Origin of the sequence: Nostoc sp. C117 (assembly GCF_043099735.1) — a bacterium.
Classification (GTDB): domain Bacteria; phylum Cyanobacteriota; class Cyanobacteriia; order Cyanobacteriales; family Nostocaceae; genus Nostoc.
Genome location: NZ_CP170991.1, coordinates 5597643 through 5712985 on the forward strand (window position 1 = coordinate 5597643; position 115343 = coordinate 5712985).

General features: G+C 40.0%; 87 protein-coding genes and 1 pseudogene (2 of these 88 cut by a window edge). 46 read left to right on the top strand and 42 right to left on the bottom strand.

The genetic code is table 11. The features are described from left to right. From ACFG4S_RS24220 to topA, 5 genes are all read right to left on the bottom strand, one after another. Positions 1-2531: the 5' portion of an HD family phosphohydrolase gene (locus ACFG4S_RS24220; protein WP_392531494.1), read on the bottom strand. 295 nt of this gene lie to the left of the window's left edge; 2531 of the gene's 2826 nt are visible here — the first part of the coding sequence; its start codon is at positions 2529-2531; its stop codon lies beyond the left edge, outside the window. 461 nt (positions 2532-2992) lie between these two features. Continuing rightward, positions 2993-3949 carry an ADP-ribosylglycohydrolase family protein gene (locus ACFG4S_RS24225; RefSeq protein WP_392531495.1) on the bottom strand — a complete coding sequence of 319 codons (957 nt, stop codon included), beginning with the start codon at positions 3947-3949 and terminating at the stop codon, positions 2993-2995. A gap of 267 nt (positions 3950-4216) precedes the next feature. Further along, positions 4217-4663 (bottom strand): type II 3-dehydroquinate dehydratase, encoded by a 447-nt coding sequence (aroQ, locus tag ACFG4S_RS24230; protein ID WP_392536067.1) that lies wholly within the window; start codon positions 4661-4663, stop codon positions 4217-4219. A 22-nt stretch (positions 4664-4685) separates the two neighbouring features. Next, complete coding sequence (locus ACFG4S_RS24235; RefSeq protein WP_179064338.1) at positions 4686-4826, bottom strand: hypothetical protein; 141 nt, start codon at positions 4824-4826, stop codon at positions 4686-4688. A gap of 279 nt (positions 4827-5105) precedes the next feature. Continuing rightward, the gene (gene topA, locus ACFG4S_RS24240) at positions 5106-7757 is read right to left on the bottom strand and encodes a type I DNA topoisomerase (RefSeq protein ID WP_392531496.1); all 2652 of its coding nucleotides are present in this window, start codon (positions 7755-7757) and stop codon (positions 5106-5108) included. Positions 7758-8317: 560 nt separating this feature from the next. On the opposite strand from topA, the gene ACFG4S_RS24245 reads away from it, so the two are divergent. From ACFG4S_RS24245 to ACFG4S_RS24265, 5 genes are all read left to right on the top strand, one after another. After that, positions 8318-8611, top strand: coding sequence for a hypothetical protein (locus tag ACFG4S_RS24245; protein WP_392531497.1), 294 nt, complete (start codon positions 8318-8320; stop codon positions 8609-8611). Next, positions 8598-9686 carry a DUF6745 domain-containing protein gene (locus ACFG4S_RS24250; protein WP_392531498.1) on the top strand — a complete coding sequence of 363 codons (1089 nt, stop codon included), beginning with the start codon at positions 8598-8600 and terminating at the stop codon, positions 9684-9686. Before ACFG4S_RS24245 ends, ACFG4S_RS24250 begins: the two co-directional genes overlap by 14 nt. A gap of 63 nt (positions 9687-9749) precedes the next feature. Beyond that, on the top strand, positions 9750-10826 hold the full coding sequence (locus ACFG4S_RS24255) for a DUF6745 domain-containing protein (RefSeq protein WP_392531499.1): 1077 nt from the start codon (positions 9750-9752) through the stop codon (positions 10824-10826). A 230-nt stretch (positions 10827-11056) separates the two neighbouring features. Next, the gene (locus tag ACFG4S_RS24260) at positions 11057-11368 is read left to right on the top strand and encodes an RNA recognition motif domain-containing protein (protein WP_392531500.1); all 312 of its coding nucleotides are present in this window, start codon (positions 11057-11059) and stop codon (positions 11366-11368) included. 377 nt (positions 11369-11745) lie between these two features. Continuing rightward, the gene (locus ACFG4S_RS24265; RefSeq protein WP_392531501.1) at positions 11746-13350 is read left to right on the top strand and encodes an NAD(P)H-quinone oxidoreductase subunit N; all 1605 of its coding nucleotides are present in this window, start codon (positions 11746-11748) and stop codon (positions 13348-13350) included. A gap of 358 nt (positions 13351-13708) precedes the next feature. On the opposite strand, the gene ACFG4S_RS24270 is transcribed toward ACFG4S_RS24265, so the two are convergent. From ACFG4S_RS24270 to ACFG4S_RS24290, 5 genes are all read right to left on the bottom strand, one after another. Continuing rightward, on the bottom strand, positions 13709-15070 hold the full coding sequence (locus ACFG4S_RS24270; RefSeq protein ID WP_392531502.1) for an ATP-binding protein: 1362 nt from the start codon (positions 15068-15070) through the stop codon (positions 13709-13711). A gap of 82 nt (positions 15071-15152) precedes the next feature. Then, positions 15153-15683 (bottom strand): methanogen output domain 1-containing protein, encoded by a 531-nt coding sequence (locus ACFG4S_RS24275; RefSeq protein ID WP_392531503.1) that lies wholly within the window; start codon positions 15681-15683, stop codon positions 15153-15155. Positions 15684-16143: 460 nt separating this feature from the next. Next, entirely contained in the window at positions 16144-17187 is a 1044-nt protein-coding gene (locus ACFG4S_RS24280; protein WP_392531504.1) for a sensor histidine kinase, read from the bottom strand. Positions 17188-17193: 6 nt separating this feature from the next. Then, complete coding sequence (locus tag ACFG4S_RS24285; protein WP_392531505.1) at positions 17194-18351, bottom strand: FIST signal transduction protein; 1158 nt, start codon at positions 18349-18351, stop codon at positions 17194-17196. Between the two features lie 72 nt (positions 18352-18423). Next, a complete protein-coding gene (locus tag ACFG4S_RS24290; protein WP_392531506.1) occupies positions 18424-19737 on the bottom strand; it encodes a response regulator in 1314 nt (437 codons plus the stop codon). 628 nt (positions 19738-20365) lie between these two features. Between ACFG4S_RS24290 and ACFG4S_RS24295 the strand changes: the two genes are divergently transcribed. Together ACFG4S_RS24295 and ACFG4S_RS24300 are read left to right on the top strand one after the other, a co-directional pair. Next, positions 20366-21319, top strand: a complete 954-nt coding sequence (locus ACFG4S_RS24295; protein WP_392531507.1) for a terpene synthase — start codon at positions 20366-20368, stop codon at positions 21317-21319. Positions 21320-21457: 138 nt separating this feature from the next. Beyond that, positions 21458-22849: a cytochrome P450 gene (locus ACFG4S_RS24300; protein ID WP_392536068.1), complete on the top strand. Its 1392-nt coding sequence runs from the start codon at positions 21458-21460 to the stop codon at positions 22847-22849. A gap of 27 nt (positions 22850-22876) precedes the next feature. Here the strand turns inward: ACFG4S_RS24300 and ACFG4S_RS24305 are convergent, their stop codons facing one another. Next, complete coding sequence (locus tag ACFG4S_RS24305) at positions 22877-28639, bottom strand: AAA family ATPase (protein ID WP_392531508.1); 5763 nt, start codon at positions 28637-28639, stop codon at positions 22877-22879. Positions 28640-29395: 756 nt separating this feature from the next. Continuing rightward, positions 29396-30088, bottom strand: a complete 693-nt coding sequence (locus ACFG4S_RS24310; RefSeq protein WP_392531509.1) for a response regulator — start codon at positions 30086-30088, stop codon at positions 29396-29398. A gap of 312 nt (positions 30089-30400) precedes the next feature. Here ACFG4S_RS24310 and lipA point away from each other — a divergent pair, with 312 nt between their 5' ends. Next, complete coding sequence (gene lipA / locus ACFG4S_RS24315; protein WP_392531510.1) at positions 30401-31303, top strand: lipoyl synthase; 903 nt, start codon at positions 30401-30403, stop codon at positions 31301-31303. Between the two features lie 185 nt (positions 31304-31488). Then, positions 31489-31626, top strand: coding sequence for a photosystem I protein PsaX (locus tag ACFG4S_RS24320; protein WP_392531511.1), 138 nt, complete (start codon positions 31489-31491; stop codon positions 31624-31626). Positions 31627-31647: 21 nt separating this feature from the next. Here the strand turns inward: ACFG4S_RS24320 and ACFG4S_RS24325 are convergent, their stop codons facing one another. Beyond that, positions 31648-32589, bottom strand: a complete 942-nt coding sequence (locus tag ACFG4S_RS24325; RefSeq protein ID WP_392531512.1) for a branched-chain amino acid ABC transporter permease — start codon at positions 32587-32589, stop codon at positions 31648-31650. A gap of 185 nt (positions 32590-32774) precedes the next feature. Between ACFG4S_RS24325 and hrmK the strand changes: the two genes are divergently transcribed. Then, positions 32775-34619, top strand: a complete 1845-nt coding sequence (hrmK, locus tag ACFG4S_RS24330) for a hybrid histidine kinase/response regulator HrmK (RefSeq protein WP_392531513.1) — start codon at positions 32775-32777, stop codon at positions 34617-34619. Between the two features lie 286 nt (positions 34620-34905). Continuing rightward, positions 34906-35721, top strand: coding sequence for an ATP-dependent sacrificial sulfur transferase LarE (gene larE / locus ACFG4S_RS24335; protein WP_392531514.1), 816 nt, complete (start codon positions 34906-34908; stop codon positions 35719-35721). 233 nt (positions 35722-35954) lie between these two features. Here larE and ACFG4S_RS24340 read toward each other — a convergent pair whose 3' ends face one another. Beyond that, positions 35955-37022, bottom strand: coding sequence for an SGNH/GDSL hydrolase family protein (locus ACFG4S_RS24340; RefSeq protein ID WP_392531515.1), 1068 nt, complete (start codon positions 37020-37022; stop codon positions 35955-35957). A gap of 823 nt (positions 37023-37845) precedes the next feature. Here ACFG4S_RS24340 and ACFG4S_RS24345 point away from each other — a divergent pair. Beyond that, positions 37846-38058 (top strand): hypothetical protein, encoded by a 213-nt coding sequence (locus ACFG4S_RS24345; protein ID WP_100899890.1) that lies wholly within the window; start codon positions 37846-37848, stop codon positions 38056-38058. 46 nt (positions 38059-38104) lie between these two features. On the opposite strand, the gene ACFG4S_RS24350 is transcribed toward ACFG4S_RS24345, so the two are convergent. From ACFG4S_RS24350 to psaA, 6 genes are all read right to left on the bottom strand, one after another. Continuing rightward, positions 38105-39034, bottom strand: a complete 930-nt coding sequence (locus ACFG4S_RS24350) for a DNA-methyltransferase (protein WP_392531516.1) — start codon at positions 39032-39034, stop codon at positions 38105-38107. A 159-nt stretch (positions 39035-39193) separates the two neighbouring features. Continuing rightward, positions 39194-39562 carry a DUF5615 family PIN-like protein gene (locus ACFG4S_RS24355; RefSeq protein ID WP_392531517.1) on the bottom strand — a complete coding sequence of 123 codons (369 nt, stop codon included), beginning with the start codon at positions 39560-39562 and terminating at the stop codon, positions 39194-39196. Continuing rightward, a complete protein-coding gene (locus ACFG4S_RS24360) occupies positions 39559-39789 on the bottom strand; it encodes a DUF433 domain-containing protein (RefSeq protein ID WP_392531518.1) in 231 nt (76 codons plus the stop codon). Before ACFG4S_RS24360 ends, ACFG4S_RS24355 begins: the two co-directional genes overlap by 4 nt. Positions 39790-40275: 486 nt before the next feature. After that, positions 40276-40482 carry a hypothetical protein gene (locus ACFG4S_RS24365; protein WP_392531519.1) on the bottom strand — a complete coding sequence of 69 codons (207 nt, stop codon included), beginning with the start codon at positions 40480-40482 and terminating at the stop codon, positions 40276-40278. Positions 40483-40633: 151 nt separating this feature from the next. Continuing rightward, positions 40634-42859, bottom strand: a complete 2226-nt coding sequence (gene psaB / locus ACFG4S_RS24370; protein ID WP_392531520.1) for a photosystem I core protein PsaB — start codon at positions 42857-42859, stop codon at positions 40634-40636. A 134-nt stretch (positions 42860-42993) separates the two neighbouring features. Next, positions 42994-45252, bottom strand: a complete 2259-nt coding sequence (gene psaA, locus ACFG4S_RS24375; protein WP_392531521.1) for a photosystem I core protein PsaA — start codon at positions 45250-45252, stop codon at positions 42994-42996. 537 nt (positions 45253-45789) lie between these two features. Between psaA and ACFG4S_RS24380 the strand changes: the two genes are divergently transcribed. Then, on the top strand, positions 45790-47268 hold the full coding sequence (locus ACFG4S_RS24380; RefSeq protein ID WP_392536069.1) for a hypothetical protein: 1479 nt from the start codon (positions 45790-45792) through the stop codon (positions 47266-47268). Positions 47269-47341: 73 nt separating this feature from the next. On the opposite strand, the gene glsA is transcribed toward ACFG4S_RS24380, so the two are convergent. Then, positions 47342-48277 (bottom strand): glutaminase A, encoded by a 936-nt coding sequence (gene glsA / locus ACFG4S_RS24385; protein ID WP_392531522.1) that lies wholly within the window; start codon positions 48275-48277, stop codon positions 47342-47344. A 73-nt stretch (positions 48278-48350) separates the two neighbouring features. Here glsA and ACFG4S_RS24390 point away from each other — a divergent pair, with 73 nt between their 5' ends. The 6 genes from ACFG4S_RS24390 to ACFG4S_RS24415 all read left to right on the top strand — a co-directional run bounded on the left by ACFG4S_RS24390 (position 48351) and on the right by ACFG4S_RS24415 (position 53413). Continuing rightward, positions 48351-49865 carry a thioredoxin-like domain-containing protein gene (locus ACFG4S_RS24390; RefSeq protein WP_392531523.1) on the top strand — a complete coding sequence of 505 codons (1515 nt, stop codon included), beginning with the start codon at positions 48351-48353 and terminating at the stop codon, positions 49863-49865. A 105-nt stretch (positions 49866-49970) separates the two neighbouring features. Continuing rightward, positions 49971-50321, top strand: a complete 351-nt coding sequence (locus ACFG4S_RS24395) for a DUF952 domain-containing protein (protein WP_392531524.1) — start codon at positions 49971-49973, stop codon at positions 50319-50321. A gap of 20 nt (positions 50322-50341) precedes the next feature. Beyond that, positions 50342-50530 (top strand): DUF4089 domain-containing protein, encoded by a 189-nt coding sequence (locus ACFG4S_RS24400; protein ID WP_392531525.1) that lies wholly within the window; start codon positions 50342-50344, stop codon positions 50528-50530. A gap of 96 nt (positions 50531-50626) precedes the next feature. After that, the gene (locus tag ACFG4S_RS24405) at positions 50627-51253 is read left to right on the top strand and encodes a DUF4328 domain-containing protein (protein ID WP_392531526.1); all 627 of its coding nucleotides are present in this window, start codon (positions 50627-50629) and stop codon (positions 51251-51253) included. A 9-nt stretch (positions 51254-51262) separates the two neighbouring features. Beyond that, a complete protein-coding gene (locus ACFG4S_RS24410) occupies positions 51263-52657 on the top strand; it encodes an AtzE family amidohydrolase (protein ID WP_392531527.1) in 1395 nt (464 codons plus the stop codon). A gap of 72 nt (positions 52658-52729) precedes the next feature. Next, entirely contained in the window at positions 52730-53413 is a 684-nt protein-coding gene (locus ACFG4S_RS24415; protein WP_392531528.1) for a Uma2 family endonuclease, read from the top strand. Between the two features lie 136 nt (positions 53414-53549). Here ACFG4S_RS24415 and ACFG4S_RS24420 read toward each other — a convergent pair whose 3' ends face one another. Continuing rightward, entirely contained in the window at positions 53550-54056 is a 507-nt protein-coding gene (locus ACFG4S_RS24420) for a GNAT family N-acetyltransferase (protein WP_392531529.1), read from the bottom strand. A gap of 38 nt (positions 54057-54094) precedes the next feature. Between ACFG4S_RS24420 and ACFG4S_RS24425 the strand changes: the two genes are divergently transcribed. From ACFG4S_RS24425 to urtD, 8 genes are all read left to right on the top strand, one after another. After that, positions 54095-54985, top strand: coding sequence for an isopenicillin N synthase family dioxygenase (locus ACFG4S_RS24425; protein ID WP_392531530.1), 891 nt, complete (start codon positions 54095-54097; stop codon positions 54983-54985). Between the two features lie 92 nt (positions 54986-55077). Then, the gene (locus ACFG4S_RS24430; RefSeq protein WP_392531531.1) at positions 55078-56217 is read left to right on the top strand and encodes an NAD(P)/FAD-dependent oxidoreductase; all 1140 of its coding nucleotides are present in this window, start codon (positions 55078-55080) and stop codon (positions 56215-56217) included. A gap of 24 nt (positions 56218-56241) precedes the next feature. Beyond that, positions 56242-56664 carry an ester cyclase gene (locus tag ACFG4S_RS24435; RefSeq protein WP_392531532.1) on the top strand — a complete coding sequence of 141 codons (423 nt, stop codon included), beginning with the start codon at positions 56242-56244 and terminating at the stop codon, positions 56662-56664. A 466-nt stretch (positions 56665-57130) separates the two neighbouring features. Then, positions 57131-58459, top strand: coding sequence for an IS701 family transposase (locus ACFG4S_RS24440; protein ID WP_392530294.1), 1329 nt, complete (start codon positions 57131-57133; stop codon positions 58457-58459). 348 nt (positions 58460-58807) lie between these two features. Next, entirely contained in the window at positions 58808-60124 is a 1317-nt protein-coding gene (gene urtA, locus ACFG4S_RS24445; RefSeq protein ID WP_392531533.1) for an urea ABC transporter substrate-binding protein, read from the top strand. 384 nt (positions 60125-60508) lie between these two features. Beyond that, entirely contained in the window at positions 60509-61669 is a 1161-nt protein-coding gene (locus ACFG4S_RS24450) for a branched-chain amino acid ABC transporter permease (RefSeq protein WP_392531534.1), read from the top strand. Between the two features lie 30 nt (positions 61670-61699). After that, the gene (urtC, locus tag ACFG4S_RS24455; RefSeq protein WP_392531535.1) at positions 61700-62815 is read left to right on the top strand and encodes an urea ABC transporter permease subunit UrtC; all 1116 of its coding nucleotides are present in this window, start codon (positions 61700-61702) and stop codon (positions 62813-62815) included. Further along, complete coding sequence (gene urtD, locus ACFG4S_RS24460; RefSeq protein ID WP_392531536.1) at positions 62790-63536, top strand: urea ABC transporter ATP-binding protein UrtD; 747 nt, start codon at positions 62790-62792, stop codon at positions 63534-63536. Before urtC ends, urtD begins: the two co-directional genes overlap by 26 nt. A 330-nt stretch (positions 63537-63866) precedes the next feature. Here the strand turns inward: urtD and ACFG4S_RS24465 are convergent, their stop codons facing one another. Next, the gene (locus ACFG4S_RS24465) at positions 63867-64016 is read right to left on the bottom strand and encodes a hypothetical protein (RefSeq protein ID WP_392531537.1); all 150 of its coding nucleotides are present in this window, start codon (positions 64014-64016) and stop codon (positions 63867-63869) included. 152 nt (positions 64017-64168) lie between these two features. Here ACFG4S_RS24465 and ACFG4S_RS24470 point away from each other — a divergent pair, with 152 nt between their 5' ends. Both ACFG4S_RS24470 and urtE read left to right on the top strand, forming a co-directional pair. Further along, complete coding sequence (locus ACFG4S_RS24470) at positions 64169-64783, top strand: Uma2 family endonuclease (RefSeq protein ID WP_392531538.1); 615 nt, start codon at positions 64169-64171, stop codon at positions 64781-64783. Positions 64784-64924: 141 nt separating this feature from the next. Next, positions 64925-65623: an urea ABC transporter ATP-binding subunit UrtE gene (gene urtE / locus ACFG4S_RS24475; RefSeq protein WP_392531539.1), complete on the top strand. Its 699-nt coding sequence runs from the start codon at positions 64925-64927 to the stop codon at positions 65621-65623. On the opposite strand, the gene ACFG4S_RS24480 is transcribed toward urtE, so the two are convergent. The 4 genes and pseudogenes from ACFG4S_RS24480 to ACFG4S_RS24495 all read right to left on the bottom strand — a co-directional run bounded on the left by ACFG4S_RS24480 (position 65586) and on the right by ACFG4S_RS24495 (position 69661). Further along, positions 65586-66314 (bottom strand): hypothetical protein, encoded by a 729-nt coding sequence (locus ACFG4S_RS24480; RefSeq protein WP_392531540.1) that lies wholly within the window; start codon positions 66312-66314, stop codon positions 65586-65588. The two genes, urtE and ACFG4S_RS24480, sit on opposite strands and share 38 nt — an antisense overlap. 130 nt (positions 66315-66444) lie before the next feature. Further along, a pseudogene (locus ACFG4S_RS24485) lies at positions 66445-67755 on the bottom strand (cytochrome P450). Between the two features lie 95 nt (positions 67756-67850). Further along, the gene (locus ACFG4S_RS24490) at positions 67851-68786 is read right to left on the bottom strand and encodes a hypothetical protein (RefSeq protein WP_392531541.1); all 936 of its coding nucleotides are present in this window, start codon (positions 68784-68786) and stop codon (positions 67851-67853) included. Positions 68787-68788: 2 nt separating this feature from the next. Continuing rightward, positions 68789-69661, bottom strand: coding sequence for a hypothetical protein (locus ACFG4S_RS24495; RefSeq protein ID WP_392531542.1), 873 nt, complete (start codon positions 69659-69661; stop codon positions 68789-68791). Positions 69662-70007: 346 nt separating this feature from the next. On the opposite strand from ACFG4S_RS24495, the gene ACFG4S_RS24500 reads away from it, so the two are divergent. From ACFG4S_RS24500 to ftsH3, 3 genes are all read left to right on the top strand, one after another. Further along, positions 70008-70793 carry a hypothetical protein gene (locus tag ACFG4S_RS24500; RefSeq protein ID WP_392531543.1) on the top strand — a complete coding sequence of 262 codons (786 nt, stop codon included), beginning with the start codon at positions 70008-70010 and terminating at the stop codon, positions 70791-70793. A gap of 211 nt (positions 70794-71004) precedes the next feature. After that, positions 71005-71799, top strand: coding sequence for an aminotransferase class IV (locus ACFG4S_RS24505; RefSeq protein WP_392531544.1), 795 nt, complete (start codon positions 71005-71007; stop codon positions 71797-71799). A gap of 119 nt (positions 71800-71918) precedes the next feature. After that, the gene (gene ftsH3, locus ACFG4S_RS24510; protein ID WP_392531545.1) at positions 71919-73760 is read left to right on the top strand and encodes an ATP-dependent zinc metalloprotease FtsH3; all 1842 of its coding nucleotides are present in this window, start codon (positions 71919-71921) and stop codon (positions 73758-73760) included. Positions 73761-74310: 550 nt separating this feature from the next. Here the strand turns inward: ftsH3 and ACFG4S_RS24515 are convergent. The 5 genes from ACFG4S_RS24515 to ACFG4S_RS24535 all read right to left on the bottom strand — a co-directional run bounded on the left by ACFG4S_RS24515 (position 74311) and on the right by ACFG4S_RS24535 (position 77472). After that, positions 74311-74529 (bottom strand): hypothetical protein, encoded by a 219-nt coding sequence (locus tag ACFG4S_RS24515; RefSeq protein WP_392536070.1) that lies wholly within the window; start codon positions 74527-74529, stop codon positions 74311-74313. A gap of 370 nt (positions 74530-74899) precedes the next feature. Next, positions 74900-75463: a Uma2 family endonuclease gene (locus tag ACFG4S_RS24520; protein ID WP_392531546.1), complete on the bottom strand. Its 564-nt coding sequence runs from the start codon at positions 75461-75463 to the stop codon at positions 74900-74902. Between the two features lie 11 nt (positions 75464-75474). After that, positions 75475-76281: a DUF3598 family protein gene (locus ACFG4S_RS24525; protein WP_392531547.1), complete on the bottom strand. Its 807-nt coding sequence runs from the start codon at positions 76279-76281 to the stop codon at positions 75475-75477. A gap of 36 nt (positions 76282-76317) precedes the next feature. Then, positions 76318-77220 (bottom strand): cell division protein FtsX, encoded by a 903-nt coding sequence (locus tag ACFG4S_RS24530; protein WP_392531548.1) that lies wholly within the window; start codon positions 77218-77220, stop codon positions 76318-76320. Positions 77221-77289: 69 nt separating this feature from the next. Then, a complete protein-coding gene (locus ACFG4S_RS24535; protein ID WP_392531549.1) occupies positions 77290-77472 on the bottom strand; it encodes a hypothetical protein in 183 nt (60 codons plus the stop codon). 121 nt (positions 77473-77593) lie between these two features. Here ACFG4S_RS24535 and ACFG4S_RS24540 point away from each other — a divergent pair, with 121 nt between their 5' ends. The 11 genes from ACFG4S_RS24540 to ACFG4S_RS24590 all read left to right on the top strand — a co-directional run bounded on the left by ACFG4S_RS24540 (position 77594) and on the right by ACFG4S_RS24590 (position 92990). Continuing rightward, the gene (locus ACFG4S_RS24540) at positions 77594-78346 is read left to right on the top strand and encodes a hypothetical protein (protein ID WP_392531550.1); all 753 of its coding nucleotides are present in this window, start codon (positions 77594-77596) and stop codon (positions 78344-78346) included. 437 nt (positions 78347-78783) lie between these two features. Next, a complete protein-coding gene (gene def, locus ACFG4S_RS24545) occupies positions 78784-79347 on the top strand; it encodes a peptide deformylase (RefSeq protein ID WP_392531551.1) in 564 nt (187 codons plus the stop codon). Positions 79348-79357: 10 nt separating this feature from the next. Further along, positions 79358-79561 (top strand): hypothetical protein, encoded by a 204-nt coding sequence (locus ACFG4S_RS24550; RefSeq protein ID WP_392531552.1) that lies wholly within the window; start codon positions 79358-79360, stop codon positions 79559-79561. Between the two features lie 219 nt (positions 79562-79780). Beyond that, the gene (locus ACFG4S_RS24555; protein WP_392531553.1) at positions 79781-80581 is read left to right on the top strand and encodes a PD-(D/E)XK nuclease family protein; all 801 of its coding nucleotides are present in this window, start codon (positions 79781-79783) and stop codon (positions 80579-80581) included. A 245-nt stretch (positions 80582-80826) separates the two neighbouring features. Then, a complete protein-coding gene (locus ACFG4S_RS24560) occupies positions 80827-82383 on the top strand; it encodes a cytochrome P450 (protein WP_392531554.1) in 1557 nt (518 codons plus the stop codon). A 64-nt stretch (positions 82384-82447) separates the two neighbouring features. Beyond that, positions 82448-84880: a DHH family phosphoesterase gene (locus tag ACFG4S_RS24565; protein WP_392531555.1), complete on the top strand. Its 2433-nt coding sequence runs from the start codon at positions 82448-82450 to the stop codon at positions 84878-84880. A 275-nt stretch (positions 84881-85155) separates the two neighbouring features. Then, positions 85156-86136 (top strand): ABC transporter substrate-binding protein, encoded by a 981-nt coding sequence (locus ACFG4S_RS24570; protein WP_392531556.1) that lies wholly within the window; start codon positions 85156-85158, stop codon positions 86134-86136. Positions 86137-86145: 9 nt separating this feature from the next. Further along, positions 86146-88815, top strand: a complete 2670-nt coding sequence (locus ACFG4S_RS24575; protein WP_392531557.1) for an ATP-binding protein — start codon at positions 86146-86148, stop codon at positions 88813-88815. Positions 88816-88878: 63 nt separating this feature from the next. After that, positions 88879-90258 (top strand): diguanylate cyclase domain-containing protein, encoded by a 1380-nt coding sequence (locus ACFG4S_RS24580; RefSeq protein ID WP_392531558.1) that lies wholly within the window; start codon positions 88879-88881, stop codon positions 90256-90258. 682 nt (positions 90259-90940) lie between these two features. Then, on the top strand, positions 90941-92026 hold the full coding sequence (locus ACFG4S_RS24585) for a PotD/PotF family extracellular solute-binding protein (protein WP_392531559.1): 1086 nt from the start codon (positions 90941-90943) through the stop codon (positions 92024-92026). Positions 92027-92096: 70 nt separating this feature from the next. Continuing rightward, positions 92097-92990, top strand: coding sequence for an ABC transporter permease (locus tag ACFG4S_RS24590; protein ID WP_392536071.1), 894 nt, complete (start codon positions 92097-92099; stop codon positions 92988-92990). A 100-nt stretch (positions 92991-93090) separates the two neighbouring features. On the opposite strand, the gene ACFG4S_RS24595 is transcribed toward ACFG4S_RS24590, so the two are convergent. From ACFG4S_RS24595 to ACFG4S_RS24625, 7 genes are all read right to left on the bottom strand, one after another. Further along, positions 93091-96684: a response regulator gene (locus ACFG4S_RS24595; protein ID WP_392531560.1), complete on the bottom strand. Its 3594-nt coding sequence runs from the start codon at positions 96682-96684 to the stop codon at positions 93091-93093. A gap of 140 nt (positions 96685-96824) precedes the next feature. Next, positions 96825-100133 carry a GAF domain-containing protein gene (locus ACFG4S_RS24600; RefSeq protein ID WP_392531561.1) on the bottom strand — a complete coding sequence of 1103 codons (3309 nt, stop codon included), beginning with the start codon at positions 100131-100133 and terminating at the stop codon, positions 96825-96827. 85 nt (positions 100134-100218) lie between these two features. After that, the gene (locus ACFG4S_RS24605; protein WP_392531562.1) at positions 100219-100716 is read right to left on the bottom strand and encodes a chemotaxis protein CheW; all 498 of its coding nucleotides are present in this window, start codon (positions 100714-100716) and stop codon (positions 100219-100221) included. A 78-nt stretch (positions 100717-100794) separates the two neighbouring features. Then, entirely contained in the window at positions 100795-101160 is a 366-nt protein-coding gene (locus ACFG4S_RS24610) for a response regulator transcription factor (protein ID WP_392531563.1), read from the bottom strand. Positions 101161-101733: 573 nt separating this feature from the next. After that, the gene (locus tag ACFG4S_RS24615; RefSeq protein ID WP_392531564.1) at positions 101734-102954 is read right to left on the bottom strand and encodes a response regulator; all 1221 of its coding nucleotides are present in this window, start codon (positions 102952-102954) and stop codon (positions 101734-101736) included. Between the two features lie 536 nt (positions 102955-103490). Then, the gene (murQ, locus tag ACFG4S_RS24620) at positions 103491-104417 is read right to left on the bottom strand and encodes an N-acetylmuramic acid 6-phosphate etherase (RefSeq protein ID WP_392531565.1); all 927 of its coding nucleotides are present in this window, start codon (positions 104415-104417) and stop codon (positions 103491-103493) included. 135 nt (positions 104418-104552) lie between these two features. Continuing rightward, a complete protein-coding gene (locus tag ACFG4S_RS24625; RefSeq protein ID WP_392531566.1) occupies positions 104553-104981 on the bottom strand; it encodes a DUF3110 domain-containing protein in 429 nt (142 codons plus the stop codon). Positions 104982-105271: 290 nt separating this feature from the next. On the opposite strand from ACFG4S_RS24625, the gene ACFG4S_RS24630 reads away from it, so the two are divergent. Next, positions 105272-111304: a translocation/assembly module TamB domain-containing protein gene (locus ACFG4S_RS24630; RefSeq protein ID WP_392531567.1), complete on the top strand. Its 6033-nt coding sequence runs from the start codon at positions 105272-105274 to the stop codon at positions 111302-111304. Here ACFG4S_RS24630 and ACFG4S_RS24635 read toward each other — a convergent pair. After that, positions 111301-111414, bottom strand: coding sequence for a DUF2887 domain-containing protein (locus tag ACFG4S_RS24635; RefSeq protein ID WP_392531568.1), 114 nt, complete (start codon positions 111412-111414; stop codon positions 111301-111303). The two genes, ACFG4S_RS24630 and ACFG4S_RS24635, sit on opposite strands and share 4 nt — an antisense overlap. Before the next feature lie 224 nt (positions 111415-111638). Next, positions 111639-112568 carry a carbohydrate ABC transporter permease gene (locus ACFG4S_RS24640; protein ID WP_392531569.1) on the bottom strand — a complete coding sequence of 310 codons (930 nt, stop codon included), beginning with the start codon at positions 112566-112568 and terminating at the stop codon, positions 111639-111641. A gap of 202 nt (positions 112569-112770) precedes the next feature. On the opposite strand from ACFG4S_RS24640, the gene ACFG4S_RS24645 reads away from it, so the two are divergent. Continuing rightward, positions 112771-113433, top strand: a complete 663-nt coding sequence (locus tag ACFG4S_RS24645) for a GIY-YIG nuclease family protein (protein WP_392531570.1) — start codon at positions 112771-112773, stop codon at positions 113431-113433. Positions 113434-113699: 266 nt separating this feature from the next. After that, on the top strand, positions 113700-114368 hold the full coding sequence (locus ACFG4S_RS24650) for a DUF1003 domain-containing protein (protein WP_392531571.1): 669 nt from the start codon (positions 113700-113702) through the stop codon (positions 114366-114368). A 118-nt stretch (positions 114369-114486) separates the two neighbouring features. On the opposite strand, the gene ACFG4S_RS24655 is transcribed toward ACFG4S_RS24650, so the two are convergent. Beyond that, a protein-coding gene (locus ACFG4S_RS24655; protein ID WP_392531572.1) for a PAS domain S-box protein crosses the window boundary here: on the bottom strand, positions 114487-115343 show its end. It continues 4735 nt past the right edge of the window; only the last 857 of its 5592 coding nucleotides appear in the window; its start codon lies beyond the right edge, outside the window; the stop codon is at positions 114487-114489.

A 115343-nucleotide genomic window follows, 5' to 3' on the forward strand; every position in this document is an offset into this window, starting at 1 on the left:
AGCGCTGCTTCGCAAGCATCAGCTAACATCACAATTCCTGTTTCCCTCGACTGGGGAATCGGTCCATCGTAGCGGAAATCTGCTTCGTCTAGCGTTAAACTTGGATCTTCTTGAACCATTTGCTGGGCTTGGTGATGGAAATAGGCAATCAGCATAGTTCCCTGATGCTCTGGAATAAAAGCTTGAATCGCTGTGGGTAAGAGGTGTTTACGCGCCATCACCAACCCTTCAGTTACATGCTTTTTAATAATTTCTGCACTTTTCCAAGGGTCTTTAATTTCTGTATCGTGTTTATTTGGTCCCCCCATTTGATTTTCAATAAAGCCTAGTGGGTCGTGCATTTTTCCAATATCGTGGTATAATGTCCCAGCCCTAACTAATTCAACATTGCATCCTAGTTGTTTGGCAGCAGCTTCGGCAAGGGTAGCCACAAAGAGCGTATGTTGAAAGGTTCCAGGAGTTTCTGTAGCAAGTTTTTTTAATAAGGGGCGGTTAGGATTTGCCAACTCTGCTAAGCGGATGGGAGTGACTAAATCAAAAACTTTTTCCAGATAAGGACTCAAACCTAAGGCTATAACACTCCAAACAAAGCCAGATGCAGCAAATAACCCTGCTTCTTGGAGGACAATATACCAAGTTGAACCAAATACTTGACCAATTAATACTTTAACAATCAGGTAAATAGCACCTTGAGTTAAGGCGATCGCCACACCTAATAATGCTAATTCCTCACGCGATCGCAATCTTTGGGCAATGCAACTACCTAATACTCCTCCCCCTACACCAGCTAAAAGTGCAGCCTTACTTATCTCCAAGCTGATTCCTAATATTGGCAACAGCAGTCCCACAACCGTCAACCCCAAAGTAGGACCGTAGAAGCTTCCCAATAATAAACCAAGGGCACTCCAGGTAGTATAGGGCAATCCGATGATGATTACTCCTGGTACACTGAGACTCAGCAGTAAGACCAATAGGCGATCGCGTTGTCGCAATTCACAATTAATATGCCGTTCTACCCAGGCAAAAATACCAATGGCGACGCTAATAATGCTTCCTAACTTCACTAATTCCAGCCACTTAACTTCCCGGCGAATCAAGTGATAATGCTGCAACACCTCAAAATCCCATGCACTAATCTGCTCTCCTTTTTTGACAATCACCTGACCATGCTGTACGTTCACCATCACAGATGGGACTCCAGCAGCGGCTTTTTGAGCCTTTTGTCTGGTTTGTTCTTCATCTTTTTGCAGATTTGGCTGGAGTACAGCTAACAACACTTTGGTTGCTAAAGGTTCGGCATCTTCTGGTACAAAGGTATGGATTTGTAAATTTACCGCCTCCTCTAAGATGTTTGCTGGTAGTCCTTGGGGAATGCCTTGAGCAAGAATCCGTTCAGCACTCTGATGGACTCCCGTTTGTGTTTTTTCCCACTCCAAATCTGACAAGTCTAAAAGCAGAGATTCCTCATATACTGTTTCTGTCCGAACGCTCTCCAACTGTAAAAGTTTGGCGGTAGCTTGGGTATATCTTTGACGTGCTTGTTCAATTTGGGCAATGAGTGAAGATAAGCTTTTTTCCGGACTGGTGAGTTGGTAAGCTTCTAGTTCTGCTATTGCTTGAGTAAAATCAGTGTTTTGAGAAAAATCAGCTGACTCTGCTTTTTCCCAACTCTGGGAATTAGATTTAGATTTGGGGAGCCAACCCCGTGCAGGGGTTCCCTCTTTTGATCGGACTGGGCTTGGTGTCGTGCTTGGCTGGCGTCCTTGATTAGGTGCAGTTGTAGATGATGGACGGGATGAAGTGGTGGTTCGTCCTGGTGTTTTTTTCTGCTGGTTTGGATTATTTTCTACAGCCCCTAGCACTGCTTTCCATTCTGATTCAGAGCAAGAACGAAGGTAACGCTGGGTATATCTGGAAAAAACGACACTATCAAAAAAAGGAAAAGCTCCAGCTATGCTGCGAATTTCGTTACCATCATCCAGGAGTTGTTGCAAATTTTCGTTGATTTGTTGATTCATTTCGGCATCAAGCATCAACACTGGAATGAAACCTTTACTGACAGCTTTACGCTCAGCTTCTGTTTTTTTCTGGTCTTCAATTTTATCTGAATAGGGCGCTTTAATTGTTTGCGGTGCGGGATTCCCTATTTTTATTTGAGTCTGGTTGTATAATTTATGCCCGATAACGCCTGTGAGGGACAATATAGCGATCGCTAAAATCACGAACCAACGCTGTTGATGTAACCAGTTGAAACCATTCGTTTCCACTGATTTTGTCATGAACTTTAGCGCTCTTTCTTGTTTTCGGCGGTGTCTACTGCTAGCGACACCTACGCTTTTATCGTTGGTTTTTGATAAAAACGAGATTACATCCCTCACAATAGCTCTTAGAAGTTCGCTTCTATGGCTTTCGTTTTTGGGACTTTTCATTTTCCCAAATAAACTTCCCTTACGGCGTAGTAATCTGTACCATCGCCGCCAGTAAGATAATTGCTGGGTCAAGAATTGCAAAAATTGCTTGGTCGTTTTCATTATCTCTGCCTGCAATTGCTGACTTTGATAAGCTAATGTTGATTTTTCCAGGATGATTTCTTTGTAGTCAGAGACTTCAACCCTGAATCTATGGAACTTGAATGTTCATTAGCTTAGCTCAAAACAAAACAATCATCAGGGAAGTCCAATCTGGGGCTACTATTGCAAGTACGGTGACGGGAGCTACCTACAAAATTAGGTCGAAAACAAAATTCAGCTTGGGAATTGGAGTCCGATTTGTGGATGAATAAATGGGTTTAGATACCCACCTTATAGATTTCGGATACTTCTAGGTGGGGGATTCCAATCATCCACTAATAGCGCAACGTAAAGCTTTGTCTACGAGAGGCTGCGCCAACGCTTAGAGCAAGTCCACGTAGTCCTTCGGAGCGTCTCTTCGAGAACGTCTTGATTATGACCAGATGCGGAGACGCTCCTAAATTTTGATTCTGAAAATAGCATTAACGCGATCGAATAACACGAGGAGCTGCGTAAACCGAAAGCGGAGCTACCGTAGACATAGCACATCCCTCGTCAGTTAACTCCTTTGGATTTAAGCGGATATCATAATACAATCCTGACCACACAGCCACAAGTGCATCAGCTAATTTTAACATTTGAGAAAAGCTAGTCAGTTCTGATGCTGGAGAATCTTTCTGCAAAAGCAAGACTCGCCAATTTAGAGGAATTCCTGCTGTACTGTTATGTGCGCCTGATAAAGCCCCAGTAATTGCACCTGTAGACTCTGCTATTAGTCGGGTAGAATCTTGCACTTTAGAATCACCATTGTGAGTAGCTCGCAAAACTGCAAGACGAAAGTCTTCCAATGTACCGAGAAAGCAGTAAAATGCCATAGCAATGGTGTTACTTAGCTTTTCTCTGCCAGCAAACTCAGCTTGCGCCCTTTCTAATCCAGCCCCTTGTTCCAATAAATTTTGAACTCTTAATAATTTTTTTGGTATTGATGTCGGCGTTTCTTGGAGAAAGGATATTGTTTGGGGTATGAGGGTTAGGGCATCGAGTTTCTCAGTGAGGGCTAAAGCGATCGCATATCCTACTGCTAGTGTTCCATCCTGCACTACTGGGTCATACTCCCAGAGTTTTAGTACATTTAGCAAGTTTTCTCGTAGCTTAATTGGATTATCGTGACAAAAAAGTGCTACTGGCACTGTGGCAAGAATTATGTTTGTTGATATGACATCAGTTTCTGCTAAATGAAGAGATTCTTGTTGCTGACGCGCTATCCAATCATCTAAATCTAATCTACCCAGGCTAATTAAACTCTGGATACCCAAAACCGCCATTCTGCCAAAATCCAGGTAATTCTGAGACTGTATTCTACTACCAGAGGCTAAACTTCCCCCTAGGGATGCTCCAAGTAAAGTGCCTCGAAACCGACTTATAAGAGAGTAACGCATAAAATTTTAGATTTTAGATTGAAGAATTTAATCCAAAATCCAAAATCTCAACTCTAAAGTCAATTCATTTTTGGTGATAAGGGACTTCCAACAAATAAATTACCCAATCTTGTGGGGTGGGAAACATGACCGTCGGTGTACAAGGGCGGATAAGACTCCTATTCCACAAGAAGTAGTTGAGTATTTTTGATTTGGAAGCTCCTTATTGTAAATTAGAGGGTTTAAATCCCAGACTAAAACTTTTTGGAATTTTGAATTTTGAATTTTTTAAATACTTCTTAAATGATGCACCAGTGCTTGTAGACCCAACAAATAACTTTGAGAGCCAAAACCACTGATTTGCCCGATGGCTACTGGGGCGATGTACGAATGATGGCGAAAATCTTCCCGACGGTAAATGTTACTCAAATGCACTTCTACTGTAGGCAGATTAACGGCAGCGATCGCATCTCGCAACGCCACACTAGTGTGGGTATATGCCCCGGCATTAATCAATATTCCTTGATATTGACCTAATGCTTCATGAATAGTATCTACTAAAATCCCCTCATGATTGGACTGCAATGGAAAAACTTTCGCCTGTAGTTTTAATCCCTCTTCTTCTAACAGACGGTTTATTTCTGCTAATGTCAACAAACCATAAATTCCTGGTTCTCGCTGTCCTAGCAAATTTAAGTTTGGCCCATGCAGTGCCAGAATGCTTAAGGGTTCCAACGTCGGGTTTAGCACTTTCGGGCTAGTAACGACGACGCGAGCGATCGTTCACAGGAATCGGAATCAGTTCCGGTTCCGGCTCAGCCTCTGGCCCTAAAAGGCTCTCAATTAGCCTACGTGCTAATTCTTTAAGCTTTTCTAGCACCTTTTCTATATAGTCCATGAACTGACCGCTCCTGAGATACTACCTCAATTTTTGATTAACAAGTACGCAGCGAATTGCGTATTTTTGCACCTCTGGCTTTTAACCGAGCTAATACACAATCCCGTATTTGGGACATTAGCCACTTCTAAAATTTGGGGTTGTGTTTTCCCTTACCTTTTAGAGTATCACACTTGCAACCTATAGAACTGCATCCTATCAAGGATGGGTATCAAGGGTCAAGAGTCAAGAGTAAGGGTTAAATGTTTAAACTTTTGACTTTTGACTCTGAACTTGCAACTAGCTTTCTGCGGCCTTCTTTTTCGTAGCTGTCGTTGATGATTTGCTAGTTGACTTAGATCTCGAACTCGTTGATTTAGTTGTTTTACGAGTCGATTTACTTGTGGATGCTTTAGCTGCCAACAATTCCAAGGCCGCAGCTAGAGTTACATCTTCTACAGATTGACCTTCCGGGATACTAGCATTAGTTTTGCCATGCTTAATGTAAGGTCCATAGGGACCATCGTAGATGTTGACTGGTTCACCGTCCTCTGGATGTGTGCCCAATTCACGTAAGGCTGCCTTGGACTTGCTGTTGGTGGAACTGCGTCCCTTTTTTGGTTCGGACAATAATTCCAATGCACGTTCTAGGCTAATTGTCAACACATTGTCAGCAGCTTTTAGAGAGCGATAATCTTTTCCCTCCTTACCCTGGTCATGAACGACATAAGGGCCAAAGCGTCCCAAACTTGCTTGGATTTTGCCACTAGTTACTGGATGAACTCCCAATGTCCGGGGTAGTGCCAACAGACCAACAGCCATTTCCAGGGTAACAGTTTCTGGGGTGACACCTTTGAGTAGTGAGGCTTGTTTTGGTTTGGGGTTTTCCTCAGTTTTGTCACCTAATTGGACATAAGGCCCGTAAGCACCGATTTTCACATAAATTGGTTCGCCAGTTTCGGGATGCCGACCCACCTGGTCAGGCCCGGTGGTTTTTTGCCGCAGCAATACTTCTACCTGTTTGGGGTCGAGGTCAGCTGGTGTCAAGTCTTTGGGAATTGACGCGGTGACAACACCGTTACCATTTTCGACTTCAATGTAAGGACCGTATTTCCCTATGCGGACTTTGGCATCTAGATTCTCTAGTTCTACGGTTCTGGCTTTCGTGGCATCAATTTGGCTTTCCTGTTCCTTGACCAGAGTTTCTAGGCCTTTCTCTCCCAGATAGAACTTTTGCAGGTAAGGTAGCCATTTAGCTTCACCTGTGGCTATGTCATCGAGAGTTTGCTCCATTTTCGAGGTAAAACTCGGATCAACGATGTCGGGGAAATGTTTTTCCAGTAAGTCGGTGACTGCAAAAGCAGTAAAGGTGGGTATAAGGGCGTTACTCACCAAATGGGCGTAACCTTTGTCGATGATAGTGCCAATAATGCTGGCATAGGTACTGGGACGACCGATACCTTCGCTTTCTAAGGTTTTCACCAAAGTAGCTTCGGTGTACCTGGCTGGCGGTTGGGTTTCATGACCCACTGCTTCGAGTTCGGTACAATTGGGGCGATCGCCTACTTTCAGACTAGGCAAAATTACTTCTTGGTCTTCCAGTGCTGCTTCTGGGTCATCTGAACCTTCAACGTAAGCACGTAAATATCCTGGAAATTCAATCCGCTTACCAGAGGAACGGAATCCGGCGTCTTCAACTTGCAATTGCACCGTAATTTGGGTTTGCCGAGAGTCAGCCATTTGGCAAGCGACGGTACGTTTCCAAATTAAATCGTAGAGAGCAAGTTCCCGACCGCCTAAACCAGTTTCTTGGGGAGTGCGGAAGGTGCTACCTGCTGGGCGAATTGCTTCGTGTGCTTCTTGTGCGCCTTTGGATTTGGTGGTGTATTGCCGGGGTTGGGGGCTGAGATATTGTTGACCGTAGAGTTTTTCTACACAACTGCGAGCAGCGGCGATCGCTTGATCTGACAAATGCACCGAATCTGTCCGCATATAGGTAATATACCCCTGCTCGTACAAATTCTGGGCAACCCGCATAGTGTCACGGGCGGAGAGGCGCAATTTCCGGTTAGATTCTTGTTGCAACGTCGAAGTGGTGAACGGTGGCGCGGGTTTGCGCGTCACTGGACGTTCCTCCATCTCGGTAACACTCCAGGTTTTCCCAGTTAGGCGTTCCTTGAGGGCTACCGCTTGGTCTTCGTTTAGCAACAAAACATTGCGACCTGCGGTAATTTGTCCGGTTGTGGCGTCAAAATCGCTACCGTTAGCTATTTTGGTTCCTCCCAGTGTCACCAGCTGGGCAGCAAAGGGGGTTTTTTCCTTTTCTAAACTAGCCTTCAAATCCCAGTACGTACCTTCATGGAAAGCGCGGCGTTGGCGTTCTCTAGTGACTAAAACTCGCACAGCTACAGATTGCACTCGCCCAGCAGATAATCCCCAGGCGATTTTTTTCCATAGCAAAGGAGACAGAGTATAACCCACCAACCGATCTAAAATCCGCCGCGTTTCTTGGGCACGAACCAACTGCTCATCGATATTGCGGCAGTTTTTCAGCGCTTTTTTGATGGCTTCTTGGGTGATTTCGTGAAACACCATCCGCTTAGTCGGGACTTTTGGCTTGAGCAATTGGTATAAATGCCAACTAATGCTTTCACCTTCCCGGTCTTCGTCCGTTGCCAGAATCAGTTCATCTACATCTTTGAGGGCATCTTTGAGTTGGGTGACAATTTTCTTTTTGTCTTTCGGGACAACATATACCGGTTCAAAGTCGGCGTCCACATTTACCCCCAGCTGCGCCCATGTTTCCCCTTTGATAGCGGCGGGAATTTCACTAGCCGACTGGGGGAGGTCACGCACATGACCCATAGACGCCTCCACCCGATAGCCTGATGGCAGGTAGTTGCGAATGGTACGAGCTTTGGTTGGAGATTCGACGATGACGAGAGTTGACATGGAAATTTCAAAAAAAAGAATAGCTGCTAAGCTAAACAGTCAAATTGAGGTAATTTTTGCAAATTGTCAAGATAAAACGTCACGCTTAGGGCGGTGATTTAATCCTCACACAAACTGTCTGCTTAGGAGAAAAACCGCTGAACTTATTACCCAGTATGTCCCAGAGGATAGAGGAGGGAAATGCTGGGTGTGAATTTCCAGCTATTTCAATCTTTAACTTATCTAACGCATAATTGGCGACTACAGTTTTTAAAATTTGGGGAGTGGGGAGTGGGGAGCAGGGGAGCAGGGGAGCAGGGGAGGACAAGGAGACAAGGAGACAAGGGGACAAGGGGACAAGGGGACAAGGGGACAAGGGGACAAGGGGACAAGGGGACAAACAAAACTCCTAACTCCTAACTCCTAACTCCTAACTCCTAACTCCTAACTCCTAACTCAGCACTCCTAACTCAGCACTCCTAACGCCCAATGCCCATTCCCTAAAAGCTTGTGCCAAAATTAAATCAAACTTGAGAGCAAAAGCGAAGTAGGGTTTGTACCCATCTGAGGGAAGCAGAACTATGCAACCAATTCGTCAAGGTGATGTTATCTTACTACCTGTGCAGCAGGTGGAAGGACAAAAAATACCTCACTTAACTTTGGCAGAAGGCGAAGTTACAGGTCATAAACATGAGATTACTGAGGCTAAGGCGGAATTATACGAAAAAGATAGCACACTCTATTTGCGTGTGTTTTCTGAGTCGGCATTGCTAGCTCATGAGGAGCATAAAGTTATTTCTATTCCCCAAGGTGACTGGATGGTGAAAATTCAGCGAGAATACGAGCCTGAAGGTTGGCGTTATGTCGCTGATTGAAAAGTTAACGCCTGAGCAAGAGGCTTTGATTCCAGTTTATCGAGAGAAGTGGCGAGCGATCGCCCTTTCAACTGAGCGAATTGATCGTGAAAAAGCGGCGGAAGTTGTTAAAGCTGCCTATGTTGCAATTGACTTTGGTTATGAAGAGCCGGAAATCTTTTTTCAGGATAGTCCTTATGCAGCTTGCAACTGGATGCTAAAACGATTGTCACCAGAATTTCTAGACAGTTACCTTAATGAACCAAATAGTTTAGGGGGCTTATTTTCGGCTCATTTCTCTCACGAACTTTCGAGTATACTCAATCAGCAGTTGGGAAGCCAACAATTAGACAACTGTTTTTATCGTGTGGCAGATGATCCTTTAAATCATGAAATATTCAACGACTTAAATGAGAGATTTAGCACTCAATTAAACGATCAACCAGAGGATCATTCGTGGTGGATTGAAATGCAACTTAATGAGTGTTTTAAACCTGAAAGTCACGTTAATTGGATGACTGGGTTTGATTTCTGTATCTCTATTTTGAACATTGTTTATCCTCAACAAGAATGGAAAGTATTTCAATCTTTAATTAAAGAATGTGGTTGGTTGTTTGCGTATGATGACATCTGTATTATCTGCGATCGCCCCCTTCATCTGCGTTTCGACAATCAAAATCGTCTCCACGCGGAAGGCGAACCTGCCATTGAATTTACCGATGGATATAGCCTTTACTCCTATCATGGGGTAACATTGCCTGAAAAATACGGTAAAATCCACCCGCAGCAATGGCAAGGTAACTGGCTTTTATCAGAGGAAAATGCCGAACTACGCCGAGTGTTAATTCAAGGTATTGGTTACGCTCGAATTTGCCAAGAATTACAAGCTGTTGAATTAGATACTTGGCAAGAATACACGTTATTAAAAATTGATGCTGATGTTGATGAAGAATCAATTTATTTATTAAAAATGACTTGTCCTAGCACAAGCTTTATTCACGCCTTACGAGTTCCACCGAATATCAACTCAGCGCGTGAAGCGATTCGCTGGGTTAATTGGGGTGTAGATCCAGAAGAATTTGGTGTGCAAACATAATTACTTAAAGGACTTCCCCATTTAGAAATTGTTCAAATAGGTAAAAATTCTTGATTAGTAAAAATGATTCACACGCTAACGCCTGAGCAAGAGGCTTTGATTCCAGTTTATCGGGATAAGTGGAGAGCGATCGCGCTTTCAACTGAGCGAATTGATAGAGAGAAGGCGGCGGGAGTTGTTGAGAGTTTGTACTCACTTTTGGAAAAGAAAGTTCCAGAAATTATTTTTGCTAATAGCCCTAATGCGGCTATTAGCAAAATGCTCTTAATTAATTCATCTCAAAATCGGCTAGAAAGTAATTTAGTAGATTCTTTAGAGGATTATGTAAAAATTCAACTACGAAACTTTAAAAGACAAGTATCTTTACAGAGAATTGCCTCTTTTTATGACAAACACTTATTAGCTTATAACGAGAAGCTAGAAACAGATTTTTTTGGAGAAGAGGCATTTAATTTATTAAATATAATTCTTGGCTTAAATCAATCTGAAATAGTTTGGCAGCTTTGGTCTAAAAAAGTGAACGCTAAAAATGTTTCTTCATTATATTGGTTATATACTGCTGCGACTTTTGATTTTTTCATTTCAGAGCTAAATTGTAAATGTAGCCATAAAATTTATAAGTTAGTAGAGGAAATAGTGGTTGTAGGAGGGATGATATTCCCTTTTGAAAGATTCTGTTTGATCTGCGATCGCCCCACAAAATTATCTTTTGACAATCAAAACCGCCTCCACGCTGAAGGCGAACCCGCTATTGAATTTATTGATGGATATAGCCTCTACTCCTACCACGGTGTAACCTTGCCAGAAAAATACGGTAAAATCCACCCGCAGCAATGGCAATCTCAATGGCTTTTATTAGAGGAAAACGCCGAACTACGGCGAGTATTAATTGAAGGTATCGGTTACGCTAGAATCTGCCAAGAACTACAAGCTATTGAATTAGACAACTGGCAAGAATATACACTATTAAAAATTGATAACAATGTGGATATCGAGCCGATTTATTTATTAAAAATGACTTGCCCTAGTACAGGATTTATTCACGCCTTGCGAGTTCCACCAAATATCAACTCAGCGCGTGAAGCAATTCGCTGGGTAAATTGGGGTGTAGATTCAGAAGAATTTGGTGTCCAAACCTGATTTTGGAATTGAACAATAAACTAAAAAATAAATATGGTAACTATAGACAGAGCCGATGGATTTTACCATACATGAGGACAAAGATACGAATTTGGCCTTGGCCAGATAAAAAGTTATGGTAGGATAATTTTGGAGAAGTAAAGTTCGGCAATCTGAATCTTGTTGTTAGCAATAATTACAAGCAGCTCCACCGATAAACATCTCTGCATCAATGGATTTTGGAGAGTTTCATGTCAATCTACGTAGGGAACCTATCCTACACCGTCACGCAAGACGAACTGAGCAAGGTATTTTCGGAGTACGGCACAGTTAAACGCGTTCAATTGCCCACAGACAGGGAAACAGGACGCGCACGAGGCTTTGGTTTTGTGGAAATGGAATCAGCAGCGGCAGAAGATGCTGCTATTGAGGCTTTGGATGGTGCTGAATGGATGGGTCGTGTAATGAAAGTGAATAAAGCTAGACCACGAGAGGAGAAAAATAATCGCTCTGGTGGTGGTAATTGGGAAAAAAATAACAGTGGATACTCACGACCTTATTAAGTTTATGAGGTAATTCACCAAAGCAAAAGTATTAAAGGCGATCGCCAAGCACAAAGTATCCCAAAACTAGCAGTTTAGTATACAACTGAATCTGCAAAATAGTATATAAGCAGCTCAGAGAATAACTGAGCTGCTTATTTCTACTACATGTGAATGTTGATTGCAAACGAGCCAAGGCTACATTTCAACATAATTTAATCTGATGGTAGGTATAGTAGTCTGGCGTAGCAACAAGCTGCTACTCTTTGTTAGAGCCGCTTGCACCCAAAAGCAAGTTTTAGCTGAAGACAAAAACTTTAATGCAACTTTGGTAAAGAACAATAGATAGAATGAACAGAGTTAGCCTTAATGTCTAATCGCCAAAACCTATACATCTCATGGATTTTGCTAATCTTGCATCCCAGTTAAATGCTGGAACAATTTTGCCAGAGGGGATTGTTATTCTCACCCTCTTGGGGGTTTTGATTGTTGATTTGATTTTGGGGCGTACATCCTCGCGCTGGATTGGATATCTGGCGATCGCGGGTTTACTGACTTCCATTGTCGCCCTATACTTCCAATGGGATGCTTCCAATCCCATCTCCTTTACTGGTGCTTTCATTGGTGACGACCTCAGTATAGTCTTTCGCGGTGTTATTGCCTTATCTGCCGCTCTTACTATATTGATGTCAATTCGCTACATTGAACAAAGCGGCACCGCTTTAGCCGAATTCATTGCTATTTTGCTGACTGCTACCCTGGGAGGGATGTTTTTATCTGGGGCTAGTGAGTTGGTGATGATTTTCATCTCCCTAGAAACCCTGAGTATCTCATCTTACTTGTTGACAGGTTATACCAAGCGTGACCCCCGCTCCAACGAAGCGGCGCTGAAATACCTGTTAATTGGAGCTTCCAGTACAGCAATATTTTTGTACGGTGTATCACTGCTGTATGGACTATCGGGTGGACAAACTGAACTAAGTGCGATCGCCAATGGCATTGCCACAGCAAAAGCTGGTCAATCTTTAGGTTTAGTCATTGCTCTGGTTTTTGCGATCGCAGGTATTGGCTTCAAAATCTCCGCCGCACCCTTCCACCAGTGGACACCAGACGTTTACGAAGGCGCTCCCACCCCGGTAATCGCCTTTTTATCTGTTGGTTCCAAAGCAGCCGGATTTGCCCTAGCTATCCGCTTGCTGACAACAGCCTTCCCTCTTGTTGCTGACGAGTGGAAGTTTGTCTTCACTGCTCTAGCCGTTCTCAGTATGATTTTGGGTAACGTAGTCGCCCTAGCCCAAACCAGCATGAAACGGATGCTAGCTTATTCATCCATTGCCCAAGCTGGCTTTGTGATGATCGGCTTAATTGCTAGCACACAGGCAGGGTACGCCAGTATGCTGTTTTACCTATTGGTTTACTTGTTCATGAACCTGTGCGGCTTTACCTGCATTATTCTGTTCTCCTTACGCACAGGAACAGACCAGATTGCCGAATACTCTGGTTTATATCAAAAAGATCCACTTCTAACACTTGGGTTAAGCATCTCCCTGCTTTCCCTGGGTGGTATTCCCCCATTGGCTGGGTTTTTCGGCAAGATTTACTTGTTTTGGGCTGGTTGGCAAGCAGGTCTTTATGGATTAGTCTTGCTAGGTTTAGTTACTAGCGTCGTCTCCATCTACTACTACATTCGTGTAGTCAAGATGATGGTAGTTAAGGAACCCCATGAAATGTCTGACGCAGTGAAAAATTATCCGCCAATCAATTGGAATTTGCCTGGATTTAGACCTTTGCAGGTCGGGTTAGTGGTCACATTAATTGCCACTACCATCGCAGGGATTTTGTCAAATCCACTATTTACATTGGCTAACAATTCCATTTCCCATACCTCCATTTTGCAAGCAACACTCAATGCTGGTCTAAAAGCAGAAAATCTACCAGTTTTGCCAAAGTTAGATTCAGTGAGTCAATCTCAACCCTCAGTTGATTCCACTGCTAAGATTTAATCATCTGAGTCTCAATCAAACTTTGTGCTACTAAATACGCGCCTGTTTGCTTGTTAGCAAACAGGCGTTTGTTAATATCTTTAAGGGACTTCCAAATAAAAAATATCCCCCTATTCACAGTCAACACTTCGGCTCATTTCGGCTCATTTCGACTACGCTCAAATCGAGCGACTTGCACTGAGCGGCGTCGAAGTGAGTCGAGATTCAATGACCACAGTCACCAACTTCAAGCGGTTGTTTTTATTTCTTGGATTTCCCTAATATCTTTTACAAGAGATTCCAAATTACTGAATTATACAATTTAATACGAATTCAAAATTAAAAATAAAGAAAGCCTAATTTAATTACAAATTAAGAATTATTTAACAGGTATCTTAATCATAAATTCTGCACCTTTTCCTACAGTAGAAAAACAGCTCAGTTTTCCGCCATGTTTTTCAACTATAATCTGATAGCTTACATATAAACCTAGCCCAGTGCCTTTGCCTACGGGTTTAGTGGTGAAAAATGGGTCAAATAGCTTTGAGCGAACTTGTTCATTTATTCCTAAACCATTATCAGCAATAGTAACCATTATCCAGTTTTGATTGATTACCTCAGTCCTAATTTCAATTTGGGGATTATCGATTGTTGTTGAATTGACTGCTGACCACCGACCGGCGATCGCTGACCGCTCCAGTGCATCGATCGCATTCGCAAGGATATTCATAAACACTTGGTTGAGTTGACCGGGGTAGCAAGTTACATTCGGTAGTTGCCCATATTTTCTAATGACGTGGATTTCTGGGTACTCTTGTGTGGCTTGCAGACGATGCTCCAAAATCATTAAGGTACTATCAATTCCTTCGTGGATATTAACTTGCTTAAGTTCGGCTTCATCAAGTCTCGAAAAGTTTCGCAGTGATTGAACAATTTCCCGAATTCGTTCTGTTCCCACTCTCATGGAATCAAATAATTTAATTATGTCTTCAATTAGAAAATCTAAGTCTATTTCTTCTATTTGCTTTTCAAGTTCTAAAGGAAGATTAGGGCAAGCCTGTTGATAAATTTGTAGCAATTTCAGTAAATCTTGAGTGTATTTATGGGCGTGGTGAAGGTTACCATAAATAAAACTGACGGGATTATTAACTTCATGGGCAATACCAGCAATCATCTGACCTAAACTAGACATTTTCTCAGCTTGAATAAGCTGAGTTTGAGTAATTTGTAGTTCGTTTAATGTCTCTTGTAAAGCAATTGTACGTTCTTCAACCCGAATTTCTAGTTCTTCATTTGCTTTCTGGAGTTCTAATTCTGCCTGTTTACGTTTCTGAACTTCTTTTGCTAACTCCTCGATTTTATCGTTGAGTAGCAGGAAATTATTGCTGGCTACAGTTCTATTTTCCAAGCGCAGAACAATTAAAGCTGAAGATTCAGCAGACCAGGGTTGAATAACTGCTCCTTGACTGCGGCATATTAATGTTTGCCCATCATTTCTACGTAAAGTTAGGGAGCCTAAAATCATTGCTCTGCTACTAGAACAAGCTTGGAGGTACTTTATAATATCGTTGGCACATTCAGTTACCAGATCAAAGAGCATTTTGCCTCGCAGCTCCTGACGGCGTAATCCCAGCATATCTGCTACTGGTTGATTGCTGGCTAACAGTTCACCCTTACTACTCACCAAAAGCAAAGGTTCTGGTAAAACTTTGGCAAGTTCCAGAAATTGTTCAGGACTCATGACACTTCCAATTTCAGATTTGACCATACTTTAGCAATCTGCACTATAGCTAGTATTTGGGAATTTTTTACTGCTGAAGAGTTTACAGAGATTCTACTCCCCTGTAATATTCTCGACCTTCTGCATCTTCTGCCTCTTCAGTAAGTTTTAAGTAAACAATAACTCTGCATCCAGAAGCACCTTGTGCTATGGTATCTTGCAACTCAACTTTCGCATACCCTAGATTGTTAGCGGCGATCGTTCCAAAGACGTTTGAAGTCATCATGCACATAGCAGGCCGATTAAGAACTTTTTCGCCGAATGGACAAACGCGGTTGCCAAAAACAATTTTTTCATCATCCTGCTCAATAATATAGAAATCGCCTTGAATTCGTTTTTTTAAATCAACTAAGACATCAGCTACTTGCTTTCGAGAAAGATTTGAAACTTCGAGGGCAGATTTGTAATCTAGGTTTATCTGCCTACCCATCCTTTCACCAACTACGCTAATAAATCCAGAGGCTTCTTCTAAGCCAACTACATCTTGCAAGGTACCAGACAATTCTCTGATTAATGTACGCAAAAATATATCTCGTTCTAAAGAAAGATTAAGAGTACTTATTGAATTGCTCATAAATTTTAAGGGCACAATTTTAGAACTACAGTTCTAGGGTTCCCAAAAATATCTCTAAAGTAACTGCCTATGTACCGAATGAAATTAAAATCCAGGTACTTTTTCCCACAAACCTCAGTGTAGCTGGCGTGTTATCTGCGTGCAATGATAAACAAAGACTTCGAGTCACACAGTGAGTCAGAAATGAAACTTGACACACATCCTCTAAAATATGATATACCTAACTTCTCAGAGGTTGTTTGAAAAGTAGTTGGCTGTGATTTTAGGCACTTATTGCTCCCCCCTAGCCCCCCTTAAAAAGGTGGTAAAATGAATCAAAGTCCCCCAATTTATCGGGGTATTTAGGGGGATCTAAAAGTATTTGATACATTACTAGGGACTTTTAAAACATCCTCTTAAATAAGTTAGGTATCTATGGGGTTCAAATTTTTTATTTGATCTTTAATTTATTTTTGATGTTTTAATAAATTGGAATAGTGATGATAAATTCTGAACCTTGTCCTAATATAGAATTTACTTCTAAAGTTCCCCTATGTTTTTGCACAATTATTTGATAAGCAATTGACAACCCTAATCCGGTACCTTTTCCCACTGCTTTGGTTGTAAATAAATGATCAAATATTTTTTGTTTTACTTCAGCCGATATCCCTATCCCATTATCTTTAATCCGAATTAAGACGTGATTATTATCTTCAGTTAAGGCAGTATGAATTAGAATGTGATTAGGATTTGCTTTAATTGCATCAAAACTCAAGCCAAAATTAGACTCTTCTAAAGCATCAATGGCATTTGCCAATATATTCATAAATACCTGATTCAATTGTCCTGGGAAGCATTCTAATATGGGTAATTCACCATAATCCTGAATTACTTGAATAGCAGGACGAATCTTATTTGCTTTCAACCGATGCTTGAGAATAACAAGAGTACTGTTAATACCTTCATGAAGGTTAAACAAAACTTTGTGTTCTGTATCTGCTCTGGAGAAAGTTCGCAAGCTATTACTGATATTGCAAATGCGATCTGTCCCTTCTTTCATTGAACAAATAAGTTTAGGTAAATCCTCGCGCACATACTCCAAATCAATCAATTCAATTTTTTCTTCAATTTCCTGAGATGCTTTAGGATAACTTTGCTGATAAAGACTGAGAAGATCTAATAAATTTTGAATATACTCTTGAGCCGGAGTTATATTTCCTGCTATAAACCCAACTGGGTTGTTAATTTCGTGAGCTACATCAGCTACTAGACTTCCTAAGGTGGACATTTTATTCTGCATTATTTGAAGATTAAAAAGCATCGTTTCTAGTTCATGGCTTCTTTCCTCTAATTTACTTTGATATTCTTTCAATTCATCAATTACTTTCTTAAGCAAAGATTCTTTTTTTTGATTTGTCTCTTCTAATTTTATCCGGTCTGCCTCAGAGCGCTCCAATTGTTTTTGGATTATTCTATGAGATTTTTTGAGTTCCTTAAGTTCTTTTTCACAATCTAAACTTTTCATCAACTTTTACCGAATTCCCAAAATTAAAGTCACAAAAGTTTCGTTGTGAAATTTAGTTTGACTAATTAGATCTATAGGAGAAATTTCTCCATTAGAATAAAATCCACAAGCGGGTAAAGATTTTTTAAAACAAAGTTTTGTATTCTCATATTCTTCATGTGCCCTCGTACCAAGTATTTGGCGACGAGCTACACATGAAAAAAACAAAACAGCACTTGCTTCAGTACCTGGATAATTATTTAAGGCATTCATAAATGATGATTTAGAAGCTGCGAGAATATCATCATAACCTGCTTCGGAAATTTGAATAAGTGCTTGATTAGGAATATCAGCAAAAAAGGTTATACTACCAGATTCTGAGTTGTAAGCAATGGGCGCTCTGATATAAAAATTGTCTGTATCTCCATCAAATACTGCTAGGGGATATTCCATTGAAGGAGGAAGCGAATCTAGATAATGATGATAAAAATCTAAAGCTGGTTTACTATCTATTTCATAGAGGATGTTCTTATCTACCTTGGTAACTTTGCTTTTTTGACCGATAGGATGCCAACCACTTGCAACACCATAAGAAAACAATACTTTGCCGGAAAAAAGTAGAATTGGTACAGAATCGCTTAAAACTTCTGTTTGAAAAAATTGGTATGTATTTTGATATCTTGATTGATCGGCTGCTAAACCACCAAATATCGGTACATCTTGCCCAAGAGCTAATTTTAAGCCATTTAATATCAATACACCACTTGTTGTAAGGCTCTCTGGATGAGTTAAGCATAGCCTTGGGGTTCCTGTAGTTTTTGCTTTAGCTTTAGCTTGCTCTACAGCTTGTTTGGTTGCAGTAATTGGATCGGCTGAAATTTTGCGTCCAACTCCTGCATGAATTTCAACTTCGTCTGAGCAAAATAACATCAAAGCAATTGAGTCTTGCTGAAACTCTAGCACTGAAGAGATTTCTCCATCTGTTGTTCCACCAATCAACTCAATTCCCTCAAAAGCTTGATGAATTTTCTGCAAAATGAGCGAATGCTCAAAGTCAATTGCAGCAAAAATAATTCCAGCTTGTGGGATATCTCCCGCAAGAGAATTAAGGCATTGTTGAATAATTTCCTCAACTGCTGATAGGGAATCTGGATCGTTACTATGAGCTACTACTGCTTTGAACATAAATTTATCTATATAGACAATTATCTAGTTACAGGGTTATACTTTCCCAATCTTAGGAAGATTTTATATTTTTTAAATGGGAAGGTTAATGATAAATTCTGAACCTTTTTCTGGTGCTGAATTTACCTCCAGAGTTCCTCCATGTTTATCCACAACAATTTGACGAGCAATAGATAATCCTAATCCCGTGCCTTGACCAATAGGCTTGGTAGTGAATAAATGGTCAAAGATTTTTTCCTGGACATCTGCCGACATTCCCACCCCATTATCTTTAATCCGAATCGATACATAATTTTTATTGAGGTTAGTCTCAATAAAAATTTTATTAGGATTTTCTACAATTTCAAGGTAGCTACGCCCTAAATTAGATTCTTCTAAAGCATCAATAGCATTAGCTAATAAATTCATAAATACCTGATTTAGTTGTCCGCTGAAGCATTCTATTTCTGGCAAATTATTATAGTTTTTGATAATCTCAATATTTGGACGAAATTCTGATGCTTTTAAGCGGTGTTTTAGGATCATGATTGTACTATCAATGCCATCATGAATGTTGCAAAAAATTTTGCGATCGCTATCTGTTCTGGAAAAGTTTCGCAGACTGGTACTAATGTCACGAATGCGTTGAACGCCTTCTTTCATAGAAGCAATTAAGTTAGGTACATCGGAAAGTATATACTGCAAATCTATCGCTGTAATTTCTTCTTCAATTTCGGGAACTGGATTAGGATAATGCTGCTGATAAAGATTAATGAGATTAATCATGCTTTGGAAATATACTGAAGCGTGTCCAAGATTACCATGAATAAAACCAACTGGGTTGTTAATTTCATGAGCAACTCCTGCAACCAATTGACCGAGGGCAGACATTTTTTCTGTCTGTACAAGTTGGAGTTGAGATTCTTGTAGCTCTTTTAGCGCCCTAGACAACGCTCCTGTTCTCTCTGCAACTCGTTTTTCTAAAGTTTTAGTCAGATTTCTTAATTGAAGATGGGTTTTAATTCTAGCTAATAGTTCTTCTTCATTAAAGGGTTTTGTGATGTAGTCAACTGCACCGATATTTAGACCTTTTAATTTACTATCTGTATCTGAGTTAGCTGTCATAAAAATTACTGGAATATCGGAAGTTTCTACATTTTCTTTCAATTTTTTGCAGGTTTCAAACCCATCTATTTTCGGCATCATTACATCTAATAAAATCAAATCAGGCAGTCTAGATTCAACCAGTTTAAGTGCCCTTTCTCCATTAACTTCTGTAGCTACTTCAAAACCTGCATTAGTTAAGATTTGAAAGACGATTTCTAGATTAGTGTTAGTATCATCTACCACTAAAATGAAACTATTTTCTGGTACATTGGATATTTTGAGATTTGGTTTGTGATTCATGTATTTAAATTAATTTGACTCCTTGTTATTTATTCATTGTTTGCTCTGCGATCGCAGCTAAGTCATTTCTATTTTGTTGGCGGACTAATTGACAAATTTACTGTCTGACAATCCTATAGTTCCCAAAAACTCTGATGACAGCAACATTCTCAAACTAAATTGCTCACAGTTTTTTAGGGGCGATCGCTACAGGAGCAACATTAACCACCAAATCTTTGCTTTACCAGAGTTTAATACACTTTTTTATTAAGGCGATCGCCCTGAAAATAGTCATTATTACCCTTGTCTTTTTAAATAAATAGGGTACAACAATATTTTTCATCCTTTAAATTAACTTTTTTAGTTCGTCAACTGTATTTATCATTAGCAGATACAAATGTAATTATTTTTATAAAAAAAATATAATTACAGATAATTACGGTTATTTTTTTTTAAAAAACATTGAACAATAACCAAGTAAGTTTGGAAATATTCATATACCTTTACGCATCAATAACGTTGCATAAGTATGATTTGCATACTCTACAAAAGTTAGTGTTAAGGTCAATTTTTCAAAATATGTTTCATCGGCTCTAAAAAAGCCTATTGTTTTTATTGCTTTTTAATCGATATAAATGAATCGAGTTTTATGCAACAATTACTTCCTTCTGGTTTATATTGTCCATTTACATCCCAAATTAATAAGCATGTTGATATTTTAGAAGAACATGCTCTTGAATGGGTGCTTCGCTTCAAGCTACAACCAAATAAAGATGCTTGTGGGCGTTTCTCAAAGTCAAAATTTTTCTTGTTAGCTGCAAGTGCATATCCAACCTGTAATTTGGAAGAACTTAAGATTGGAAATGACTGGCTTAGTTGGGTATTTATTTGGGACGATCAATGCGATATGTCTGAATTCAAAAAACAACCGGAAGCACTCAAAGTTTTTCAGCAAAGATTTATAGAAATATTAAAAGGTTCAGAACCAACAAATGAGGATATGCCCATCAATCATGCCTTAGCTGATTTGCGACAAAGAACACGCCAAAGAGCGACTGAAAAATGGTTCAATCACTTTCTCCATTGCTTTGAACAATACTGCCACGGATGTGTGGAGGAAGCAGCTATTCGTGCCCAAGAAATTGTACCTAATATTGACACTTATATGAGGTGTAGAAGATTCAGTGTAGGCGGATATCTTTTTCTGACAGTAAGTGAATTTTGTAATCAGTTTATGCTCTCTGATATTTTACGAAATCATGAAATTGTGAAAAAATTAGAACTGCTAACAATTGATATACTTGCCTGGTGTAATGATGTTTTTTCAGCATCTAGAGAAATGGAAAGTGGTGATGTTCATAATTTAGTATTAGTACTACATTATCTAGAAAAAATACCTTTGAATAAAGCAATTAATCTTGCTGCAAATATGCATAATAAAAAGGTCAAAACTTTGATAGATTTAGAAGCATCTATTCCCTCTTTTGGAGAAGAACTAGATGTGGAACTGGAAAAATATATATCAATAATACACTCCTGGATTAGTGGCAATCTCAATTGGTATTCTCTTACTGGGCGCTATGAGACTACAGAGAAACTATAGGTAGTTAATTATTAACAAAACAAAATCAAAACGCCAGTCGCACAAGGTTCAGAATTATTTTTGAAGTTAATTTACAAGTTTTAGATAAGTAAATTTTCATACTCAATTTTTGAGCATAATTTCCAGATGGAAAACCCAATTCAACTACCAAATATTCTCAAAGCTCCCCCTTTTATCCAAAAGCTTCAATGGGTTGCTGACCCTGTTAGATTTATGGAAAAAGGGGCTCAGCAATATCCTGATATGTTCACTGCTAGAATAATTGGTTTTGGGGATACTGTGGTATTCGTGAACCATCCCCAGGCAATTCAGGAAATTTTAACCAACGATAGAAAAAAGTTTGTAGCTATTGGTGATACGAATAGAATTGTCGAACCCTTAGTAGGAGAATATTCAATTTTTTTGCTAGAGGGTAATCGTCACAAACAACAGCGACAACTCGTAATGCCTGCTTTTCATGGAGAACGAATGCGAGCCTATGGTCAACTGATGTGTAGCCTGTGTACAAAAGTTTTTAGCAAGTTATCATTAAATCAGCCGTTCTTGGCTCGTAAATTAACACAGGACATATCTCTAGAAGTTATTTTAAAAATTGTTTTGGGCTTGAATGAGGGAGAAAAACTTCAAAAACTTAAGCATTTATTAGCCCAGATGTTGAATCTTTTTCAATCACCTTTTACTTCTAGTTTATTCTTTTTCTCATTTTTGCAAAAGGATTTAGGAGCTTGGAGTCCTTGGGGAAAATTCCTGCGCGATCGCCAGCAAATTGATGAGTTGCTCTATGCTGAAATTGCCGAACGCAGACAAAAACCCGATCCAGAACGCATTGATATCTTATCTATGCTGATGTCGGCAACGGATGAAACTGGTCAAATGATGACAAATAAAGAGTTGCGCGATCAGTTAATAGCCCTAATGCTTGCCGGATATGAAACTACAGCAATTGCTACGGCTTGGGGATTATATTGGATTCACCAAAAGCCGCTAGTCCGTGAAAAGCTAGTTGCAGAATTGGATAATCTTGGTGATTTCCCAGACCCAATGAGTATTTATCGACTCCCATATCTCACAGCTATATGTAACGAAATTTTGCGAATTCACCCCCCGATAATGTTCTGTTTTCCTAGAGTAGTGCAAGAACCCTTAGAACTACTAGGACATCCTTTGCAGAGGGGGACAGTACTGCTTCCCAGTGTTTATCTCACTCATCAGCGAGAGGATTTATATCCCGATCCCAAGGAATTTAAACCAGAACGCTTTATTGAGAGCCAATTTTCACCCTATGAATATTTGCCCTTTGGTGGCGGTGTCCGTCGTTGTATTGGCGAGGCTTTGGCTATATTTCAAATGAAGTTAGTATTAGCAACTGTCTTGTCACATTATGAACTGGGACTAGTTGATCGGCAGATTGAACGCCCTCAACGTCGAGGTTTTACCCTTGCCCCTTCTAGTGGAATCAAGATGGTATTTAGAGGGCGGTATCTGCGTCAAGAATCTCTAGAGAATACGACAAGTACATCAGTATTTTAGAACACTAAAGTTTTTAATTTTTAATTGTTAACCCTGTTGCATCGGTATCTCAATCAGAAATTCAGTCCCTTCTCCTAGTGTGGAATTACAAGTTAAACTACCCTTGTGTTTCTCCACGATAATCTGATAGCTAATTGATAACCCTAAGCCCGTACCACTTCCTACCAACTTGGTGGTAAAAAATGGATCAAAAATTTTATGCCGCACATTTTCTGTCATACCAGAACCATTATCAGCAATCCGAATCATCACCATATTAGAATCTGTTATTTGAGTAAATATGCGAATTTCTCCTTGCTCATTTTTTATTTTCTCTAGAATTTCTGATGTTTGTAAACCTCGACTGCTATTTATCTCTTTATCATTTACAAATGACTCTTCTAGAGCATCGATAGCATTATTTAATACATTCATAAATACCTGATTAAGTTGACCTGCGTAACAAGTAACTTCTGGTATATTTCCGTATTCTTTGATGATTTTAATTTCCCGAAAATTTCTATCTCTCACCTGTTTTGTGTCTATGGATGTTCTTTTGAGTCGATGCTGCAAAATCATTAAAGTGTTGTCTATTCCTTCATGAATATCTACAGGCTTCATATCAGATTCATCCAGACGCGAAAAGTTGCGTAATCCCAAAACAATATTGCGGATACGTGAGCTGCCAACTTTCATTGAATCTAAAGTTTTTGGCAAATCTTTTACTATAAAATCTATGTCTATCTCCTCCAATTTTTTCTCAATCAGAGGTGAAGAATCAGGATATTCTTGCTGATAAACAGCTATTAAATCCAGCACATCTTGTACATATTCACTAGCATGAGCAATATTCCCATGAATAAAGTTTATCGGATTATTAATTTCATGGGCAATTCCTGCTACCATTTGCCCCAAAGAAGACATTTTTTCACTTTGAATTAATTGACTTTGAGTACGTTTCAATTCCTGTATAGCTTGTTGTAATCGTTCATTTTTATCATTTAGTTCCTGTGTTCTTTCTTTGACTTTTTGCTCTAGATTATGGTTGTATTTCTCCAAGTCTTCCTTAGCTTCTGCCAAATTTTTGTAGAGGATGGCATTCTCTAGAGATATTGCAGCTTGGGTGGTCAAGAGTTTCAAAATTTCTACGCGATCGCGTGTAAATGCTCCTGTAGTTAAATTATTTTCTAGATAAAGAATACCAATAAATTTGCCTTGATTAATGATAGGTATAGAGAATAAACTTTTGGGTTCCTCACAAATAATATAGCTATCAACTGCTAAAAAGGCAACAGACATTGCATCATCCGTAACAAAAATCTCTTTAGTACGTTTAACATAGTTAATCAAAGCAATAGGAACATCGTAGCTTAATTCTAGAGAAATTGATGGAAACTCTGTGTAGGTGTATTCAAAATTTGAACTTGAACAAACTGCCATGACAGTTAATGGTAAGGTATCATTATCACCTAAAATTAAAGCACATTTAGAAGCTCCTGCATTCTCTATCAAAACTTCCATTAAAGTAGAAAGCAGTCGCTCAAGCTCAATTTCTCCAGAAAGTGCTTGAGATGCTTTAATAAATGCAGCTAAATCAAGAGAATCAGAAATACTTGTTTTTGAGCCAATCAGAGTTTGTTGATTACTGAAAGTAGATAGAGATACATTATTGACAGAAGTGGTTTGCTGGCTGGAATAGATATTCAGTTTTAGTTTTTCTTGCAGGAATATAGGAGCGAGTAATTGGGGATAGCGTTTTGCCAAATCGTCAATTTTGGCTACTGCTCCCCAGGTAACATAACTATAGTAAGCATCTGTTAGGTAGGTTTGGGCAATATTATGTTTGCCCCATTCTAGATAGAATTTGGCAGTAAGTTCTTGAGCGAGGGCTTCTTCATGAATGTATTCATTTTCTTTCGCCAGAGAAATAGCACGATCGTACAATTCTATTGCTTCGATATATTGACAACCAATTCGATATCGTTCAGCCTCTACAAGATAATATTTATGTAAATAATTCATTGGGGCACGATCTGCCCAATCCTTCATTTTTTCCTGATTTGTTTGCACTTTATCCAGAATAGACTTTTGCTCAAGATGAGATACATCAGGGTATACAGCTAGTCGTGCTAGTGAATCATAAAAGTAAAAAAGAGGAGTAACTAACTGTGCTGTTCCACCATATAAATACTTTTCTGCTAAGTTACTATTTTCAATTGCTTGATAAAACTCTTCAAATAGGAAACACAGATGTAGCTTTCTAACATATAAATAGAAAATGCCTGTTCCATCATTAGCTTCTAAATGAAGCACCAGCATTTTATTTTCATTGTAAACTTCACCAATTAAACTACAGGGATGCGGTACAGAACCCAGTAAATTCAAGGCACTTTGTCGATAAATATTACTCCAGTTAAATACTGTTTCTTGCTGCATTTGTTTGATTGCATTGCTGTAAGTTGCCATCTCCCTTTCTAGTCCTGTTAGTTCTCTACCAATGAAATATGCAGAATAGCAATAAGCGTTAAGACAATAAGCAGCAAATTCTAAATCTCCTGTTTCTAGTCCAATATAGTAACCCTCCAATAAAGGTTTTAATGTTTCCTTAGTATGTTGCTTCCAATGCCAAATACCTGTGTAAAATATCAGTAGAATCTTAGCTTTAACTTCTTTGGCATTAAGCTTATCCACCAAACTTACAGCCAGTTTGCCAAATTGATAACCAGACTCAATATCTCCTACTACTCCACAGAGTATTAACCCGTAATTAACATAGGCATAGGCAGATAAAGGAGTATTACCATGTTTCAGGGATAAATTAATTAGTTTCAGAGTAATCAGCAAAAACAGTTCGGGGGCGACTGCATAAGCAACAGATGCTCCAGTTGATAGAATACGCATAGTTGCCATATGCGAGGCTTCTCTCATCTCTGGCAGATTAATTAAGTCCTCAATATGCCCCTCATTCAGATTTGATGTTAATTCTGCCATTGCTAACTGAATATCAGACTGATTTGGATGTTCAGGAAACTCCACTCCCAAAAGTTTTAAAAAGATGAGTGTAGTATTTACGGCCTCCAGTGCTTGGTTCTGCGCTCCATAGGCTTGAATTTTGACTTCATAAACTTTTACTTTTTCCAATATTGGTTTACGTAGCAATACTACCTCTGCTAATTGCTCCATCTGTTCAAATTTGCCTGCTAAATATGCTGCCTCTGTTGCAGTTTCATATAAAGCCAGGGTCAGATCGTGTTTTGTCTCCCAGCTATCATCTGCTAGTAGTTGAATGCCAGTAGTTAAATACTTAACCGCAGCTGGATAAGCTGTTGATGCTAAAGCTTTACGTCCTGCAATTAAATTCATCTGGGCTAGTTCATCTCGCTTCGCTTGATGGGAGATGAATTCCACTGCGATATTAAACTGATTGACAAGCTCAAAAATCCTTTGCTCCTGTTCTGGAACTGGAATGTTACTCAACAACAGTAGTCCAATTTTTAAATGAATTGGCTTTTTTTGTTCTTCAGGGATTAAAGAATAAGCTGCTTGTTGTACCCGATCGTGTACAAATTTATATTTAGTTAGCTGTAAATTAAAACTTGCACTTTGTGTAGATTCTCTTCCATGAATAATTAATTCTTGATGGTTGTTATCTTTGGGAGAAATATTGCAAATTTCATTTTGTGGTAAAATTAGTCCATCAAGCAATGCTTGCCATAAATCTGATGCTGTGTCTACTACAGATTTTTCATGTACGATCGCCAGATTTTTTAAGTCAAATTGATTACCAATACAGGCACCAAGTTTTAATACTTTTTGAGTATTTATTGGCAACTTCTCTATTTGATGTGCAATAAATTCTACTACGTCATCTGTAAGAGCTAATTCTTTAATTTTTGAAATATCATACTGCCAATAACCAACATCAAAATTTAATACAATTAGCCCTTCATCAGATAAAGATTTAAGAAATTGAATGGAGAAGAAAGGGTTACCCTTAGTTTTGGCAAACACCATCTGAGTGAGAGGAACAGCTACTAATTCTGGACAATGAAGGGTATCAGCAATTAAATGATTTAAATCACCCTGATTTAAAGGTGCTAATGTAATTGTACTAATTCTTGCTCCTGCTTTTTCAATTTCTTGTAGTGTCAAAGAAAGCGGATGTGCTTTTGAAACTTCATTATCTCGATATGAACCAATTAATAATAATCCTCTCGGAGTTTCATCTATTTCTTTTGGATCTTCTGAAAGATAAGACAAGGTGCTTTCACACATTAATAACTGAATTAGTTTTAAAGAAGCCGTATCTGCCCATTGTAAATCATCGATAAAGATAACTAGTGGATGTTCTTTGGTAGTAAAGATTTGGATAAATTTCTGAAACAATAAGTTGAAACGATTTTGAGCGGCACTACCAGAGAGTTCTGTAACTAGAGGCTGCTTACCAGTAATCTGTTCTAGTTCAGGAATTACATCAATGATTACTTGAATTTGTGTACCTAATCCCCAGAGAATTTTGGCTTTCCATTGTTCAACTTGGGCATCATTTTCTGACAGAATTTGACCAATTAAGTCTCGAAAAGCTTGGACTAATCCTGAGAAAGGAATGTCACGTTGAAACTGGTCAAATTTTCCTTTTATGAAGTAACTACGTTGTTTTACAATCGGTTTGTGTACTTCATTGACCACAGCAGTTTTGCCAATACCAGAGAAACCCGCGACTAATATCATTTCTACCCCAGTAAATCTCCCCTTGTCTGCCAACTTGTCGGCTTTTAGCGTTCCTGGAGAGTAGGATCTGGCGTGAGAATTTGGGGGGTTAGCAACTCGCTCAAAAGCAGCAAGTAAGGTTTGAACTTCACTTTGGCGACCATAGAGTTTTTCCGGGATTATGAAACGGTCTGATATGTCGCGATCGCCTAATTTAAAAGGTACAATATTTTTTGTTTCTTGCCACTGCCTTTGACACACTTCTAAGTCATGCTTTAAGCCCGAGACACTTTGATATCGGTCTTCAGCGTTTTTTGCCATCAGTTTGCTGATAATATCAGACAAAATTGGCGGAATATTAGAGTTAACTCGGCTAGCGTTTAGCGGTTGTTTGGCAATATGGGAGTAAACTAACTCCATCGGATCTTTCGTGGTGAAGGGTAACTGTCCGGTGAGAAGTTCAAAGAAGGTAACACCAAGAGAATAAAAATCAGTGCGGTAGTCAATACCTCGGTTCATCCTTCCCGTTTGTTCCGGGGAAATATAAGCTAGGGTGCCTTCTAAAACATTAGGATTAGTGATAAATTGAATTTCTCTTGGTAGGAGAGTGGCAATACTAAAGTCGATGAGTTTTATCTCACCTGTGGTTGGATTAATTAAGATATTGGCAGGTTTAATATCTTTGTGAATAATGCGATTCCGATGCAGTGCTTCAAGGATAGGAACAATTTTAATAGCAATATCAAAAAAATCATTTAGAGAAATTGTCTTTTCTTTCTTCTCCTTCTCTTCCAGTCGCCATTGTTGGAGGGAAATACCGCCAAAATCTTCCATCACTAGGATGTAGCTGTTACGGTAGTTTTCTAAGCCATAGGGTTTGACTATACTAGGAAGGTCGAGGTTTTTAGTAATAATATATTGATTGCGAAACTGGGCAATTTCCGCGAATGTAGGATATTCATTTCGCATCAATTTCAAAACGATTGATTTTTGGTCTTGTTCTCTAATACCCCGATAAACTAAGGTTTTACTGCCTGAGTAAATTTGCTCAGTGATGCGATAGCCAGGAAACGCATATACTGTATCTAATAATACTGACATTGCAGCTTATACTCATAATTTTTGTTTCTCTGGCTTAGTATTCCCCTGTTTAGATGCCAGTTATCAGACAATAGTAAAATTTTTGGTTTAATTTGTATTTTTAAATATAATTTTTTAGTAGATCTTTTATCTAGAATTTTCTGATGATCTAAATGTTAGTTATTAAATAATAAGCTAAGATTAATAACTATATGTCTAGCATTTTTATCCACTTAATAGTTTGAAGTTATGCTTTTTCAGATATTTATTAGCTATCAATTTTTCATGTAAGTTTTGTCCATATTTTGAAGAGGTCAGAGGGCAAAAAGCTTTATTCATAAGGCGATTCAGAGTCAAGTAATTAAAAATTTGGTGGGTTTTAAAACAGTATTTTTTCTTCTTTCTCCATCCTGTCTCTGCCTTTATTGATAAATAATAAAAAACCCTGCCGTTCTCCTTAGATAAAGATGAAACTCCGGCAGGTTTAATAGGTCTATAGATGCTTTTATAGACTAGTAACTGAGGTTAATAATTAATATCCTCTCACTCTGACCAAGTAATCCGTAATTATTAATTCGTAATGACGCGACGCTCGAATACTCGCTAACGCTACGCTATCGATGACTCGATCTAAGCGTACTCCTCCGGAGAAGCAAGCTACGCATAGCGTCTCTTTAAGTTGGGATGCCAAAAGCGTTGCAACTCAAAGAGAAGAATTTACCCTGCGGTAACGTAATTCATAATTGAAGGTACAGAGGATAATCACAATCGCCAATACTATTTGATTTTTTGTTTAATAAAGGTGACAACCTGAGTTAGCTGTTTCTTCAAGCCATCGATTTCTGCTTGCATTTTGCCAATTTTCTCGTTTAATGCCTCAATTTCTGCGCTGGAAGCTCCTGGGGAAGTAGGGGTTGCGTTGCTTGCTGCCGTAGGCATCGCAGTATTTGCGGCAGTTGGAGTTGTTACTGTACTATTTGGCGCAGTAGAGGTTGGTATGGTTGATGTCGTACCACTTGTAAGACCAGAGGTTGTTACAGTCGCATTTTTGGGAGCAGTTGCTGCTCCAACTGCAACTAGTTCTGGGCGTGGCTGTTTGGCTTTTGTCATAGCTAACTTAATTGCGCTAATTAGTTGCTTTTGATCAAAAGGCTTGCCCAGAAATTCAAAATATTCAAAGGGTTCTGGGATTTTTTCAGTCACCTCTTCTTTGCGACCAGACATGATCACCAAAGGAATTTTCCTTAACTCCGGGTGGGCTTGAACTTGCTGGAAAACTTCCCAGCCACTCATTTTAGGCAACAGGAAATCCAGCATAATCAGGCTGAGTTTTTCCTGAAGGATGAAATTTAGTCCTTCCAAACCGTCTTTTGCTTCCAGTACGTCAAAATTGCCCGGAGGCAGCATTTCTCGTACTTTTACCCTGACAACTGTAGTGTCATCGATAACTAAAATTTTGTTGCTTACCACGACTGTTCGCTCTAACAGAAACTTTAAGTGTAAATAGCGGCTTTGCCGATTGACCTTGAGAATTCTCCCACTATATACAAAATATCTATCAATTGGGGGATAGTATATTTCCGTATAAATGACGTTGCTAGAGGTGTTTTGCAAAACTTTTGGTTGTGTTGTTTTAAATTTGTGTCATTGTGATATTTAAAGCTTTAGCCTCGATTTAAGCCATAAGGAATAGGGAACACGAAGGAAGAGTTCTTTTTCCGCGTCGCTGTACATCCGCATCTTGCAAAGATACGCCGTTTCGACACTCCCGGAGATTTTTAGATGATTTCGTCACAAGAAGCCGAACTCAAGTCTGAAATTATGGCAATGCCTAGCTGGCTACGTCGCCCTATTGGTAAAGCCAGCGAAATCTCTACCGTACAACGCATTATTAAGCAGCGGCAAATTCACACGATTTGCGAAGAAGGTCGCTGTCCCAATCGGGGAGAGTGCTACGCCCAAAAAACTGCAACTTTCTTACTCATGGGGCCTACTTGCACTCGGTCTTGTGCTTTTTGTCAAGTAGATAAAGGTCATACACCAATGCCGATTGATTTAGAGGAACCACAAAAGGTAGCGGAGGCGGTGCAGTTGTTAGGATTACGTTATGTGGTGTTGACTTCTGTAGCCCGGGATGATTTGCCCGATCAAGGTGCAGGGCATTTTGTGAAAACGATCGCCACTATCCGCCAATTAAACCCAGAAACTCAAATTGAAGTGCTAACTCCAGATTTTTGGGGTGGTGCTGGTGCTGGGGAAGCCGGTCAACGTCAACGGATAGATATGATTATCCAAGCCAAACCAGCTTGTTTTAACCACAATATTGAGACAGTACGACGGCTAACCGGGCCAGTGCGTCGGGGAGCCAAGTACGATCGCTCGCTTTTGGTGTTAGCTATAGTTAAAGAAATCGATCCGACAATTCCCACCAAATCAGGTTTAATGCTGGGACACGGAGAAACCAGGGATGAAGTTGTCGAAGCAATGGCCGATTTAAGGACTGTAGGGTGCGATCGCTTGACTATCGGCCAGTACATGCGTCCTTCTTTAGAACATCTGCCAGTCCAAAAATATTGGACTCCAGAGGAATTCGCTCAACTAGGTTCCTTAGCATGGGAGATGGGATTCACCCACGTCCGTTCTGCGCCTCTTGTTCGCAGTTCCTACCATGCGGGGGAGTCTTGAGTGCTGAGTGCTGAGTTAGGAGTTTTGTTTATTTCCTTGTCTCCCTTATCTCTCCATTTCCCCCATCCCCAATGCCCAATTCCCCATTCCCAATTCCCAACTTCAAATATTTCTAAAGAATTTGGGGGATTGGTACACATAATTTGGTATTTCTTAAAAAGTCCTGACATTAGGAGAACCGCATTATGACAGCTAAAGCTAAGACTTCCGCAGTTGCTGACAGTGGAGCTAAACCTCCCTACGCCTATCGCACAGGCTGGGCACTGTTTTTGCTAGCTATCAATTTCTTGGTAGCAGCATATTACTTCCACATTATTGAATAGTAAGAAGTGGAATGGTGCTACTTACATCGTGCCTTTGAATATACCTTTGGGACGAATGAGTAGCACCAAAATCATAATTAACAGGGCTACACCTTGTTTGTAATCAAGACCAAGTACTACAGGTTGATTTGCGTGAGTGATGCCAAAATCCAAAGCAAGTTGGTGAACAAAAGATAGAACTTGATTGAGTGTCGGAATGCTGACTTCCTGGGCAATGCCAATGATAAACGCTCCGGCGATCGCACCATAAGGGTTGCCAATCCCACCAAGTATCACTGAAGCAAATAAGGGTAAAATTAAAAACCATCCCATATTCGGCCGCACGGCTGTAATCAAACCGTACATACTGCCACCCAAGGATGTGAGAGTACCAGCAATTAGCCAAGTCCAGAGGATTACTCTATCAACATTGATACCAGAAACTCTGGCTAAGTCGAGATCGTCAGCAACTGCTCGCATCGCTTTGCCAATTTTGGTGTTTTGCAGGAGGTAGTGTACTGCCAAAATTGCCAACACTGCCAAGAAAAAAACCAACAATTGATTTTGCGGCACCTTTAAGCCCGAAATATTTAGAGCCGGGGTAACAGGTAAATCGTAATTTTGGTTCTTACCACCCCAGATAAAAATAATGCCGTTGCGAAGAAATAAGGCAAGTCCAATAGAAATAATAATCAGTGTAGTGGAAGTAGCACGGATAGACCGCATTCTTGACCAAAGTAACTTTTCTGACAAGAGCATTGCTGCTACTGTTCCTGCTGTTGCCAGGAGCATTGAGAGCCAAATATTGACGCCAATCGTGTTTATCTGCCAGGTGAGATAGGCTCCTAAGGTCAGAAAATCACCATGAGCAAAGTTAGATAACCGTAAAATTCCATAGGTTAGTGTGAGTCCAACTGCGGCTAGAGCAATAATGCTCCCGACGGCAATTCCATTGACAATTAATTGAGCGAATTGTATGTCCATAAGTCTGAAGTTGCTGGGAAAAAATTTCAGGTCAGTCCTTCATAACAATAATTTTCTTGGTTTAGGTGCTAAAACCGACACCATAAGTTATGGTTTATAAATAAAAAAGGATTGTCCGCCAATATACATAGAATCTTGTTCGGATTTTTATGCGAAGCTCAACTTGTTCAGCGGTCTAGTTGACAATGCAGCAGTATTCAAGCTTACCAGAACAAAACTCACAGATAGATGCAACGCCAAAACTTTTGACAACAATTCAGCAACTTCGCGCTAAGTTGTGGCTGGAGAGAAGCTCAAACCAGTTGCAAAGTCGGCTTAATGACTGTCTCCTTTCTGCTTGCAACACTCTCTCACAGACTGGAGCCGCAGAAGCAGAAATGTTCCAAACCGTGGTCAATGAGATTAACAGTGCTGTGGACATCAGTAACATGATGTTCATGCAATTTGCAGTGGGTATCGCTCTTCTTGAACCACATCAAACATTTGCTACAGTTTGCTATGTTTCTCGTTCGCCATTTTCAGACTCACAACCTCCACTGTTAGATGTGACACTGACAGGAGGAAAAAAACTACCGTTGAAATTGCAGCAGACCATACAACTCAAAGATTTGCAGCAGCTTGAAAATCAACAAACGCCGACTGCTTGGCGGTTAGTTGATGATTCTGGTAGCGTCATCGGCTGGCTAATTATTGCCACATCACCCTTAAGGTCTGATTCTGAGCCACCGATCAAATCGCAAATTCAACTGCGATCGCAATTATTGGCAAGGTCTGCAAAGCAGTGTACTACAGCTTTGATACAACTAAGGCATACACTATCTTGGCAACAACGGTATCAAGAGTTAAGTAGCTCTAATCAAGAACTGGAGCGCACTAATCAACTCAAAAATCAGTTTCTGGCAAATACCAGTCACGAAATTCGCACACCCCTTAGTTCAATTATTGGGTTTACTCACCTGCTCTTAGCCCAAGGCTACGAGCCAAGTAAAGAACGTCAGCAAGAGTATTTAAATATCATTCAGTCTAGCGGCAAGCATTTGCTAGCTTTAATTAATGATATTTTGGATCTCTCTAAAATTGAGGCTAACCAGCTGGAAGTACAGTGGGAAACAATAGATCTACCAGTGCTGTGTAGCAATGTTTTGGCACTGGTGAAGGAAAAAGCCGCTCATAAGGGTTTGAAATTAGTTCTAGAACTCGATCCTAAGATCACAAGTTTAGTAGCCGACCCCTTACGACTCAAGCAAATGCTGTTGAATTTACTCTTCAATGCTCTAAAATTCACCAGCAAAGGAAGTGTTGGCTTAGAGGTTGCTTGTGAAGGTTTATTTGTACATTTTACAGTTTGGGATACTGGTGCTGGCATTTCCCAAGAAGACCAAGCTCAACTGTTTGATCCCTATTTCCAAATTGCCAATGCTGTAGCTGGTGTGGAAGGCACCGGTTTGGGTTTAGCAGTGACTCGCAAACTTGCTGAAATTCACGGTGGTTTGGTGAAAGTGGAATCTGAGATAGATCGCGGCTCCCGTTTTACGTTGGTGCTTCCCCGGAAGGAAGTAGGGGGAGTAGAAGGAGCAGGGGAAGTAGGGGGAGTAGAGGAAGTAACATCTTCTTTATTTTCTCAATCTCTAAGCTCTAGTTCATCTCTAGACATCTTGTTGGTAGAAAATGACTTACCCAACGGCGATTTGATGCAAATTTATCTATGTAAATTGGGATATCAGGTGACTTGGGTAAAAAATGCTGCAAATATGTGGGAAGCTCTAAAACAGCTAGAGCCAGGGGTAATTTTAATGGATGTTTACCTACCAGATGGAAATGGTCTGAATTTGGTGCAGCAGCTGCGAGAAAATCCCCAATATCAGAGTATTCCAGTGATTGTTCAAACAGCAATGGCAATGAAAGGCGATCGCGAAACCTGTTTAGCTGCCGGAGTAAATGACTATATTTCTAAACCGATTGATTTACCTCTTTTAGCCCGTCTGGTAGGTAAGTATACCAAAGCGCCAAACTTGATTGATGGCGACTAAAAGGCAGGAGGTAGAGGGGAGAAGGCACAAAGAATAGGGACTTCCAAATAAAAAATAATCAATCGCTTTGGCAAGTTGTTCTTGAGCAGAGGAGGCAGAGGAGGAAGAATACAATTATGGTCTTCGGTCTGAAAAATAGATAATTTAATTTTTTGATGTCTCATACTGTCTTCTGTCCTCTGCCTTTCTCGATTAATAACCAATACCCATGTGCCATGCCCAATGCCCAATGCCCAACATACAATAGAATTTGTTGGGTGCTATAGGGTTTTGGCAGGATTGGAAAATGATACTGACAGAAAAATTTGAGCAATTAAGAGCTTTATTTCAAGAGATGGAGCAGACGTTGATTGCCTACTCTGGAGGCGTTGACAGCACTTTGGTTGCCAAAATTGCTTATGATGTCTTAGGCGATCGCGCTTTGGCTGTGACTGCTGTTTCTCCTTCGCTGTTGCCAGAAGAGTTGGAAGATGCCAAAATTCAAGCCGCAACTATTGGGATTCCTCATCAAATCGTTCAAACTCACGAGATGGAAAATCCCAATTACACTTCTAACCCTGTCAACCGCTGTTATTTTTGCAAAAGTGAATTGCACGACACTCTCAAACCTTTGGCTTTACAGTTAGGTTATCCCTATGTAGTAGATGGGGTAAATGCCGATGATTTGCATGATTATCGCCCAGGAATTCAAGCGGCTAAAGAAAGAGGTGCGCGATCGCCTTTAGCAGAAGTGGGTGTCACTAAAGCTGAAGTTCGCCAACTTTCACAACAACTGAGTTTACCTTGGTGGGATAAACCCGCTCAACCTTGTCTGAGTTCTCGTTTTCCTTACGGTGAAGAAATTACTGTAACTAAGTTGCAACGAGTCGGTAGAGCCGAAATTTTGTTAAGAAAGCTAGGTTGGCAGAATTTGCGCGTGCGCTCAGAAGGTGATACAGCACGTATTGAATTAGCACCAGAACAAATTAAAGAGTTTGTATTGACTATAGATTTACAAACATTAGTTTCCGCATTTCAAGATTTTGGATTTATTTACGTAACCTTGGATTTAGAAGGTTATCGCAGCGGTAAGTTGAATCAAGTTTTAAATCACTTCGGTTGAGTGCATTTACTCATAGAGCTTAAATTGTTCAACCAAACCCCTCACATCATAGCTATGCCTTGTGAGTAACCAAAGTCTTGTATAAATAAGTCCAGATTAAATTTAATCACGGGTAAATACCAGATATTTACCCTATTTTTACAGAGTTGCAACTTTAGAGGAGAGAGTTGATTCCCCGTCCCTGCAAATTACTGGGTATATACTGCGATTGAAAATAGGTGATGCGCCATCGCTCAATTTTTGCGCTGAGTAAGCTTGTATTCTATCTGCTGTAATGCCGTTCGCCATACATCATAGCCGTCTTGAGACAGGTGCAAGCCATCTGTAGTCAACTCTGGGCGTAAATTGCCTTCCATGTCTGTAAACCAGCTATAGATATTGAGATAATTAGCGCCTTCTTGTTTGGCAATCTGGGCTAGTTGGGCATTAATATGACGAATCCGGCTATTGGAAATTTTTGGTAGGCGAGTCGGTAAAATTGATTGGACAATGACTTGAGCTTGTGGGTGAGTCTGCCGTAAGCGACGGACAATCCGGCGATAGTTACGCAAAATTGTTTCATCACTGGCGCCTTTTCGCAAGTCGTTAATCCCAGCCATAATGTAAATCACATCTGGCCGGGTTTCCGAAAATGCTCCCAATCTTCTTAAAACCCCCGTGGAAGTATCTCCAGATATACCTTGATTCAGCCATAACTTCCCAGCAGGCAGTTTTTCTTTAGGAAACCACATACTCAAAGAATCACCAACTAAGATACTCAGATGATTTGCCCCTTGACCTTGAGCGATCGCTCTGGCTTCTAAAGCTAGTAAACTTTTCCAGTCGTCATAAGTTAGTTGACGTTTCTTGATCGACTCCCACAATGATTGCAAATTATCATTATCGCTGCGTGTATAAATCTGACCTGTTTTCAGAGCCGCCAATCTTTGGTAGTAAAGTTGATTGCCAGATGTGAGTGAGAGACTAGCTGCTTGGGCACTGGAGTTAAGTGATGACTCTGTCGGGACTGGTAATCCCTGGCTAGTAAGTTCTGGTAATAAGGAATCAACTGTGGCGATGTTTGACTCATCTGGTGCTGACTGGGAACTTTCTAAAGGTTGCAGTGTTTGGCCACTGAGTTCTGGTAAGGAAAGATCAACGCTATTGATAATTTTTGTACTGACTATTGTTTGAGAACCCTGTTTTAAATCCCACAGGAATCTAGAACTTTCTGGCAGAACAATCGACAAATGTGGAAGAGCCGATGCTGGTATTGCCAATCCTGTTAACAAACATGCTGCCAACAGATAAGGGTCCCTCATCGCTTTGTCTCTCCTCTACTCACTGCTTTTACCTATGACAGCCTTAGTTGCCTGTATTCAGGAAAATTTTACTTAGGTTAAGTTATTATTCTTATTTACACTGTATAGTTCTGTAAAGAGTATTCACGAGATTATATTTGACAATTCACGATCTCTTTAAAGTGGGTTTTTCTGGGTAGGATACAAGTTTTATTTGTGAGAATACTTTTACTGAAAGCAATATTTTCACAAGCCGACTACTTACTAGGAATTACTTGTTACAAATATTGCAGAGTATAGCCTCAGTAATTACTGGATGATTGATTGTTGATGGTCTCAAGACACAGATTTTGGTTTTTGATGTTGCTAGTAATGGTAATTAACCATTTTAGTACCTTGTGGCGATCGTATGAGAGTTTGATAGATCGGGTGAGAGCTTGGGGATGTTGATATCATACGATGCTGTGTCCTCAAGGAGCAACGATTAAATTAGTCACACTGAAAGTTCGAGAACTCGCTCATAAAAGCTAAACAGTCAAATTTATTTGGTGTAAATCTGGCATTATCTATAGGGTTGTCAAACACTACACTTGTAATATTAGATGACAAAAATTAGATTTATTTTGATCTAAAAGTTGCTTTTTAGGTTTGATGCCATGATTGAGGCTCTAATCTAAATTCTCTACAAGTAGGATAATACTGTATACTTCTGTTGTAGTTCTGGATATACATAATTTGAAATTTATGTTTATTCTTGGAAGTATGAGTTAAAACACATTTAAATTAACTTTTAACTATAGAAAATAATTTCATTGGAAATGCTAAGATTTAGGCTGAATCATTAGTGTTTTCCTTTTATTCCGTGGCTAGAGCTAGTACAGCGATTGGTGTCAGTCCCATTATTAAAGAGATTGTGCAGAAACAGGCACATTCGACTCGTTTGACCCTGAAAGAAGTTATTCTTATGGGTATGTTGGCAATTGATAAACTAGATGACCAAGGTCGTCAAGAGCTAGCGGATCAGGTTCATCAAATGCAAGTGAATGGAGAAATTTGAGTGATTAGTTATTATTTATAAGTTATAAATTTGAACTGCTCACTCCTCATTTTTCAATCTTCAAGTAATCTGAATCTTCACTAAAACGATAACGACTTCCCATTACATAATCCTCCTTAATTTCAAAAGATATCCATCGGCGTTGGAGATTCTGAGCAACAAAACCAGTTGTATTAGAACCTGCAAATGGATCTAATACTAAATCGCCTTCATCAGTTAGGAATTTGATGAAGAACTCAGCGAACCCTTGAGGAAAACGAGCTGGATGGGGTTTTAATTCTGCGGTTTTGCAGCGTCGTAAATAAGCGCTATTAGATTCAGTATTAGCAATTTCTAACAAATTTGGCGGAATTGCACCTTGGTTATCCTTTTGGAATTTATCAGAAATATCATGTCCACTTGGACGTATTTTTGCTTTATAACCATTTTTGAGTAATTGTTTCATACTTTGGCTATAAGGCTTTAAAACTTTTCTGTTATCTGCTTTAGGATTTGGTGTTTTAGACAACCACCAGACTGTATTTACTGAATCTTTCACACGAACCCGCCTGATTGTCACCCATTCAGCCGGGGTTGGCAGTCGAGCCGGATTATAGTGATAGAATTCTTGAGCTAGAAAAAAACCTACTTGCTTGCATAACCTAACTAAAAGTTCGTATTGGTAGATACTCCGTACAGGATTACCAGGTAGGTAAGCGCCACCTAAATCTAGTATGAATGAGCCATTATCTGCCAGTACTCTTTTAAATTCATAAGCGAAAGGTAGAAACCACTCAATATATTTTTCAGCAGTTTCATTACCGTATTCTTTTTTTCGTGTCAGAGCAAATGGCGGTGAGGTAAGAATTAAATTAATACTATTATCATCAATGAATTTAATCAGTTTCAGGCTATCACCTAAATATGCTGCTCCGTTCTGTTGGGTATAATAGGGATTAAAAATTATTTCTTTTGGTATTATTGATTCTTCTTGCAAGAGTTATAAAATTATCTCGTTTTTTCTAGTTATAACTTGTTTTGGTATTGTCTAAGTATTTAATTTTGAAAGTTATTTTTTAACGCAGAGGGACACAGAGGAAAGCTTAAAGGAACGCAGAGGAGTATATTAACTTTGTATTTTTGTGCATCAATGCTATCACTGTGAACGCCGGATTCGCGTCTGTATTTCGTCTGCCACTACAAGACAACCTTTCAAAGTTTCTAAAGGTTGCTCCTGTACAACACGAGACAAAATTTCTAGCACTGTTTGACGGCTACGGTTACGCGATCGCAATAGTAGAATACCAGGATGAGTGCCCGGTGGAAAGCGACGAACATCAGAGAAGTCTAAATCAAGGGTGATGAAAAACCGTTCCTCAACACAAACTTGCTGCCAAACAGTGTCATCATCCGCACCAGACAATCCTTCATCAGTCACACGGTCAGCATTGTAACCAGCTTGTTGCAAAAACTCGACGTGTGATTGTGCCATGTTCTCGTCGAGTTTCACTTTCATTCTATTCATCGCAGTGGCAACAATTCCTCTTCTCTGGTTAATTGTGCTGCATAAGCAATAGCTGCTCTAATATCTTCTAAAATCAATGGTGGATACTCTTGAACAATTTCCTCAAATGTTAGTCCCTCGGCGAGGTTATCAAGGATGACAGATACCATGATGCGTGTTCCTTTGATGCACGGTTTACCGTGACATACATTCGGGTTTTGAGTAATGCGTTCTTGCCAGTTTGTCATGGTTTTGAGTATCTATAATTAAGTTTAATTTTAGGAGTAGTACTTACAAAGCCTTTATATATGGGTATTAGTCTCACATTATAGAGTTATTGCTCACTACCCTATCCTATTACAGTACCATTTTTCACACGCAAATTAAGACGCGCTTACCCTGCTATATACACAGCTGAAGGCAAACTAAATAAGAAACCTATTACTATTAATTGAGAAGTTTAGTTATAGTTATGAACAGTTACCGACCGAAAAAATAATTCGCGTCAAATTGAATTATTTAGGTTATGGCCTTTTTTCTAGGAATGGTGGTTGATTATCATCTTTAGAAAAGATAAAATTATCTTCATCGTCAACAGTGATAGCTTAGTTACTTTCTAACCATCATTGCCTATTGTATCTATCGATAAAACTAAATCAGGGTGTAGCTTTTTTTACTCAAGTCTGTAAACGGAACCAAGGTTACTATATCACTATCACTTTTTGGAGAGACATTTAGATAGGTTCTCCGTTGTCAAGTGAGTATATATCTGGTTCATTTTCAAGAAAGTTAAAGGCTCCTCTAGTCTGTGCAAGTAGCAGTAGTTCATCAGTTGAAGTTTCTGAATCATCTAAAAATAGTTTTTCTTTCAAAAGCGATCGCTCTTCATCAGAGAGAGATAAAATTACTTGCAACAGTGATTCAACAAGTTTAGTGTTCATTATTATGGCTGTTTACCACTAAGATTAATTTTAGGCATATAAAAAGTTTTAATAAAAATATTTGTAAATTCAATAAATAGTTTAGTGTAAAAAAATCCCCCACCTTGCGGCAGGGGATTTTATTACTTATCTACAAAACTAGGAGCCGAAATTAACCGAACTTACCAGCAGTAGAAGCAATCAAGAATGCAGCGTAAGTCACGATGTAGCCAACAGTGAAGTGAGCTAGACCAACTACACGAGCTTGAACAATGGACAGAGCCACGGGCTTGTCTTTCCAGCGAACCAAGTTAGCTAGAGGAGTGCGTTCGTGTGCCCAAACAAGGGTTTCAATCAACTCTTGCCAGTAACCTCTCCAGGAGATTAAGAACATGAAGCCAGTAGCCCAAACTAGGTGTCCAAATAGGAACATCCAAGCCCAGACAGACAGGTTATTCACACCGTAAGGGTTGTAACCGTTAATCAACTGAGCAGAGTTAGCCCAGAGGTAATCGCGGAACCAGCCCATGAGGTATGTAGAGTTCTCATTGAACTGAGCGACGTTGCCTTGCCAAACACCGAGATGTTTCCAATGCCAGTAGAAAGTCAACCAACCGATGGTGTTGAGCATCCAGAATGTAGCGAGGTAGAAGGAATCCCATGCTGAGATGTCGCAAGTACCGCCACGACCGGGGCCGTCGCAAGGGAAGGCATAGCCGAAGTCCTTTTTATCGGGCATCAGCTTAGAACCACGGGCATCCAAAGCACCTTTGACCAAGATCAAGGTGGTGGTGTGCAGACCTAAGGCGATCGCATGGTGTACCAAGAAGTCGCCAGGGCCAATTGTCAAGAACAGGGAGTTAGTACCAGCATTGATGGCATCTAACCAGCCTGGAAGCCAAACGTTAGCGTAGTTAGGCCATGCTGTGTAAGCAATACTATCGGGGTTAGATAGTAATGTATCTAAACCGTACAATACCTTACCGTTAGCAGCTTGGACGAATTGAGCAAATACTGGCTCAATTAAGATTTGCTTTTCAGGAGTGCCGAAAGCAACTACTACGTCATTGTGTACGTACAAACCAAGGGTGTGGAAGCCCAAGAAAAGGGATACCCAGCTGAGGTGGGAAATAATCGCTTCTTTGTGCTTCAATACGCGGTCAAGAACGTTGCCTTTATTTTGTTCTGGATCGTAATCACGAACCCAGAAGATTGCTCCGTGAGCAAAAGCACCAAGCATCAGGAATCCAGCAATATACTGGTGATGCGTGTATAACGCTGCCTGTGTTGTATAGTCCTTGGCAATAAATGCGTAGGAAGGCATGGAGTACATGTGCTGTGCGACCAAAGAGGTTACAACACCTAGCGCTGCTAAGTGCCAACCTAATTGGAAGTGCAGGGAGTTGTTGTAGGTGTCGTAGATACCTTGGTGAGGTAGGTTAAACGGACCTTCAACAGGAATACCGAAGAAACTCTTGGCATTCAAGGCTTCTTTGAGGCTGTGACCAATCCCAAAGTTTGTCCGGTACATGTGACCAGCAACGATGAATAGAACTGCGATCGCCAAATGGTGATGAGCAATGTCAGTCAGCCACAAAGCTTCTGTCTGGGGATGGAAACCACCCAAGAAAGTTAAAATCGCGGTTCCTGCACCTTGTGATGTGCCGAAAACATGACCAGGAGTGTCAGGGTTTTGAGCATAAACAGCCCAGTTACCTGTAAAGAAAGGTGTCAAACCTGCTGGGTGCGGTGGGGTGTTGAGGAAGTTATCCCAACCTACGTGCTGACCGCGAGCTTCGGGAACAGCAACGTGAATTAGGTGACCAGCCCACGCCAAAGAACTTACACCAAACAAACCTGCTAAGTGGTGGTTTAGGCGATGTTCAGCGCTCTTAAACCATGCCAAGCTAGGACGGTATTTGGGTTGTAAGTGCAGCCAACCTGCGAACAGTAATACAGCTGCGAATAACAGCAGGAATACTGAACCGTTGTACAGTTCGGCGTTATTCCGCATCCCGATGGTATACCACCAGTGGTAGATACCAGAGTAGGTAATGTTTACGGGATTACTAGCACCAGCTTGGGTAAAAGCTTCGATCGCTGGTTTACCAAAGTGGGGGTCCCAAATCGCGTGGGCGATGGGACGGATGTGAAGGGGATCTTTAATCCACTGTTCAAAGTTACCTTGCCAGGCTACGTGGAACAGGAGGCTGGATGCCCACAGGAAGATGATTGCCAAGTGACCGAAGTGAGTTGCGAAAATCTTTTGGTAAAGATTTTCTTCCGTCATGCCATCATGGGTTTCAAAATCGTTGCCTGTAGCGATCGCATACCATATCCGACGAGTCGTCGGGTCCTGTGCGAGATCCTGGCTAAATTTTGGAAATTTTGTTGCCATAGGTTTAATAAATCCTCTGACCTTTAGCCATCAAATACCAGCGTTTAGAGTCCTGAGTTTTGAGTCCTGAGTTCCAAGTTTTGAGTATTTTCTCTGTACTCAGCACTCAGTACTCAGAACTCCACAACTGATTGCTACCCTACTGAAAGGATGTGTGCGTGGAAGAATGCCCAAGTAGTGGCAATTCCTCCTAAGAGGTAGTGAGCTACCCCTACAGCTCGACCCTGAATAATGCTCAGAGCGCGAGGCTGAATTGCTGGTGCTACTTTCAGCTTATTGTGTGCCCAAACAATGGACTCAATTAGTTCTTGCCAGTAGCCGCGACCACTGAACAGGAACATTAAGCTGAATGCCCAGACAAAGTGAGCGCCTAAGAAGAGTAGACCATAGGCAGATAGCGCGCTGCCATAGGAATTGATGACTTGTGTAGCTTGTGCCCACAAGAAGTCACGCAACCAACCGTTGATGGTGATAGCGCTTTGGGCAAAGTTACCACCAGTGATGTGAGTCACATTTCCAGCTGCATCTACCGTTCCCCAAACATCTGATTGCATCTTCCAGCTGAAGTGGAAAATTACAATGGATATGGAGTTGTACATCCAGAAAAGTCCCAGGAATACGTGATCCCAACCAGACACTTGACAGGTACCGCCACGACCAGGACCGTCGCAGGGGAAGCGGAAGCCTAAGTTAGCTTTGTCTGGAATCAGACGAGAGCTACGGGCATACAGCACACCTTTGAGCAGAATTAGGACGGTGACGTGAATGGTGAAAGCGTGAATGTGGTGAATTAGGAAGTCCGCTGTGCCCAAAACAATGGGTGCAGCTGCCACTTTCCCGCCAACAGCCAAAATACCGCCGCCAAAGACATAGCTAACTGGTTCTAGGGCATTGGGTGCAGTTGTACCAGGAGCTAAAGCATGGATACTTTGTATCCATTGAGCAAATACTGGCTGCAATTGAATCCCTGTATCAGAAAACAAGTCTTGAGGACGACCCAATGCGCGCATTGTGTCGTTGTGAATGTAAAGTCCAAAGCTATGGAAGCCGAGGAAAATACACACCCAGTTCAGGTGAGAAATAATCGCGTCACGGTGACGAATTACCCGATCCAAGACGTTGTTTTGGTTCACAACTGGATCGTAATCTCGCACCATGAAGATGGCAGCGTGAGCCGCTCCGCCAACGATCAAGAAGCCACCGATCCACATATGGTGAGTGAATATGCACAACTGTGTAGCGTAATCAGTTGCCAAGTATGGATAAGGGGGCATCGCGTACATGTGATGCGCGATGATGATGGTCAGCGAACCCAAGAAGGCTAAGTTAGTAGCCAACTGAGCGTGCCAAGATGTGGTCAGGTTTTCGTAGAGACCTTTGTGACCTTCACCGGTGAAAGGACCTTTATGGTTTTCCAGGATCTCTTTAATGCTGTGACCAATACCCCAGTTGGTACGGTACTGGTGACCAGCAATGATGAACAGGACTGCGATCGCTAAGTGGTGATGAGAAATGTCAGTTAACCACAAGCCACCTGTTACTGGGTTTAGACCGCCCTTGAAGGTGAGGAAGTCAGCGTACTGACCCCAGTTCAAGGTGAAGAAAGGTGCTAAACCAGCAGCAAAGCTGGGGTACAGTTCCGTTAACAAGTCTTTGTTCAAGATGAACTCGTGGGGCAAGGGGATGTCTTTGAGAGCAACACCTGCATCCAAAAGCTTGTTAGTCGGTGCGGACACGTGGATTAAGTGACCTGCCCATCCCAAGGAACCACAACCTAGCAATACTTGCAAGTGGTGATTCAGCATGGATTCCACATTCTGGAACCATTCCAGTTTCGGAGCGCGTTTGTGGTAGTGGAACCAGCCGGCAAATAAGAACAAGCCTGCTAATACCAAGCCACCGATCGCTGTGCAGTAAAGCTGGAAGGAGTTTGTGATACCCCAGCCGCGCCATACTTGAAATAAACCAGAGGTGATTTGAATGCCGTGGAAACCACCGCCAACATCACCATTTAAAATGTCTTGCCCGACAATGGGCCAAACAACTTGAGCACTAGGCTTAACGTTTAACGGGTCGCTTAGCCAAGCTTCGTAGTTAGAAAACTTCGCGCCGTGGAAAATCATCCCGCTCAGCCAAATTGTCACTACGGCTAAGTGGCCGAAGTGGGCTGAGAAGATCTTGCGGGAGATGTCTTCTAGATCGCTTGTATGTGTATCAAAATCATGGGCGAGTGCGTGCAGGTTCCAAATCCATGTGGTGGTTTTGGGACCTCTGGCTAAGGATCTGTCAAAGTGCCCAGGTTTTGCCCAAGCCTCAAATGAGGTTGGAACTGGGTCGTTATCGACGATTACTCTTGCCTTCTTTTCCTCTCGCTCCGGAGGACTTATTGCCATTCGACCTCCTCTCTTGATAAGGAATGAGGAATCATTAATACCACAAAGTTAACCATTACCGCATACTCCAGAATTTTACTGAAGCCGCGATGAAGACCCGATGTGGAGAGTTGTTTCTCGTTGAATTATAGAGTCTTCACTTGTACATTGTTAGAGATATTTTAACAATAATTCAAACTTGCTCAAATTTTGCTGGAATTACTGCCTTAACTGGCTTTTAACTTCAAACTTTTTGTCCAAAAGTCAATAGATTCTCCATTTAATTTACAAAGTATAACAATTCGTAAAAATTATGGTTTGGCTCTATCTAGCCAATGTTCGAGCTTTGACTACTGTAAGTCGTGAATATTTGTGTCATCTTTCAATTTTTATCAGTAAAAAGCTGTAGTGAGTATGGCTTATTTGAAAATTTCTGGAGATACACAGTGAAATTAATCTGGTGTGAGGCAGATTTCATCTTTTGGGCTATAGTTCCCTATGGACAGTTTGAGCGAAAATAATCTGTCAATCGTCGAAGACTATTACAGGGTGCAACGCATGAACTCGTGGCAGAAAAGGATATTAGAGAAACTCCTCCCTCAGAGATTCCCGATTCTCAGGTGGGTAATAACATTGGTACTGGTATTAGGCTTGAGCAGTTGTGGTGAGAAAGTCACTAGCCAGGAAGTATCTAATGTTTATAGAGAAAACTCTCCCCAGATTTCTCAAATTTCTCAGCAATTTTCGGAAGTTTCCCCACCATCTCTGATTCAAGAACTGCGTCCAATTTTAGAAGTTTATCAACCACAAGTAACAATTATTACTCCAAAGCCTGATGAAGTTTTCCGAGATAATAAAGTAACAGTAAGTTTTCTGGTGAAGGATTTACCAATATTTAAAGACCAAGAATTACAACTTGGTCCTCACCTACACGTAATTCTTGATAACCAACCTTATATACCTGTTTATGACCTGAATCAGCCGTTGGTTTTACCAGATTTGTCCCCAGGTACTCATACCTTACGTGTTTTTGCTTCGCGTCCTTGGCATGAAAGCTTTAAAAATGAAGGTGCTTATGCCCAGACAACATTTCACGTTTTCACTAAAACCGACGACAACAACCCAGATCCTAATTTACCGCTACTTACCTACAGTCGTCCTCAAAGCAGTTACGGAGCAGAACCGATTTTACTGGACTTTTACCTAACTAATGCTCCGTTACACTTGGTTGCGTCAGAAAATGCCAACAACAAATTTAGTGATTGGCGCATCCGCTGCACAATTAATAATGAAAGTTTTATTTTCGATCGCTGGCAAGCAGTTTATCTCAAAGGCTTCCAACCTGGGAAAAACTGGGTAAAGCTGGAATTTCTCGATAATCAGGGAAATCCTCTCAAAAATGCTTTTAACACGACAGTTAGGCTAATTGACTACCAGCCAAAAGGTAAAGATACTCTATCGAAAATTACCAGAGGCGAACTCACAGCATATGAGGTGCGCGGTATTGTAGACCAAAATTATAAATTCACACCTAAACCCACACCTATTCCTGCTGTTGAAAAAACACCCGAAATCCAACCGAAGGTAGAAAAACAGCCAATTCCGGAAACTCAAGTTCCAGAAGAATCTCAAGCACAGCCAACTGAACCAAAACTGGAAGTACCGATGGCTGCACCATCTCCCAGCGTATCTCCGGCACTACCAGAAATTATTCAGTCTCCAGCACCAGAAATCATTACGCCAACACTAGAACCACAACCAGAGGTAATACCAACTCCTGAATCTACCCCATTAGCCAAAAAAGTTGTACCTCAGCCAACAAAATCTAGATTTGGTGGGTTTTTTAACCGTCTAACGAGTAAGACACCTGCTCCACAAGTAACAATTGCGCCATCTCCTAGTTTGCCACCCACACTTCCAGAGATTATTCAGTCTCCAACACCCGAAATTATTACGCCAACACTAGAACCGCAACCAGAGGTAACGCCAACACCTCCTTCTGCTGAATTACCCGAAAAACAAGTGCAACAGCCATAAAACAAGGTTGAGAGGCAGCAGAGAAGTGAAATAAATCACTTTTCTTCTGCGTCATCTGACGCAGGAATATGAGTTAGAAAGTTTCAAAATTTTTGCTTTCAAAAATACTCAACTGCAACTCTTGTGCTACAGCCTCAACAAAGACAAGCCCTGCTATTGGATTTCCTACCCTATCCAACCCAGGACTGTAACAAGCGATCGCTCCTTCACCTGGTACTATTGCTACAAGTCCACCACCAATCCCTGATTTCATTGGCAGACCAATCCTAACTGCAAACTCGGCGGAAGCTTCATACAGTCCACAAGTTGACATTACAGCATTGACAATTCGACGGTTTTGTGGTGAGACAAATCTATTTTCACAAGCTAGCAGTTTTCCTAATAGGGCTAAGTCTTCAACTCGTCCAGATAAACAGCATATTTGCTCGTATGTGTCAAGGGCTGTTTTGAGATTTTCGAGATGACCTGCTTGGGTGAGATAATTAGCGATCTCTTCATTAACTTTTGAGCGGGTTAATCGCACTGAAGCCAGCATGACTTCATCTAAATATAGTTGGCAACCTGCTAATTGATTGAGCCATTGACAAAATAAGAGAGTGCGATCGCTTGCGTCCTTTCCTGGTAACTTATCTGCAAGGGTAATTGCCCCACTATTAATCATAGGGTTGCGGGGATGGCCGCGATCGGCAATAAGTTGTTCTAAAGAATTGAAGGGTAAATCTGATGGTTTAACCCCAACCCATCCAAAAACCGTTTCTGCTCCGAGATGTTCTAGCAGATAAAGTAGGGAGAATGTTTTAATTACGCTCATTAGCGGGAAAATACAATCTGTATCCCCAAAGCTAATGTTTTGTCCAGATTCACAGCAGATGTGAACTGCAAACCAACCAGGATTAGCTTTTGCTAATTGCGGAATGCGATCGGGAATTTTTCCTTGTTTAGCTTGGATTTTAGCTTGTTGTACCCAAGTTGACAACTCTGTAGTAGTTAATTTTTCAAGTCCTTTCACAACAAATATACCAACCTTAAATTACCTATAGTCAATGAGCATAACCCTTACATTTATTAATTTTTAATTACTTATGATTCCTCGTGTTAGAGCGCCAGAATTACCACAAGATTACTCTTGGCTAAACACCGATAAAGCCTTGTCTCTTAAACAATTCAAAGGTAGAGTCATAATTTTAGATTTTTGGACATACTGCTGTATTAATTGTCTGCATATTTTGCCAAATCTGAAATATTTAGAACAAAAATATAAGGATAGTCTTACTGTTGTTGGGGTTCATTCAGCTAAATTTGACAATGAAAAAGAAACAGAAAGCATCCGTCAAGCTATCCTACGCTATGACATAGAACATCCAGTTGTAGTTGATAGAGGTTTTCGGATTTGGGAAGAATATGCTGTGCGTGCTTGGCCGACATTAATTATTATTGATCCAGAAGGTTACGTGATTGCCCAGATTGCTGGTGAAGTCAACCGTGAGACTTTAGACGAGTTGACTCAAAAGTTAATTCAACAACACGAAAACAAAGGCACAATTAATTTCCAAAAAATCAGTTTGACTTTAGAAAAACAGCGCCAACCATTAATCACACCCTTAGCTTTTCCCGGTAAAGTTCTAGCTACTTCAATAGGTTTATTCATCGCGGACTCTGGACATCATCGCTTAGTTGTGAGTAGCTTTGATGGAGAAATTTTGCACTTAATTGGTACAGGAAAATCAGGTTTAACTGATGGTGCTTTTGACGAAGCGCAATTTTTTGCACCGCAAGGAATGACATTTGATGCAGAAAATCAGATTCTTTATGTTGCTGATACAGAAAATCATGTTCTGCGGCAAGTTGACTTACAACATCAAGTAGTAGAAACTATTGCCGGAACTGGTGAACAAAGCCGCAATATTCGTCCACATGGCGGTACTGGTTTAGAAACTCCGCTAAATTCCCCTTGGGATTTAGTGAAAGTAGGAAATACCCTATTTATTGCAATGGCGGGGCCGCATCAAATTTGGCAAATGGATTTAGAAACTGGCATCATTAAAACTTATGCTGGTACTGGTGCAGAAGCATGTATTGATGGTTCCCTTGCTGAATCTGCCTTTGCTCAACCGAGTGGTATTACTAATAATGGGCAAGAATTATATATTGCTGACAGTGAAGTTAGTTCAATTCGCGGTGTGGGAATTATAAAACCGTACCAAGTGCGAACTGTTTGCGGTAGTGGCGGTTTATTTGGCTTTGGCGATGTAGATGGACAAGGTGAAGAGGTGCGTTTACAACACTGTTTAGGAGTGGAATACGCTGAGAATGTTTTGTGGGTTGCAGATACTTATAACCATAAAATTAAATTAGTTAGTCTCAGTGGGAATTGTCAAACAGTTTTGGGAGATGGTATTAGTGGTTTAGAAGATGGCCAAGGTAAAAATACTCGGTTTTTTGAACCTTCAGGGTTGAGTGTTATGGATTCATATCTATATATTAGTGATACCAATAACCATGTTATTCGACGTGTGAATTTGAATACTTTTGAGGTCATAACACTAGAGTTTCTTGGGTTGTGTGCGCCTAATGTTTGTATTCCACCAAATTTATAGGATGATTAACTCACGCAGAGGCGCAGAGACACAGAGTTTTTCTTGGCGTATTTGCGCCTCTGCGTAAGAGATTAAATAATACAAAATAATCTGGATACAAGCAACATGAATACTATTCTCCACATCACTAAATGCCAACAATGGGAACAAGCAAAAGACTTAAACAGCTATCGCGCTGATTCACTCGATTCTGAAGGCTTTATTCATTGTTCTAAGTCAACACAAATTGTCAAGGTTGCAAATAGATTTTTTAATAATCAAAGAGAATTGGTTTTGCTTTTGATTGATTTTGACAAAGTGCAAGCTGAGATTCATTATGAGGAAGCTGAAATAGGTGAGTTATTTCCTCATATCTATGGGGAATTGAATATTGATGCTGTATATAAGGTGATTGATTTTGAAGCTGGGGAAAATGGTTTGTTTGAGTTACCGCAAGAAGTTATAGATTTAGAATAACGAACCGCAGAGGAAGAGAGATGGAAGGACAAGGGTTTGATGTGGGTGAGTATGTTGAACAGATGGCGTTGTTGTTGGATTTGGAGATCAGAGATGAGTATCGGGATGGGGTGGTGGCGAATTTTGAGAGAATTAAAGCGATCGCTAATTTTGTTAATGAATTTCCTCTAGCAGAAGAAATTGAAGTAGCACCAATATTTGAACCATAGTAGCTTAAATATGGCTATTTTGTAGTATTTTTACTGAGCTTTAAGTATAAATATTAATCATAATATATTAGCCGACAATGCCATTGGAAAGATGACATGAATAATTTGAATGATGCTAACTCATTGAAGTCGTCGGGTGTCGGTAAATTGTTGGTGCGTTTGCTTTGGTTGCTTTTAGGATTTGGGCTTGTATCTACATTTTTTTCTTTGTTGCAAGTAATAGCACAGCCAGTTTATCAGGTATTTGGTTCCCTTGATGGGCTGGTCTCAATAGTTTCGTTAATTCTCAGTCTAATTTCACTCGTTGTTTTTTTTATTTGGCTACATCGTCTCCATGCGGATTTAAAGAATCTCTTCGAGGAATATCCAATTACGCCAGGAGGTGCGATCGCCCGATTTATAATTCCCATATACAGCCTTTGGGGAATGGCTAACACTTTGTCCACTTTTGCGGAACGATTTAAAGTCGAAGGTGGCGATCTCACAGCTTTAAGCGAAGAAGTGCGATCGCTCATTGCACCACTCTATGGTTTTATAATAGGCTCAAATGCTTTGAATCGTATTGCTCTTACCCAAGCAGTTAAAAATCCAGATGATAAATTCTTGCCTGTTTGGTTTTTATTAGCTGGTTTTGTAGATTTAGGTCTGACCTTTACTTGGCTGAAACTAACAAAAACTATGGGGACTGCTGTTACTCAAAAAGCTAAACGCACTATTTCCTAATATTTGAGCATGAATCTTGACTCAGCCAATGCCATAACAATATCAGCTGCTGTACGCGCAGGTAAAGTTAGCGCAGTGGATATTACTAAAGCTGCGTTAGCACGAATAGCAGTGCGAGATCCTGAACTCAACTGTTTTACGGCTGTGATTACTGAGGCGGCTTTGGCTGATGCTGCACGTATTGATAGGGAAATTGCCCAAGGTAATAATGTCGGTGCATTGGCTGGTGTACCTTTTGCGGTGAAAAATCTCTTTGATATCTCTGGTTTAACAACCCTAGCAGGATCGAAAATCAATGCAGAAAATCCAGCAGCTACCCAAGATGCAACCGCAGTAACTAAGTTGAAACAAGCGGGTGCAGTGCTGGTTGGCGCTTTAAATATGGATGAGTACGCCTATGGATTTGTAACAGAAAATTCCCATTATGGTGCTACTCATAACCCCCATGATTTACAGCGAGTTGCTGGTGGTTCGTCGGGTGGTTCAGCGGCGGCTGTTGCTGCTGGGTTGGTTCCCCTGACGTTGGGTTCTGATACTAATGGTTCTATTCGGGTTCCAGCCGCGTTGTGTGGCATTTTTGGGTTGAAGCCGACTTATGGAAGATTATCTCGTGCTGGTGTAGCTTTATTTTCTAGCAGTTTTGACCACATTGGATCTTTTGCGCGTTCGGTGCAGGATATTGCTGCGGTTTTTGATGTGCTGCAAGGAAAAGACGATCGCGATCCAATTTGTACAAACCGTCAGCCTGAATTGATTTTACCGCAACTCAATCAAGATATCTCTGCAATCAGAATTGCGATCGCAGCTGATTATTTTACCAAAGGTGCAGAACAGTCAGCTTTAGCAGCAGTGCAAAAAGTTGCTGATGCAATAGAAGTCACTGAGTACGTGAGAATACCAGAAGCACACCGCGCCCGTGCAGCAGCGTTTGTGATTACAGCAAGTGAAGGCGCAAATCTGCATTTAGATAAGTTGCGTAGGCGTCCTGAGGATTTTGATGCAGCTACACGCGATCGCTTTTTGGCTGGGGCCTTAATTCCTAGTAGTTGGTATTTGCAAGCACAACGCTTTAGAAGATGGTATGGCGATCGCTTCCGGGAAGTATTTCAAAATGTTGATGTCATTCTTGCCCCAACTACACCTATCTTTGCGCCGCTAATTGGTCAAGAAACGATGATTTTGGATGGCGAAGAAATTCTTGTCCGTCCTCATTTAGGATTATTTACTCAACCCTTATCTTTTATTGGTTTACCTGTTTTATCAGTGCCAATTCAGCATCCAAATGCCTTACCTTTGGGCGTGCAATTGATAGCAGCGCCATATAATGAAGCTTTAATTTTACAAGTTGCAGCTGTGTTAGAGGCAAAAGGTATAGTTTCAGCACCAGTAATTTTTAATGGCTAATCGATCAGTTTTTAAGTCATTTTTTTGGTTGTAAAATGAATAATATCAGTAATTAACCATGATGAAAAAATTATGATATCTACTGAACAAACTAGTCAACTCTTAACAATTTTACCATTAGAAAATGGCGACAAACTGACCCGTGCTGAATTTGAGCGACGCTACCATGCCATGCCGAATCTGAAAAAAGCAGAATTGATTGAAGGAGTTGTTTACGTGGCATCGCCATTAAGAATCAAGAGTCATGGAGAACCTCATGCTTACATCATGGCTTGGATTGGAACTTATAAAGCATCGACGCCAGGCGTAGGTTTTGCAGATAATACCACTGTTTTATTAGATGCTGATAACGAACCGCAACCAGATGCTTTATTAAGAATAGAACAAGGTGGGCAAACCCGAATTACTCAAGATGATTATTTAGAAGGTGCGCCCGAATTAATTGTAGAAATTGCTGCTTCTAGTGCTTCCTATGATTTACATGAAAAACTCAAAGTTTATCGTCGTAATGGAGTACAGGAATATTTAGTTTGGCGAGTTTATGACCGTCAATTTGATTGGTTTAAGTTAAATGAAGGAGAATACATTAAACTTGATTCTAATGATAATGGTATAATATGCTCTCAAATATTTCCAGGACTGTGGTTAGATAAAGGAGCTTTATTATTAGGAGATTTAGCTAAAGTTTTAGCTGTTTTACAACAGGGATTATCTACGCCAGAACATCAAATTTTTGTTGAAAAATTATCTATTTAGAGACAAATGTGCCAGGTGTAGAACAGGATAACTGGCGCAGGGACACGCAGACGCGGAGATTTTTTTGGACAACTGATTAGGCAGACATGATATTATTTACAGCACGCATCAAAAGCGACATCTATTTTCTTAAAAGCTACATTGCATCAAAAGCAGGTGGATAAACAACCTTTCCCTTATAACTTTCTTGATAACTTTGCAGTGGCTTAACCATGAAGAATTCTTCTGGTACTGGAAAAGGAGACTCAATTCCGTAAACAACAGAAGGTTGAAAGCCAAAGCGAGTGTAAAATTCGGGATGACCTAGTACAATTACTATGGTTTCTTTTTTTGAGTCTGCTATTTCTAACCCTGCTTTCATTAATGCACTACCAATTCCTTGCCTTTGAAACTCTGGACGAACTGCCAAAGGCGCTAAACCGAGTATCTGTAATGTTTGTTCGCCCACTAAGTCAATATAGCTAAACAAAATATGACCGACTACAACACCCTCAATTTCTGCAACTAAGGAAAGTTCTGGAATATAGCCATCACAAGGGCGAATTACCTCCACTAGCTTAGCTTCGTTCTCTTGCCCAAAAGCTAATGTATTCACCTCAGCTATTGCTGGGTAGTCTGTCAAAGTTTCACAACGAATATTCATAATTTTAAAATCAATTCTCTATCCCCAATTAATTCTAAATGGTTTCAATTCCAATAATTGATTTAACTGCTTTCACTAATGGCAACGCTACAACTCGGCAAGCTGTTGTGAAACAAATTTATCAAGCCTGTCATGAAATTGGTTTCATGTACTTGCAAAATTCGGGAATATCAAAAGACTTAATAGAGCAAGTATTCAGCTACAGCAAATCTTTTTTCAATTTACCTTTAGAAGTGAAGCAAAAGCAAGCTTGGAGTGATGAATTTAGTAATACAGGATATGTTGCTATTGAGAGAGAACGCCTTAACCCCAATAAACCAGGTGACTTGAAGGAAGCATTTAATGTAGGGAAACAAGGGGCTGTAAATATAGATGCTTGTATTGTTGGCTTTTATGATAGTTGCACAGAATTGGCTAACACAGTATTGCAAACCTTTGCTTTGGCGTTGGAATTGCCAAAAGATTTTTTTACAACAAGACACAATCAACACAATCATACATTGCGATCGCTCCACTATCCCCCATTGCAAGCACAACCCAAACTCGGACAGGTACGCGCTGGCGAACATTCCGATTATGGTAGTATTACTTTACTTTTCCAAGATGACATCGGCGGGTTGGAAGTACAGACAACATCCGGGGAATGGATTGAGGCGGTTGCAATTCCTGATACTGTAATAGTTAACACTGGCGATTTAATGCAGAGGTGGACAAATCATGTGTTTTGCTCAACCAAGCATCGGGTCATGATTCCCAGTGATGAAAGGGTAAAGCAGTCTCGCTATTCTGTCGCTTTTTTCTGTCATCCTAATGATGATGTAGAGATTGCTTGTTTGGAGAGTTGCCAAAAACAGCATCCTATCTATCCACCTATCCTTGCAGGAGAATATCTTTTACAGCGTTTACAAGCAACTTATACTAATTCGTAATACTTCTCTACGAGAGGCTGCGCCAACGGCTACGCGGTAGTTGAGCATAGTCGAAACTCAATACAAGTTCGTAATTAAGATAGATATTTAAGATGAAAACATACGACTGGATTGTGGTTGGTGGTGGAATTACGGGGGCTGCACTGGCTTATGAATTGGGGAGAACGGGTTTTTCTGTGCTTTTGTTGGAGCAAGACCAAACACCACAGAATGCAACTCGTTATAGTTATGGTGGACTTTCCTATTGGTCGGGGACTACAAACCTAACTCGGCTATTGTGCAAAGAAGCAAGCGATCGCTATCACATCCTATCTCAAGAGTTAGATGCTGATATCGAGTTTCGGGAATTAGATTTATTACTGACTATTTCCGCTTCTAGTGACCCAAAGGCGATCGCTGCATCATATAATAATTGCGTCACTATACCCCGTTTGCTCAGTGTAAAAGCAGCTTGTGAATTAGAACCACTCCTAAATCCAGAGGCTATTTCTGGTGCTTTAACTGTCAAACATGGTCACATTCACCCAGAAAAAACAGCACAAGCTTACATCCAGGCTTTTTTGCGTGGTGGCGGTGACATGCAAATTACCAAAGTTTTACAAATACTCCAAAATGGTGTCAAAACAACTACTGCAACTTATCAAAGTGCAAATGTTGTAATTTGCGCTGGTGGACTCAGCCGCCAGCTATTAAAATCTGCTGGTATTTCCATCAAACTATATTTTACCCATGCAGAAATCATTGAAACCCCATCTATCGAGATCAGATTACGCACCTTAATTATGCCGGCTAAGGGGCAACGTCTGCCATTAGAAGCTGAATCTACTCAACTCGATCAATTGTGGGATGAACCTGGTAATGAGCCATTACCACCAATTTTAGATGCTGGTGCAATTCAGTTTCAAGATGGTAACTTACGCTTGGGTCAAATTAGCCGAGTTCTCACAGATCCTCATGCCAAGGTAAACTCAGAGACAAGTGAAAAATGGTTGCGAAAAAGTATCGGGCAAATTTTACCTACACTAGAGAACTTACCAGGAACTTGGTATCATTGCTTGGTGGCATTTAGTAATAATGAACTCCCTTTAATTGGTGCTACCCCAGGCTTTGAAAATATTCATGTATTTTCTGGGTTTAGTAATCCCTTGGTAAATGTACCGCCTTTAGCAAAGCGCTTTGCTAACTTTGCAGCTGGTAATGAAGATGAAGTTATTACAACAATGCTTGTCTGAAGCCTATTAGAACAGGAACCAGCCATGTCTTCTATTGAGGAAAACAAAATAATTGCTCAACGATGGTTCGACCTCATTAGCGAGCATAAAATTGAAGATATCTGCGAGATAACCGCCCCGAATTGGAAAATGCACGGCGGTCTACCAGGGCTTCCTCTTGGTCCAGAAGGGGTACGCAAGCTTTTTGGTTCATTTGGGCGTATCGAACAGAAATGGACGATTGAAGACATAATTGCTGAAGGTGAAAAAGTTGTTGTGCGTGCGACCAACACCTGTACCCAAGAGAGTTTCTTTGACGTACCTAGTCATGGTAAACAGCAAACGTTCACAGCTATCTTTATTCATTGCATCGTTGACGGGAAGATAATTGAAACCTGGCGAAACGCTGATGACTTGGGAAGACTTCTTCAGCTTGGGGCGAGAATTGAACCAGGAACATCTAAGTAGTAGTCTGTCAATAAATAATTGATGGATAAATTCCTTGTAGAGACAGCGATTTATTGCGACTCTCTAACCGTCAAAATGAATTTGACAGACCACTAGTAAGCTAATACACATTTTTTGAAAGTATATATGATCGTGTTGACTATCAATTATCAGGAATCAACCAAACCACAAGTAGCTATGCAATTTAAATATGTTTTAGCTGATAAAAATATCTATTAAGTTAACAAATTTTAATATTAAAAAGTTAATTTCTTATTACGAAAACAAAACTTTTTGTATAAGAAGTCACTTTTTCCTAGTAAACTATCGCACTAATATCACAATTTAATGATTGATATTGTCAGCTTGCTATGAGTCTGACTTTTCAGGGTATCTGGAAAACCTCACTTCTATCCCTCTTCTGTCACTTTCCGGTTATTCTAAATAAAAGAATAAAAAAAGAAAACCCTGAAAGGTAAGTAGGGCAATGGATGTAGAATTACAAATTTTGAAACATTTGGCAAGAGATGCTCACCCAACAGTTGCGACCATAGATGAATATTGTGCAGAGTATAAAGACCTGTTTAAAGAAGTAAGAAATTATGAATGCTTCAAATATTTACATCTGGGAATAATGTCACAAATTAAAAGAAAATCATTACCAGAGATAGCGAAAGTCGTAAGTATAAACTCCGCACAGTCATTACATCATTTTTTAGCCAATTCAGACTGGTCAGTAGATAAATTAAAACAACTAAGATTAAATAAACTTAAAAAAGCACTAAATGGAAATGCGATTACAGTAGTAATAGATGAAACCGGAGATAGAAAAAAAGGTAAAAAGACTGATTATGTAGCCAGGCAATATCTAGGAAGTGTAGGAAAAGTCGATAATGGAATAGTTTCAGTCAATGCCTATGGAGTTTATTCTAATATAACGTTTCCATTAACTGTAAAAGTATTCAAACCCAAAGGAACGTTAAAAGAGGAGGATAAATATAAAACTAAAATAGAGTTAGCGTCAGACATCATTACAGAATTAATTGAATCAGGTTTTAACATTAAACTGGTACTGGCAGATAGTTTATATGGTGAAAGTAGCCAATTTATTAGAAAAGTAGCTGAATATAAATTAGATTATGTCGTAGCAATAAGAAGTAATCATGGAGTCTGGTTGCCAGCAGGACAAAGCGTTAGGGCTAATAAGTGGTGTAAATTTGAAAGAACATTTAGCAATCAAAAATCAGAAACCCGATACATTAGGGAAATAATTTATGGTAAAAAAAGAGCCATAACTTACTGGGAAATAACTACTGACCCAGAAACCATGCCAGAAAATTCTACAACATTTGTGATGACAAATCTTCAAGGAAAACTCAAAAAAACTTTAGGCGATTTATATGGATTAAGAACCTGGGTAGAATATGGATTTCGACAGTGTAAACAGGAACTCGGCTGGACAGATTATCGGTTCACAAATTTTCAACATATAGAAAGGTGGTGGGAAATTATTTTTTGTGTGTACACAATGATTAGTTTAAATTCTCCAGCCTTCTTAAGCTTAAATAAATCTCGTCAAATTGAAGCTGAGGTTCAAAAAAATAGTGATGTTGATTTTTCTAATCATCAACAATGGAACCATGAATGCGGATGGAAAAATACTCTAAATAATCTGCGTCTCATTGCCCAACCACTCTTACTATTTTGGTTAATTTATCCCTGGATACATATTTTCCCAAATTCTAAATTATTGCTGGGATTCAATCAATTAATTAGTGCAATGAATCAATTTAAAACCTGTTATGCTTCTGGATAATTTCACTTTGTTACTACTTGCTTATCTCGGAGAGTGACAGAAGAGGGCTATAACAGTTCTCAGTTGAGTGAAATACAGACCTAACCCCCAGCCCCTTCCCACAAGGGAAGGGGAGTAAGATTCAAAGCCTCTCTCCTTTTAGGAGAGAGGTTTGGAGAGAGGTCAAAGTGTATTGCATCCAAACGAAAACCGCTATATTTCTCTTTTCTAAAAGGAGAGACTTTGAATTTTCCCCCTTCCCTTGTAGGGAAGGGGGTTAGGGGGTTGGGTTTTTCGTGGACTTTCCACATAACATGAAAAGTTAGGCTATGAGTTGGCTGATTCATCAAGAGGAAAATTCATCAAAATATGATAAGACGATTTAACCGACGCAAGTTTTTAATCTCCGGTTCTTTAAGTCTAGGAACTAGCATTTTTATCAAGGCTTGCGCGAATAATTCGCCAAGCGCTACAGAGAATCCATCTACACCTCCTACTGCTTCCCCAGCTGCTGCTAGTACTAATGCCACTATCAAAGTCGGCATATTGCATTCTCTCAGCGGCACAATGGCTATTAGTGAAAAAAGCGTTGTCGATGCTGAAAAATTAGCCATCAAAGAAATTAACGCTAGTGGTGGTGTTTTAGGTAAACAAATTGAAGCAATTACCGAAGATGGTGCTTCTAACTGGGATACTTTTAGAGAGAAAGCAACTAAACTCATCGATCAAGATAAAGTTGCTGTGGTTTTTGGTTGTTGGGCTTCTGCTAGCCGCAAGAATGTCAAGCCAGTATTCGAGAGCAAAAACCATATGCTCTGGTATCCCGTACAATACGAAGGTCAAGAGTGTTCTAAAAATATTTTTTACACTGGGGCTGCACCAAATCAACAAATCGAACCTTCTGTTGATTGGCTGTTAAAAAATAAGGGCAAAGAATTCTTTTTAGTTGGTTCTGACTACGTTTTTCCCAGGACTGCGAACACAATTATTAAAGCTCAATTAGAAGCTTTAGGCGGGAAAACAGTTGGTGAAGATTATTTACCCCTGGGTAACACAGAAGTTACACCCATTATCACAAAAATAAAGCAAAACTTGCCTAATGGGGGCGTGATTTATAACACTTTAAATGGTGATAGCAATGTTGCTTTCTTCAAACAATTAAAAGGGGCTGGATTAACACCAGAAAAATATCCCTCCATGTCTGTAAGTGTTGCTGAAGAAGAAGTTAAAGCAATTGGTGTTGAGTATCTTAAAGGTCACTATGCAGCCTGGAATTACTTCCAAACAGTAGACACACCTGCTAATAAAAAGTTCGTCGCAGCTTTCAAGAAAGAGTATGGTGAAGATCGGGTAACAAATGACCCAATGGAAGCAGCATATATTGGGGTTTATTTGTGGAAGCAAGCAGTAGAAAAAGCTGGGACTACGGACATCGCAAAAGTTAGTGCTGCGGCATACGGTCAAACTATCGATGCACCTGAAGGTAAAGTAACAATGGGTGCCAATCATCACATATCTAAAATTGTGCGGATTGGTCAAGTCAGACAAGATGGTTTGTTTGATATTGTTTATGCTACTCCTACACCAGTTGAACCAGTTCCTTGGAATCAATTTGTGAAAGAAACTAAGGGATTTAGTTGTGATTGGTCTGACCCAGCTAAAGGTGGTAAATACAAGAAAGTTTAAATAATTCGTAATTCGTAATTCGTAATTAATTACCAATTATGAATTAGTATCAAAAAAAGTAGGGTGTGTTATGGCTTTAGCCTAACGCACCAGCTTAAATAGCGGTGCGTTAGAGGTTGTTTGAAAAGTTTTATGTTGTCTACTAATCGAATGATTACCCCCCTTAATCCCCCTTATAAAGGGGGGAAATAAGAAAATCTGGTTCCCTCCCCTTTATAAGGGTAGGGTTAGGGTGGGGTAAAAGAATATTTGATACATCAATCATGGCTTTTCAAACATCCTCTTCGGCTCGTCATATTTTTTAGGGCAAATCATATCCAAATGTGCGCCTAACATACCCTACAGTAATTCTAATAATAAGAAACTCAATATATAGGGAAAAAAGTGTTAGCAGGATTTTTAGAGGCTGTATTTAATGGGATTAGTATTGGCGCTGTATTGTTAATTGCGGCCTTGGGATTAGCCATTATATTCGGTTTGATGGGTGTCATTAATATGGCACATGGCGAATTGATGATGTTTGGTGCTTATACAACATTTGTAGTGCAAAATGGCTGCAAACAATTAGGTGGCGTGTGGTTTGAAGCTTATATATTCTTGGCTTTAATTATCGCTTTTATTTTTACAGCCATTGTGGGATTAATTTTAGAAAAAGGTGTGATTCGATATCTCTATGGACGCCCTCTAGAAACTCTGTTGGCAACTTGGGGAGTAAGTTTAATCTTTCAGCAGTTTGTTCGCAGTGTCAATTGGGTATTGATAATTGGTATAGGGTTATTTTCTTTGTTGTTTTTTGGCGGTTTATGGATTTTAAATTCTCGCACGAATTTAGAAAAAGTTCGTAACTGGGTTGTGGCGGTATTGTTATTACTATCGCTAGGGATAACAATCACAACGAGCAATTTATTAAGTCAAACTTATCAGCTAGCAGTAACTCAACCTTGGTTCGGCGCTCAAAATGTCGATGTCACTGCACCTACTTGGTTACAAGCAGGGATGTCTTTAGGTGGTGTGCAATTACCCTTTGCGAGGTTATTTATTATTGCTTTAACAGTAATTTGTGTGGCAGGAATTTATATATTTTTACAACGTTCTAGCTGGGGTTTAAGAATTCGGGCAGTGACGCAAAACCGAAGTATGAGTGCTTGTTTGGGTATCCCAACTCAAAAGGTTGATGCGGTTACTTTTGCACTGGGTTCGGGTTTGGCTGGTGTGGCTGGTTGTGCGATTAGTTTACTTGGTTCTGTAGGACCAAATACGGGGCAAAATTATATTATTGATACTTTTATGGTTGTTGTGGTTGGGGGTGTGGGCAATTTAGCCGGTACGATTGTGGCTGCTTTGGCTATTGGTACAGCTAATTTTTTAATTGGTTCTGGGACTTTGGCTTTGTTATTAACTCCTGTGAAGCCTTTGGCTGATTTCTTTACTTTTTTTGCAACTACTAGTATGGCTAAGGTGATGGTGTTTGCGCTGATTATTGTGTTTTTACAGTGGAAGCCTGGAGGAATTTTTCCGCAGAAAGGACGTACTGTTGATGTTTAAATTTCACGCAGAGACGCGGAGGCGCAGAGAATGAGAAAGAGGGGAGGATTGTTAGTTGAAATTGGGGTGGCGATTGCGATCGCACTTTTGCTCATTATCATTATGCCATTGGTGCTTACGGAGTTTCGTTTGAATTTGTTGGGGCGATTTTTGTCGCTGGCGATCGCCGCTTTGGGTATTGATTTGATTTGGGGTTATACTGGTTTACTGAGTTTGGGACATGGTATTTTCTTTGGTTTGGGTGGATATGCGATCGCTATGTACCTAAAACTGCAAGTCCCTACTGGAGAATTGCCTGATTTTATGGGGCTTTATGGGGTTACGGAACTTCCCGCATTTTGGCAACCTTTTTATTCTTTTCCTTTGACAATAGTTTCTGTGGTACTAATTCCCGGGTTATTGGCAGGATTATTAGGATATTTAGTATTTCGGAATCGCCTCAAGGGAGTTTATTTTTCTATCCTGACTCAAGCCGGAACGATTGTCTTTTTCAACTTTTTTAACGGTCAACAAAAGCTATTCAACGGTACAAACGGACTGATAGATTTTACAACTTTGTTTGGGGCAACGGTTAGCGATACCAAAACCCAATTTGTTTTCTACACTTTGACGGTGGTATTTCTCGCCGCTACCTATGGGATTTGTCGCTGGTTGACAAGTGGACGCTTTGGCAGGTTGTTGATAGCGATTCGGGATGATGAAAGTCGAGTCAGATTTTCTGGCTATGACCCTACAGATTTCAAGGTGGTGGTGTTTGCAGTTTCCGGGGCGATCGCAGGTATCGCAGGAGCATTTTACACTATTCAAAGTGGTTCTGTTTCACCCAGAGCGATGGATATTGCCTTTTCGATTGAAATGGTGATTTGGGTGGCTGTAGGGGGACGCGCTACTTTAATTGGGGCGATTGTCGGAACTTTATTAGTCAATTATGCCCGGACTTTTTTAAGCGAACAATTTGCTGAAATCTGGCTATTTTTCCAAGGCGCACTCTTTTTAATTGTTGTCACAGTGCTTCCTGACGGCATTGTCGGATGGTTGCGTAGTCAGAATATTGCTCTTTTCCATCGTCCTCAAGAAATTGCGACATATCCCACCCTAGAAGAAGACCCCGAAGTGCAACATGAACGCGAAAATATTGGAAACTGAAAATGTCACTGTTAGCTTTGATGGTTTTAAAGCACTAAATCAGCTTAATTTTAGTATGGATGTGGGTGAATTACGAGTAGTAATTGGCCCCAATGGTGCCGGAAAGACAACCTTTTTGGATGTGATTACCGGGAAAGTTCAGCCAACTGTGGGGCGAGTTTTATTCAAAGGTAGAAACCTGCGTTCTTTACCAGAACATCGAATTGCACGGTTGGGAATTGGGCGCAAGTTCCAAACACCCCGAATTTACCTGAATTTAACACCGTGTGAAAATATAGAAATTACCATTAACAAGAATAAGAATGTCTTTTCTACTTTATTTAACAGTTCTAATACTGGAGAAAAAAATAATATTAAAGGCTTATTAGAAACCATCGGTTTGACTCCTAAAGCAGATATTAAAGCAGCTTTACTTTCCCACGGCGAAAAGCAACGTTTAGAAATTGGCATGTTAGTAGCACAGTCTCCTGATTTATTACTTGTTGATGAACCGGTTGCTGGTTTAACAGATGAAGAAACCTATAATATTGGTGAATTACTTTTAGCTTTAGCGCAGAGTCATTCAATTCTAGTCATTGAACATGATATGGAATTCGTGCGTCAAATTGCCAAGAAAGTCACAGTACTACATGAAGGTTCGGTGCTGTGTGAAGGCAATTTTGAAGAGGTGCAAAATGACTCTCGCGTGATTGAAGTATATCTGGGAAAACAGGAAGATTAAAGAAGTCGGAAGGCGTAGCGTAGGTTGGGTAGAGGAACGAAACCCAACATTATCAGGGCCTTGTTGGGTAACGCTTACGCTTAACTCAAGGGTATTGAGTTATGTCCCACAAGCAACTGAAGTTCCTTGCTAATAGTAAAAGTAATCTAAAGATTACTAAAATATCACCAAAAATCTTTAGTCTACTTCAGTAGACTTTAGCTATTAGCCTTGAACTGAAGTTCAAGGCGGGTGATGAAGCCAATAGGTAAGATACTAATCAAAGGTCAGAAGTTTTTCAGTTCTCGTCATTTGCTTTCCCTTCTTACCCTATACAGCCTACCACTGATTCTATGCAGTTTTCCCATTCTTATCTGATGCTTGTTCTGCAACATTTTTTAAGCGGGTTGCCCTGATTTTGCGGATGCGATCGCTACTGCGAACACCACCTGCCATTTCATATTCAGCGCTGTCTTTGCCGTACTTGATTGCAACCACCATTAACAGTTTCTCAGAAAGCTGCCTCAAGTTTTTTTCCATTACAAGGCTAGCGAGATTTTTTCAGAAATCAAATATGATTCTTATATCTCTTATCTTGCGGCACAATCCAGGGACAGCGATGGTAAAGTCAAATATATGTGGAAGTGGTAACTATGACTCAAACCCTACCCAAGTTAGTAACCTTTGAACAATTTATCGAGTGGTATCCCTCAAATGGGGCGCGATATGAACTACATAAAGGAGTCATTGTAGAAATGCCACCCCCAACTGGCGAACATGAAAATGTTGTTGGATTTTTGGCAGCACAGATAACCTTCCAGTTCTTGCAAATGGGACTTCCGTTTCGCATTCCCAAAACTGCTTTTGTGAAAACTCAGAGCAATAACTCAACATATTCTCCTGACATTTTGCTATTAAATCATAACAATCTCGTGAATGAACCTCTGTGGAGCAAGCAATCGACTGTTATTCAAGCTGCATCTATCCCACTAGCTGTTGAAGTTATTAGCACCAACTGGCGAGATGACTACTATGACAAATTCAGGGATTATGAGGAAATGGGGATTCCTGAGTATTGGATTGTAGACTATGCTGCGATCGGTGGCAAAAGATTTACTGGTAATCCTAAACAAAAAACCATTACAATTTGCGAGTTAGTTGACGGAGATTATCAAATGACTGTGTTTAGGGGAAATAATTTTATTGCATCGCCTTTATTCCCCCAACTCAACTTGACAGCACAACAAATTTTTGATTCTGCTTTGTAAGTTTCGGTTTGAACGTATAGCGGCAGTCCAAGATACACCAGATTCATAATTAGCTGCTAGGAACAGATAAATTTGGCTTAACCCGTTTCACGAAGGTTAGCGGCATTAGTTCAAATCAAAACTAACAGTAAAAATTATTTTATGCTAAAAATCTCTAACCTCAACGTTTACTACGGCGAAAGCCACATTCTTCGCAATGTAGATTTAACCGTGCCATCTGGTCAAATGGTCTGCCTCATCGGACGCAATGGTGTAGGAAAAACCACCCTACTCAAAACCATCATGGGTTTACTCAAACCCCGCAGCGGCACAATTAACTTAGCTGAACAATTAATCAACTCCAAATCTCCAGACCAAAGAGCAAAATTAGGAATTGGTTATGTCCCCCAAGGACGAGAAATTATTCCCCGCTTGACAGTCAAAGAAAATCTGTTGCTGGGACTAGAAGCCAGACGCAACCCAGTCAAAAAAGCTGAAATTCCCGAAGAAACTTTTAGCTTATTTCCGGTGTTAAAAACCATGCTTTCGCGCATGGGTGGCGATTTGAGTGGGGGACAACAGCAACAACTGGCGATCGCTCGTGCTTTAATAGGACAACCCCAATTACTTGTCTTAGATGAACCCACTGAAGGTATTCAACCCTCCATCATCCTAGAAATTGAAGCCGCAGTTCGTCGCATCGTCGAAACCACAGGTATTTCTGTTTTATTGGTAGAGCAACATTTGCACTTTGTTCGTCAAGCCGATTACTATTACGCCATGCAAAAAGGCGGTATTGTCGCCTCTGGTTCCACAGCCGAACTCAGCCAAGATGTGATTCAAAGGTTTTTAGCGGTTTAATTGTTGAGGTTTTTATATCAATAGTGTCAGAAGCAATTAAATCTGAGGCTTCTTGTAAAAGTTGATGCTGTTCTTGTTGAATTACTTCTAAACGATGAGAAATTTCTGCTAAACGTTGTTGTTTATTAGTTGGGAAATTTTCAGGTAGTAAAGCTGGTATATTCTCAGTTTTTTTATTAGCTGTGATTCGTTGAACAACAAAACTCCCGACTTGAGTTAAAAAAAGAAAACTAACTTGAATCAAACCCTGAACTAATTTTACTGGAACTTGGAGTATCGACCAACTAGCTGTTTCAATTAAGCGGACAATTGCTCTGATGATACTCCACAGTAGAGCCAGCGCAAATACTAAAATTACTAAACTAATAATTGGATGATTAGCTGCCCAACCTAGTATTTGAACTAACCAAAAAACCACAGGGTGTTGTGTCAGCCAATCATTAACAGAAGAATTAATTGCTGTTTGTATTGCTCCCGATGTCGTACTTTTAAATTGCTCAGCTGTTTGCCAACTTTGTTCCAAAGAACCTTTAGCTTGTTCCAGAGTTGTGGTAACTTTATTAACTGCCCTATCGGTGGTAGTAGCTGCTCTGTCCTGCAAAGACTGTCTAGCTTGTTGCACTATATCTTTCGCTGTTTGCAAGCCTTGCAAAACTTCTTCAGGCAAATTTCTATCTATAGGAAGTGCCATAAGCTGTTACGCATAAAACTAGTACATTTACCTGATGACGGTTGACCGTTGACTGATGACGATAATCGTCAACCGTCAACGATTATAAAGAATGTTTAGATAATTTAGACGCATATCAGCTTCAAACATTTCACCGACGCTTAAATCGAACTTGCAACCCATCTTTAGGGCGATTAGGAATTCCCATTGTATCTAAACTTTGATTGGGCAAGATTTCCCAATCATAGCTGCGTAAAAGATGAGCAGCGATAATCTTCATTTCCATTTTGGCAAAAGCTATGCCAATACAGATGCGTGACCCACCGCCAAAACCAACTAAACTAAAAGGATACTGTTTGTGTTCTTGACGCTGAGGACTGAATCGGTCTGGATCGAAACGCTCAGGCTCAGAGTAAATTTCTGGTAGACGATGAGTAAGGGCGATGGAATAGTATAATTGCCAACCAGCAGGAACATTAAACCCTTTAAATTCAAATTATTTCACAACACCACGAAATCCCGCACCAACTGACGGGCGTAGTCTTTCAACTTCCCATAAAACTTGTTCTAAATAGGGCATTTGCCCCAGTTGTTGCAAAGTTAAAGGACTAATATCGGCCAGTTTTAATTGTTCTTCCCTGGCGCGTTGCAGTACCTCTGGATGACGCGCTAATTCTAGACACAACCAAGTCAACATTGTAGTCGTAGTGTCATGTCCGGCAAAAAGTAGTAGTAGGGCTTGAGCAATGAGTTCTTTTTCACTCATGCGGTTACCTTCTTCATCTTCAGCTTGTACTAACAAACTCAAAACATCTTTAGTTGGGTTTTGCTGGCGTTCTCTGACAACCTTAGTTACATGTTCTAAAATTTGATTACGAGCTGCTACAGCTTTCCCAAATTTAGTAAATGGTAACGGCAACGAATTAAGAGCAAATAGCCCACTTGACAGGGTTGTAAACAACTGGCTAAGGCGCATACCTTCGAGGCCAGGACTCGTACCCAATAACAATTGACTAGCAATATCAAACGTCAGTTGTTTAAACTCTGAAAACCAGGTAAACTCCTGCTGATTTTCCCACTTTTGCAGATAAATACATGTGATATCTTCCATTGTGGTGAAATAATTCGCTAATGCTCGACCATGCAAAGCTGGCATCATTAAACGGCGATTTCTGCGGTGTTCCTCTCCATCTTGCAGAAAAAGCGATTCACCGAGCAATATCTTAAAATTAGCAGGCCATCCCTGACGCCAAGAAAAATTTTCCAGATGGCTTGATAAAACGAACTCTAATGCTTCCGTCCCTAGCATCACTACAGTAGGTCTCCCCAGTAGATGAGTTTTGAATATTGACCCGTACTGGCGATAGCGTTTTTTGCTAAAGTCACGGTCTAGAAAGAAGGCAAGTGTCTCGCCTAATATAGGTAAGCCAAAGCTTCCAGGAGGAATTTTATTGCTCTTCATATTTTAATTAAATTTCATTACTTTATGAAAAAAGTCATTTCAACTTGGAGACTTTTTATAAAGTAAATCTTAATTAGCCTTGTTTTGTCACTCGGCTATGAAGATAGTAAACGATGCAAAATCAATTTACTAATTCGTGGTTGGATAAAACTTAAAATGTACTCTACCAGTTTTGGTGCCATAACTGAAGAAAAAGGCAATAAGAAAGCATTAACGTCATTAAACTCATTAGTCCCGCCAACAACAAGACTAGGTATGAGACAAACTATTCCCCACGCCAACCAATTTACAGATTTAGAGTTGATAGTAGTACGTCTTTGAAACTGATTAAGAAGCACATAGCGGCTGATAGAAAATAATATACTTAATCCTAACCAAACAAATATTGATAGGATCTGATTTGGTAGATAGAGATTGTATACTAAAAAACCAGCATTAAATGACGAAGCTATCTCCCAAACTAATAAATTTGGGTTAATCTGCAACCTACTTATTAGTTTTTCAGCCAGCCAAGAATGAACAGAGACAATTATCGAATATTGGGAATTTTCGAGAAAATCCCACCTGATTTTGTGGAATATATCACCATGATAAATGATAGTAGTTTGCAAAACAATATCTTTATCTTCATAAGCATCTGATGCTAATTGAGCTTGCTTATAGTAACAATTGAAGGTAATTCCAGACTCTAGTCTTGTTTGATTTTGTGGGGTTTTATTTAGAAACGCCTTTAAAATATCTAATATCAGAATAATATCAAAATTTAGATAAATTTGTTTTTTATATTTCAGTCTAATATTTTTGTTAAAACAGATAAAGTACCAAAGATATACTATCAGCTTTGGCGGAATATCTAGAGAAGTATCAGTTTTTTTTACTTGTTGAATCTGTTCTACAATTTTATCATTTAGGTAAAAACTACACTGTCCTTGCTCAATTTTAACTTCAAAGCGATCGCCCTGAGGAATTTGTACAAACAGAGTCACTGCTACATTAGTTTGATTATCTGTTTTTATTAAATCGGTGTACATTATCAAGATAACTTTGCGATACCTTTTACCAAATTAATCAAAAAACTAAGTGTTTCATGCCACTGTTTCTCTCCAGAGACTAAACCTTCGTTATGTGTATTAATGATTAAGGTTTTAGCTTCTTCGGGTAAATCAAACAGTTCTTTACTATAACGAGTAATAATATCTCCATCTAATTGCATCACTGTTTGGACATAAATAATGTCAGTTTTAGTACTTGTGACATTACCACCATCAAGTGCTGCTTTAAGTTCAGATATTTTCCGCAAGGTGCGAACAAATTTACTATTATCTAAAAGCTTTTCAATTTCTTTAAAATTTTCAATCCAATTTTCTTGCTCGTTTTTATCTTTGTCATCAAGAACAGGAGTTGGAGCTGGTAATATTGGTTGGCCTAGTTTTACGTTAGCCTCATCAGATTCAACTAGGTTTTTTTGATATTTCTTCGCGTCTTCCAGATTTTGACGATATCTTTTTACCCTATCATCTTCAGGATTATAAAATCCTGAATCTTGTTCGAGATAAAGGTAAAAATATTCTCTTTCAAGTTGGTCAAATAGATTTTTATAACGCTGACGTAATTCTTGAGCTTCAGAACCTTCTTTGGGAATTCCCTTTGCCTCAAAATAATTGGGGTCATGTATAGAATAAATTTCCTGATATGCTTCCCAAGGGCTAAACTTTGATCCATTAATTGTCTCAACAACCATAGTATTGACTTCTAAGGCTGTGATATCAGAAATTAATGTCTGTACAGACGATACTAGATTATTCAACAATCCTCTGGCTAAGTTTTCAATATCTTGAGGTTTATGATTAGTTTTACTTTTAGTGTCAATAGCATTTTGATCTTGAGTTTGGATCTTATTAGACATAATAATTTTCTAGAGATGCAAGGTTTAAATGTGAAACAATACTAAATTTTAGATGATGTCACAAACTTTACTATTTTTTGTTGAATAAATTAAGCAAAATTTAAAGAATTTAATAATTCCATAAAGTCTTTATTAAGAAAAGTAAAGTCAAGATTTATAAAAGCTAATTTCCTCTTGATAGAGAAAATTGTTTATTTACATTACTTACAGAAGTAAAATATAATACTTGTAATTTTTCATAGAGATTGCAGGTATAGAAATTAGATTTTATTACTGAACTTATTTGCGTAGTTAGGGAATAGATGTGTACTTAGTTTTTTCCAAAATCAAATACGAGTCCTATATTATGTTGTTATCGCGTAAAGCCATTGTCACACCTTTGATAGTATGTATGTGTATTTTAGGAGTTGGGTTGATTCAATTACCGCGACTCCAAAAACTGCTAAAGAGCAAACAATCCGCGTCTTTAGAAACTTTAGAAAAAGATATTAAATCAGAAAATATCCGCCTTCATTTTCTCAAAAAAATGCCTACTTTTGGCTATGATAATATTATTGCAGATTTCGTATATCTCAATTTTGTCCAATATTTTGGAGATGATGAAGTTAGAGATAAAACTGGTTACAGTTTAAGTCCCGAATATTTTGAAGTAATTTTAGAACGTGACCCACGATTTTTAGCAGCGTATCAGAGTCTTTCTATTAGTACTTCATTATATGCTGCCATGCCTGAACGCACGATCGCACTTTCAGAGAAAGGCTTAAAATCACTATCTCCCTGGGTTCCCGAAAAGTCTTATTACGTGTGGCGTTATAAAGGAACTGATGAGTTATTATTTTTAGGCAATCCTCATGCTGCTGAGCAGTCTTTTGCAACAGCAGCAAAATGGGCGAGAAACTTTTCAGATGAAGAAAGTCAGTTTATCGCTACTAGTTCTCAAAAAACTGCTGATTTTCTCAAGCGTAACCCTAACAGCAAATATGCTCAGATTGCTACCTGGGCAATTATTTTAAATAATCAAGTTGACAAGAAAACTGAGAAACGGGCAATTAGGGAAATAGAGGCTTTGGGCGGCAAAATAATTATAACTCCTGAAGGAATTCGTAAAATTGCATTCCCTCCAAAGGATTAAATTATTGGAGATTGGGGACTTGTACTGAGTTTCGACTACGCTCAAATCGAGCGACTTGCACTGAGCGGCGTCGAAGTGAGTCGAGATTCAACTACCGCAAAGCCGAAGTAGCCGAGGTAGCGAAGCCGTTGGCGCAGCCTCTCGTAGAGAAGGGAGCCGAAGTATTGGGGATTGGGGATGGTGAGAGAAAAAGGAGAATAACAAATGACAAATGACAAATAATATTTTTTGGTATGACGGTAAATTAATTTACTCGCAAACCCTAGAATTGAATATTAACGATCCAGGGTTGCTTTATGGGGCGACGATTTTTACAACGTTGCGGGTTTATGAAAATTCGCTAGATCATAATTTAACTCATTGGCAAGCGCATTGCGATCGCCTACTATTCTCACTACAGTCTTTTAGTTGGCGTCAACCCGATTGGATACGTGTACGTCAAGGCGCCCAATTTCTCATAGAACACTTCCCAGTTCTCAGAATTACCCTTTTTCCCGATGGACGAGAGTGGATAACTGGCAGATTTTTACCACCTGATTTAACAGAAAAACAAAAAAATGGTATAATATGCGCCCTTGCAAGTTCAGAATTTTCTCGTTCTCTGCCTTCTCATAAAACTGGAAACTATTTGAGTGCTTGGTTAGCAAAAACTAGCTCAGATGCCCAAGAAGCAATATTAGTGGATGCCCAAGGAAATTGGTTAGAAACCAGCACAGGTAACCTCTTTGGGTGGTGGAATGATAGTTGGTGGACGCCACCAATCAAGGCAGGAATTTTGCCAGGAATATTGCGATCGCAACTTATAAACTGGTTACAAAAGCACCAACAACCAATACAACAAGAACCTTGGAGTATAGAGCTAGTAGAGAGATTTTCCGCGATCGCCTACACTAATAGCGTGGTTGAAATTATCCCCATTCATACCGTTCATCAGCCGACAGGATCGCTACAATATAATCCTCACCATCCTAGTTTTCAGCAAATAAGGGAGCTTTTTTTAGCATGACAGCCACGTTAATTTGTTATATCTTAAGATAAGTTAACATAATTCTTAATAATGACCTCTCGGCTCACAGACAGCACTCGCTACGCGATGGCGCGAAAAATACAGGAGGATAGACCTTAGTGAATAAAAGATGGAGAAACGCAGGGCTGTACGCGCTGCTATTTATTGTCGTCATTGCGCTGGGCACAGCATTCTTTGACAAACAACCCCAAAGCAGAGAGACATGGCGATACAGTCGGTTTATTCAAGAAGTTGAACAAGGCAAAGTAGAAAAAGTCAGTCTGAGTGCAGACCGTTCTACAGCCCTGGTTACACCCAAATATGACCCGAATAAACGGATTGTTACCTTAGTCAACGATCCAGACTTAATCAATACTCTGACTTCAAAAGGCGTTGATATTTCTGTTTTGCCCCAAACCGATGAAGGATTTTGGTTTAAGGCGCTGAGCAGTTTATTTTTCCCTGTATTGCTTTTGGTTGGTTTATTCTTCTTGCTACGTCGCGCTCAAAGTGGCCCGGGTAGCCAAGCAATGAACTTTGGCAAATCCAAAGCGAGAGTCCAGATGGAACCCCAAACTCAGGTGACATTTGGTGATGTCGCTGGGATTGACCAAGCCAAGTTGGAATTAAATGAAGTCGTAGACTTTCTGAAAAATGCCGATCGCTTTACTGCTGTTGGTGCAAAAATTCCTAAGGGTGTGCTGTTAGTTGGTCCTCCTGGTACAGGTAAAACCCTCCTCGCTCGTGCTGTAGCTGGTGAAGCTGGTGTTCCTTTCTTCTCAATCTCCGGTTCAGAATTTGTGGAAATGTTCGTAGGTGTGGGTGCATCCCGCGTCCGCGACTTATTTGAACAAGCCAAATCCAATGCTCCTTGCATCGTCTTCATCGATGAAATTGACGCCGTAGGTCGTCAGCGGGGTGCAGGTTTAGGCGGTGGTAACGATGAACGGGAACAAACCCTCAACCAGCTGCTCACAGAAATGGACGGCTTTGAAGGCAATACCGGCATCATCATTATTGCTGCTACCAACCGTCCCGATGTCCTAGATGCAGCACTACTGCGTCCTGGTCGTTTTGACCGTCAAGTTGTGGTAGACCGTCCTGACTATGCTGGACGTAGCGAAATCCTCAAGGTACATGCCCGTGGCAAAACCTTGGCGAAAGATGTGGACTTGGATAAAATTGCCCGTCGTACTCCTGGATTTACCGGCGCAGATTTATCTAACTTGTTGAATGAAGCCGCAATTTTGGCAGCACGCCGAAATTTAACTGAGATTTCGATGGATGAAATCAACGATGCGATCGATCGCGTCTTAGCTGGTCCAGAGAAGAAAGACCGGGTAATGAGCGAAAAGCGCAAGACCTTGGTAGCATATCACGAAGCCGGTCACGCCTTAGTTGGTGCTTTAATGCCCGACTATGACCCAGTACAAAAAATTAGCATCATTCCTCGTGGTCGCGCAGGTGGTTTAACTTGGTTCACCCCCAGCGAAGACCGCATGGACACTGGTTTATATAGCCGCGCTTATCTGGAAAATCAGATGGCTGTGGCTTTGGGCGGACGCATCGCTGAAGAATTAATCTTTGGTGAAGAAGAAGTGACCACAGGTGCTTCTAACGACTTGCAACAAGTAGCACGAGTGGCGCGTCAAATGATCACCCGATTTGGAATGAGCGATCGCTTAGGTCCAGTCGCTCTTGGTCGTCAACAAGGTAATATGTTCCTGGGACGAGACATCATGTCAGAACGTGATTTCTCTGAAGAAACCGCTGCTGCTATCGATGAAGAAGTCCGCAAATTAGTTGATGTAGCTTACACACGCGCGAAAGAAGTGTTAATGGGCAACCGCCACATTCTAGATCAAATCGCGGAAATGCTGGTTGATAAAGAAACCGTAGATGCCGAAGAATTGCAAGAAATTCTGGCAAATAACGATGTGAAAACTGCTGCGTTTGCTTAATTAAGCATAAGTAAGGCAATTAATTAATTTTCCTTACATCCTTGCATCAAAAGCCCGACCTATATGGTCGGGCTTTTAATATGGGGTTATATACCCCGGAGGTTTCGTTATAGAGTTTCGGTATAATCTGCTCATCTGATAGAGACTACCACCCCACCATAAGCAATTCCGGAAAATTACAAATTTTTTTAGACACACGGAATCTAAGGGACTATAACAATTCAAAATTCAAAAGTGAAAAAATTGTCAACCCATCATGTTACAATCAAGATATCAGGCAAAAGCGATTGTATTGATGTAACTAGTCAAGACAAAGTTTTCTAAGGCTGCAAGAACCCTTAGGGATATTTGTATCAAATTGAATAAAAATTAGAGATCGGGGTAAATTTGAGATTTTAGAGAATTACCCCGATTATTTTGAATGCTAAAAGTTGATGCATTCTCTGTAGCACCCCCTATGGCGATGGAAAGTCTTCTGCTTTAGATTAAGTTTCTGAATCTTGACAACACTAGAGTGAATAATGACTGGATACCCAACCAGGCGCCTAGCTTAAACCTTTGATGTCGGCTTTAAAAATAGCCATGCCACAAAGAAGGTAGCCGCCGTGAATAGTTGCGTCAAATCTAAAGCTGATAGATAGCCATCTGCAAATGAAGCAATACTGCGATCGGTAATACCAAATACCCAAGATGATAAGCCAAATAGCCAAATACCACTCTTGAGATTTCCGAGAAATTCCTTGGAATCTGATGGTTTTTGGTCATTCACGATCTTCTGCTCCATTGGTGAATAATCTAGTGATTGATGAGAAATATTTGCCATGAGGAAGTTTTTGACTTTGAAGCCTAAATTTACACTTATCTATTAACAATATTAATAAATATTTCACCTACTTGACTTCACTCCCCAAAGGTATGTTTGGTAATTCTGACATTATTTCTTTGGTTCTGTCACCTCTGATAGATGGCAAAACGTGGAGTTCCAAGCTTTATAACATTGGGCTTGAGTACCCCAAGTGAGTTTTGTCAAGAAATTGCACTGGTAAATGAAGGTTGAGTAAGCAATATAATTTCTCTGAGACAGATAGAGCGATCGCTAGATTATGGTTATCTGTCAGACAATGGCTTAAAATTATTAGTCACTCCAGCAACCAGCTAAATAAACCTTCTACTGTCAGGCTGAAATTTTTAGCAAATTCCGGCACTGGTAACTGTATTCCTGGTTCTTCGTAAAAAGTACTCGGTTGATCTGGCAAGTAAACAAACACAGATTTTTCTTCAGGATCAATTAGCCATCCCATCTGAGTTCCATACTTGAGGCAATGCAGAATGTTCTTGGTAACTTTAGTTTGACTTTGATCGGGAGATAAAATTTCAATTGTCCAATCTGGGGCATTTGAGAAGACGTTAGCAACCCCACCATTTTCTTTACGGGGAATTCTATCCCAGATAAACACAGAAATGTCAGGTACAATTGAACGTTCGCCAAATGTACAGCGAAGTTCACAGAAAGCCCGTGCAATTTGCTTAGATTTTACCACCAAGTTAATTGCAGGTGCTAACTCGGTCTGAAGTGCGCTATGTTCTCCTTGTGGCAGCGGTTTTTGGACGATCCGCCCATCAATGTACTCACTAGCAGGTACTGTCTCTGGCAAATCTAGAAATTCACTAAGAGTAATAGGTTTAGCAGGGGTCTGTACCATTTAAGGTTTCCTTACACTCTTGATTCAGTCACTAATGTCAGGCTAACCCATTCGCCTTTGTCGTTATAACTGCGAATCATTCGTTGACGGAGGTTTGGCTGGATTAACCAACCCGCTTCTAAGAATAGAGGTTGACGTACCTGGACTTTGAGTGGTGAAGTTGCAGAAGCGCCATCAGGTAGTAGTAATACTTGTATCAGTTTTTCGGGATCTTGGTCAAAGAGAACGATGGAACCTTTGACAGTTGCGCTTGAGGTAATTGTGCGTTCTGCAAAAGAAGTACTTTGAACTAATCGCCCAGTATTATCTAGTTGTAATTTTAAGGTTGTAGAGTAAGTATCAGGCGATCGCCAATCTGGATATATTGTCACTGCTTCACCTTGCCATTCTCCCAACAAGTCATCTATCTGCAAAGGTGGACGTTCTGCGGTTGGGGTTCCTGCTAGATGTTCTCGAATTAAGATTACTTCATTTAGCTGACCGTTTTTATCAAACAATTGCACCAGACGTAAACGGCGATTTTCGCGAACAAAGGCGAGTTCTCCGCCGAATTCGGAAAATGCTCCTAGCTGAATTAAACCTTCAGAAAATGAACCATTTTCAAAGAATAGCAGACCCCCTCCCACAGAACTAAATTCTCTAATTACATCTCGTCCCGAACGGGTGAGAGTTAGGCGTACCGTCTGGTTATTGTTCAAATGTTCTAGGGAAAGAACGCTGGGAGTATCTTTTAGGAAATTGCCTTGGGGAGAAAAATTGGTGAATGAACCTTCCCAAACACCGAGATTTTGCAGAAAACATTCCCATTGTGATTTCATAACAATTCTCCTTTACCCATGCCTAATGCCTAATTTCTATCCTTTAGCAAAACGTCGGACAGCAAATAAGCTACCCATTAATCCTACCGCGGCACCGAAACTTAAGAGAATCAGGGGCAATAATAAAATTTGGGCTGGAGTGAGTTGTATTCCGTTGGTGATAAATTGAATAAACTCAGGTTGATTGGCTAGCAACTTACCCAGAAACTGTTGAATCACAGAAATAAAACTCCAAGCGATCGCACCACCAACTAAACCAAAAGTAATTCCTTGTAAAATAAACGGGAGATAAATCCATACAGAAGTTGCTCCCACTAGTTGCATAATTTCAATTTCCTGGCGTCGCGCCATGACAATTAGGCGAATTGTGGTACTAGTTACGGCGATCGCTGTTAAAGTCAGAATAATCGTAATTGTTAAACTAATCCAGTTCAAGCCTTGGTGCAACTGGGCAATACGTTTGACCGCTTCATCAATATACTGCACCGCATCAACTCCCTGTAACTTAGCCAGTTGGGTTGCTAAAGTTGGAACAACTTGAGAATTACGGGCTTTCACCTTGATCTCATCAACCAAAGGATTTTCGCCTAGCTGCTGTGTAACACCGTCAATATCGGAAATTCTCATTTCCTTAACTAACTTATTCCAAGCTTGTTCTTTGGTAATTGTTTGTATCGCCGTTACCTCTGGCATCTTTGCTATTAGTGGCTCAATGCTTTCAGACTGAATATCCGGTTCGAGATAAACTGATACTTCTAGCTGGCTACCGAACTGATAAAGAAGTTTTTCGACTTGCCAAGAGGTTTGCAAACTCAAGCCGAATAAAAATAACAACACCGTCACAGTACTGATAGCAGCCCAATTCATCCAACCTCCCCGCAATAAACCGAGGAAAGTTTCTTTAAGCAGGTAGTCTAGTTTCGTGAGAGATTTAAACACACATCACCCCAGTCAAGAAGTCAGAATTCAGGAGTCAGAATTTATAATTGATAACTCAGAATTCTGAATTCAGCACTCTCCACCACTTCCTACGGTGTATACACAAGTACTCAAATCATTGCCTGGTAAGATACAAGCCGATATAGGCAAGGTTTCGAGTTGAGCAAGCTGATTATCAAAACCGTGACTGAAGATTAGCTGTATCTCGGAGTGCGTTAGAACCTTGGCGCGTCCGTGCCGATTTATTTTCATTGCCAGATATCCATACCATCAGTAGTTAATTTTATTGTTAGCACTTTATAGTTTTTGACATTCTACAGGGAATACTAAAATTTAGATTCCTTGTCAGAGAAGACTGATATTGCGAAAAACAATGAAAATACAGCTAGAAAAGCGAAGAGATCTAAACAGGGGAAGAATTGAGCAATTTCTTTTTTTAGTACTCAGTATAGCAATAGTGGTATCTTTACCAACTTGGCTATCACCGAACCCATTTGTTATTAAACAATTTGGCATAAATGATGTTACGCAGTTACTAAGTTTACTATTGCTTATTTCTCTCTTGCTGGAGCGTTCTCTAGAAGTTTTTATAACTACTTGGCGTGGTTCAACTGTAAAAGAATTAGATGTTAAAGTTTTGAAAAATAAACTGAAAATATCAGAAATTAAAAATGTTATAGAAAAGCAACCACAAACTGAGGTATCATCTGAGACAGTTAGGGAAAGTACAGTAAATACGGATGAAGTAAGTGGAAAGTCCGCGACAGTAATTAAAGAATCTTCCAAATTTGAACCTGAATTAATCAATCAATTAAATGTAGAAATTGATGATTTAAGGGCTAATGAGTTAGTTAGAGCTAACTACAGGTCGGATACAAGAAAAATTGCTCTAAGGTCATCTTTCATCTTGGGAATTATAATTAGTGCAATCGGTATACGAGCATTAGAAACCTTTATTAATGTGAAGGGATTACCTAGTCATCAAATATTAGTTTTTCGTTGGTTAGATGTGTTTTTAACAGGCGGTTTAATTGCCGGAGGTAGTGAAGGAATTCATAAGATTACACAGGTATTTATGGAATTTTTTGAAGCTACTACCGAACAAATTAAAGATAAGAGTAGCTAATTAGCTTAAGAGGTTGTTTGAAAAGTATTGGGCGAATAGAATTCGCTACTACCCTAGCATTGTCCACCTACGTGGACTAATACAAAATCAAGGATTTTTAACCCACGCAGGTGGGTAAAGTCTGGTGTAGCCGAGACTTCTAGTCGCCCGGTGAGTAATAAATTAGACTTTTCAAACAACCTCTAAAACGTTGTAGATGCTGACTTTTGTGAGAATTTGTTTATCTTGAGACAGGGTTAGCTACTGCACCAAAATCTGTAATTAATCGATTAAGTTTCATCGGTTCTGGCTCCCCACCACAATTTTAAGAGTTTGGCAGCCAATCCCTAATCCCTAATCGCCAGTCCCCAGTCCCTTTTAGCAGTGGGATGAGCTTAACTCCCCAGCTTGATAGAATTAAGATAGTAGGAATTTTCACTATCTAGCCATCAAGACTCATGCCTTCTGAAATTGCTGTCGAGAAAAAAAAGTTAAAAAATCCACCTTTGGAACTTCATTATTTAGGCGATCGCGTGCTGCGTCAAGCTGCAAAGCGGATTTCTAAGGTAGATGACGAACTCCGCCAACTGGTGCGCGAAATGCTGCAAACTATGTACAGCAAAGATGGCATTGGTTTGGCTGCGCCCCAAGTGGGAATTCACAAACAACTAATTGTCATCGACCTGGAACCAGAGAACGCAGCTAATCAGCCTTTGATATTAATTAACCCCACAATTAAACAGGTTAGCAGAGACATCTCTGTTGCCCAAGAAGGGTGTTTAAGTATTCCGAATGTATATCTAGATGTGAAGCGCCCGGAAGTCGTGGAAATTGCCTATAAAGACGAGCATGGTCGTCCCCAGACTTTAAAGGCTAATGACCTTTTGGGACGCTGCATTCAGCACGAGATGGATCACCTCAACGGCGTAGTGTTTGTAGATCGTGTGGAAAATTCCTTGACTTTGGCCCAGGAGCTATCGAAGAATGGCTTCTCGTATCAGGCGGTGAAACCAGTAGCATAGGGGACTAGTAGTGTATTTAACTCCAAAAAGCGGTTTATTTCTGGGTGGTTGTTGTGTAAGTGCGATCGCAGCTGTCGGCTCAATTTTTGAACTCAGTTACGGACAACCAGATTTCGGTGTCACAACCACAGCAATTATCCTCGCATTGAGCATTCCACTCACAGTATTATTTTTCTTTGCCGCAGTGAGGGACGCAAAGGCTAACATGAAATAAGCATCAGGTACATAAAAAAGGTAAAGGGATGAAGGAAAGATAAAAATTTCATCCTTTTACCTTTTATTTTTGTTATCTATCTTCCATTGCTACTAAGGGTTTCAGCTTTATTAACAGCCTTGCAGTTACATTTTTGCCTTGGTAGTATTGACTCTTTTTTCGGTCGAGGCGATGGCCTTGCTGATTCGGGCATTGGGCGATCGCTTCTAAAATAGAAAAATGCTATCAACTCCCACTCAACTATTACGACTGTCTCAAGGACAACTTAACTTACTTGAAGCTTGTCCGCGTAAATTCCAGCACACTTACCTAGAACAACTCAATTCACCGACAAATCCCCAACACGAGGAACGACAAACTTTAGGTAGTCGCTTTCACCTGTTGATGCAGCAGCGAGAAATGGGTTTACCAATTGATAGTTTCCTCCAAGCAGATGCTCAACTGCAAAGCTGGATGTTAGGTTTTACTGATGCAGCCTCGGAAATTTTAACGCATATACCTGACAATCAAACTTTTCGTGAAAGCGAACACTACCGAACTCTGCAAATTCAGGACTATTTGTTGACGGTTGTCTATGATTTATTGATTGCAGATAACCAACAAGCGCAAATTCTTGACTGGAAAACTTATCCGAAACCACCTCATAAACGCAAGTTAGAATCAAACTGGCAAACACGGCTTTATATGTATGTTTTGGCTGAAACTAGCGCATATTTGCCAGAAAATATTTCTATGACTTATTGGTTTGTCCAATCTGAGGGGAAACCGGAAAATATTAAATTTAATTACAATAGTACTCAACATAAAAAAACAGCCAAAAGACTTAATCAACTGTTAAGTCAGTTAACTCATTGGTTGGAAGATTACCGAAATAATGTACAGTTTCCGCAAGTGGCGGAAGGAAGTAAAACTTGTGATTATTGTAATTTTGCTCAGCGGTGCGATCGCACACAAGTCACAGAAGAAGCAGTAAAAGATTCATTGCCAAATCTCGACAGCATTCAAGAAGTTTCACTTTGATTTTATCCGCAGGATTGTATTGCTAAAACACATTCCTTATATCTGTAGACTCTCGGGCAAAATTAAAAAGTAATATAAAGTCCTTTTTTAAATTACAACTTATAAAGTTATGTCTAGCTTTGGCGAAACTGAAAAAAATTATGTGCGCGAATTAGGGATTGAGGATAAAAATAGGCTGAAGTAATTGTGAAACAATAAGATAATATCTGAATAATTTAAAGTTTTTGCTAGACAAAGGCGAATTCATGTTGCAAGACATTACTGCTCAGATTGATTCTTCTTCTTTTCCATATTTAGCGACAATTTTAGGCGTTACTAGCATAGCTGGAACACTTGGTTGGCGCTGGTGGAAACAAAAGAACAGATATAAATCACTACAATCACTTCCTTCTCCTCCCAAACACTGGTTGTTAGGAAATCTTCCACAATTATTAGCAGCAGTCAAACAGAAGAAATACTTCCAATTATTGTTTGATTGGAGCCAGCAGCTAGGTCCAATGTATGTTTACTGGACTAGCCATCCAGTTCTGGTTTTGAGTCAGGCAAAAGTCATTGAAGACACGATTGTAAATGGGATGAGAGATGGTAGCCTAGTTAGGTCCCAGAAAACGATCAAAGCTTGGAACGATATTAGCGGTCCAATTCTTTTTGGTCAAAATGGATCTGAGTGGCAGTGGCGACGCAAGGCTTGGAATCCGGAATTTACTTCTACTAATCTCTCCAAATATCTTGAAATTATTAGCCAAGCTTGCAAACAAGTAATCGAGACACTGAAAAAAGCTCCACCAGCAAAAGAAGTTGAGGTAGATCCTCTGTTTGTAGAACTAACAATGAGGGTGATTTGCTCTATTGTACTAGGCATTCCTGTCGATAGAAAGTGTACTAATCATGAAGGACCACCCCTGGAAATTCTCAAGATGTATGAAGCGATGTGTATTCTCAGCTATCATTTCCTACGACAAGCTACTGGCGAAAAGACATGGATGAAATATTTGCCAAGTAAGAATTCACGAGATTATTGGGCAGCAAGGCGATATTTTGGGGACTTTCTGATTCCTCATGTAGACTTAGCTTTACAGATGAGAGAACAAAATCAGACGGATTTACCACAAGTCAGTCCTTTGTTCCGAGAATCAATGTTAGCCAAAATCGCTGCTAAAGAACCAAAATACGATCGCGAAACATTAATAGCAGAATCTATTGAACTTTTAATAGCTGGTACTGACACAACAGCCCATACTTTATCCTTTGCAGTCGGAGAGTTGGGCTTAAATCAACGGGTTTTTCAGCAAGCACGAGATATTGTTGATCGAGCTTGGCAAAGCAAAGGCTGTATTAATACAGAAAACCTCAAGGAATTAGCTTATATTCGCGCAATCATCAAGGAGACGTTGCGCCTTTATTCAGTCGCCTCAGGCTCAACTCCATTGGAAGCTCAACGCGACACTGTAATTGAGGGTAAAGTGATTCCTCGGGGTACAACAATATCCTGGTCAATGCTTGCTGCTGGAAGAGATCCAGAAGTCTATGCTAATCCAGAAGTATTTCTACCAGAACGTTGGTTAGACAAGAGTAAGGAAACTAGTTCGTTGCTAATGATAGACTTTGGCTCAGGACTTCATCGTTGCTTGGGAGAGCATCTATCAATGCTGGAATCAACTTTGATGCTAGCATTATTGCTTCACTACTTTGACTGGGAGTTAGTCAACGGTCGTTCTTCTCTGGAAGAATTACAGCAAAACCTGTTAATTTCTCCGTCTGATAAAATGCCAGTGCGCTTTCGGTTGAGAAATTGGGAGTAAAGCTTTCAGAATTTCGGACTACTTTTTTTCTCTGCATTTTCTATTAACTCCTAACCTGCTTTGTATGTCAGCACAACAGTGGATTTTAGCAACAATAGAACAACCGCCAGAGTGGTTTATCCAAGCGGTCAAGCAGCATACACCCGCATCGAATGGATTGTATGCTGCACAATTGTTGTGGCAACGGGGAATTAAAGAAAAATCACAATTATCAACTTTTATTAACTATAAAGCTTATCAAGCAGCAAGTCCCTTTGAGTTTGGGCAAGAAATGCATCTGGCGATCGCTCGGTTACAAAAAGCCAGCGATAATCGGGATAAAATTGCCATTTGGGGAGACTTTGATGCTGATGGCATTACCTCTACTGCTGTGCTTTGGGATGGATTGGGAGAGTTTTTTATCCCAGATATCGAGTTAAGTTATTACATTCCCAATCGGTTGAAAGAATCCCACGGACTGAATCATCAAGGAATTGATAACTTAGCAAAACAAGGTTGCAAGTTAATAGTCACTTGCGATACGGGTAGCACAAATATTGATGAAATTATTTATGCCAAACAGTTAGGTATAGATGTCATAGTTACCGACCATCACACCTTACCCGAAGAACGTCCACCAGTTACAGCAATTATTAATCCTCGATATCTGCCAAAGGAACATCAACTATTTCATCTTTCTGGGGTAGCGGTAGCTTATAAGTTGGTGGAAGCACTTTATCAAACTTTGCCTCATGTTCCCCAACATCCGTTAGAGGATTTATTGGATTTAGTCGCGGTAGGATTAATTGCCGATTTGGTGCAGCTGAGTGGAGATTGTCGTTATTTGGCACAGTTAGGAATTCAACGACTGCAAGCAGATTTTCAGCAACCACCGACAGCACGACGACGACCGGGGGTAGGGCGATTATTAGAATTGTGCCAGAAAAATGGCGATCGCCCCACAGATATTTCCTTTGGTTTAGGACCACGAATCAACGCCGTCAGCCGCATTCAAGGTGATGCTAGTTTCTGCGTCGAATTATTAACTAGTCGCAATGCTAAACGTTGTAACGAATTAGCTGAGGTGACAGAACTCGCCAACACCCGCCGCAAATCTTTGCAGAAAGATGTACAAGCCCAAGTCGCACAAAAACTGGCTCAATTAGATTTATCAACCACCAGCGTTATTGTTCTAGAAGATGCCCAATGGCCTGCGGGTGTATTGGGCTTAGTTGCTGGACAAGTCGCACAAGAAACCGGTCGCCCGACGATTTTGTTAAGTACAGAGGGGGTGGAGGACAAGGGGGACAAGGAGATAAACAAAACTCCTCACTCCTCACTCCTCACTCAGCACGGGCTAAACGCCCCGCTACCGCTAACAGCACTCAGCACTCAGAACTCAGCACTATTATTAGCCCGTGGTTCCGCCCGTTCGGTGAATTCGGTCGATTTGTATAAGTTAGTGAAAGACCAAGCACATCTGTTGCATCGTTTTGGCGGACATCCCTTTGCAGCGGGTTTGAGTTTGCCAATTGAGAATATTCCTTTATTTACAGCGGCGATTAATCAGCAATTACAGCAATCTTTGGGCGGTACAACCCTCACGCCAACGGTGCAAGCAGACTTAGTGGTAACTGTAGCAGATTTGGGGAAAGAGTTATTTTTAGAACTGAAATTACTAGAACCTTGTGGAATGGGTAACCCTGTTCCTAAATTACTCATTCAAAACTGCTGGTTTGAAAATGGTTGGCACCGCAATCAACAGGATTGGCAAGGTAAAAAGGTACAGTATATTAAAACCGAGTTTAATATTCGGGATAATTCAACTAGAAGTGGCTTTCCTGGTATATGGTGGGGACACTACAAAGATGAATTACCCATAGGAAGGTGTGATTGTATTGCTGAACTAGACTACAATACCTTCAAAAAACGCTATGAAATTAGATTAATTGCCGTGCGTCCTAGTGAGAACTCAGCGCTGACAACTGACAACTCACCACTCATTTTAGATTTACGTAATCAAGAATACACAACACTGACAGATCGGGACTCAGCACTAATTCTCGAACATTGTCCGACGAACTGGGATGATTTACGTGTGTGGTTGCGGCGATGTTTAACGACTACGGTTGATAATCAACAACAATTAGCGATCGCTTGGTCTAAACCCAACCACCAACCAGGAAAGGAAATTTGGCGAACCTTGGTAGGTATTGCTAAATATCTCAGTCGTACCAATCAACCAGTGACCCGCGTACAACTTTTAGAAAAACTTGGAATTAGCGATCGCACCTTATTTTTAGGAATCAAAGCTTTAAAGTCTTGCGGATTCACAGTTACCAGAGAAGACCGTTATTTGCAAATCACCTGGAATTCCAGCAGCGTCTCTGTAAGCAATGCCGATGCTCCTATTGCACAATTTTTAGCCGCAGTCAGCGAAGAACAATTTCAGCAAAAGTACTTTGCTGAAGTACCTTTATCTACTATTGTTGCCATGATTAATAGTCATTTTGACTGATTATGCTGATAAAATATAGCGTTTCCTTAGCAACTGACCTACAGCTTAACCTCACCCCGATAAAGCTGTGCTTTATCTCCGCTCTCTTTACTAAGGAGTGGGGCTGGGGGTGAGGTTTTAAGGTGTACTTCACTCGTCTTAGGAACTGCTACACCACAAACAGAAACTTTTTTAATCCAATATTTAACAAAATTTACCCGTCGATTTGAATTTGAAAAGATACTTTATTTAGTTTAAATGTTGATTAACAATGATAAAAAAATATCAAATATTCTATGTTTAAACTACTCAAATACCTTAGTTTTTTTCTCGTTACCACCTCTTTGCTATTTGCTTGTAATACTTCAGCACCGACCCAATTAAAACGCCCTCCCTTGAAAGTAGAATTTACATCTTTTGTTGGGGAGCATTCAGGCATCATTGCTCAAGAAAAAGGATTCTTCAAAGCCCGAGGGGTAGATGTGGAACTAATTCATAAACAATACATCCAATTGGAAATAGCAAATTTCAGTGCGGGTAAGTATGATGCCATAATATTAACCTTGGGAAGTTTTATAAACTTGAGTGCCACAAATCCAGATATACAAGGCGTGATGGTTGTAGATGAATCAACAGGAGCAGATGTGGTAGTCGCCCAATCACAAATTAAAACCGTCGCTGACTTAAAAGGGAAAAAACTGGGTACAAATCTAGGCGGTTTTAGCGAAGTTTTCGTGACTGAGATGTTGAAAACTGCCAACTTCACCAGCGATGATGTGAACTTGGTTAAATTAGAGGCTTCAGAAATTCCTCAACGCCTGAAAAATAATGCTATTCAAGCCGGACACACTTGGGAACCCCATCTCTCTGAGGCGATCAAATCAGGGGGACATATTCTATTTACCAGCAAACAAACCCCTGGCTTGATTTTAGATATGATTATCTTTCGCGGTGAGACAATCCGCGATCGCCCCGAAGATATTCGTGCATTTGTCAGAGGATGGCTGCAAGCCACGACCTACTGGAAAGCAAATGTTCAGGAAGGAAACGCTATTATCAGCAAAGTGTTAAAAATTCCTAGCAATACAATCTCTCTGGAGGGAGTAAACCTAACTGATTTAGGTGAAAATCAAAAGTTTTTTCAATCTAGCAACCCTAACTCTATTTACAAAACTGCCAAGATATACGCAGACTTTTTTATTCGCTCTGGAAATGTAACGCGTATTCCTGAACTAAAAAGTTTGTTCAATTCTTCCTTCTTGAACCCTCCCTCCTAGTTTAAAGCCATGCAGCACTCTCTTTTGGGCAGCATCCGTACCAAGTTGATTGCCTCCTTTCTCATTGTTGCTTTGATGCCATTGCTGTTATTGGCATTTATCAACAAACAGACAACTGAAAAAGCACTAACTGACAATGCAAAACAAGCCCTATCTGCGGCGGCTAACGAAACAGCTAACAGAATAGATGCCTTTATTGATGCAAATCTCAATTCTGTGCGCGTAGAGGCGATTTTACCAGGTTTTGCACGCTACCTCAGCCTAACTCCAAAACAGCGAGATGACAGCCCCGAAATGCAATTGGCGACAGAAACATTAATTCGTCTCAGTCGCAAAGATATGATCAATGTTCTCTCCTATGCTTTGCTCGACTTAAGCGGGAAAAATGTATTGGATACATATACACCGAACATAGGCAAAGATGAATCAGTGGAAGATTATTTTAAAAAACCGCTGGAAACTGGGTTATCCTTTGTTTCTAGTATGAAGCGATCGCCGAAAATTCCTGACCTGATTACCCTCTTTTTTAGCAGTCCGATTCGCAATGCTAAGGGAGATGTATTGGGTATATTGCGTGTTTCATATAATGCTACTGTTGTGCAGCAGTTAGTAACTCGACAAACTGAACGATCTGGGGCAAAATCTTTTGCTATTCTTTTAGATGAAAATAATATTTATCTAGCGCATAGCACTGCACCAGAACTAATTTTTAAATCAATTGTACCTCTGCCTAGCGATGTTGTAAATCAACTGCAAAGCGAAGAGCGGTTGCCTAATTTACCTGTCAAAGAATTGGCAACTAATGAGTCAAAATTGAAGCAAGCATTGGATCGGAACAAGTCGTATTTAATTGGAACTTTAGAAGCAACAGGTAATCAGGTTAATCTGATTGCGATCGATCGTTTAAAATATAAACCTTGGTCTGTGTTGTTTGCCCAGCCGCTTGTGGTTGCCCTAGCGCCTGTAGAAAAGCAAATTCGTGATGCAATGTTTCTATTTGCATTGATCGCTGGATTAGTAACAATCATCGCTTTTGCCATTGGGCAAGTACTAACAAAGCCAATAATTTACGTTACCAATACAGTTTTGCAGTTTACCGCAGGTAACTTAGATATCCGTGCCAAAATTAGCTCAAAAGATGAAATAGGTCAACTGGCAAAATCGTTTAACAAAATGGCACTTCAGTTGCAAACATCTTTTGAAACTTTGGAACAACGGGTAGAGGAGAGAACAGCAGAGTTAGTAATTGCTAAAGAAAAAGCTGAAGTTGCTAATCAGGCTAAAAGTTCTTTTATTGCCAACATGAGTCATGAATTGCGATCGCCTCTCAATGCAGTTATGGGTTTTTCTCAATTAATGTTGCGTGCTAAAAACTTACCATCAGAACACTACGAAAATGCTGGCATTATCTATCGTAGTGGTGATTACCTGCTGACTCTAATTAATAATATTCTCGATTTATCTAAATTAGAAGCAGGTAAAAACATGCTTAATTCCAGCGATTTTGATTTGTATAGCTTGCTTGATGATTTAGAAGATATGCTTTATTTACGAGCAAGTAATCAAGGGCTAAATTTAATATTTCAACGCAGTGAAAATGTACCTCGTTATATTTGCACTGATGAATTAAAACTCCGGCAAGTGTTAATTAATCTAATTAGTAATGCCATCAAATTTACCCGAGAAGGAATAATCAGTTTAAGAGTAAATAATAGGAGTGAAGAAACCACAGATATTTTCATTCTTGATTTTCAAGTGCGTGATACAGGAGTGGGTATTGCAACAGCAGAATTGCCCAAACTATTTAATGCTTTTTCTCAAGGACAAGCCGGGAAAGATTCCCAAGAAGGAACAGGTTTAGGTTTAGCAATTAGTCGCAAGTTCATCCAGTCAATGGGAGGCGATATTTATGTTGAAAGTGAATTAGGAAAAGGAACAGAATTTAAATTTTATATTCAAGCTAAATTAGGTCAAGAAAGCAAAAGTAATACTTTAGAAGAACATCCTCAAGTGTTAGGACTTGTACCAGGACAACAGATATATAAGCTATTAGCAGTAGATGATAAGCTGATTAATCGTCAATTACTCATTAAACTTTTAGAACCCTTAGGGTTTGAGATCAAAGAAGCAAGTAACGGTAAAGAAGCGATCGCTATTTGGGATGAATGGGAACCGCACCTGATTTTGATGGATATGCGAATGCCTGTTATGGACGGTTACGAAGCCACAAAATACATCAAGTCTACTACCAAAGGCAATGCTACGGCGGTGATAGCTTTAACGGCGAGTGTTTTAGAAGAAGAAAAAGCGATCGTCCTTTCAGCCGGATGTGATGACTTTATGCGTAAACCTTTTGCAGAACACACTATTTTTGATACACTGACGAAACATCTAGGTGTCAAATATATATTGGCTGAAGAAAATAATTATTCAAATTCGGAATATACAGAAGAAAATTCTTTAACATCCAACCATCTAATTTGTATGTCTCAAGAATGGATTAATCAATTCCATGAAGCTGCTTTAGAAGCAAATACTAATCTTGTCATCGAATTAATTAGAGAAATTCCGAAAACGGAAACTTTTTTAATTAAATCTGTAACAAAACTTGTCCGTACATTTGAATTTGAACAATTAGTTGATTTAGTAGAACCCCTAATTGTTCGATCCAGTTACTGACAAAATTTACTTGGTAACTTAAATTTGAGGAGTTGATTGATTTAGCGGAACCCCTAATCAGCAATGAATCTTGATCATCACAAAGAAAATAAAGGTAATATTCTCCTAGTAGACGATATTCCTGAAAATTTACAATTATTAAGCGATTCTCTGATCAAACTCGGCTACATAGTTCGCAGCGTTATCAGTGGGCGGATGGCACTGAAAACAGTAAAAGCGAAGCGACCAGATATAATTCTTTTAGATATCATGATGCCAGAAATGGATGGCTATCAAGTCTGTAGAACTCTCAAAGCTGATGAAGTTCTACGCACCATTCCCGTCATTTTCATTAGTGCTTTAGATGATGTTTTCGATAAAGTCACCGCCTTTGAGTCAGGGGGCATTGACTACATCACCAAACCCTTTCAGATGGAAGAAGTTGTAGCGCGTATAGAAAATCAGTTAACTATTCAACGCCAGCAACGGCTTCTAGAAGAAGAAAATATTAAGCGCAGGGAAACAGAAGAGATCCTGTATCAGTCTAAGGCAATGCTAGCCAGCGTTTTGAATAGTTCACTCGATGGTATTGCTGCTATGCAAGCTGTCCGCAACCCCGTAACCGGGGACATTGAGGATTTCCGTTGCTTAGTTGTCAACTCTCTCATTGCCAGAGTCTTCGGCAGTAGCTGTGAAGATACGATCAGTAAATTGCTACTTAAAAAAGTATTAGCCCCTCTAGAACCAGAACTCTTCAATCACTTTGTTAATGTCGTTGAAACGGGCGAACCTTTGAAACGGGATTTTTACCATCCATTAGGAAATTATTGCTGGTATCACTTTGTGGCAGTAAAGCTAAGTGATGGTTTTGCTATTACCATACGCGATATTACTGGACGTAAACAAATTGAATTAGCTCTCCAGGATGCAAACCAGAAACTAGAACAACTAGTAAATATAGATGGTTTGACTCAGGTAGCTAATCGGCGCTGCTTTGATGGACGACTGCAAATAGAATGGAAACGCCTTGCACGAGAACAACAACCCCTGTCACTCATTTTATGTGACGTTGATAAATTCAAATCCTACAACGACTACTATGGTCATCTTGGAGGCGATGATTGTCTAATTAAGATAGCGCAAATACTACAACAGATTGTTCATCGTCCTGCCGATCTAGTAGCGCGTTACGGAGGAGAAGAATTTTTGGTACTTCTGCCTAATACTGACTTACCAGGAGTAACCAAAGTAGCACAAAGTATTCAGCAAGCAATTCACGCTCAGGCCATTCCCCATGCACAGTCTGATATGAAAGATATCGTCACACTTAGTTTGGGTATTACTTCTGTCATACCCACTTCTGACATCAAGCCAGATACACTCATCGCTTCAGCTGATAAAGCACTGTACAATGCCAAACAAAACGGGCGCGATCGCTATTGTACTTACTTATTAGATACATAACCTGACTTTTCCCGTTAAGTCCGAAAACCCCTGCACAGAAAGAGGCAGGAGGGGAAATCAAGACTTTAACTTTTGAATAGTAGAGACTAAAATTCCTTGCATCCTATCTACTTCTTGCAAAACTGGGTCAAATAACTAAGGAGTAGCTAATTTTAGCGAAGAGAGGCAGAGAGCAGAAGGAAGAAAATACAATTTTTGTCCTCTGCCCGAAGAGCTTGCTAAATTCTTGGAGTCTGAAAATTCCATCAGTCAAATTGTTAATTTTTATTAACTCCAGCTAGATTAGAAATATTCAAAATCGTGGATTAAACTAGTGGTCTGTCGCAAAAGTTTTGAAGGATTATAAAAGTTTATAGTAAGCACTTCAGTACTTAAAATTGAGCGATAAATCGCTCATTACAAACCCCGCAAAATTAATGCGACAGACCACTAGTGGATAATGGTAAATTATTAACAGTTGCACAAGTACATATACTTAAGCTAATGTTGAAATTAACTATGGCAATCTTATTTTATTTGTGAGAATTTAAAGTTACAAACTTCCGACTTCTTTCTTGAACAATTCGGAGATATTTTTTTTGACGAATGATCTAGTATTGCTATACGAAGAGTCCAATTAAATCCATATGTATTATCAATCGACAAGATCGCACAACAGCATTAAATTTTGACTATTAACTTAATGACTAACAGACGCCAATTTTTAAAAAGGGTAGCAGCACTTTCTAGCTTGTCTTTAACGAGTTGCGGTTGGAGGCTCGGCCAAGTACGTGCTAATTATAGTACTTCCGAGAAACGTGACCAGCTTTATATTTATACCTGGACACAATATACTGACAAACAATTACTAAAAACTTTTATAGCTCAAACTGGCATGAAAGTGCTGGCGGATGTGTATGATTCTAACGATGTAATGTTGGCTAAATTGCAAGCTGGAGGTGGTAGCGCTTACAGCATTATCTACCCATCTGATTATATGGTGCAGAAAATGGTAAACAAAGGTTTATTAAGAGAAATAAATCACGATCGCTTAATTGGTCTAGAGAATTTATTTCCCCGATTTCACGATCCTATTTATGACCCCAATAACCGCTACAGTATCCCTTTTAACTGGGGGACAACAGGTTTACTTTACAATTCTGAAAAAATCTCAGAACCTCCAGAAGACTGGGATTACCTTTGGCGAAACCAAGAAAAACTTAATAAGCAGATGACATTGCTTAATGATGTGCGAGAGGTGATGGGTGCAGTATTAAGAATGCTAGGTTATTCTTATAATTCCAAAAATGAAAAAGAAATCAAACAAGCTTATGATAAATTGAAACAGTTAAAACCTGCGATCGCGGCTTTTGACACAGATGCTTGGCAAAATCAAATTCTTGCAGGAGATTTAGTATTAGCAATGTGTTATTCAGCAGATGCGGTGAAAATCTCTAAAGAAAATCCTAAACTCAAATATGTGATTCCTCGGAGCGGTTCTTCATTATGGACAGACACTATTGTAATTCCTAAAACAGCCCCCAATTTAGCTGGAGCCTATGCTTGGATTAATATGATTTTGCAGCCAGAAGTAGCAGCGCAAATCACTCAACGCCTGAATATTGCTACGCCTAATAGCGCCGGATTCGAGCAATTGCCAAAAAGAATTCAAAACAACCCTAATTTGTTTCCCTCAGAATCTCTTTTAGCCAATTGTGAACGGATAACTCCTGTAGGAGAATTTGAAGATGTTTACGATCGCTATTGGACTCAATTAACTAGTAGCTAATTCACTTTTGGACTTTAGACTATTATTTAAATCTAAAATGTAAAATTTCCCAAATTAGGAGTTAAAAGTGATAAATATTGAAAACAATGATGTTTCTGAAATAGAAAAAGTACATCGTCCTCGACCTAACTGGCTTCAGCCTTTAGTATTACTTGCACCCTCAGGAATTTGGTTATTACTTTTATTAGTGTTGCCAAGTTTAATAATTTTTGAGTTAAGTTTTGTTGCAGATATTCGACCAGGAGATTTGGTTAATCCCAATGGATTGAAAAACTATATCCGAATATTTGATCCGCTTTATATGCAAGTAATTGTGCGATCGCTATTGTTAGCATTTGGCACTACAATCATTTGTTTAATTTTGGGTTTTCCTGTGGCCTATTGGATTGCTCAGATAGCACCAAAACCTTGGCGAAATTTGTTGGTATTAGGCTTTGTTTTGCCTTTATGGACTTCTTCATTACTTCGTTCTTATGCTTGGATTACAATTCTTCGTCCCACTGGTTTATTGAATAGTTTGCTAAGCAATTTTGGCTTACCTACTTTGGAATTACTGAATAGAAGTCCGGCTGTATTGATTGGCATGAGTTACAGCTTATTACCCTATATGGTTTTAATTTTGTATGCCTCCCTCGAAAAGCTAGATAAGCGTTTGTTAGAAGCAGCAGCAGATTTAGGTGCAAATCCGGTGGAAGGTTTTTTGCAAGTAACTGTACCCCAAATTCTTCCGGGAATTGCTGCTGGTTCTATGCTTGTATTTATCACAGGTTTGGGGGATTTTATCGACCCAGAATTGCTGGGTGGTGCTTCTAGTATGACGGCAGCACGATTAATTTACAACCAATTTCTTGGAGCTACTCAAAATTGGGGATTTGGTTCAGCTTTGAGTATGACATTAATTTTAGTTGTAAGTATTGCGATCGCCTTTTTAATTAAGTATGGTGAAGCTACACCCAAACGCTAACAATAGCGATCGCTCATCTATTAATAAGAGCATCTAACGACAGTGAGACAACGGTTATCTTCTCACCCAATCTCAAATAGCATAAATTCTGCATTTTTCCTCAATGATTCGCTGCCATAACTAAATGATTTAAATCATCCGCATTACTATTAATTAAACCCTGAATTATTGAGAGAAACTCATGCTCTAAATAAGGCTTCGTCAAATATGCCTTTGCGCCTAATTCTTTGGCAAGCTGTCGATGTTTTTCAGCACTGCGAGAAGTGAGAATTACTACAGGTATTTTGGCTAAATTTGGATGTTGACGAAAATTACTCAATAACTCAAAACCATTCATTCTTGGCATTTCTAAATCGGAAATCACAATTTCAATTTCTGGATGTAGCTGCAATTTTTCTAGAGCTTCTACACCATTTTGTGCTTGTATTACTTGATAGCCAGATTTGTGCAGAGTCAGAGAAAGAGTTTGGCGGAGACTAATTGCATCATCTACTACTAAAACAACTTTTAGTGATTTAATGTTTGGCTCTTGATAATAGGTGGGTTTGCTTTCTATAGTAGTTGTGGAATTAGATACAGTTAGTACTGGTGTCGATGAAAAAGTTTCTGCGGATATCGCTAAAGCTGTTTGATCTGAGGAACAAACTGTTGGTAGCGGGATGATATCAAGTGTTGTTTGTCGGATATCGCTAGACTCTACTAGCAATGAAGCATCAATCACTAAGATAAGGTTACCGTTAGGTAAACTACTACAACCATAGATATATTTTGGTGGAGCGATCGCATTTCCTAAAGGTCTGATTACCAGTTCTTGTTCACCAAGTATTTGTTCAACTTCTAAAGCAAACTTACCTTGCTTCCGCCGTAGCAAAAGTACTGGATTTTTTGTTATGCTTGCCTCGGGAGTTTTTGAAGTGGTGTATGAGGTAGAACTATTAAAGAATGAGCCATTATAATCAATCAACTCTGAAAGTTGACGAAGGCTGACCATCGTTTCATCTTTGTCTGTATTCCAATGCAAAACTTTTTTTCCTTCAATTTCTTTGATCTCCTCTTGAGAGGGAATCAATATTTTTTCGATACTGTCCAAAAGCAAGGCATAAACAACACCTTTGGCTTGAACTAGCATGAGTTTTTGTGTAGTCATAGAAAAAGGAATTTTGAGTATGAATATTGTTCCTTGGTTCGGTAAAAAATCAACTGAAACTGAGCCATTGAGTGCTTGCATTTGAGTACGCACAATATCTAAACCCATACCACGCCCAGATATTTCGCTCACTTTATTAGCAGTAGAAAATCCTGGCAAAAATATCAGATCTAAAAGTTCGGATTTACCCAGACTAGAAGCATAATTTCTAGCTTTTTCTTCACTTTGTATGTGATAAAGTTCAACCGCTTTCCGACGAATACTTTCTAAATTTAATCCCTGTCCATCATCCCGAATTTCTATAACAGTGTGATTACCCTGATGATAGGCGCAGATTTCGATTAAACCTTGTTCTGGTTTGCCAAATTCCCGGCGAATGTGTGGAGGTTCAATCCCGTGATCAAAAGCATTACGTACTAAGTGTAACAAGGGATCGTAAAGTTTTTCAGCGATCGCTTTATCTACTAGCACTTCGCTACCTGTAAGTTTCAATTCCACAAGTTTGCTATAAACATGGGCTAACTTATCTACCATGTGCGGAAAGCGATTCAGGATATTGCCCAAAGGCAACATTCGTGCTTCTACTAAATTATTGATAATATTAAGAGTTAGATTTTCTTTTTTGTCATTAGTTTGAGTAGCTTGTGCCAAAAGCAAATCAAGAGACTCTGTAGTTTCTTGTAGTTGCAGAGTTTCTTCTATTGATTCATGCAATGTCAAGTGGAATTCGGTATATACATCCATTTCTAAAGAGTCAAATTTAACTGCAAAATTTTGCGTTTGTTGAGAACTAAAATTTTGCATTTGTAATGGCAAATCACGTAATTGATTTAAACTTGTTTGATGTCTGGTTAGTTGCTGTACTAATTGCTCAATTATTTCTTTGATTTGTTCATCCTGCAAAGTCCGCCGCTTTTGGTAAATTAATGATTCTCCTGCTAGATAATTCAGGTGTTGCAGTCTCTCCGTATCTACTCGAATAAATGAAAGTTGGCGAGAATTTTGAGCTTGAAAATGCTCTGATTTCTCTTGAATTTGTTTCCCACCCTCAGAAATATCTACAACTAACTGCTCGTTAAGAGTTAATGAATTAAGCTTTTCTGAATAATCAACAGTCTGATTCGTCACAACTTCAGCAGCAATATTTGGGATTACTTCTTCACCCCAGATTGTTTCTAATAGGTTATTACTTGTTTCAGAAGATGCAGATTCAGATATCTTTTTCACAACTAGTAGTTTTTGTAATTTTGGGCTATCAAGCCAATTTTTTTCTTTGCCATTCACTGGCGGATAATTTTGATAATCCTTTGCTAATCTATGAATCTTATTCTGTAAAATTTTAATTACCCAAAGATAACTCTCAGCTTGATTAACAGAATATTGAAATTTGGTAACAGCGAATAAAATAATCAGAATAATCCCGTGTCGATAAATGCAAAGACTTTCGCTATCTCCTTTATCTTTAACAAAATCTAGAAACTTTTTTAGCCATTTTTCAATATAATTAAGTAGATTTTCTCTTTCTAATTTAGGAACTAGTAAGGTTAAGCTGAGTTCTGATTCTGGTATTTCCATGTGGTGATTAAACCAGCCGAAAATATAGCGAATTATTTTTAAATAAAACTTGGCTGTTGCTGGATTAACCGATTCGTTTTTCGTATTTTCCGATGTGGTCAAAAACTGGTAGAATTCTTCTTCATTTACGATCCAACTTTCGGTGAATGAATTATTGTCTAATTCTTCAGCTAAGTCATTATTTCCCACTGTAGCGAGTTTTTGCAAATCTGGAGAAGGTTCTCCCCCAGACGTGCGATCGCCTGCTAACACTAATTGTTGTGATTGTTGTAAATCTGCAAGGGCAATTTCTGCAATCTGCTGCGCTTGGGTTGAGTTTGCTTGCAATGCTAACACAATTGTTTTGGCGATTTCTCCCAATCCAGGTAAATTTAGAGATTCTGCTAAACCGATAAATACCTCAGCTTGAGATTGTAAAAAATAAATAAACTCATCATTATTGGGTGGATTATTTACAGCTTCAGCAATACTGTTTATACGTTGCTGTACTCCTACTTCAAAAACAGACTGGACAATATCAAAACCTAATTCCTCTGAAGTGGGAATATGAGCCTCAGCGCCAAATGCATCACCTAATTTTTCTTGCAATTCTGTAAAGACTGAAGTCGCCCGCTGAAGTAGTTCTTCATCATTAACAGTACTTCCTACTAATTCGGTATTTAATGCTATGCTAAGGCACTCATACCCTTGTAGTAAAAGTGTTTGTAATTCGGCATCAATTACCACACTTGGATTATATAGAGCATTAAATACATCTTCTAAAAAATGGGCTATCATCTTAATTACTTCTAGCCCAACATTAGCAGCACCACCTTTAAGTGTATGAGTAGCCCGCATTAAGTTATGAATTTTGGCAGTACTATATCCTTCTGATAAGCTAAATATTTCTTGTTCAATAATTTGCACTAATTCTGGAGCTTCTGCCAAAAAATATATGTATCCTTGCTCACGAATCGAATTGTCAGTAATCATAATGAGGAAGTGGGGAGTGGGGAGTCGGGAGTTAAGAATTGGGAGTTAGGAGTTGGGAGTTGGGAGTCGGGAATGGCTAAGATGCAAATTCCCTATTCCCTATTTGTTCTATTCCCCACTCTCCACTCCCTATTCCCTAATTAATTCACTTTAAACTTACTAGAAGTTGTTAGCAGATCTTGTGCCATTGTTGATAGGTCTTGGAACACAGCAGCAATTTCCTGAGATTCTGCAAAAGTTTTATTAGCAATCTCTGCAACATCTTGCATTGATGCGGTGACTGTTACAGATTGTGTCATTTGTTTTTGAGTGGCTGCGGTAATTCGCTCAATTAGCTGACTAATTTCGGCAGTTGCAGAAACGATCGCGTTTAAGTTTTGGCGAGTATCACTAACTAAATTCGTGCCTTCCACCACCTGCTGAATGCCAGTTTCCATTGCGACTGCAACTTCCCCGGTTTCTGCTTGAATCTCCTGGACTAATTTTTCAATTTCAATGGTTGCTGCTGCTGACTGGCGAGATAAAGAACGGACTTCATCAGCTACCACTGCAAAGCCTTTGCCATATTCACCGGCACGGGTGGCTTCAATGGCTGCATTCAAAGCGAGTACGTTTGTCTGTGTGGCAAAATTACCAATCAAATTCACCACTTTGGAGATTTTCTGCGATGATTCGCTGAGGCGTTTAATCTTTTTGCTGGTTTGGGCGACGGTTTCACGAATTCCTTGGATTGCTTTTACAGTCAAGTTCATGGCGGTATCGCCAGATTCTACAGTTTTATTGGCTTGCTGCACTGCTACTTGAACTAACTGGGCGTTCGCCACCACAGCTTGAGTAGAGTCCACCATTTGTTGAATTTCGCCTAAAGCTGCGGTAATTTCTTCAGACTGATGTTGCGCTAAATTGGTCAGTCCTGCTAGTGAAGCGTCACTATTGCTGGAAGTTTGGGCAACTTGTTGGGCTGCTGACTGTACCTGAATAACGATTTGCCGGAGTGCTTGCAAGGTATTATTGTAAGCGTCCGCGATGGTGCCTAGCTCGTCTTCTGTAATGGGTGCGCGTACTGTCAAATTGCCGTTGAGGGCAGGTCTCAGGGCTGTTAGAAGTTGAATCGATCGCTGTTGGAGTAATTCCTTTGCAGCCTTTTCCCGTTCTGCTGCTTCTGCTAATTTTGTTGACTGCGCTTGTAGTTGTTGCAGATATTCAGTCTGTTGTAATGCTAGTCCTAACTGGCTACCAATACGTGCCAACAAACTGACTTGTGACTCTTCCCAGTCACGAGTTCCCGAATTTTGATAAGCCGCCAGTAAGCCCCATAATTGTTCTCCAGCAAATACAGGAACAATGATATAAGCTTTGACTTCAAACTGTTCTAACATCTCAATGTGGCAGGGAAAATGACCCGCCTTGTAGATATCATTTACAACAAAGTTTTCCCCTTGGGCATATCGACCTCCTTGAGTTTCTTGTAAATGAGTATCTTCCCAAACAGTTTTGATATCAGGACCTACCAATTTTACCCAAGTATGACCGACTGATTCAGAGACAAATTCGCCACTCCAATCTGGATGGAAGCGATAAACAGCGACGCGATCGCATCTCAGTAATTGTCGTACTTCTTGAGTAGTTGTTTTAAAGATTTCTTCGACATCTAAGGATTGTCGAATGCGGTTAACTATTTTGGTAACTGATTTTTCTCGTTCGGCAAATTCAACCAATTGTTGAGATTTTACCCGCACTTGTTCCAGATATTCTGCTTGTGATATTGCTACACCAAATTGCAAACCAATCTGAATTAAAAAGGTTACTTCCCAAGGTTGCCAATCACGAGGTCCAGAGTTTTGATAAGCTGCTAACAATCCCCACAACTTTTCTCCACAAAATACAGGAACAATCACATAGCCTCTAACCTCAAACTGCTCTAACATCTCAACATGGCAAGGAGAATGACCTACTTGATAGATGTCATTAGCAACAAAGCTTTCACCTCTGGTATATCGGCCACCCTGATGTTCTTGCATGTAGGTATCTGCCCAGATAGTTCTAATATCAGGCCCTACTAATTTTGTCCAAGTGTTACCTACTGACTCAGCGACAAATTCACCACTCCAGTCAGGATTGAAGCGAAAAACTACAACGCGATCGCATCGCAGTAATTGCCGTACTTCTTGAGTAGTTGTTTTAAAAACGCTTTCTATATCTAATGATTGTCGAATGCGATTGACTATCTTAGTTACAGTTTTATCTTGTTCAATTATCTGAGCCAGTTGTTCAGATTTCATCTGCACTTGTTCGAGATATTCTCCTTGTGAGATAGCGACACCAAACTGCAAGCCAATCTGCGTTAAAAAGCTTTCTTCCCAAGGTTGCCAATCACGAGGTCCAGAGTTCTGATAAGCTCCCAGTAAGCCCCATAATTTTTCTCCAGAAAATATTGGTGCAATGATGTAAGCCTTCATTTCAAACTGCTCTAAGATATCAATGTGACATTGAGCATGACCTGTTTGATAAATGTCCTGGACTACAAAACTTTCACCCTTGGCATAACGTCCTCCTTGGGTCTCTTGTAAGTGGGTATCTTCCCAGACCATTTTAAAATCAGGACCTACCATTCTAATCCAGCCATTGCCTACTGATTCATAAACAAACTCGCCACTCCAGTCAGGTTTAAAGCGATAAACACCGACGCGATCGCATTTTAATAATTGCCGGATTTCTTGAGTGATTGTTTGGAAAAGCTTATCAACATTTGAGATCCGCAAAATCTTATCAATGACTTTGGCAACTGATTTTTTTGCTAGTGCCTGTTGGTGCAGTTCTTTTTGAAATTCAAAGCTCTGCAATTTGTAGGTCAATTCTGTTGTAATTTGAGACAGTAAGCTAATTTCTACCTCTTGCCATTGCCGTGGATAAGAGCAATTATTTACTGCTAATAAGCCCCAGACTTTACCTTTGACTAAAATTGGTAAACTCAAACTAGCTTTGACCTGAAATTTATCTAGCAGCTGCTTTTGATGGGGGCTAAGTTGTATCTGATTAATATCGTCAATAGCTACAGATTCTAAATAGTCTTGATTGGTATATAAGCCAAAAAGAATCCCTGGAATATTTTCACCTAAAGTTGGTGTCCAACCTAGTGTTCTTGATTCTGCTAAAACATGACCTGACTCTAAGGAAGTAAACTGATAAATTAAAGCGCGATCGCAACCAATTTTTTCTCTAATTTGTGTTACAGTAATTTTGAGTAGAGTATCAATATCTGGGGACTGACGCATATAATTTGTGATATCTTGCAACTGCCGCCGCCAAATCTTAAATTCTTGGGAAATTGCAGTTAATAAAGATATTTCATCACTAGCAAGGCTTGCTAGATTAGGACTACCATTCTGATTTTTTACCTCAGAAATTAGATGCTCACTCTCATGGTTATTTTGATACAAAAATGTCATTTGAAAAACCTCAAATTTTGCTAATCAGTAATAATTCAATACTTGTAACTTAAAATCAATTTGGTATTTAAATATTACCAAATATTCAATTATGAAGTTCCCACATTTTGGATTGGATGATTGTCATTGCATCCAAATTAAACATCATCTCTTTTGCATCATTAATAAAGTATCCCTGCAAAAAAGGTGACATTTTAGGATAAAATAATTCGCTAGCTGGAGGTTTTATTTGCTTAGTATCTAACCATTCGATATCCATAAGTTGTCGTACCAATAGACCCAAATACTTACTCTCTTTTTGCAAAACAATCGCCATCATTTTTGAGAGTAAATTTGATCCTTGTGAAATTGGAGGATAACCTAACATTGCTTCTAAATCTACTAACCAAAGCATCTCACCACGCCAGTTATAGATACCTAAGACGCAACTTGGCATCTGAGGAATTCCGCATATTTCTGGTAATGATACTTGCAACACTTCTGTGATGTGTTCTAATGAAATGACAGCTGTATCTCTGACTCCCAAATGAAAGCTTAAAAATTTTTGCTTGTTTTCCAAAGTTAGTGTTCCTTTATAATTCATAATGTGTTAGCCAATCTTGGCAATAATTATTTCATCTTCAATAGGCTTAGCATTGACAATAGTGACTTTTATTGAGAATTAGTTATTCATTAATCGCTTCAGAATTAATACTAATTCTTCTCGATCAATTGGCTTTGACAAATAGCCTTCAGCGCCTAACATATTACCCCAGATTTTATCTACATCGCTATTTTTTGTAGAACAAAAAACTACAGGAATTTTGCTAGTATTTGGGTTATTTTTCAGTTCTCGACAAATTTCAAAGCCACTTTTACCTGGTAAAATTACGTCGAGAAATATTAGGTCTGGTTTATTTCGATCTATTTTCTCTTGAGCCTCTTCGCTACTTGTGGCGCTAATCACAGAATAACCTGCCTGTTGCAAGTAACGGCTGATTATTTCCATGTCAGTTAAGCCATCTTCAACAACTAAAACAGTATTCATGGTCATCACCTTTTAAATCTTTCTAACAATCTAAAAAACTAGAACTATAAAGCAAAATTAGATATACAAACCCTCAAAAATTCGTGAATAAAGATATGGAAGAGACTAGATAGAGACTGACACCCTAACCCCTTTGCCATAACTAATATTTCACAACTCAAATAGGATTGCTATAAATACAATAACTTGTATTTATATAATTTTGGTTCAAGCTTTATATATCAACCTCAGAAAAAGTACGTAAGAAACGTAATTTAACAGTATTTTTTAAATCCTAAATATTTTTATAAATTAACAATTTATAAGTGAGAATTCCCATGAATTATATATGGAGCTAGTTGATGAATAAAGGAGTCTATTGGCCAAAAAAATTAGGTGTACTTTCAAGCGCACCTAATTTTATAATCTAATTTTTGGATTCTGACTTTTTCCCGATCACAGCAATAAGTTAATTTTTAACGACGTACAAAATTCTCTAGTTTGTAATGATTTCGGTTATGGCTATTAGCTCTTAACACTTTAATCTTGATAAATCAAATTTTTAGTTTAATCAGATTAGCTGATGATTGACGATCAAGAAAAATTACTAATTTGCTGATTAAAAACCTCTACATTCGATTTATTTTTATCTATAGATATATTCGATGTAGGTAAATACTTTTTGACTATACTCATTACCTTATCAGCTACTACAGGTTTTGTGAGAAAATCTGTAGAACCAACTACCTTGGCACGAACTCTATCTAAAAGACCATCACTGCCTGTTAATATAATTATTGGGGTGTTGGAGAAAGCAGATATTCGTCGTAATTGAGTACAAATTTCGTAACCACTGGCGACTGGCATAATCAAATCCAAGAAAATCAGGTCTGGTTTATCCTGAATGAGGGTTGGTAGAGCTTGTACAGCATCTTGAATCTTGACAAATCTCAATCCATTGGAAGTGATAATATGCTCTAGCATTTTACATACCTGAGGGCTATCATCAACGCAAGCTACTAATGGAGCAGTCCGCTTCTTTGCTTGTGTGGCGGTAGAGTTATTGTTAACTTCAGCAACTCCTAATGGCAAATCAGGCACTTCCACCAATTCAATGATTCCCTTAAGGATATATGGAAGTAACGAGCGAGTTAGTGGTAGTACACTCTGCTTCATTCTCATGGCTAAATCTCGCAGAGTGAATTTGCCATTGATTAAATTGACAAAGTTTTTGTATACAGGTGGACTTACCATCTGCTGAAGTTGTTCTGGTCGCCGCAGAATAGGTGCCAAGTCAGGAGAAAAATTTGCTAAACCAGCTTCTGACCAACTTTTCCACGAGTCTTGCATATGCTTTACAGACATTTCTGCACTCGTGAAACTCATTGGTGTTTCTAAAATAACTTCTTGATTGCGATTGCAAGTAATAGAAGCAAAATTTGCTTGCAAAGCTAGGTCAAATAATATTTCTGTTATGGTGTTTTCAGCAATAGATTGAATTTGTTCTCTCTGGATTTTCTGTTTTTTATGTAAGATTTCTATCAGGCGATAATCCCAATAATCCATTGAGACATCTTGCAAGCGTAACTGCAACTTATCAACATCAATTTGGGGACAATTTTGAGTCATGTTTCTACGCCAGCGTCGGAAAGGATGAGTTCCCCCTGTTGCCCAAACTATGCGTCCAAGGCGATAATAAAAAGTCCATTGACTGCCCTTTGAACTTTTAATATTTAATTTGCCATTGTATTGCAGCTGAGTACAAATTTTAAATTCATTTACTAAGTTATTGGAAAGAACTTCCTGATGGGGCATATTTTGTTCCTTTTATTAAAAAGCCAACCTTTGAAAAACCTATGCTAGCTATATATAATGCTAAAAAGATATGTGAATAAGTGCAAATACATTTGGTATATAGCAAAGCAATCTAAATCAAGATTCTTAAAAAGAAGATAGTAAAATGGCAGAAATATTGCTACTAATTCAGTCACATAACAAACAGGTTATTATTCACAGACTTTACTTTTATAAGTATTTCATGACTCAAGTAGGTTGCTATAGTCCACATGATTTTGATAAATTCAGTATTGGTGTCTTATTTTAAGATTTTTCATACTGAATCATATCCGTATAAGTTCTGAATTTTTGTTTAAAAAAGATTTGCAGTCTCTAGAGAATTTTGCTTTAGTTATTCAGATTACCAATAAATGTTAAAAAGTATTTATTGAAGTTTATTATTCTTAATTTATGTCAGTTAATGTCATTCTAGGGAATTAAAAAAAGGCGTACTACTAAGACAAGCAGCAGCCATATTCTAGAATAGAGTATTTTATTTATTTAGAAAAATCTCTTCAAGGTTGCTTCTGGTTTTTGTAGCTGATAACAGCTTCCCTGAGATTACTTTGGTGTTCTGAAAGAAGTCGATCGCCCTCATCTTTTTCTAAACCAGTCCAGTGCATTAATAACGCTAGTTTAACCCACTTGCCACTACGTTCTAATAAAAAGCCAGCAGCTTCTCGACTTAAACCTGTTAGGTCTTGCAAAATTCCCAAAGCGCGATCGCGTAACTTTTGATTTGTTACCGCCACATCCACCATACGATTGCCATAAACTTTACCTAGCTTCACCATCACCCCAGTAGAAAGGATATTTAAAGCTAATTTTGTGGCTGTACCAGCTTTCAGGCGAGTTGAGCCGGCGATTATTTCTGGCCCCGTTAAAAGCCGAATGTCAATATCAGCATCAAATCTAACTTGGTCAGCCGGCACACAGGCGATAAAAATAGTAGTGGCTCCTCGCTGACGAGCGGCATTGAGGGCGCCGTGGACATAGGGCGTTGTCCCACCAGCGGTAATGCCAACTACTACATCTAGCTGGGTAATATGTCGTCCGGCGATCGCGCTTTCACCATCTTCGATGCTATCTTCCAAATCTTCAGAACTGCGTACTAGCGCCCCAGCACCACCAGCAATAATCCCCTGTACCAACTCTGGAGGTGTACAAAAAGTGGGAGGACATTCAGCAGCATCTAATACCCCTAGTCTACCACTTGTACCCGCACCAATATAAAATAGGCGTCCTCCGTGGTTTAAACGCTGTGCGGTGCGTTCAATTGCTTCTGCCAATTGAATCTTTGCTGCCGCAACTGCTGCGACTGCCTTTTGGTCTTCATTATTAAACAGCTCCACCAATTCCAGAGAACTCAGCTGGTCTAAGTTAAGACTGTTAGGATTTACTAGCTCGGTTAAAAGATGCCCGCGTTCTTGTAGGTTTGTCATTTGTCATTTGTCATTGGTCATTGGTCGTTGGTCATTTGTCATTTGGAGTTAAATAACTCTTAACTCTTAACTGCTTACTCAGCAAGGGCTAAACGCCCCGCTATCGCTAACAGCACTATCTTGCCCCATGCCCAATTACAATAACCCTTCCAATTGGCGACGAATTTTTTCTAGTTCAGAATCAGATAATTCTGGTTCTTCTGGTGGCTGTTGGCTGGGACGGAAGGTTTCTTCAACAGTATCCTCCTTTTGAGCATCTGGTTGCCAGTCGGTTTGTTCAACGTTAAGTTCTGGGGGAGTTACAAGAGAGTTGCTGTTTTCTGGAATGATTTCCCAGTCATATCCAACACTTTCGCAAAATTCCTTAATTTCCTCAGCGTCGATCGCCTCTGGTGTAGGAGTGGGGAAATCTTGAGCTTCCAGTAGCAGAGCAAAGCGCGTCGCATCGTCTTCTGACTCGAACATCAGAATTTTATTGCGATCGCCCTCCCGAATCGTGTGAATCCCCTCATTTTCTGTTCGAGCGTTAAACATCAATACAAAAACACGCATTGGTGTAATCATCTGTCATTTTTTAGGTTTATTAATATTAAAGTTCTAGGTTGTGCCTCAAGGAAAGTCACAGAAACAATTTTCAGGATAACTGAAACTTAATTTTCCGATTTCACTCTATTCAGATTTTCCTGAAAGCGCCAACATGATTCAGCATAAGTATTGGATTGAGAAAATGCCGTAACTTAACCCATGAGGTCTGAACTAAGTTGACGTATCCTGGAAATGGCATACTGAATCCATGTGTCAGTTAATGCCTGTGATGTGCCACCTACATCCGGCAATTAATACAGTGAAAGGAAATGACTAAATCTCCCAATCAAGATCATCACTCCCCTACCCCTACCCGTAAGCGTCTGTGGATGCTGGTATTAAGTCGCGGTGGCATTGCCTTGGGAGGAATTTTGCTGATTGGAATTGTCGGTGGTATTTGGCGGTTGTGGATTTTTATCCAAAAAGATTTAACGCCCTTGGCGCAACAAAGTCTCACCACTACACTCAACCGTCCAGTCAAACTCGGAAAAGTCACACAATTTTCATTGACTGGAGTGCAATTTGGGGCTTCAGCTATCCCCGCCACAGCCACAGATCCAGATCGGGCAACAGTCGAAACTGTAGAAGTGACTTTTGACTTTTTACAACTAATTTTTAATCGTCACTTAAAGCTAGATGTCACTTTAGTCAACCCAGATATTTATATTGAACAGGATGACCAAGGGCGCTGGGTTTCCACGAATATAGCCCCGTCAGGTGAGGCCAGCGTCATTAAAACCGATTTGGACAAACTACGGTTTCGTAATGCCAAGCTGGCCTTGATGCCGCAGAAGAGGGATGGGGAGCAGAGGGGTAGAGGGGCAGAGGGGCAGAGGGGCAGCACTTCGGCTCCGCTCAGTACAAGTCCGCTCGGCACAAGTCAAGGCAAGCCGCTCAGTAACCGGAGGGGTGGAGATGAAACTTCTAACTCGGCACTTGCTAAACGTCCTGCTAGCGACAACAGCACTCAAAATTCTCCTGTGACACTTTCTCAACTGAATGGAACTGCCCAACTTTTAGCAAACAATCAGATCATTCGGTTTGAAGTGGCAGGTCAACCAGACAGTGGTGGTAGTATTTCTATTCAGGGAGAAACGCGTTCCAAAGTACTAGCAGGCGATCTACAGTTGCGAGTACAAGATTTTCTGGCTGCGGATATCACTCGTTTAATTAAGTTACCAGTTAACTTACAAGCTGGTCGAGCCAATGGTAACTTGTTGGTTCGCTTAACGCCAGGACAGCAGACTTTATTGTTTGGTAGTGCTGCTGTGCAAGGGGTAACAGTTGAAGTGCCGAAAGTGCCGCAACTGTTGAGCAATAGCCAAGGAAACCTCCGCTTCCAAGGAACGGAGTTGCAGTTAGATAATGTTACTAGCAACTACGGCAAAATTCCCTTAGTAGCTACGGGAATCATCGACACTCAAGCAGGGTTTAAGTTGGCAGCCCGTGTAAATGCCGTGAGTTTAGCTAATGCCCAAGAGACTCTTAAGGTAAAACTACCTGTACCGATCGCTGGACAAGTAAAAGCAGATTTGCAGATTACCGGATCGACTAAAGAACCAGTTCTCTCAGGCACAGTTGCCACGATCCAAACTGCCCGCATTGATAAAGTTGATTTTAATCGCATCAGTAGTAAATTTCAGCTTGTTACTAGTTCTTCTTTAATTACTCTCAAAGATATTCAAGGTAAAGCCAAAGTCGGTGGAGATATCACGGGCGCTGGGACAATTCAACTTGGTAAAACCCCACGAATAGATTTAAATTTTGCCGCTAAGAATGTTCCAGGAGATGCGATCGCTAAAGTTTACGAAACAACGCCTACTTTTCAAATCGGTAATGTCTCTGCGACAGCCCAACTATTTGGCGCTCCAACTAATGTCCAAACTGAGGTGCAGTTTCAAGCTCCGAACGGAACTTATCCCGGAACGGGCGAAGTGGCAATCGCTCCAAATCGTAATGTCTCTTTCCGCAATGTGGCTCTAAATGTTGGCGGTGGCACAGTACAAGCAACTGGTAGTTACGCCAATGAGCATTGGCAAGCTGTTGCTGTTGCCTCTGGGGTGCAGGTGCAACGTTTTGTCAACACAAATCAACTGCAAAATGTCTCTTTAGCGGGGGCACAATTCAATGGCCGTCTCATTCTCTCAGGTAGGACAGCACCATTTGAAGTTGCGACGATTCGCAGTGAGGGCGCAGGAGTGAAAATTGGTGGTGGCACAGTTGCAGTTTCTAATATTCAGCTGCAAGACCAAACTTTTTCCGCTCAACTTGTAGCGAATAATGTACACCTGGGACAAATATTGAAACAATCTCCCCCAGTTTTAAATAATCCTTTGGCGGGTACTTTCCAAATCGCAGGTAACAGAGATAATTTCAGCCTGAAAACTCTCAATGGCAGTGGTGAAGGCAGCCTTGCTATTGGCGGTGGTACGGTTACAGCTAAAAATATTCAACTTGCCAATGGTTTATATGAAGCACAAATCCAGGCGAAAAATGTGCCCGTGCAGGAATTGGCAGCAGTACCAAAGCAGTTTCAAGGGGCGTTAACTGGTGAAATGAATGTGGCGGGTTCTGTTGATTCTTTTAAACCAGAAACTATTCAAGCCAGCGGTCAGGGACAGATAAATGTTGGGCGTGGGATAATTACAGCCTCTAATATTCAAGTAGGTAATGGTGTATACCAGGCGCAGGTTCAGGCGAAAAATGTACCTGTCCGGCAGTTGGCAGCAGTACCATCGCAATTTCAAGGGGCGTTAACTGGTCGGTTCAACCTTGCGGGTTCTGTTGAGTCTTTCAAGCCGCAAACGATCCAAGCCAACGGTCAGGGACAGATAAATGTTGGGCGTGGGATAATTACAGCTTCTAATATTCAAGTGGGTAATGGTGTATACCAGGCACAAGTTCAAGCCAATAATGTCCCGTTACAGCAGTTAGCAGCAGTACCACCGCAGCTTCGAGGAACGTTAACTGGTCAAGTAAACCTGACGGGTTCCGTGGAGTCCTTCCAACCACAAACGATCCAAGCTATTGGTCAAGGACAGTTAAATGTTGCAGGTGGAACGATCGCCGCTTCTAACATCCAAGTAGCTAAAGGTCGCTATCAAGCGATGGTTGATGCTTCCGGCGTGGAATTAAATCGCTTAAATCAGCAATTGCGGGGTCAATTTGGCGGAAAGTTACAATTAGCTGGCACACTGGGATCGTCTCAATTAGCTGATGTGCGCGCCGCTGGACAGGTGCAGTTATCTCAAGGTATCCCTGGTCTTGAGCGACCCTTAACAGCTGCGATCGCTTGGAGTGGTGAAAGGCTCACCATTGAGCAAGCAACTGCTCCAGGTTTACGTGTTACTGGTAACATATTAGCTAATGCCAATAAACCAGGTATACCGGAAATTACTGCCCTAAATCTCAACGTCCAAGCCGATAATTATAACTTAAAACAGTTACCGATCAATCTTCCTAATCAGGTGGCTGTGGCGGGGGCAGTCGATTTTAACGGTAAAATTACTGGCAAGCTGCCGTTACCCAATGTAGTCGGGCAAATTAATTTACGAGACTTCGTTGTTCAAGATATTGCTTTTGAGCCGTTGTTAACTGGAAACATCGATTCAGCACAGGGACGCGGGTTGAGTTTGAATTTAGCGGGGAATCGCGATCGCCTGGCCTTGAATTTAGATGCCAATAATCGGCCGAAATCCTTCTTAGTAAAATGGCAGGAAGCATCAGCATCAGGTAATGTTCAAGGAAATGATTGGGCGCTGAAAGTCGCAAATTTCCCCTTACAAATATTGAATTTGACCCCACCAGCAATTACTCGTCTGGGTACTGGGAAAATCGCTGGATTGTTAACTGGGGATTTATTGTTTAATCAGCAAACATTGGCAACAACGGGAAATTTAGCGATCGCTAACCCAGAAATTGGCCGAGTTAAAGGCGATCGGTTAGCGGCTGAATTCCGTTACGGCAATGATAAAGCCACACTCACCAATAGCGAATTTGTCAAAGGCGACAGTCGTTACGCCCTTGTCGGTACTTTTGCTCAAACGCCTAAAGGACCTCAACTACAAGGTAAACTGAATGTCAAGCAAGGTAAAATTCAAGATGTTTTAGCTGTAGCACAGGTATTTGATTTACAAGATTTGCAAGGCGGTTCAGCCCCAATCTACGGCACAGCATCGGATTTAAGCACCAACTCTCAAGGATCGCCAAATCAACCTTTATTAACTCAACTCCAGCGCTTTTCTGAAATTGATGCCTTGCTAGCAGAACAAGAACAACAGCGACTTGATTCCACTCCCATACCAGACTTAACAGACTTAAAAGGGACTTTCAACGGGGAAGTAGCTCTAGATACAGCTACAGCTAATGGATTGTCAGTGAATTTTAATTTGAATGGAGAAAACTTTGCCTGGGGTAAAAAGGAACAACGAAGTCGTTATTATACTGCCGAAAAATTGATTGCCGAAGGCAACTTTGAAAATGGTGTTTTAAGTTTGCGACCTTTACGAATCGAATCTGAGAATAGGCTGATTGCCTTCACAGGTAACATCGGCGGTAATGAACAATCTGGTCAGTTACGCGTGAATAATTTTCCAGTACAAGCATTAAATAATTTTGTCAAACTGCCAGTTGGCATCACAGGTAATCTTAACGCTACAGCAGCTTTAGCAGGTAGCATTGCTAATCCCCAAACGAGAGGGGAATTGGAAATTACAGAAGGAACACTAAATCAAAACCCAATAGAATCAGCAAGGGCAAGTTTCAGCTATGCCAATGGACGCTTAAACTTTGGTAGTACTGTGGCGGTTGCAGGTCCACAACCTGTTGATATTACTGGTAGTATACCTTACAAATTGCCTTTTGCTTCCGTAGCACCAGACAGCGAGCAAATCAGCTTGGATATGAAGTTGCAAAACGAGGGATTGGGGCTGTTAAACGCATTAACTAATCAAGTGGTGTTTGAGAAAGGTGAAGGTGAAGTAGACCTGAAGGTACGTGGAACACTACAAAAACCAGAGGTAAATGGAATTGCCACTGTCAATAATGCTACTTTTTCAGCCCAGGCTTTGCCAGGTAAACTCAGACGTGTTACGGGTAAAGTGCTGTTTAATTTTGACAGCATCTTAGTAGAAAATCTTCAGGGTAGATTTAGCCGTGGCAAGGTAGAAGTTGCTGGAGAAATTCCCATCTTTAACAACGAGAAGGCAACTATCAACAATCCCCTAACTGTTAATCTCGAACAGCTAGCGTTAAATCTCAAGGGACTGTATCAAGGAGGCGCTAGCGGTAATTTGCAAATTACAGGTTCTGCCCTTAACCCTTTGATTGGCGGAAAAGTAAGCTTGTTTGATGGCCAAGTATTACTGGCAGAATCTACCGACACAACTACATCTGCAAATGATACTGGTTTTAGTTTGTCATCTACCAAAGCCAATAAACAGAGTCAACCTGAAGTTGGGAATGGAATTGGTAATGCGATCGCTAGATTTAATAATCTAGATTTAGAACTAGGTAAAAACGTCCAAATTACCCGTCCACCCATTCTCAGTTTCCGTGCCAGTGGTAATCTTATAGTTAACGGCTCAATCAATCAGCCAATACCCGATGGCACTATCCAACTAGAACAAGGTGGAGTGAATTTATTTACTACCCAATTTAACTTGGTTCGTGGCTATAAACACACCGCAACTTTTAGCCCTTCTCAACCCCGCGATCCTAACTTGGATATTCGGCTATTTGCTAAGGTACTGGATGTAACTCAAAATAATGACTTCAGTCGGGTAAATTCCACAGGTTTATCAGCCTTAGAGAGTGTTCGAGTCGAAGCTACTATCAACGGTCTTGCCAGCAAACTAAATGAAAATCTAGAATTAACAAGCAGCCCGTCACGTAGTCAAACCGAAATTGTTTCTCTTTTAGGAGGTGGGTTTGTAGATACCCAAGGACGTGCTGATAGCACTTTGGGTCTGATTAACATCGCTGGCTCAGCTGTATTCAACAATTTTCAGTCAGCTTTTAACCAAATTGGTAGTACCTTTGGCTTAAGTGAACTAAGGATATTTCCTACGGTTATTTCTGAAAATCCGGAAGCAGGAAGAAGCAGTTCAACATTGGAATTAGCAGCGGAGGCTGGGGTTGATATTACTTCTAAGATATCCGTTTCTAGTATCAAGATATTAACAACAAATGACCCTTTCCAATGGGGTGTAAATTACCGAATCAACGATGAATTTCGGGTACGAGCTTCCACTAATCTAACTGACGACAGTCGTGCCGTAGTAGAGTATCAAACCCGATTTTAGAATGAGGTAAATTGGTAGTGTAACGGCAGGTCTTGGGATTGTTCCAAAAGTTCAAATAAGACACCTGGGAGATTTTGAAATAAGGTGTAGAATATAATGTCTGTTTTCATGCACTCTACATATTTGAATATCTTCAGAATATAGTGTTTCCTAAGCAACTGAGGTACAGCTTAACCTCACCCCTATAAAGCTGTGCTTTATCTCCCCTCTCCTTAATAAGGAGAGGGGCTGGGGGTGAGGTTTTAAGGTGTACTTCACGCTTACCGCGAAATGCTATATCATGGCTGATAGGAGATAATTTTTCTAAAGTTAATATATTTAAATCTAGTCAATATCAGATTGTGATATTATCTTCTCCCTGCTGATTAATAACTAATCGCAAAATTGATAACCCTAAAATTATCAAAAATAACACTAGTCCAATTGTACAAGCATAGCTAATTTCCAAATTATTGAAGGCTTGTTCATACAGATAATAAACAATTGTTTTCGAGCTATTGAGTGGACCGCCTTGGGTCATAATGTATACTTCTTCAAATACTTTGGTCGCAGAAATAGCTGAAATGACAGCTACCAAAGCTAGATAGGGCTTCATTAAAGGTATGGTAATATCCCAATGTTTCTTGATTCCATCAGAGCCATCAATTGCAGCAGCTTCGTACACATCAGCAGGAATTGATTGCAACCCTGCTAAATAAATTACCATGTAGTAGCCTAACCCCTTCCACACTGTGACAGCCATGACGCTAGCAAGAGAAATTGGTACAATGCCAAAAATTTTAGCTGGGCTAGTTAGCCAAGGGATACCTTCTGGAAAAATACCTAAAGCTTTAAATAACTGATTGAGTAATCCGTTTTCTGCATATAGCCATTTCCAAGCTATTCCTGCAACTACCATTGAAATAACTACTGGGGTGTAGTATGCAGCTCTAAACCAATTCATTCCCCGCAGTTTCTGATTTACCAAAATTGCTAATCCTAAGGGAGCAATTACCAAAATTGGTACTACACCAACAAGATATAAAAAAGTGTTTTCCAAAGTTTTCCAAAAAATTGCATCTTTCCAAAGCTTAAAAAAGTTAGCAAGACCTATCCATTGTGGCGGCTGACCAATATCTTCGTAGCTGGTAAAGCTGAGATAAAATGCTTGCAGTGCAGGCCAAAAAACAGTTAACCCTAAAAGAACTAAGGCGGGTAGTAAAAATAAATAAGGAGTTAGGCGCTGTTTGATAAATATCCAATTTTTAGGTATCAATTGATTCATAGAGGTTTAATAGTTGTTTTTGCTTTGTTAGAATTTTTCAGAACAATGATTTGGATATGTAACTAGATTTAAGCTTCAATATTTTAAGAGCAATATATTTGCTTGGGTAAACTTACACCTACAGAGAAGCAAGCTACGCCTGACATCTCGTAGAAAAGTTCGTCGTAGACATCACCAATTAATAACCCAGAGATCAACTGTAATGGAAACTCAGCACAACTTGCCAATTGAACATCAAAATGTCCCCACAAATCATCGTGGACTCCATGAATTTTTGTATAGTTCCGATGATGAACACGCCGCTATTGAGGTGAGTATAACTCCTGAATTACCAAACAATAGCGCTGAAATTATGCCCCTTGAGGCTTGGTGTGTAGCTGCTGAGAACGCGAAAATTGCAGGTGTTTACGCAGTATTAGACATAGAACGCTGCACGCAATACATTGGCTATTCTCGGAATGTGTTACTTTCTCTAAACGGTCATGTCAGTAAAAATGGTAAAGAAAAGTGTGCTTTTGTGAGGGTACAAGCATTTAAGTTCCCGAAGCGTCAAGAAATGGAAGATTTGCGAGATGCGTGGATAGCAGAACTCGAAAGCACACCACTTGGTAATGCTTCTGAAACCACAATGTGGGCTAGCACAGTTGGCGAAGCTACTAAGGCGGTAATGTCAGAGGTGGAGCGCCAAGCCTACGAAGAGAAAAAACTAAAACTGCGGAAAGCAATGGCTGACACAACCCTCGCTAAAGAGTTAGAAACAACAGATGTAAGTGAAGCTGAACGTCGGCGTCAACTCGAAGCATCTGTGAACAACGATGACTGGAGTATAATTATCGACGCGCAGACACAAGAAACTAAGTCTTAAGATGAGTGTTCAGTCTTGTTATGATTTTCCCATTTGAATAGCTCATCCTGTAAAAGGATGGGCTATTCAAGCCTTTAGATGATTTTTCCGCTGGGTTAGGAAAGATGTTATTCAACTTTAGGAATCTGTCTTAGGATAGTTTTTTCTCTATCATCACTTTTTTTTATCGATTTAAAAATAAACAATATTTGCTCCTATCGTTTAACCAGCGTACATTAAAAGTCATCAGGATAAACACAGACTGAAATGACGCCAAGAGGTGCAACATGAATACATTAAAAAGGGTATCGTCCAACACAGTTGATGCAAAAGTAGCTCAAAAGCCTCAAATTGTAGAAATACAGTCAGTAGGTGAGAACACTTCCACTGAAGAACTGACTCGCGGACAACGCCTTGCCGATAAATTCGCAGCGCAAGTGGGTTCTTGGGGATTTCTCATTGGGCAAAGTGCTGTTTTGGCGGGATGGGTTGGTATCAATGCTATACCTGGTCTTCCTCACTGGGACGAGACACCATTTATGATGCTCAACTTAGTATTTTCATTTGCCTCAGCCTATACAGCACCCATCGTCTTAATGAGTCAAAATCGCCAGTCGGATACCGATCGCAAAAACGCTGAAATTGACCACAAAGTGAATTTGAAAGCAGGACAAAATATTGAATTGCTCCATGAAAAATTAGATGAAATACATACTCAACAACTGAACGAACTAACTAAAATCATCAAAGAGCAACAGCAAGTTCTCAGTGAACTGAGAATCACTTTAGTACCTACTTCCAAAGAAACTAAAGAAGTGAAATTCAGTGTATTACCAGGACTCCACGCTCAAACAAATGTTAAATTCCCTAAGGAAACTTCCACTAATAAACCCTTCGCCAGCGAGCAACAACTTGGGGAAAATAACAAAGTTATTGAGAAACTGATTCGTCAATAAGAGTGAATCACAAATGCTTTTTTCATCGTGGCGATCGCCAGAAGATTTAAATGTTACTTTAGTATGCTGTATCATATCAAGTTCGGTTAAATCTGAAAATGCTGTGAATTTTGAATTGTTAAGACTTCTCAGTTAGGTCGATAATTTCATCGAAGCAGAAACTACGGACTAAATTTGCTAATTCTTCTGCCAAGTTAGATTGAGTTGGCTTAATTTGCTCAATTAGTTGGAAAATTCGTTCCGCATCGACTTCAACTGCTGCCTGATTTAATTCTGCTATCCATTGGGTAGGCATAAGCTGAATTGCAGAGTGAAGATCCAAAGATTCAATATTATCTGGCTTGTTGTCTATTGAATTTTCACTACTTTCTTCTGCATAGATATAATACACATGCAAATATTCAGCCATCTTTTCAAAAATTACCTGTTCCCGGAATGGCTTGCGAACTAAGTCGTCACAACCAGCGGCCAGTATACTTGCTTGTTGTTCTTCAAAAGCACTAGCGGTTAGCGCAATAATTACAGTGCGAAAAGAAGACACGGGGACATGTTCCCGCTTTGCGTCTTTTCTTTCTCTGGCTCTAATTTCTTTAGTTGCATCATAGCCGTTGATCACAGGCATCCGCATATCCATCCAGATTAGGTGGGGTTGCCAATTTTGCCAAATAGCGATCGCTTCTTGTCCATTATTAGCAGTCTTAGTATTAAAACCAACACTCCCAAGTAGTTGCACAATTAAATCGCAGTTTTCTTTGCGATCGTCCACAACCAGAATCCGATAATCTGGTTGGTTTGCTGCCAACTTGATCACACGTCCCTTACTCAACTTGGGTGTAGCTTTGAAAGCTGCGGCTAAATTTACTTGAATGTCGAAGCTAAAAGTAGATCCTTGTCCAAGGTTGCTGGTAAAGTGAATATCGCCCCCCAGCAACCGCACAAACTGGCGGCTAATAGTTAATCCTAACCCAGTGCCCT

Coding starts and splice junctions, on each gene's coding strand:
- ACFG4S_RS24225 (WP_392531495.1), bottom strand. CDS start 3,949: ATGCGTTACTCTCTTATAAGTCGGTTTCGAGGCACTTTACTTGGAGCA.
- ACFG4S_RS24235 (WP_179064338.1), bottom strand. CDS start 4,826: ATGGACTATATAGAAAAGGTGCTAGAAAAGCTTAAAGAATTAGCACGT.
- topA (WP_392531496.1), bottom strand. CDS start 7,757: ATGTCAACTCTCGTCATCGTCGAATCTCCAACCAAAGCTCGTACCATT.
- ACFG4S_RS24245 (WP_392531497.1), top strand. CDS start 8,318: ATGCAACCAATTCGTCAAGGTGATGTTATCTTACTACCTGTGCAGCAG.
- ACFG4S_RS24250 (WP_392531498.1), top strand. CDS start 8,598: ATGTCGCTGATTGAAAAGTTAACGCCTGAGCAAGAGGCTTTGATTCCA.
- ACFG4S_RS24255 (WP_392531499.1), top strand. CDS start 9,750: ATGATTCACACGCTAACGCCTGAGCAAGAGGCTTTGATTCCAGTTTAT.
- ACFG4S_RS24260 (WP_392531500.1), top strand. CDS start 11,057: ATGTCAATCTACGTAGGGAACCTATCCTACACCGTCACGCAAGACGAA.
- ACFG4S_RS24265 (WP_392531501.1), top strand. CDS start 11,746: ATGGATTTTGCTAATCTTGCATCCCAGTTAAATGCTGGAACAATTTTG.
- ACFG4S_RS24270 (WP_392531502.1), bottom strand. CDS start 15,070: ATGAGTCCTGAACAATTTCTGGAACTTGCCAAAGTTTTACCAGAACCT.
- ACFG4S_RS24275 (WP_392531503.1), bottom strand. CDS start 15,683: ATGAGCAATTCAATAAGTACTCTTAATCTTTCTTTAGAACGAGATATA.
- ACFG4S_RS24280 (WP_392531504.1), bottom strand. CDS start 17,187: ATGAAAAGTTTAGATTGTGAAAAAGAACTTAAGGAACTCAAAAAATCT.
- ACFG4S_RS24285 (WP_392531505.1), bottom strand. CDS start 18,351: ATGTTCAAAGCAGTAGTAGCTCATAGTAACGATCCAGATTCCCTATCA.
- ACFG4S_RS24290 (WP_392531506.1), bottom strand. CDS start 19,737: ATGAATCACAAACCAAATCTCAAAATATCCAATGTACCAGAAAATAGT.
- ACFG4S_RS24295 (WP_392531507.1), top strand. CDS start 20,366: ATGCAACAATTACTTCCTTCTGGTTTATATTGTCCATTTACATCCCAA.
- ACFG4S_RS24305 (WP_392531508.1), bottom strand. CDS start 28,639: ATGTCAGTATTATTAGATACAGTATATGCGTTTCCTGGCTATCGCATC.
- lipA (WP_392531510.1), top strand. CDS start 30,401: ATGATTTCGTCACAAGAAGCCGAACTCAAGTCTGAAATTATGGCAATG.
- ACFG4S_RS24320 (WP_392531511.1), top strand. CDS start 31,489: ATGACAGCTAAAGCTAAGACTTCCGCAGTTGCTGACAGTGGAGCTAAA.
- ACFG4S_RS24325 (WP_392531512.1), bottom strand. CDS start 32,589: ATGGACATACAATTCGCTCAATTAATTGTCAATGGAATTGCCGTCGGG.
- hrmK (WP_392531513.1), top strand. CDS start 32,775: ATGCAGCAGTATTCAAGCTTACCAGAACAAAACTCACAGATAGATGCA.
- larE (WP_392531514.1), top strand. CDS start 34,906: ATGATACTGACAGAAAAATTTGAGCAATTAAGAGCTTTATTTCAAGAG.
- ACFG4S_RS24340 (WP_392531515.1), bottom strand. CDS start 37,022: ATGAGGGACCCTTATCTGTTGGCAGCATGTTTGTTAACAGGATTGGCA.
- ACFG4S_RS24355 (WP_392531517.1), bottom strand. CDS start 39,562: ATGAATAGAATGAAAGTGAAACTCGACGAGAACATGGCACAATCACAC.
- ACFG4S_RS24360 (WP_392531518.1), bottom strand. CDS start 39,789: ATGACAAACTGGCAAGAACGCATTACTCAAAACCCGAATGTATGTCAC.
- ACFG4S_RS24365 (WP_392531519.1), bottom strand. CDS start 40,482: ATGAACACTAAACTTGTTGAATCACTGTTGCAAGTAATTTTATCTCTC.
- psaB (WP_392531520.1), bottom strand. CDS start 42,859: ATGGCAACAAAATTTCCAAAATTTAGCCAGGATCTCGCACAGGACCCG.
- psaA (WP_392531521.1), bottom strand. CDS start 45,252: ATGGCAATAAGTCCTCCGGAGCGAGAGGAAAAGAAGGCAAGAGTAATC.
- ACFG4S_RS24380 (WP_392536069.1), top strand. CDS start 45,790: ATGAACTCGTGGCAGAAAAGGATATTAGAGAAACTCCTCCCTCAGAGA.
- ACFG4S_RS24390 (WP_392531523.1), top strand. CDS start 48,351: ATGATTCCTCGTGTTAGAGCGCCAGAATTACCACAAGATTACTCTTGG.
- ACFG4S_RS24395 (WP_392531524.1), top strand. CDS start 49,971: ATGAATACTATTCTCCACATCACTAAATGCCAACAATGGGAACAAGCA.
- ACFG4S_RS24400 (WP_392531525.1), top strand. CDS start 50,342: ATGGAAGGACAAGGGTTTGATGTGGGTGAGTATGTTGAACAGATGGCG.
- ACFG4S_RS24405 (WP_392531526.1), top strand. CDS start 50,627: ATGAATAATTTGAATGATGCTAACTCATTGAAGTCGTCGGGTGTCGGT.
- ACFG4S_RS24410 (WP_392531527.1), top strand. CDS start 51,263: ATGAATCTTGACTCAGCCAATGCCATAACAATATCAGCTGCTGTACGC.
- ACFG4S_RS24415 (WP_392531528.1), top strand. CDS start 52,730: ATGATATCTACTGAACAAACTAGTCAACTCTTAACAATTTTACCATTA.
- ACFG4S_RS24420 (WP_392531529.1), bottom strand. CDS start 54,056: ATGAATATTCGTTGTGAAACTTTGACAGACTACCCAGCAATAGCTGAG.
- ACFG4S_RS24425 (WP_392531530.1), top strand. CDS start 54,095: ATGGTTTCAATTCCAATAATTGATTTAACTGCTTTCACTAATGGCAAC.
- ACFG4S_RS24430 (WP_392531531.1), top strand. CDS start 55,078: ATGAAAACATACGACTGGATTGTGGTTGGTGGTGGAATTACGGGGGCT.
- ACFG4S_RS24435 (WP_392531532.1), top strand. CDS start 56,242: ATGTCTTCTATTGAGGAAAACAAAATAATTGCTCAACGATGGTTCGAC.
- ACFG4S_RS24440 (WP_392530294.1), top strand. CDS start 57,131: ATGGATGTAGAATTACAAATTTTGAAACATTTGGCAAGAGATGCTCAC.
- urtA (WP_392531533.1), top strand. CDS start 58,808: ATGATAAGACGATTTAACCGACGCAAGTTTTTAATCTCCGGTTCTTTA.
- urtC (WP_392531535.1), top strand. CDS start 61,700: ATGAGAAAGAGGGGAGGATTGTTAGTTGAAATTGGGGTGGCGATTGCG.
- urtD (WP_392531536.1), top strand. CDS start 62,790: ATGAACGCGAAAATATTGGAAACTGAAAATGTCACTGTTAGCTTTGAT.
- ACFG4S_RS24465 (WP_392531537.1), bottom strand. CDS start 64,016: ATGGTGGTTGCAATCAAGTACGGCAAAGACAGCGCTGAATATGAAATG.
- ACFG4S_RS24470 (WP_392531538.1), top strand. CDS start 64,169: ATGACTCAAACCCTACCCAAGTTAGTAACCTTTGAACAATTTATCGAG.
- urtE (WP_392531539.1), top strand. CDS start 64,925: ATGCTAAAAATCTCTAACCTCAACGTTTACTACGGCGAAAGCCACATT.
- ACFG4S_RS24480 (WP_392531540.1), bottom strand. CDS start 66,314: ATGGCACTTCCTATAGATAGAAATTTGCCTGAAGAAGTTTTGCAAGGC.
- ACFG4S_RS24490 (WP_392531541.1), bottom strand. CDS start 68,786: ATGTACACCGATTTAATAAAAACAGATAATCAAACTAATGTAGCAGTG.
- ACFG4S_RS24495 (WP_392531542.1), bottom strand. CDS start 69,661: ATGTCTAATAAGATCCAAACTCAAGATCAAAATGCTATTGACACTAAA.
- ACFG4S_RS24500 (WP_392531543.1), top strand. CDS start 70,008: ATGTTGTTATCGCGTAAAGCCATTGTCACACCTTTGATAGTATGTATG.
- ACFG4S_RS24505 (WP_392531544.1), top strand. CDS start 71,005: ATGACAAATAATATTTTTTGGTATGACGGTAAATTAATTTACTCGCAA.
- ACFG4S_RS24520 (WP_392531546.1), bottom strand. CDS start 75,463: ATGGTACAGACCCCTGCTAAACCTATTACTCTTAGTGAATTTCTAGAT.
- ACFG4S_RS24525 (WP_392531547.1), bottom strand. CDS start 76,281: ATGAAATCACAATGGGAATGTTTTCTGCAAAATCTCGGTGTTTGGGAA.
- ACFG4S_RS24535 (WP_392531549.1), bottom strand. CDS start 77,472: ATGAAAATAAATCGGCACGGACGCGCCAAGGTTCTAACGCACTCCGAG.
- ACFG4S_RS24540 (WP_392531550.1), top strand. CDS start 77,594: ATGAAAATACAGCTAGAAAAGCGAAGAGATCTAAACAGGGGAAGAATT.
- def (WP_392531551.1), top strand. CDS start 78,784: ATGCCTTCTGAAATTGCTGTCGAGAAAAAAAAGTTAAAAAATCCACCT.
- ACFG4S_RS24555 (WP_392531553.1), top strand. CDS start 79,781: ATGCTATCAACTCCCACTCAACTATTACGACTGTCTCAAGGACAACTT.
- ACFG4S_RS24560 (WP_392531554.1), top strand. CDS start 80,827: ATGTTGCAAGACATTACTGCTCAGATTGATTCTTCTTCTTTTCCATAT.
- ACFG4S_RS24565 (WP_392531555.1), top strand. CDS start 82,448: ATGTCAGCACAACAGTGGATTTTAGCAACAATAGAACAACCGCCAGAG.
- ACFG4S_RS24570 (WP_392531556.1), top strand. CDS start 85,156: ATGTTTAAACTACTCAAATACCTTAGTTTTTTTCTCGTTACCACCTCT.
- ACFG4S_RS24575 (WP_392531557.1), top strand. CDS start 86,146: ATGCAGCACTCTCTTTTGGGCAGCATCCGTACCAAGTTGATTGCCTCC.
- ACFG4S_RS24580 (WP_392531558.1), top strand. CDS start 88,879: ATGAATCTTGATCATCACAAAGAAAATAAAGGTAATATTCTCCTAGTA.
- ACFG4S_RS24585 (WP_392531559.1), top strand. CDS start 90,941: ATGACTAACAGACGCCAATTTTTAAAAAGGGTAGCAGCACTTTCTAGC.
- ACFG4S_RS24595 (WP_392531560.1), bottom strand. CDS start 96,684: ATGATTACTGACAATTCGATTCGTGAGCAAGGATACATATATTTTTTG.
- ACFG4S_RS24600 (WP_392531561.1), bottom strand. CDS start 100,133: ATGACATTTTTGTATCAAAATAACCATGAGAGTGAGCATCTAATTTCT.
- ACFG4S_RS24605 (WP_392531562.1), bottom strand. CDS start 100,716: ATGAATTATAAAGGAACACTAACTTTGGAAAACAAGCAAAAATTTTTA.
- ACFG4S_RS24610 (WP_392531563.1), bottom strand. CDS start 101,160: ATGAATACTGTTTTAGTTGTTGAAGATGGCTTAACTGACATGGAAATA.
- ACFG4S_RS24615 (WP_392531564.1), bottom strand. CDS start 102,954: ATGCCCCATCAGGAAGTTCTTTCCAATAACTTAGTAAATGAATTTAAA.
- murQ (WP_392531565.1), bottom strand. CDS start 104,417: ATGACAAACCTACAAGAACGCGGGCATCTTTTAACCGAGCTAGTAAAT.
- ACFG4S_RS24625 (WP_392531566.1), bottom strand. CDS start 104,981: ATGATTACACCAATGCGTGTTTTTGTATTGATGTTTAACGCTCGAACA.
- ACFG4S_RS24630 (WP_392531567.1), top strand. CDS start 105,272: ATGACTAAATCTCCCAATCAAGATCATCACTCCCCTACCCCTACCCGT.
- ACFG4S_RS24635 (WP_392531568.1), bottom strand. CDS start 111,414: ATGAAAACAGACATTATATTCTACACCTTATTTCAAAATCTCCCAGGT.
- ACFG4S_RS24640 (WP_392531569.1), bottom strand. CDS start 112,568: ATGAATCAATTGATACCTAAAAATTGGATATTTATCAAACAGCGCCTA.
- ACFG4S_RS24645 (WP_392531570.1), top strand. CDS start 112,771: ATGGAAACTCAGCACAACTTGCCAATTGAACATCAAAATGTCCCCACA.
- ACFG4S_RS24650 (WP_392531571.1), top strand. CDS start 113,700: ATGAATACATTAAAAAGGGTATCGTCCAACACAGTTGATGCAAAAGTA.